Consider the following 101,681-nt stretch of genomic DNA (forward strand, 5'->3'; position numbering starts at 1 on the left):
CGCCATCATGTCGCTGGCGCACACCACGGCCGTGCAGCCCCGTTCGATCAGGGCCCCGGCGGCGGCCTGCCCGCCCTCCAGGGTGTAGAGCGAGTGCTGGACCAGCTCCTCGGCCTCGCCGCGGTCCATCCCCAGCTGCTCCTGGAGGCTGGCCAGGAAGCCCTCCGTCTTGCGCTGGACGGGGACGAACCGGGCCGGCCCCAGGGCCAGGCCGATCCGCCGGTGCCCGAGCGAGGCCAGGTGCGTGACGGCCAGCCGCATCGCCGCGCGGTCGTCCGGGGAGACGAAGGGCGCCCGGACCTGCGGGGAGAAGCCGTTGATCATCACGAACGGCACGCCCTTGCCGCGCAGCTGCTCGTAGCGCTGCATGTCGGCGGTGGTGTCGGCGTGGAGGCCGGAGACGAAGATGATCCCCGCCACGCCCCGGTCCACCAGCATCTCGGTCAACTCGTCCTCGGTCGAGCCCCCGGGGGTCTGGGTGGCGAGAATGGGCGTGTAGCCCTGACGGGTCAGCGCCTGTCCGATGACCTGGGCGAACGCCGGGAAGATCGGGTTGTCCAGCTCCGGCGTGATCAGCCCGACCAGGCCCGCGCTGCGCTGGCGCAGCCGCACCGGCCGCTCGTACCCCAGCAGGTCGAGGGCGGCGAGGACGGACTCGCGGGTGGCCGGGGAAACGCCCGGTTTGCCGTTGAGGACGCGGCTGACCGTCGCTTCGCTGACCCCCGCCTGGGCTGCGATGTCAGCTAGCCGTGCGGTCACAGAAGTGGACTGTACCTGCCATGTGTCGGACTGCCCACCGTACCCGGGAGTTTGCCGGAAACCTTGCGGTATGCGCCGGGGTTCACCGCCGGATCTCCCTGCCGGACCTCCTGCCGGACGGACCACCGGACCTCCCCGCCGGACGGACCGCCGGACCTCCCCGCCGGACGGACCGCCGGGCCGGGGGAGCCGGGCCGGCGGTCCGGGGCGGTTCAGCGCACGATGTCGTAGCCGGGCAGCAGCTCGGTCTGCCACTCCTCGGCGGTGCGGGTCAGTCCCTGCCGGGGCGTCTCCTCGCCGCGGAGGATGGCCGTGTAGTGGGGCTGGAGGGCGCTGAGGAGATCGCCGTTCTCGGGGATGGGCGGACGGGCGACGGCCTTGGTCAGCACGACGTAGAAGGAGTCGCGGACGGGGTCGGCGAGGACCTTGTCGGTGTAGGCGGCGGTGCGCGTCGGCAGCAGCCCCAGGGCGAGGGCGGTGCGCTCCTGCTGTTCGGCGGACGTCATGTACCGGACGAACTCGTAGGAGGCTTCGAGGTTCTCCGACTTCGCCGAGACCACGAGGTTGTGGCCGCCGATCGGACCGCCCGCGGTGCCGGTGGAGCCGGCCGGGACGGTGGCGATGCCCAGGTTGCCGCGGTCCTTGAACTCCTCGCTCGCGAAGAGGTCGGCGGTCGCCCAGGGGCCGTTGATCATCATGGCCGCCTCGCCGTTCCTGAAGGCGTTCTGCATCGCGGCGTAGGCGTCCTTCGCCGGGGGCTCGGGGGCGGCCCCGGAGGAGACCAGGTCGGCGGCGGTGGAGATGCCGCGGACCGAGGCGGAGTCGGCGACGGTGATCTCCAGGGAGCCGGCGTCGACCAGGTCGCTCTCCTCGCCGTACAGGAAGGGCAGGGCGTAGAAGGGGTCGGGGTTGAGGACGATCCCCTCGGCGCCGGTCCGCTCCTTGATCCTCAGGGCGGCGTCCTTGAGGTCCTTCCAGGTGGCGGGCGGACGGGTGATCCCCGCCTCCTCGAAGATCCGCCGGTTGTAGAGCAGGGCGAGGGTGTCGGTCACCTGGGGGACGCCGTACACGCCGCCGTCCTCGTAGATCACGCTGTCGGTGACGTTCGGCATGAAGTCGGAGGAGACGTCGCCCTCCAGGGCGCGGGTGCCGGTGAGGTCGGCGAGGTGGCCGTCGGCCATGAAGCCGGCCGTCCAGCCGACGTCCGCGCGCAGCACGTCGGGGATGCCCGTACCCGACTCCACGGCGTCGAGGTACTTCTGCTGGGCCTGCTCGAAGGGGACGTTGACGTACTCGACGTCGATCGTCGGGTGCTTCTTCTCGAACTCGGCGACGAGCTTCCTGAAGTGGGGGGACTCGGCCTCGCCGGAGGTGTCCCACCAGGTGACGGTGCCGGAGGCCGGCGGGGCGTCCCCGGAGCCGCCGATCCCGCAGGCGGTGGCGGTGAGCGCCAGGCAGGCGGCGGCCGCGGCGCGGAACAGGCGTCCGCGCGGGCCACGCGGACCTCTGGACCCGGACGGTCCAGAACGTATGCGACTTTCCATACCCCACTACCCGTCTTTCTTCAATCGGGGGATCCGCTGGAACGGGGAGGAAGGTAGCAGCCGTGCAAGTTTTTGCGGAAGCCGTTGCAGACTCGTTTGCAGAAAGTTGCCGCAAGGTCTTTCTAAAAGATTGCCGCGCTGTTACGTTCCTCGTCAGCCCGGCGCCGCGACCACGCGGCCCGCGCGGAGTACGCCCGTGCCCCCGCGAGACGGGCACTTGATCATGGAGGAGTTCACATGCGGCGTGGCATAGGGACCACCGCACTGGTCGCGGCTCTCGCGCTGGCGGCCACCGCCTGCGGCGGCAGCGGCAGCGGCGACGACGGCAAGAAGGGCTCCAACGGCGAGCTCTCGGGCACCGTCGAGTTCTGGGACACGTCGGGTGACGCGGAGAAGGGCTTCTTCAAGAAGGTCGCCGAGGAGTTCGAGAAGGAGCACCCGAAGGTCGACGTCAAGTACGTCAACGTCCCCTTCGGCGAGGCGAGCAACAAGTTCAAGAACGCCGCGGGCGGCGGCTCCGGGGCTCCCGACGTGATCCGCACCGAGGTCGCCTGGGTGGCGGACTTCGCCAACCTCGGCTACCTGGCCCCGCTGGACGACACCGTCGCCGTCGAGGGCAAGGACGACTTCCTGGAGCAGGCCTGGGGCAGCACCCAGTTCGAGGGCAAGACCTACGGCGTGCCGCAGGTCATCGACACCCTGGCGCTCTTCTACAACAAGGAGCTGCTGGAGAAGGCCGGCGTCGAGGTCCCCAAGTCCTTCGAGGAGATCAAGGACTCCACGGAGAAGTTCGAGAAGGAGGGCGTCACCCCCTTCTACCTGCGCGGTGACGACCCCTACTTCGTCCTCCCCTTCCTCTACGGCGAGGGCGGCGACATGCTCGACGCCGACGCCAAGAAGATCACCATCGACGACCCGGCCGGCGTGAAGGCCTTCGAGACGATCCAGGACCTGGTGGACTCCAAGGCCGCGATCACGGACGTGACCGACGGCTGGGAGAACATGCAGAAGTCCTTCAAGGACGGCAAGGTCGCGATGATGGTCAACGGCCCCTGGGCCATCGAGGACACCCTCGCGGGCAAGCAGTTCAAGGGCAACGAGGACAACCTCGGCGTCGCCGCCGTCCCGGCCGGCAGCGCGGGCCAGGGCGCCCCGCAGGGCGGCCACAACATCTCGGTCTACGCGGGCTCGGACAACCTGGACGCCTCCTACGAGTTCGTGAAGTACATGACCTCCGCCGAGGTCCAGAAGCGCACCACCGAGGAGCTGAACCTCCTGCCGACCCGCACCTCGGTGTACGAGGAGAAGGCCGTCCAGGACAACCAGATGGTCCAGTTCTTCAAGCCCGCCGTGGACAAGGCCGTCGAGCGTCCGTGGATCGCCCAGGGCAACGCCCTCTTCGAGCCCCTGCGCGTCCAGCTCGCCGACGTGGTGAGCGGCAAGACCGAGCCGAAGGACGCGGCGGAGAAGGCCGGTGAGGAGTACGCCAAGCTCCTCAAGGACGAGGACTACAAGTAGGAGCCGGGCAGGAATCCGAGGAGAGGCTGACCGACGACATGGCTGTCGAGACCGGCCGGTCGGTGGCACAGGCCGCGGGCGGCGACGCCCGCGGCCGCGGCCGCGGCACCGGCAGAACGCCCGAGAAGGTCCCCGGACCCCTGCGCCGGGCCCTGGCCACCCACTGGTACGCCTGGGCGATGGTGGCCCCCGTGGTGATCGTCATCGCGGTGATCATCGGCTACCCGCTGGTCCGTGGCATCTGGCTGTCCCTGACCAACGCGGACGAGGCCAACGTCGCCCGCACCATCGGCGTCAACGAGATCGAGGCGACGTACGAGTTCGTCGGTCTGGAGAACTACCGGGAGATCCTCACCGACAGCGTCTTCTGGGACCGGCTCGGCTGGACGGTCCTGTGGACGGTGGGCTGCGTCTCCGTCACCTTCCTGCTCGGCCTGGCGCTGGCCGTGATGCTCAACCGGAAGCTGCGCGGCCGGACCCTGTACCGCATCGCCATCATCCTGCCCTGGGGCATCCCCGCCTTCGTCTCCGTCTTCGCCTGGAAGATGCTCTTCAACGAGAAGAACGGCATCCTCAACGCGGTGCTGAACGGCGGCGGCATCGACGGGGTCCCCTGGCTGGGCGACCCCACCTGGGCGAAGATCTCCGTCATCGCGGTGAACGTCTGGCTGGGCGTCCCCTTCATGCTCGTCGCCCTGCTGGGCGCCCTCCAGGCCATCCCGGCCGAGCTGCTGGAGGCCGCCGAGGTGGACGGCGCCAACGCCTGGCAGCGCTTCCGCAACGTGACCCTGCCCGGCATCCGCACGGTCAGCAGCACCGTGGTCCTGCTGAGCACCATCTGGACGTTCAACATGTTCCCGGTGATCTACCTGCTCACCCGCGGCGGCCCCGGCGACTCCACCGAGATCCTGGTGACCTACGCCTACCGGCTGTCCTTCCTCAACAGCCCGCGCGACTTCGCCACCTCCGCGGCCTGGGGCGTGCTGATCCTGCTGCTCCTGATGGCCTTCGCGGTGGTCTACCGCCGTTCGCTCCGCAAGCAGGGAGAGGTGTGGTGACGATGAACACCACGGGGACCAGCGGGTCCACCACCGCGACCACGACACCCGACCCCGTCACGACCGCCCCCGCGCCGGCCGCCCCCGCGCGCCCCCGCCGCGTCCGCGGGCGCGGCGAGCGCGGCCCCCTGGCCTCGTTCGGCCTGCACGCGGGCCTGCTGGCGGCCGCCGTGGCCGCGGTGTTCCCGCCGCTGTGGCTGCTGGTGACGTCGTTCAAGCCCAAGAGCGACGCCTTCACCACCTCGCTGGTGGAGAACTTCACCCTCGAGAACTACGACCACGTCCTGGGCGACACCTACTTCCTGACCTGGTTCGGGAACTCGGTGCTGGTCGTGGCCGTCACCACGGTGCTGGGCGTCTTCATCTCCGCCACCACCGGGTACGCCGTCAGCCGCTTCCGCTTCCCCGGGATGCGCCCGCTGATGTGGACCCTGCTGATCACGCAGATGTTCCCGATGGCGATCCTGATCGTGCCGCTGTACAACCTTATGGCGCAGCTGGGGCTCCTCAACCAGCCCCTCGGCCTGATCATCACCTACCTCACCATCGCGGTGCCGTTCTGCGCCTGGATGATGAAGGGCTTCTTCGACACCATCCCCGTCTCCATCGACGAGTCCGGACGGGTGGACGGCCTCAACCCCTTCGGCACCTTCTGGCGGCTGATCCTGCCGCTGGCCAAGCCCGGCCTGGCCGTCACCGGCTTCTACAGCTTCGTGACCGCCTGGGCCGAGGTCGCCTACGCGTCGGCCTTCATGACCGGCGAGGAGAACCTCACCCTCGCCGGCGGCCTGCAGACCTTCGTCAACCAGTACGCCGGCGACTGGGGCTCCATGACCGCCGCCGCGGTGATCATCGCCGTGCCGGCCGCGATCGTCTTCGGCTTCGCGCAGCGCCACCTCGTCGCCGGACTGACCTCCGGGGCCGTCAAGTCCTGACCCGGCCCCGGCCCGTCCGGCACCTCGCGTCCCCCCACTCACGACCACCAGGGATGACATGACCCAGCACTCCTCAGCCCCCGCCACCGGTACGGCCCCGGCCATCCGTACGGACGCCACGGGCGAGCCCACCGGCTGGTGGCGCGACGCGGTGATCTACCAGGTCTACCCCCGCTCCTTCGCCGACGGGAACGGCGACGGCATGGGCGACCTGGCGGGCATCCGCGCCCGGCTGCCCTACCTGGCCGACCTGGGCGTCGACGCCGTCTGGCTCAGCCCCTTCTACGCCTCCCCGCAGGCCGACGCCGGGTACGACGTCGCGGACTACCGCGCCATCGACCCGATGTTCGGCGACCTCCACGACGCCGACGCCCTGATCCGCGACGCCCACGAGCTGGGCCTGCGCGTCATCGTGGACCTGGTGCCCAACCACTCCTCCGACCAGCACGAGTGGTTCCAGCGCGCTCTGCGCGAGGGCCCCGGATCGCCGCTGCGCGACCGCTACCACTTCCGGCCCGGCCGCGGCAGGAACGGCGAGGAGCCCCCCAACGACTGGGAGTCCATCTTCGGCGGCCCGGCCTGGACCCGCACCACCAACCCCGACGGCACCCCGGGCGAGTGGTACCTGCACCTGTTCGCCCCCGAGCAGCCCGACTTCAACTGGGAGAACGAGGCCGTGCGGGACGAGTTCCGCTCGGTGCTGCGCTTCTGGCTCGACATGGGCGTGGACGGCTTCCGCATCGACGTCGCCCACGGCCTGGTCAAGGCCCCCGGCCTCCCCGACATGGGGCGGACCGGGCAGCTCAAGCTGCTCGGCAACCAGGTGCTGCCGTTCTTCGACCAGGACGGCGTCCACGAGATCTACCGCTCCTGGCGGCGGATCCTCGACGAGTACCCCGGCGAGCGCATCGGCGTCGCCGAGGCCTGGACGCCCAGCCCGGAGCGCACCGCCCTGTACCTGCGGCCCGACGAGCTCCACCAGGCGTTCAACTTCCACTACCTCAACACCGGCTGGAACGCCGAGGCGCTGCGCGAGGTCATCGACGAGTCGCTGGGCTCCATGCGCCCGGTCGGCGCCCCCACCACCTGGGTGCTCTCCAACCACGACGTGGTGCGCCACCGCACCCGGCTCGGCGGCGGCCTGGCCCGCGCCCGCGCGGCCTCGCTGCTGATGCTGGCGCTGCCCGGCTCGGCCTACGTCTACCAGGGCGAGGAACTGGGCCTGCCGGAGGTCACCGACCTGCCCGACGAGGTGCGCCAGGACCCGTCGTTCTTCCGGGACAACGGCCAGGACGGCCTGCGCGACGGCTGCCGCGTGCCCATCCCGTGGACGCCCGGGGGCCCCAGCTACGGATTCGGCTCCGGCGGGAGCTGGCTGCCCCAGCCGGCGGAGTGGGCGGAGCTGTCGGTCGAGGAGCAGACCGGCGACCCCACCTCCACGCTGGAGATGTACCGCAGCGCGCTCGCCGTGCGCCGCGACCACCCGGCGCTCGGCGCCGGCGACGCGGTGGAGTGGCTGGAGGAGTTCCCCGCCGGGGTGCTGGCCTTCCGCCGCCGCGCCGCCGACGGCTCCGGCCGGGACTTCGTCTGCACGGTCAACACCACCGGCACCCCGGTGGAGCTGCCCGCCGCCCCCGGCCGGGTGCTGCTGGCCAGCGGCGAGTACGACGGCGGCGCCCTGCCGGCGGACACCACCGTCTGGTGGGAGGCATGACGCAGGCGGGCACGGTCCCCCCGGCCGGGAACACGGCCGGGGGGACCGCTCCGGGCACCGCCCGGCTCGCCGACATAGCGGTCCAGGCCAGGGTCAGCGAGGCCACGGTCAGCAGGGTGCTCAACGGCAAGGCGGGAGTGGCGGCCGGTACGCGGCAGAAGGTGCTGGCCGCCCTGGACGTCCTGGGCTACGAGCGCCCCGTGCGGCTGCGGCAGCGCAGCGCCGGGCTGATCGGGCTGGTCATCCCCGAGCTGACCAACCCGATCTTCCCGGCGTTCGCCCAGGTCATCGAGCAGGCCCTGGCCGGGCACGGCTACACCCCGGTGCTGTGCACCCAGATGCCCGGCGGCGCCACCGAGGACGAACTGGTCGACCAGCTCGTCGAGCGCGGCGTCAACGGCATCGTCTTCCTCTCCGGGCTGCACGCCGACACCACCGCGGACACCGGCCGCTACACCCGGCTCGCCGGGCGGGGCGTGCCGTTCGTGCTGGTCAACGGGTTCAACGAGCGCGTCGGCGCCCCCTTCGTCTCGCCCGACGACCGTGCGGCGGCGCGGATGGCCGTCCGCCACCTGACCGACCTCGGGCACGACCCGCGGCGCATCGGCCTGGCGGTCGGTCCCGCCCGGTACGTCCCCGTGCTGCGGAAGGTGGAGGGCTTCACCGCGGCGCTGGCGGAGAAGGGCGTGCCCGGCGCGGTGGCGCGGAGGCTGGTCCGGCACACGCTGTTCACCCTGGAGGGCGGGCACGCGGCCGCGGGCGGGCTGATCGACGCGGGCTGCACGGGCGTGGTCTGCGGCAGCGACATGATGGCGCTCGGCGTGGTCCGGGCGGCCCGGCAGCGCGGGCTGGACGTGCCCCGGGACCTGTCGGTGGTCGGCTTCGACGACTCCGAGCTGATCGCCTTCACCGATCCGCCGCTGACGACCGTGCGGCAGCCGGTCAAGGCCATGGCGAACGCGGCGGTGAACGCGCTGCTGGAGGAGATCGGGGGGAACCCGGTCCAGCACACGGAGTTCGTCTTCCAGCCGGAGCTGGTGGTGCGGGGCTCGACGGCGCCTCCGCCGTCCCAGTGACCGGCCGACCGTGACCGGCCGGTGCGACCGCCCGGCCGGAACGGCCGGAAACCCGGCCCGGCCGGCCGGGCGCGTGGGGTTCCTCACAGGAACCCCCGGCCGGCCGGGCCGGGATGGTTGTTGAACGTAGCACCGTGCAACTTCTTGCGAAAGAGGTTGCGCCCAGGGAACGTCGATGTTTCCGGGAAGTGTCCCAAGGTCTTGACGGTGGCCGAGGGGCGTCCTACGGTCTCCTGCGCGAAGGCTTTCATGTCCTTTCAGCTTTCTTGCAGAAAGGAACTCCGGCCTCCACGGCCTCAGGGCGCGGCGCGTTGCCCCCAGGCAGGCATTCGCATCTGCACCCCCCCACAGGAGGAAACGTGGCCAGAAGATCCACGGCCGCCGCGCTCGCACTTGTCGCGGGCATGGCGAGTTCGCTCGTCGCCGTCCCGGGGCAGGCCCAGGCCGCCCCGCCCGGAACCAAGGACGTCACCGCCGTCCTGTTCGAGTGGAAGTTCGACTCGATCGCCCGGGAGTGCACCAGCCGGCTCGGCCCGGCCGGCTACGGGTACGTCCAGGTCTCACCGCCCCAGGAGCACATCCAGGGCAGCCAGTGGTGGACCTCCTACCAGCCCGTCAGCTACAAGATCGCCGGACGCCTCGGCACCCGCGCGCAGTTCCAGAACATGGTGAACACCTGCCACGCGGCGGGCGTCAAGGTCGTCGTGGACACGGTGATCAACCACATGTCCGCCGGCAGCGGCACCGGAACCGGCGGCTCGGCGTACACCAAGTACGACTACCCCGGCATCTACCAGGGCCAGGACATGGACGACTGCCGGTCCGAGATCAACAACTACCAGGACCGGGCCAACGTCCAGAACTGCGAGCTGGTCGGCCTCGCCGACCTCGACACCGGCGAGCCCTACGTGCGCAGCCGGATCGCGGCGTACATGAACGACCTGCTCTCCCTCGGCGTGGACGGCTTCCGGATCGACGCGGCCAAGCACATGCCCGCCGCCGACCTGAAGGCGATCAAGGCCCAGCTCACCAACCCGAACGCCTACTGGAAGCAGGAGGCCATCCACGGCGCCGGCGAGGCCGTCTCGCCCGGCGAGTACCTCGGCAACGGCGACGTCCAGGAGTTCCGCTACGCCCGCGACCTCAAGCGGGTCTTCAAGAACGAGAAGCTCGCCCACCTGAAGAACTTCGGCGAGGCCTGGGGCTACATGCCCTCCGGTCAGTCCGGGGTGTTCGTCGACAACCACGACACCGAGCGCGGCGGCGACACCCTCAGCTACAAGGACGGCGCCGACTACACCCTGGCGAGCGTCTTCATGCTGGCCTGGCCCTACGGCTCCCCGGACGTCCACTCCGGCTACGAGTGGAGCGACAAGGACGCCGGACCGCCCAACGGCGGAACGGTGAACGCCTGCTACAGCGACGGCTGGAAGTGCCAGCACGCCTGGCCGGAGATCTCCTCCATGGTCGCCCTCCGCAACACCGCCCGCGGGCAGGCCGTCACCGACTGGTGGGACAACGGCAACGACGCCATCGCGTTCGGCCGCGGCTCCAGGGCGTACGTCGCCATCAACCACGAGCCCACCTCCCTGACCCGGACCTTCACCACCTCCCTGGCGGCCGGCGACTACTGCGACGTCCAGAGCGGCCGGAAGGTGACCGTGGACGGCTCCGGCCGGTTCACCGCCACCCTCGGCGCCAACACCGCCCTGGCCCTCCACACCGGCGCCCGCACCTGCTCCGGCGGCGGGGGCGGCGGAACGGGCGACACGGCCGGCGGAGCCTCGTTCAACGTCACCGCCACCACGGTGATGGGCGAGAACATCCACATCGCCGGCAACCGCCCCGAACTGGGCAACTGGAACACCGGCCAGGCCCCGAAGCTGGACCCGTCCGGCTACCCGGTGTGGAAGCTCGACGTCTCCCTGCCCCCCGGCACCACCTTCCAGTACAAGTACCTCCGCAAGGACGGCAGCGGCAACGTCACCTGGGAGAGCGGCGCCAACCGCACCGCCACCGTCCCCGCCGACGGCAGGATCGTCCTGAACGACACCTGGCGCTCCTGACCCGGGACCCCCGAACCGGCCGCCCGGCCCCCAGTCCACATCCCCGCCGGGCCGGGCGGCCCCGAGGCTCCGGCCGGCCCCCCACAGGTCACCCCCCACAGGTCATCCCCCCACGCACCCGCACCGACTCACCGCACCCGAGGAGAGCGACCCGTGACAGGTCCCCTGGCGCGCAGAGGGGCGGCCGCGAGCACCGCGGCCGCGCTCCTGGCGACGCTCATCACCGCGGCGGCGCCCGCCCACGCCGCACCACCGCCGCCACCGCCGCCGTCCGACGCGAAACTGGCCGCCGAACCCACCCGGCACGACCTGACGCGGGAGCAGTTCTACTTCGTCCTGCCGGACCGTTTCGCCAACGGCGACCGCTCCAACGACCGCGGCGGCCTGGAGGGCGACCGGCTGAAGACCGGCTACGACCCCACCCACAAGGGCTTCTACCACGGCGGCGACCTCAGGGGCCTGATCGAGAAACTCGACTACATCAAGGGCCTGGGCACCACCGCCATCTGGATGGCGCCCATCTTCAAGAACAAGCCCGTCCAGGGCGAGGGCGAGAACGCCTCGGCCGGCTACCACGGCTACTGGATCACCGATTTCACCCGCGTCGACCCGCACTTCGGCACCAACGCCGAACTGCGAGAGCTGATCGACAAGGCCCACGGCAAGGGCATGAAGGTCTTCTTCGACGTCATCACCAACCACACCGCCGACGTGGTGGACTACGAGGAGAAGTCCTACTCCTACCTCTCCGAGGGCGCCTTCCCCTACCTCACCGAGGACGGGAAGCCCTTCGACGACACCGACTACGCCGACCGCGCCGCCGGGAGGAAGTTCCCCGGCACCGACCGGGAGTCCTTCCCCCGCACCCCCGTGGTCGCAAAGGACGAGAAGGACGTCAAGGTCCCCTCATGGCTCAACGACCCGGAGATGTACCACAACCGCGGCGACTCCACCTTCGCCGGCGAGAGCTCGCTCAACGGCGACTTCCACGGCCTGGACGACCTGTGGACCGAGCGTCCCGAGGTCGTCGAGGGCATGAAGAAGATCTACCAGCGATGGGTGAAGGACTTCCGGATCGACGGCTTCCGCATCGACACGGTCAAGCACGTCAACCTGGAGTTCTGGACCCAGTGGGCCACGGCGCTGGACGACTACGCCGCGAAGCGGGGCCGCGACGACTTCTTCATGTTCGGCGAGGTCTACTCCTCCGACCCCGCCCAGATGGCCCCCTACGTCACCCGCGGCAAACTGGACGCCACCCTCGACTTCGGCTTCCAGGAGGCGGCCCGCTCCTACGCCTCCCAGAGCGGCCCGGCGGCCAAGCTGTCGAACCTGTTCGCCCAGGACCACCGCTACACCACCGGCCGGTCCAACGCCTACGAGCAGGTCACCTTCACCGGCAACCACGACATGGGCCGCATCGGCTCCTTCCTGCGGCAGGACAACCCCGGCGCCGACGACGCCGAACTGCTCAGGCGGGCCAAGCTCGCCAACGAGCTGATGTTCCTCACCCGCGGCAACCCGGTGGTCTACTACGGCGACGAACAGGGCTTCACCGGCGCCGGCGGCGACCAGGACGCCCGCCAGACCCTCTTCGCCTCCAGGACCGCCGCCTACCTCGACGGCGAGAAGAACGACCGGATCGGCACCGACCGCACCCACGCCGACGACGCGTACGACACCTCCCACCCCCTCTACCGGTCCATCGCCGCACTGTCGAAGCTGACCCGCGAGCACCCCGCCCTGCGCGACGGCGTCCAGACCGAGCGGTACGCCGACAAGGGCGACGGCCCGGGCGTGTACGCCTTCTCCCGCACCGACCCCGAGCAGCGCACCGAGTACCTCGTCGCCGCCAACAACAGCGAGAAGGCCCGCACGGTGGAGATCCCCACCGGCTCCCCCGACACCGCCTTCCGCCGGATCCACGGCGGCACCGGCGGCGACACGGTCCGCACCGGCGGCGACGCCGCGCTGACCGTCACCGTCCCCGCCCTGTCCACCGTCGTCCTCAAGGCCGCCGAGCCGCTCCCCGCGCCGGACGCCAGGCCCGCCGTCGACCTGAAGGCCCCCGCCGCCGGCGCCACCGGCACCGTCGAGATCACCGCCGACGTCAGGGGAGGGGACGGCCTGAACCGCGTCGTCTTCGCCGCCCAGACCGGCAGCGGGAAGTGGCAGGTCCTCGGCACCGCCGACCACGCCCCCCACAAGGTCACCCAGTACCTGGGCGAGGACGTGAAGGCCGGCACGCCCCTGCGCTACAAGGCCGTCGTGGTCGACGGCAGGGGACGCACCGCGAGCGACCTGGCCGCCTCCACCGCCGGACAGGCCCCGCCGGAGCAGAAGCCCTCCGCGGTCGAACGGGACTGGGCCGTCGTCCACTACCACCGCCCGGACGGCGACTACGACGGCTGGAAGCTGACCTCCGGCGAGCAGAGCGCCGCCTTCACCGGCCGCGACGCCTACGGCGCCTTCGCCTGGCTGAAGGTCGCCGACGGGCAGTCCGGGCTGACCTTCACCATCACCCGGGACGGCACAGCCGACGGCCCCGAACGCACCATCGACCTGGCGAGGACCGGCGAGGTGTGGATCGAGCAGGGCGAGGACGAGGTCCTGAACGAGAGGCCCGAGGGCGTCTACCCGCCGCAGGACGAGAAGAAGGCCGTCCTCCACTACCACCGCCCGGACGGCGACTACGACGGCTGGGGCCTGCACACCTGGACCGGCGCCGCCGAGCCCACCGACTGGTCCAAGCCGCTGACGCCCACGCGCGAGGACGCCTTCGGCGTGACCTTCGAGGTGCCCCTCGCCGAGGGCGCCACCTCGCTGAGCTACATCATCCACAAGGGCGACACCAAGGACGAGAACGCCGACCAGTCCCTGGACTTCGCCACCCACGGCCGCGAGGTGTGGAAGCTGTCGGCCACCCCCGGCTACCTGCTGCCCACCACCGGCAGCGCCCCGGACCTCGACCTGGACAAGGCCGAGGCCCAGTGGATCGACCGCGACACCGTCGCCTGGAAGACCAGGGCCGCCGAGGGCACCAGCCGGCAGCTCGTGTACGACCCCGAGGGCACCCTCGCCGTCCGGGACGGCGCCCTCACCCACGAGGGCCGCTGGCTGCGGCTCAACCCCGTCCCCGGCGGGCTGACCGAGGCGCAGAAGGAGAAGTACCCCCACCTGAAGGAGTACGCCGCCTTCACCGTCGACCCGCGCGACCGCGACCGGGTGCGCACCGCCCTGCGCGGCCAGGTGATCGCCACCCAGCGCAACGCCGAAGGGGCGCTGCTGGCGGCCACCGGAGTCCAGACCGCCGGCGTCCTCGACGACCTCTACGGCGCCAGGGCCGCGAAGGCGGACCTCGGCCCGGTCTTCGACGACCGGGGCCGGCCCACCCTCTCGGTCTGGGCGCCCACCGCCCGGAAGGTCGCCCTCGAACTCGACGGCCGCACCGTGGCGATGCGCCGCGACGACACCACCGGCGTGTGGAGCGTCCGCGGCGACCGGAACTGGAAGGGCAGGCCGTACCGCTACCTGGTCACGGTCTGGGCGCCCTCGGCGGGCAAGGTCGTCACCAACAAGGTCACCGACCCCTACTCCACCGCCCTGACCACCGACTCCCGGCGAAGCCTGGTCGTCGATCTGGCCGACCCGAAACTCGCCCCCAAGGGCTGGAAGGACCTGAAGAAGCCGGAGGCGGTGCCGCTGCGCGACGCCCGGATCCAGGAACTGCACATCCGCGACTTCTCCGTCGCCGACCCCACGGTCCGCGAGGAGCACCGCGGCGGCTACCTGGCCTTCACCGAGGACTCCTCGGACGGCATGAAGCACCTGAGGAAGCTGGCGGACGCGGGCACCACCCACGTCCACCTGCTGCCCTCCTTCGACATCGCCTCCATCCCCGAGCACGCCGCCGACCGCGCCGAACCCGGCTGCGACCTGGCGGCCCTGCCCGCCGACTCCGACAAACAGCAGGAGTGCGTGGGGAAGGTCCGCGACAAGGACGCCTACAACTGGGGCTACGACCCGCTCCACTACACCGTGCCCGAGGGCTCCTACGCCACCGACCCCGACGGCACCGACCGCACCGTCGAGTACCGCAGGATGGTCCAGGGCCTCAACGACGCCGGACTGCGGGTCGTCCTCGACGTGGTCTACAACCACACCATGGCCGCCGGGCAGGACGAGAAGTCCGTCCTGGACCGGATCGTGCCCGGCTACTACCACCGGCTGCTGGAGGACGGCACCGTCGCCACCTCCACCTGCTGCGCCAACACCGCGCCCGAGAACACCATGATGGGCAAGCTCACGGTGGACTCCATCGTCACCTGGGCGAAGCAGTACAAGGTGGACGGCTTCCGCTTCGACCTGATGGGCCACCACCCCAAGGAGAACATCCTGGCGGTCCGGAAGGCGCTGGACGCCCTCACCCTCGAGAAGGACGGCGTCGACGGCAGGAGCATCGTCCTCTACGGCGAGGGCTGGAACTTCGGCGAGGTCGCCGACGACGCACGCTTCGTCCAGGCCACGCAGAAGAACATGGCCGGCACCGGCATCGCCACCTTCTCCGACCGGGCCCGCGACGCGGTGCGCGGCGGCGGCCCCTTCGACGCCGACCCCGGCGTCCAGGGCTTCGCCAGCGGCCTGTACACCGACCCCAACCCCTCGGACGCCAACGGCAGCCGCACCGAGCAGCGCGAGAGGCTCCTCCACTACCAGGACCTGATCAAGGTCGGGCTCTCCGGCAACCTCGCCGACTACACCTTCACCGACACCGACGGCAGGCGGGTCAAGGGCTCGCAGGTCGACTACAACGGCTCACCGGCCGGCTACGCCGACGCCCCCGGCGACGCGCTCGCCTACGCCGACGCCCACGACAACGAGACCCTCTACGACGCCCTGGCGTTCAAGCTGCCGAAGGACACCCCGGCCGCCGACCGCGCCCGGATGCAGGTCGTCGCCATGGCCACCGCCGCCCTCTCCCAGGGGCCGGTCCTCAGCCAGGCGGGCACCGACCTGCTGCGGTCGAAGTCGCTGGACCGCAACTCCTACGACTCCGGCGACTGGTACAACGCCATCCACTGGAACTGCCGCGACGGCAACGGCTTCGGCCGCGGACTGCCCCCGGCCTGGGACAACCAGGACAAGTGGTCCTATGCCAGGCCGCTGCTGACCGCGGAGGGACTCACCCCGTCCTGCCGGGAGATCGAGGGCGCGTCCGCCGCCTACCGGGACCTGCTGACGATCCGCTCCACCGAGAAGGTCTTCGACCAGGCCACGGCGGCCGGCGTCCAGCAGGCCCTGTCCTTCCCGCTGTCCGGCGAGGACGAGACCCCGGGCGTGATCACCATGCGGCTCAAGGACGGCGGGGACGACCTCGTGGTCGTCTTCAACGCCACCCCCGAGCGGCAGACCCAGACCGTGGAGTCGCTCAAGGGCGCCTCCCACACCCTCCACCCGGCGCAGGCGTCCGGCTCGGACCCGGTGGTCAAGACCGCCGCGTTCGACGCGGACAAGGGCGCCTTCACCGTCCCGCCGCGCACCGTGGCGGTGTTCGCCGCCCGGTAGGGCCGGACGGGAGGACGGGGAAAGGACCCTGACGGGGACGGCGGGGCGGAACCGGGCGACCGGGACCGCCCCGCCGGTCTTCCCGCCCCGCCCCGCCGGACCGGGCCGGACCCGGCCCCGTCAGTCCCACCAGAACGACCAGTGGCCCCGGCCGGGGAGGAGCCACTTCTCCGCGTACCGCGCCAGGCTCCCGGGCCCCTGCCGGACCACGGCCGGGCAGAACGCGAAGTGCTCGGCCGCCACCGCGAGCGCCTCCCGCGCCGTCCGCGGCGGCGCCGCCACCGACAGGTGCAGCACGTCCGGCTCCAGCGCCACCACCCGAGCCCCGAACCGCTCCTCCCAGGAGCGCAGGACGGCGCCGAACGGCGCGGGGCCCTCCCCGGACGCCAGCGTGCCCGTCCAGCCGATCGCCGCGGGCACGTCGGCGCCGCGCCGGGCCGGGACCAGGGCGATCCGCGGATCGCGGAGGGTGCCGGAGGAGACCAGGGAGCGGGCCACCGCCTCCGCCGCCGCGCCGGGATCGCCCACCGCCCCGCCGGGCGGCGGCGCGAGTCCGGGCCACCGCCCGCCGTACGGCCGCAGGGCCGTCCCGTCCGGCTCCCGCGCGGCGTGCTCCTCCCACCAGCGGGCCAGCGTCCCCGCGGCACCGACTCCGGCGGGGACGGGCTCCGGCAGCAGATCGTCCTCCGGCGACGTGCCGCGGCCGTTCCTGCCCAGCAGCACGGGCCACAGCCCGGCACTACGCGCCACCCGCAGCATCCGGCCCCAGTCGCCCGGCCCGGCGGGCGCGTCGGCACGCCACAGCAGCGGCTCGGACCGCCCCCCGAGCACGGTACGGTCGACCAGCGCGCCCGGCGGCAGATCCGCCGAGCCCGCCAGCGAGCGCAGTCCCCGTGCTCCGGACATCACTCCCTCGACGCTGTGAATCCGACGCCGTGAATCCGACGCCGTGAATCCGACGCCGTGAATCCGACGCTATGAACCGTCTCCGGCGGCGGTGTCCCCGGATGCCGGGGAGTCCCCGGAATCCTCCGGATCTCCGGAGCCGCCGGGCGCCGCGTCCCCGCGAGTACCCCCGTCCGGCCCGCGGAACACCCCCGGCGCCAGAGCCGCCAGCCGCTCCACCAGCTCCCCGAACGGCCCGTCGGCGGGCTCCTGTTCGACGACGCGGCGGAACACCCCGGCCGTCTCCTCGTCGAACGCGGCCGTCACCGCCGCCAGGGCCAGCAGCTCGTGGACGAGCCGGCGCTCCAGCTCCCACCGCGGAATCGACCGCTCCTGCAGCCAGTTGAGCGCCGTGGCCTCGGCGACGCCGACCCAGGTCCGGATGACGAGAGCCAGCCGCGGGCCGGGATCGGCGATCCCCAGGTGGGCCAGGAGCTGCTCGTACGCGGCCTGCCGCACCTCGTCGATCACGGCGTCGGTCCGTGCCGAGCCGGCGGCCGAACCGCCGCGCAGCAGGGCCGAGAAGCCGGACGCGTGCTCCTCGACGAAGTCGAAGTAACGGCCCATCACCAGCAGCAGGCGCGCGCCGAACGGTCCGCCGGGCGGGACGTCGAAGCGGGCCGCCAGCTCGTCGGCGGCCCGCCGGACTGCCGCCTCGTAGAGGCTGTGCTTGCCAGGGAAGTAGTGGTAGACCAGCGGCCGGGATATCCCGGCCGCGGTGGCGATGTCGTCGATCGACACGTCCTGGGGAGAACGGTCGCTGAACAACCTCAGTGCGACGTCGATGAGTTGCTGCCGACGTTCCTCGACGCCCATCCTGCGGCGTACCCCGGTGGTCATGGGAACACCCTAGCGAGCGCCGTGGTCCGCGGGGCGCCGCGAACCGGCCCCGGACGGCCCGGCGGCCCTGTGAGCGGGGCGGATCCGACGGCGGCCCGGCAGTGGTTCGACGGGGGATTCGCCGGCGGGCCGGCGGCGGGTCAGTGGAGGGCGGCCAGCCGTCCGCCGTCCACGAGCGAGGCCGACAGTTCGACCCGGACGCCCTCGTCCGCCTCCACCGCGAGGGTGCGGCCCGCCGCGCGGTGCGTCACCCCGCCGGTCACGGAGATCGACACCACCTCGTCGCTGCCCGCGGCGAGCAGGTACCGGACACCGGAGGGGGCCCTCCACAGCACCCCGCCGAGCACCCGCTCCTCCCGCACCCCGCACGCCGGCCCGTCCTCGGACCGCGCCGCCACCACGTCCGGCGCGTCCGGCTCCCCGGCCGGGGCCAGGAACCGGACCAGCGCCGGCGAACCGGCGCCCCGCCAGGTGTCCGCCCGGGTGCACACCCACCCCGCCCGGCCCGCGCCCTCCGGCAGCCGCTGCTCGGCGAACCGCCAGGAGTTCACCGTCCGCACGCCGCGGCCCGCCAGCGCCGGCAGCCGGCAGGCGGTACGGGCCAGCACGGTGCGCGCCGCCTCCCCGGCCGCACCCGCGTCCACGGCCCCGCCCGGAGCCCCGAACGTCAGCCGGACCGGGCTCAGCTCGCCGAGGTCCGTCAGCAGGTACGGGCCGGCGCCCTGGGTTCCGGAACGGCCGGCGGCGGCGCCGTCCGGCGTCAGCCGCAGCGCGGGCCAGGCACGGCACGGGGAACCGTCCAGCGGCGGCCCGGCCACCGGAGCGGTCAGCCCGTCGGCGGAACGCTCCACCGGCCGCCCCCGGTCGGCGGGATCGAGGAGGTCGACGACCGAGGCCCCCGTGATCCACGGCGCCGTCAGATAGCGGGCGCTGCCGGTCCCGCGGGAGACGACCAGCGCGCCCGCGGACGCCGCGTCCGCCCCGTCCGTCCGCGCGAAGTCCAGCGCGACCGGACCCTTCCGCCCGCCCGCCGGCTCGGCGTAGCGCACCACCCGCAGACCGTCGTGCAGCACCACCACCGAGGAGCCGTCCACCTCGCCCGCGTACAGCAGCCGGGCCGGTCCCGCGGCCGGCCCGGACGGGGTGCCCGGCGTCGCGGTGACCCGCACGTCCGGGCCCGGCCGCGCCCACACCGCCAGGGCCCGCCGCAGCAACCCGGTGTCGCCGGTGAGCCCGCCCCGGGCCGGCCAGACGGAGAAGTCGGTGCGCGCCGACCGCCGCCACGCCCCGGCCTCCGCCCGCAGCAGCAGCTCCGGGTCCAGGGCCCGCTCCGCCGCCGGATTGCGCGCGTACACCGGGGCCGCCGCGCCGTCCGGGCCCCAGCCGTCGCCCGGCAGCCCCAGCAGCAGCCCGCACACGGCCAGCGCGCACCCCGCCACGGCAGCGGCCCGCGCGTTCTGCCGCCGCCGCGCCGGATCCGCGGGGCGGGCCCGCAGCGAGCACGGATCGAACTCCGCCGACACCGGCAGCGACCGGTCCCGGCTCCCGGCCGGGGGCCGCACCCCGTCCGCCTCCGCCAGCGCCGCCCGCGGGTCCGCCGCCCCGGCCGCCGCCAGCAGCCGCACCGCGTCCCCGTCCGGCAGGCCCTCCAGGACGCGCAGCGCGTACGCGGCCCGCGCCGCCCCCGACACCCTCGACAGCTCCCGCTCCAGGGCGAGCGCGTCGGGACCGCCGGCCCGGGGGGACAGCCGCAGCCCCAGCACCAGCGGCCACAGCGGCGGCAGGACCGGGCGCCCGGCCCCCGGGAACCGCCTCGGCGGCCGGTCCGCCGCCAGCGCGGCCCGGAGCACCCCCAGCCTCAGCAGGGCGTACGCCGGATCCGGCGCGCTTCCCGGAACGTGCTCCGGAGCGGGCGCGCCCCGCGCCCCCCGGCCGCGCGGCAGCGAGCGCTGCGCCGCGGCGTGCGCGGCCAGCACCCGCCGGTGCCGCGCCGCGGAGGGCGGCAGGACCAGGTACGCCAGGCGCACCAGACGCGGATAGTGCTCGACGAGGGCGGCCTCGGCCCGCTCGGCGTCGACAGGGCCGGACGGAGCGGGCCGGGGCGCCCGGAGGGGGGAGGTCGCATCCTTCGGAGCCACGTTGAGCTGAACGAGTGACCTCCCCGTTGGTCACCTCCCGCGGCCGGACCTCCCCCGCACCGGGCGGCCGGTCAGCCCAGCAGCCAGCCGGAGAACTCCACGGCGCCCCGCGCGGTGCCGCTCGCCGCCGTCATCCCCAACCCGACGTCCTGCCGCGCCGCCGAACCCGGCACCCGCACGGTCGCCACCGTCTGCCAGGTCGCCCCGCCGTCCGCGGACAGCTCACCGGTGTAGTCCCGGCCGGCCCGGCGCAGCCGCAGCAGCACCGGGGCCTTCACCCCGGTGATCCGCCGGTAGGTGTCCAGCTGCCCGTCGCCGTCGGAGTCGTACGACAGCACCACGCCGTTGGCCGGGGTCACCGACAGGTTGAGGAAGCCGGGGGAGCCCGCCGCCGCCAGGTCGTCGCGGACGAAGATCCCCGCCCGCGCCCACGGCCCGGTCGCCGCCTGGGAGTCCACCCGCACCGTCGCCGTGCCCCGCTCGCCCAGCCCGCCCGGCCGGTACAGGGCGCCGAACTCCGCGGTGGCCCGCCACAGGTCCGCGCCGCCGCCGTCGATCGCGTAGCGGTCGCCCAGCCGGCCGAAGACCGCGCCGTTGGTGGCGACCGTGCGCCAGCCCGCCGGCAGCGGACCGGCCAGGAACAGCGTCCCGTCGTGCACCGTCCGCACCCGGGGGCCGCCCTCGGGGCCGTACCGCGCCGACACGGTGAACGGCAGCCGCCGCAGCGGATCGGTCAGCGGGCGGCCCGGCGCGGTCACCCGCCAGCGGACCCGGGCCCGGCCGCCCGCCGGGACCCGCGCCACGGTGGCGGGATCCAGCGGCTCGGCGGCGACGCCGGGCGGACCGGACAGGGCCAGCTCCACCGGACCCGCGGCCCGCAGCCCGTTGGTGTTGACGAAGACCGCGGTCAGCAGCCCGCGCCCGCCCGGCGCCAGCGCCTCCGGATCCGTCTCCGCCTCCACCCCGCCCTGCCAGGGCGCGCGGGCCAGCGCGTCGCGGACCTTGACGGCCGCGGCGTACGGGTCGCCCACCGGCCGCAGCGGGTACTCCTTCCGCTCCCTGGTCCAGGGCTCCTCGAACGCGTACCAGTCGACGGGCTCCGGCGCGCGCCCGGCGGCCAGCGCGGCGTCCAGCTCGTCCAGCCACCTCCGCCAGCGAGGCAGGTAGAAGTCGCCCATCAGCCCGTGCCAGTCGCGGTTGGCGTAGTCGTGCAGCCGGCCCGCGTCGGACACCGCCCGCCCGTCCCACACCGTCAGCAGCACCCGCGCGGTGCGCTCCAGCTCCGCCGCCTCCTGTGGGGAGGACGCCATCCGGCGGGCCGCGTCCGTCCACGGGCCCAGCAGGAACAGCCGGTGGGTGCCCGCCAGTTCGTCGGCCAGCCCCATCAGCCGCAGCCACAGCGCCGACAGCTCGCGGAAGGCGGTGCGGTCGCCGCGCCCGTACGCGTCGCGGAGCTGCGGCAGGAGCTGCCGGCTGCGGTTGGCCAGGGCCTGCCGGGCGACGTCCACCAGGTCGTGCCGGTAGGCGTCGCCGCCGCGCAGGGGCGCGGCCACCGCCAGCAGTCCCTCCAGCGCGGCGTCGAACCGGGCCGGGTCGTAGGTGAGCTCGGCGGGCCCGTACTGCCCGGCCCGGGTGGCGTTCAGGTCGGGGCGGGCGGCGAAGAGGCTGTCGTGGGCGAAGCCGTACAGCTTCGCGGAGTGCCGGTAGGCGGTGTCGTGCAGGGCTTGCCAGGCGTCCCGGGCGGCGGGGTCGGCGCCGCCGTACCGGTACCGGGCGTACCGCGCGAACCACGCGGGCAGGTCCACCGGCTCCCTGCGCCAGGCCAGCTCGGAGAAGAAGTCGAACGCGGCCGGGTCGCGGTCGGCGGCCTCCGGCATGTACGCGGTGCCGGCCAGGGCGCTGCCGGGCTTGTCCCGCCAGGCGTGGAACCGCTCGTTCCACACATGGGTCCTGGCGCCCAGCAGGGTGCGCCCGCCGAAGTTGGGGATCGCCCCGAAGCAGTACGGGGTGCCGTTCCAGTCGGCCTCGCGGTCGGAGACGGTCTCGGTCCGCTCGGAGATCCCGTCGACGATGAGCATCCGCCGCTTGTCCACGGCGTCCACCAGTTCCCGCCGGGGATTGTCCTGCCAGCCCAGGATCACCCAGACCGCCCCCGGCCGGGCCTCCCGCAGGGCCGCCTCCACGCCCCGCGCGGCGTCCGCCACCGGCACGTCACCGGCGCTGCCGCCCTCGTGCAGCAGGTCCATCTTGAAGTGCCCGGCGTCGCCGAACAGCTCCTTCTGGTGCCGGTAGAAGGACGCGGCGACGGCGCGGAAGACGGCGGTGCGCGGATCCAGCCAGTCGGGCCGCGGGAAACCGTGCCAGGTGCCCTGCGGGACGGTGCGGGCGCCGGGGTTGCGCGCGGCGAAGTCCCGGGGGACCGTGCCGTAGTAGCCGGGCAGCACCGGGTGCATCCCCAGCTCCCGCAGCCGGGCGGTGATCCGCCGGCCCAGCTCCGCCCGCCTGTCGATCAGGGCCTGGCTCGGCGGGCCGCCGTAGTCGCTCAGGTTCTGCAGCAGCCACCACGGCTGGTGGGACGGCGCGGGCAGCCAGCGGCGCGCCTCGGCGTCCGAGTAGCCGAACTCCCTCAGCACCCGCTGGTAGACGGCCTCGTGCCCGGCGATGACCAGCACCTGGTTGCAGCCGTTGAACGCCAGCACGTCGATCAGCCGCTCCCAGTACCCCCAGTCGGCGTACGGGTTGGTGTAGCCGTCGTTGGTGTCGTTGAGCGCGAACCGGTTGGGCAGGGTGGTGGAGCGCTCCAGGGGGGCGGCGGGGGCGGGCAGCGTCGCGGGCAGGTCCAGCTGGGAGCCCGCCCAGGAGACGTGCGCGGAGCAGACCTCCTTCAGGTACCAGTGGACGCCGGTGAGCAGCACGGCCGGGCTGGTCCCGGCCACCTCGACCCGTCCCGCCGTGCCCGTCACCCGGAAGCGCTCGGCGCCGCCCGCCGCGTCCAGCGGCACCAGGTGGAACTGCGCCGCGTGGTCCGGCAGCAGGCGCCGCAGCGCCGCCCGGGCGGGTTCGGCGGAGAAGGCCCGCGGAGCGGCGGCGGCGCTCCCCGGGGCCACCGGGCCGGGGCCGACCACGGCCGCCAGCCCCGCCGCCACCGTCCCGGCGGCCAGTACGACGCGCCGGGGCAGTCCCGCGGTGCCCGTCCCCTCCGGCGCGGAGGAGGGGAGGGACGGCCGGCCGCTCATCCCCGGTCCAGGTAGGCGAGGACGGCCAGGACCCGGCGGTTGTCGTCGTCGGACGGCGGCAGCCCGAGCTTGGCGAAGATGTTGGAGGTGTGCTTGGCGACCGCCCGTTCGGTGACCACGAGCTGCGCCGCGATGGCCGCGTTCGACCTGCCCTGAGCCATGAGTTCCATGACCTCCTTCTCACGCGGGGTCAGACGGCCCATCGGGCGGTCCGCCTCGCGCCGTGTCAACAGTTGCTGGATCACCTGCGGATCCATGGCCGTGCCGCCCGCGGCGACCCGGCGTACGGCGTCGACGAACTGCTCCGCGTCGAAGACCCGGTCCTTGAGCAGGTAGCCGACCCCGCCGTTGCCGTCGGCGAGCAGCTCACGCGCGTAGAGCTGCTCGACGTGTTGGGAGAGGACCAGCACCGGCAGCCCCGGCCGCTCGCGGCGGGCCTGGAGCGCGCACTGCAGCCCCTCGTCCGTGAACGACGGAGGGAGCCGTACGTCCACGACCGCGACGTCCGGGTCCAGCTCGGCCAGGGCCCGGCTCAGGCCCGGCCCGCTGTCCACGGCCGCCGCGATCTCGAAGTCGTACGCCTCCAGCAGCCGTACCAGGCCGTCGCGCAGCAGAAACAGGTCTTCGGCCAGAACAACACGCACGGCGGCTCCCACGGGATCGGTCGAGGTCGGTGGGCGGCACCCGGACGGAGGACCGCCGACCACACCATAGGACCGCCGGCGGCCCGTCAAGCCGCCTTTCCGGCCGTCCCGGAGGGGCCCGGCGGCCCCCTCCGGGACGCCGTCCGCACTTCCGTCAGCCGCGCGGGACGACCGTGGAGAGCACGGACGGCAGCGTGTACCAGTCGGAGGTGAGGACGCTCGCCCGCGCGGCGGCGAGCAGCGCCACCCGGTCGCGCGCCTGCGCCTCGGTGGGGGCGGTGGCGCTGATGGCGGGCGCCACCTTGTGGGCGTCGGTCATCACCAGCAGGTAGTTCCGCGCCGCGTACCAGCCGGTGTCGATGCCGCCGGACACGTACGCCGAGGCGTCGCCGTCGAAGACGACGAACCACGGGCGGAGGGAGGCGTCCGCGTAGCGGGCGGTGCGCGGGTCGCCCGCCTCGGCCCGGTGCACGGCCGGGAAGGCGGCGGCGCTGCCCAGCCGTCCCGAGGCGGCCAGGTCGCGCAGGTGGGTGGCGTACTCGCGGTCGGTCCACAGGGAGTCGAAGGGGTTGGACTCCTCGACCGTGCCGGGGATGAGGTGGATCAGGAACTTCCCCGCCAGCGCGTTCCGCGCCGGCCAGCCCTTCGCCCGCACGGCCTCGTCCAGGGTGGCGTGCCCGGCGGCCAGGTCGCCGGGCCGGTAGAGGGCGTCGCCGAGCTTGCCGGTGACCAGCGCGTCGAACTGAGCCGGACCGCGCCCCAGGTTCGCGGCGAACCCGTCCTTCATCTCGATCTTGATCAGGATCGGCCGGTGCCCGGAGTTGGCGTCGTGCCAGGCCCGCAGGTCGGCCAGACACCCGGCCAGGCTCTGGTTGCGAGGCTTGGCGCGCAGCTCGGCGGCGGTGGAGGCGTTGACGCAGTTGTTGTCGTTGGCCAGCGGGTTGTTGTGCGCCACGCGCCAGCCGCCGCCGGAGAAGTTCGTCCACACGTCCAGCTCCAGCAGCGCGGCGCCGGAGTCCAGGGCGTCGGCGAAGTGGGTGTACTTGCTCTTCTCGTAGGCGTTGTGCACGCCCACGCCGGTGGTGGCCGAGTACGGCAGCGACCCGGGGTCCGCCGCGCCCGCGGAGGGCGCCGCCGCCCCCATCGCCATCAGCGCCAGGCCCAGGCCCGACGCCACCGCCGACACCACCGCGCTCTTCCGCTGTCCCATCTGCGCCGCCTCCGTCGTGGGGGATCAAAACCCGCTCAACGTAAGGGAGTTGGCGAGACGCGGGGGAGAGGCCGGACGTGAAGGAAAGGGAAACGACCGGAGTACGGCGGTCCGCGGGGGCACCGGGGCGGCCGGGAGCGGGGAAACCGTCGGCCCCGGACACCGCGGAGGTGTCCGGGGCCGACGCCGGTGCGTTCGGACGGCTCAGAAGGAGAAGAGCGCGTCCGTGGAGTTCTCCATCGCGCAGGCGTTGGGGAAGGTGTGCGCGTACGACACCTTGCGCCCCTCCCAGACGCCCTCGGCGGTGACCGTGACCGGGTCCCAGATCATCGGGCAGACCCGGTCGCCGTCGGTCTCCACCAGCGCGGCGACGTCGCCGTCCGCGGAGCGCAGTTCGGCGCACGCCCTGCCGGGCTCGGGGTGGCTGCCGCCGGACGTCGGCGAGCAGCTCAGCAGGACGCTCCGCTGCACGGTGACCGTCTCCGGATCCTCGCCCTCGCCGACCGCGAGCACCAGGTTCGAGGGTGCGTACAACCCCTCGGGCTCCGCGGGCGCGGCGGTCGCGGCGGTCGCCGTGCCCGCCAGGCAGGCGGCGGTCAGCGCGGCGCTCACCCCGAGTCCCTTGATGGCGTACCGCATGTCGAACCCTCCTCGGCTCGATGTGTCAGGTTCCGAGCGAACGGCTTGCCGAAGCGGAGGGGAGCACACATGTGAACGGTCGATTCCGGTCACCTTCTGTAATGCTTTACGGATTTCTGCGGCATTCGAGCACTTGAAGGGGGCTGATGACGGTTTGGCGCACCCGCTGAAAAGCGGACGGAAGCGGAAGAAAGCGCATATGACGCACCGCCGAACTGCGGCTACCTCCCACGGCACGCCCGTCCGGCGGGGCGACTCGACCGGAAACCACCGCCTCCCGCCCGGGCAGCCGGTGAACGCGGAGAGGGGCCGGCAGGGAAGACGTGGACGTGCGCGCACTAACGGCACCCCGCGGTTCCGCGGACGCGGAGCGGTCCGGTGCCGGTGAGCCGGACCGCTCCGCTTCACCACCCGCGAAGCCGGTGACACCTCCGTCGAGGTACGGTCCCACACCTTCCACCGGGCCTTCCTCGCCGACTTCACCGACTCCCTCGCCCGCGCCTCCGGCCGCGACGTCCACGCCTGGGCCGACCGCTGGCTGCGCACCAGCGGCGTCGACACCCTCGCCGCCCGGGCCGCCGACGGGGAACCGCACCGCTGGCACCTGGAGATCACCCACACCGGCAACCGCCCCCACCGCATCACCGTCGGCCTGTACGACCTGGCCGCCGACGGCAGCGGAACCCTGACACCCCGCGAACCCCTGGAAGTGGACCTGGCCGCCGACGGGGACCGGCACACCCTCACCGCCGCCCTGGAAACCCTCGCCGACCTCGTCCGCGACCTGTGCGTGCGGAACGCGCACTGATCCGCCGAAGGCGCCGGGCCCCGTCCACGGAATCCGCGGACGGGACCCGACGCCCTCCGGCTCACACCTCGGCGCAGGGGTCGGTATTCAAGAACTCCTCGCGGTACGCGGTGATGAACTTCTCCATGTCCTCGGCGCCGGCTGCGCTCTTCTCCGTCGCTTTGGCGACGATGAACAAATCCCACTTCTTTCCCTCGGACGTGCAGCGCACAGCACCGACCGCACCCTTGCCGGAGTAGACGTATGATCCGTCGGCGGCTTCATGATCCGGCTGGACGTAAGCCTGTGCGGAAGCGAAGCGCCGCGCCGACCACCCTGGCTCCCACCACTTCCGGCTCACGCGGAATATCTCCTCACCGTCAACCGACACCGCGCAGAACCAAGAAGCGTCCCCCTTCTCCTCGGACTGGTGGGTTCTTTCCCCGGGAGGCATGAAAGAACCGAGGCTCTCTGCACCGACAGTCGTACCGCAGAGTGATTCTGGTACAGGGTGGCTGCGCTTCTCCTTCCTTTCCTCCGAGTAGCTGGTTGCCGACAGGAGCAGGATCGTGGCCAGGAAGGTTATTACGCCGGGCGCTCTGAGCGTATTCAATCTCATGATCCGTCTCCAGCTGATTCCCTCTTTGCCCCGTCGGAGTGGCTGATGCTCGCCTGAGGCGATGCAGAGAACTCATTGGTCAGAAACCCAGAGGGTTCTATTCGCGGATGTAGCGGACATGTGGGCCGCCGAAGCAGCCGCGGACGATGTGTGGCTGACGCCGGCGTCGGTGGAAGAACCGACGGGTCTCGGCGGCGAGCCGGGCCTGGTCCCGGGCCCGGCCGTGCATCGGCAGGCTCCGTTTGAGGTCGGCGTTGACCAGTCCGTCGGGGTTCAGCTCCGGTGAGTACCACGGCAGGAAGTGCGGCTCGACGCGGTCCGGGTGGCCGGCAAGCCAGGTGCGGACCTTCCGGGAGCGGTGGGCGGAGCGGCCGTCCACGATCAGGTGGATCTGGCGGTCGAATTGGCCGATGAGTCGGTCCAGAAAGCGGACCGTCACGCAAGATCGAGGCTGAGGTCATGGAGGAGTTCATCACCGTCTACCGTGCCGAGGTTCTGAGGACCGCCCCGTGCGCCGCGGACTGATTTCCGATGGTTCCTGGGCCCCGTCCGTGCCAGGCGGGGCCCAGGAATCTTCGACTCATGTGTCAGAGCACGGATCGCTTCTCAGAACTTCCTCACGATACGATGCAAGAAGCTCCTTCATCGCTTTTTGGCCCCCCGTATTCTCCTTGGTCTTCGCCACGATGAACAGGTCCTGGTCGTGTTCCGGAGGAGGACAGCGCACCACGCCTACACCACCCAGGTCCGAGTACACGTATGTCCTGTCGGGTGTTTCGTTCTCCGGTTCCACATAGGCGTGGACGGTGGCGAAGCGTCGGGCTGACCAGCCCTGTTCCCACCGTTCTCGCTTCACTTCGAGAACGGTTTTTCCGTCAACCGAAACGCTGCACTTCCATCTGTAGGAGTCGGTCTCCTCGTGAATCAGGCGAATCTCCTTGCCGGGCGGCAGAAAAGATTCGAGCGTGTTCGAGTCGACGTTCACGCCGCATAGTGTGCGTGGTACCGCGTACTCTCTCTTCCCTTGCTCTTCGCTCTCTTCGCAGCCGATCACGGAAAGAAACAAAATCAGGATAAGGGATGCGATCGTGCAGCTTTTCCCGGAGAGGTTCACGATCATGAGGCATCACCCGCGGAATACCACTGCGAGCCCTCGCCGTGGCTGTTTCCAGCCTGAGTGCGCGCCGATTCCTGAAGATCCTGAATGGTCTCGTCATTGATGTCGGAACGACCTAGAACCGCACGCTTGACGGCTTCCGCGGCTGCGTCGATGGTCGCGTCACGCGAGTTGCTGTAGTCGCGGATCGCCTTCCCGTCCTTCTCGACCTCGGTTGTCACATCCTTTTCGGCGTTCTTCACCACACCCTCGGTGATGTCCTCAGCCAACCAGTTGATGGCCTCGCTTGCCGCTGGAATTCTGGGAGGAATGAAAGAGGTGGCCAATTCCACAGTGCGTCCCGCCCACTTGGCGTTGTCGGCTGCGGCCTCGTTGTAATCCTTTACTGATGCGGCGTGGTAGTCGATAGTGGCGTCTGCCCGGGCCGCGCTCATGATGCCCGCGATCATAGCGCCAGGGGCGACTGCGGTGCGTACTCGCTCACTCGTCGGCACTGTCGACTCGCTTTTCCCGTTGATGACGTTGTCGACCATCACCGACGTATATGCCTGCTGGGCATTGGTGATAGCGCCGTAAGCGTCCGGGTCCTGGCCCACTTCGGCGAGGAACTGCTTCACCAGACCTGTGGCGCCGAAAATCGCCGGTACACCTGTAGCCGGAAAGAGGTCCGACGACGGCTCGCCTCTGTACAGTGTGCGCTGGAAATCAGCCATGTACTCGGCGGTGATGTTTCCCAGGCTGTCCCGCAGAGCGTGGAGCGGACCCGTCTTCAGATCTTCCGCCTCCCCGTTCTCGTTACGGCGGATCAACTCGGGGTGTTCGCCGAAGTGCGACACCAGCTTCTTGGTGAGCTTCACACGCTCCGTCGTGTGCTTGATCGCATCCGTCGATTCGCTGTCGTACGGGCGTCCGGTGGCGGCTGCCTCCAGTGCGTGGCCGAGCGCGTCGGGCCCGTGATCGGAGACCTTCTCGTCCATGCCCGGCATCGCCAGGGTGTCCGGCGGCCACTCGAAGTCTTCCCTGAGGAACTCGTCCAGATATGTGTAGCCCAGCTTGACTTCCTTGTCGGGGTGGACCGTACCGTCCTCCTGGTACACCGTCGGAGTGCCCGTGAAGAACCTCTCCGCCGCCTCCGGGCTGTGCCCCAATGCCTCCAGCACGCTCGTCAACGGGTCGTAGCCGGCACCGCCCTTGCCCGACGGGTTGAACCCGTAGTCCGGATCTCCCAATCCCATCGGCTTGTTCGACATGAACCGCATCGGTTCCTCATGGTGGAGCTGGGTGATGTGCTCCGCGATCGGGGTGAGGAAGTCCGCGTCGTAGTTGCCGTAGCGCAGGAGCCCGCCGAGAACCTGATACCCGTACGGCCTGTTGAGGCTCCCCGGCTCCAGTTCGATCTCCTTGGTGCCGAGTTCACGGAATTCCCTGCCCCAACTGGCAGGCAGATGCGTCTTCTCGTGCTTGTCGGTGGCGGTGGCCAACGCGATGCCCATGTTGCGCTGAAGATCCCTGGCCAGCGACAACCGCTTCTTGTCGTCACCCCGGGTGCCGTCGTGCGACATGAGGCCGTAGAAGCGCAGGGCCTCCTCCGGGCCGCCCAGTCCCTTGTAGAAGGCGGTGGAGAACGCCGCGTCCCTGGCATTGAACTTCAGCAGTGTGTTCAGCTCGGTGTACTGCCCATTGGTCATCTCGGGCCCGAGGGCCGCCAGTTCCAGGGCCCGCTCGGCCTGCGCGGCATCCAGCGAGGAGTACTTCGCGTGGCCGAAGTTGTGAGTGTCGCCGCCGTGAATCCTCTTCAGGGCCCGGGCCGCCGAGTCGTCGACCTCCTCCGCCCGCGCGATCAGCCCGTTGATCCGGCGCTCCAGTCCCCGGCCGACCTCTTCCAGCCGCCGCAGATGTTCCTCGGCATCGGGATCGGTGCCGTACGGAGTGCGCTCCACGACGCATTTCACGGTCCCGTCACCGTTGTCCGTCACCTTGATGCCTTGTCCGCGGGCTTCTCCCACGGATTTCTTCAACTCGGACTGGATGGAAGACAGGTCGGAGTTTGCGTCCCGGAGGATGTTCCTGATGCTCCTGGCCTGGGCGGCCGCGTCGCCGAACTCCTTGGCGGTTTTGCGGACGAACGGTTTGGTGACGCCGGCGTTCTCGCCTCTCCACCGGGCCTTGTCGGCTTTGGCCGCCATGCCGGAGCGGGCGTCGTCCGCCAGCTTCTCCAGCTTGGTGGTCATCGACTCCCAGTCCGTGACCGCCGACGCCAGGTCCGACAGGGAGACGCTGTACAGATCGCTGTAGGTCAGGTTGGGCATGCCGCTGCTCCTGGTCCCCGGCCGTTACTTGTAGAACTTCTCGATCTCGGACACCGACATGGCCGCCCCGCTGCGGTGCCTCATCTGGGCCGCGATTTCGTCGTCCTCTTTGGCATAGGCCTTGGCGCTGTAGTCGAGGTGGTTGGAGATGTGCGCGCAGGACTGCAGCAGCGTCTTGAGCTGGGACTCCCACAGGCCGACGGTGAGGCCGAGTTCAGCGCCCAGGGTGAAGTTGCTTTTTTGAGGGTGGAGGCCGCGGTGTTGCTGGACTCGCGGGCGATGTCCCCGTCCTTCCGTAGACGGCCGAACAGCTCGTACGCGTCGTGGCCGATCGCCCCCAGCTCGTCCTGGAAGACCGCCAGTTCCGATGATCCGCCCCCGCCGCCGGGATCGGCCTTGTTCAGCCGCATCCCGGTACCGCCGCGATCCGAGGCTTTGGCCACCAGAGCGGCCCATTCCTCGTCGAACGACATGCGTCTTCCCCCTCATGTCCGCGAACACGGATGGTAGGCAAAAGCTAACAGTCCGGGGTGACGCGGGCCGCCGCGCTCCCCGGACCCGGGAAGCACGGCGGCCGACGAGACACGGAACACCCGGCCGCGCACCGGGGGAGGGGGCGCGCCGGCCGCCGCGGCCGGGCCTCAGAACACCGGCACCCCGTCACGCACCAGCCGCCAGTCCACCGAGGCGAACCGCGCCGGGTCGATCTCCCCGTGCGCCTGCACCCACGTGATGATGGTGTTGCGGATCTCCTCCGAGTTCGCCCACACCTGCTTCGCCGACGCGATGTGCGGGAAGTTCCCGCCCCCGTTCGCCCGGTAGTTGTTCACCGCCAGCACGAACCGGTCCCCGTCCGCCACCTCGCGCCCCTGGAAGGCGAGGTTCACGATCCGCGAACCCGGCTCCCGCGCGATGTCGATGTCGTACGAGACGCCCCACACCACGTCGTAGTTGTAGTCCGGGGTGCCGCCCGCGTTCGTCAGCTTCGCCCGGTCCACCTCCGCACCCGCCGGGACCCGCGCGTAGTAGCGCGCCGAGAACTCCAGGTAGTCCCGCAGCTGGGCGCCCGTGACCAGCCGCGCCTCCAGCGTGTTCTCGAAGGTGTACAGCCCCGCCACGTCCCGGATCGTCACCTCGCCCGCCGGAATCATCGCCGACCGCGAGAAGCACGCCGCCTGCGACAGCACCGGCAGCTCCGCGTACTCCGTGCCCGCCAGCGCCTCGCGCACCGTCTCGGCCTGCACGAAGTTGATCAGGTCGATGACCGGAGTGTCCCGGTACGGCGCCTCGGCCGACGACATCGCCTCCCGCGACGTCCCGATGACCTGGTTGACATAGGCGACGACCTTCGCGTGCTCGTCCCCCAGCAGCCGCGTGATCGCCGGGTCCTCCTCGGCCTCGTTGGAGTTCAGCACCTCGGCCGAGACCGACTCCACCTCCCAGCGGCCCCGCTTCCACACCAGGTCGAAGTCGAAGACGGTCAGCCGCTGACCCCACTTCAGCGGCTCCGACAGCACCACCTCGCGCCCCGTCTCCGCGTTCACCACCCGGTGCTCGGCGATCTCGGCGTGCGCGTGGCCCACCAGGATCGCGTCGATCCCCGGCACCCTCTCGGCCACCAGCGCCGCCGCGTTCTCCACGTGCGGCACCTGGTCCCCGTAGGAGGACGTGCCGCTGGTACCCGAGTGCGCCGAGACGATCACCACGTCCGCGCCCATCGACCGCAGCCGGGGCACCCAGAACGCCGCCTGCTCCTCCAGGCCGGGGAACGTCATCTTCCCCTGCACGTGCGCCTTGTCCCAGACCGCGATCCCCGGGTTGGTCAGCCCCAGCACCGCCACCCTCACGTCCCGGCCGCGCGGCGTGCGCAGCCGGCCCATCCAGTACGGCGGGAAGGCCGGACGGCCGGTCACGGCGTCCAGCGCGTTCGCGCCCAGCAGCGGGAAGTCGCACTGCTCCTCGAACTTCCGCAGCAGCGGAATCCCGTAGTTGAACTCGTGGTTGCCCAGCGCCGCCGCGTCGTAGCCGATCGCGTTCATCGCCTGCGCCATCGGGTGCACCGGGCCGTTCTCGCCGGTGATCGGGTCGACCTTGGCGTAGTAGTACGCCAGCTGGGTGCCCTGGATGGTGTCGCCCGCGTCGATCAGGAGGGTGTTGCCGCGGCCCCTCTCCTCGCGTATGCGCCTCACCAGGGTCGAGATCTTGGCGAGCCCGATGTCGTTGCGGTTCTTGTCGTCGTACTCGGCGTCGGTGAAGTAGTCCCAGTTGAAGACGTTGCCGTGCAGGTCCGTCGTCCCCAGCACGGTGAAGGAGTACCGCTTGGACGACCCCCTCCCGCCCCGGTCGCCCCCATGGGCCCCGGCGGGCGCGGCCACGGCGCCCGCCAGGGCGAGCCCCGCCCCGGTCGCGGCGGTACGGCCCAGGAATCTTCTGCGGTCGAGAGGCATCTGACGTTCTCCTCGGATCGTGGACGGCGCGTGCGGCGCGGCCGGACCGCCCGCACGGCAACGCGCGTAGAGTCCGCCCCCGGCACCCCACCTGTCAACAAGAGTCCCTCCGCGCCCCGCTTCGGCTCCCCGGGCCGCACCGCCGGGCCGCCCGCCCGCCGGACGGCCCGCAGACGCGCGGTATTCCACGGGCGGAATATGCACCCGGGGCAATCGGAAATGCTCATCCGAGCACGCACCCGCCCATTCAAAAGTTGTGAACGGCCTTATGAATAACAGGCGTTGAACAGTAGGCTTCCCACAGTTCCCTACCCGCCGGTACGCCATAGGGTCATTGTCATGCGCCGCGCGAAAATCGTCTGCACACTCGGGCCCGCCACCGACTCGTATGAGCAGATCAGGACGCTCGTGGAAGCCGGAATGGACGTCGCCCGGCTCAACCTCAGCCACGGCGACCACGCCGACCACGAGGAACGCCACCGCCGCGTACGCCGGGCGTCCGAGGAAACGGGCCGCAGCGTCGGCGTCCTCGCCGACCTCCAAGGCCCGAAGATCCGGCTCGGACGATTCCGCGAAGGCCCCGTACTCCTTGAACGCGGCGACGAGTTCACCATCACCACCGAGGACGTCGAGGGCGACCGCGAACAGTGCGGCACCACCTACAAGGGCCTCGCCGACGACGTCTCCCCCGGAGAGGCCGTCCTCGTCGACGACGGCCGCGTCGCCCTCGAGGTCACCGCCGTCGACGGCCCCCGCGTCCGTACCCGGGTCACCGAAGGCGGCCTGGTCTCCGACCACAAGGGCCTCAACCTCCCCGGCGTCGCCGTCTCCGTGCCCGCCCTCTCCGACAAGGACGTCGAGGACCTGCGCTGGGCGCTGCGCACGGGCGTGGACCTCATAGCCCTCTCCTTCGTCCGCAGCGCGCGCGACATAGCCGACGTCCACCGCGTCATGAAAGAGGAGGGCCGCCACCTCCCCGTCATAGCCAAGATAGAGAAACCCCAGGCGGTGGAGAATCTCGACGACATCGTCGCCGCCTTCGACGGCCTCATGGTCGCGCGCGGCGACCTCGGCGTCGAAATGCCCCTGGAAACCGTTCCGCTGGTGCAGAAACGCGCCGTCAAACTCGCCCGGCGCAACGCCAAACCGGTCATCGTCGCCACCCAGATGCTCGACTCGATGATCGACTCCTCCCGGCCCACCCGCGCCGAGGCCTCCGACGTCGCCAACGCCGTGATGGACGGCACCGACGCCGTGATGCTCTCCGGCGAGACCAGCGTCGGCAAGTACCCCGTGGAGACGGTCAGGACCATGGGGAAGATCGTCGCCGCCGCCGAGGAGGACATGCTCGCCAAGGGCCTCCCCCCGCTCGCCGAGAGCAGCAAGCCCCGCACCCAGGGAGGCGCCGTGGCCCGCGCGGCGGCCGAGATGGGCGACTTCCTCGGCGCCAAGTTCCTCGTCGCCTTCACCCAGTCCGGGGACACCGTCCGCCGCCTGGCCCGCTACCGCTCGCCCATCCCCGTCCTCGCCTTCACCCCCGACCCTTCCACCCGGGCCCAGCTCACCCTCACCTGGGGCGTGGAGACCTTCCTCGGACCCACCGTGCAGAGCACCGACGAGATGGTCCGGCAGGTCGACGAGCAGCTCCTCAGGATCGGGCGCTGCCGGCCGGGGGACAAGGTGATCATCACCGCTGGCTCCCCGCCCGGCGTCCCCGGCACCACCAACATGGTCCGCGTCCACCACATCGGCGAGGGACTCGACGCCCCCCGGTGAACCCCGCCCCCCGGACCGGGAGTCCCGGCCGCCGCCTCGCGCCAGCGGCGGCCGGGACTCCCCTCGCACCGCGCTCCGTCCCGCGGCGCCGCTCAGTGCTTCGGCCCGATGTGCGCGTCCATCAGCGCCACGGACGCCCGGCGTGCGACGGAGACGTCGTGCACTCCTGTTGGGCGGCATGCCATTTTCCATTCGACGCCGGCCTTGTCGAGGGCTTCCGTGTACAGCCGCAGGATGTCCTGGGACTTGTTGGCGAACAAGTACCGCGGGTACTCGTAGCGCTTCCGTCGGCCCCCGACGACTCGGACCGTCCAGTTGGTGATGCGGCAACCGTCGGAGTGAACCAGCCCTCGGATCAGCTCCCAGGGATACCGGTCGACGATTCTCTGTTGCCAGGGGGTGAGCGCAATGCGTCGGTTGTGCTTTTTCCCCGGGCCGTGCTGAGGGAACAGGCACTCCAGGTGCAGGGAGTAGACCTTTACGTTGCGGCAACCGGTCTTGCGGACGCGGCACACGGAGTTTTCGGGGAAAACCGCCCGCATCGCCGCCTCGCAGGCGTCGATCAATCCCGGCCAGTCTTCGGAGCAGGTGATCATGAGGTTGGGGACCCGGTGCCCCGAGTATTGGACGATGTGCCCGTCTCCGAGGTAGAGACCGAGGAGGTACGCGTAGGCGGCCTCGTCGAGTTCTCTGCCATCGCATCGGGGGCAGGGGTGCTCCGGACGTCCGGGGAGGGTTCCCTGCCGGGCCCGTTCCCTGTGCAGCCAGTAGCCGACGGTTCCCTCGGGAATGTTCAGTCGGCGAGCTACCTCGGCATTCCTCATGCCTCCCCGGAGGAGGGCCAGGGCTTTCTCGCGAACCTCGATACCGTGAAGCGTCATGACGCTACCGTGTGCGACCGCCTCCGCTTACGAGGTGCAAAGACGAGGGATTCACGAGAATGTGAAAGTCCACTTATGGAAGAGGTGAGTGCCGGGTGCGGGACTCGAACCCGCACGCCCTTTCGGGCAGATGTGTTTGAGACATCAGCGTCTGCCTGTTCCGCCAACCCGGCCAGGGTACCGCTTCGTGAGTGTACCGGGTAAACGGCTGTACCAGCAGCTAGGTAGTCTCGGAGGTCCCATCATGGCCGGAAGACGAGGAGCCCAGTGAGCACCGCGGACATCCCCGAGCCCATCAGTACCGACAACGGCGAAGACGCCGGCGAGCGGGCGCACGTGCCGCCGGAGACGACGAGGGTCGTCATCGCCGAGGACGAGGCGCTGATCCGGCTGGACCTCAAGGAGATGCTGGAGGAGGAGGGCTACACCGTCGTCGGCGAGGCGGGGGACGGGCAGACGGCCGTGGAGCTGGCCCGGGAGCACCGTCCCGACCTGGTGATCCTCGACGTGAAGATGCCCGTGCTCGACGGGATCTCGGCGGCCGAGAAGATCGCCGGCGAGTCCATCGCCCCGGTGCTGATGCTGACCGCGTTCTCGCAGCGCGAGCTGGTGGAGCGGGCGCGCGACGCGGGCGCGATGGCGTACCTGGTGAAGCCGTTCAGCAAGAGCGACGTGGTGCCGGCCATCGAGATGGCGGTGTCGCGGTTCAACGAGATGAAGGTGCTGTCGCAGGAGGTCGCCGACCTCACGCAGCGGCTGGAGACGCGGAAGCTGGTGGACCGGGCCAAGGGGGTGCTCCAGACGCAGTACGGGCTGACCGAGCCGGCCGCGTTCCGGTGGATCCAGAAGACCTCGATGGACCGCCGGCTGTCGATGCGGCAGGTGGCGGAGGCCGTGATTCAGGACGCGGAGGAGAAGAAGCAGCAGCGGTGACGCCCCGGCCCCGCGCCCCGCTCACGGCCGTCCCGTGGCCGGTCCGCGAACGGCGTGTCGGCGGTGCGGGGTGCCGCGGGGAGTGCGGGGTGCCGCGGGGCTGCGCCGGAGGCGGTCCGGCGGCCGGGGGCGGTCCGGTGGCGGGGGGCCGGAAAGGGGCGCGTTCCGGGGCTTTCGTGCCGTCGCGGGCGGGATGCGCGCCGGAGTGGTTCGCGTTTCAACGGGTCCGGCCTCTGATGATCTTTCCCTTTCTGTCCGGTGGTCGGTAAGGAGTGTTCTGTTTCCGGCGCGTGACAGAGGTCACAGGGGGATCACATCTGCGGCTCCCACCTGTCTGGTCGGCTTGTGTGGCAATAGATTCCGGGCCACGCCGCACACGTGTACGTGCGGATCGCGTCGCCGGCACGGTACGGCGATCGTCGTGATCTGAGCGGGCTCCAGGGGGTTCCACGTGCTCAACAAGACCATCGTCAAGCTGGCCATTCCCGTGGCTGTCGGGGCGCTCGCGCTCACCGGGTGCGGTGGGGACAGCGGAAGCGGGGGCGACGCGTACAAGATCGCTTTCCAGGGGCCGCTCTCCGGTGACAACGTCCAGCTCGGCCAGAACATGGAGAACGGGATCAAGCTGGCCATCGACCAGGCGAACGCCTCGGGCGACCTCGGTTTCGAGGTCGAGTACATGCCGGTCGACGACCAGGGCCTGCCGGACAAGGCCACGGCCGCCGCGCAGAAGGCGATCGACGACACGGACGTCGTCGCGGTGATAGGCCCGGCGTTCTCGGGTCCGGCGGACACCGCCGCCGAGGTGTACGGGGCTGCCGGGCTGGCCGCGGTGTCCTCGTCGGCGACGCGTCCGGACCTGACGACCAAGGGCTACGAGACCTTCCTGCGGGCGGTGCCGAACGACAGCGCCCAGGGCGCGGGGATGGCGAAGTACCTCGTCGGCAAGGTCAAGGCCGAGAAGGTCGTGGTGGTCGACGACAAGACCGACTACGGCATCGGGCTGGCGGACGTGGCCGAGAAGGACCTGAAGGCCGCGGGCGTGGACGTGGTGCGCCAGAGCGTCCCGCAGAAGACCCCGGACTACAGCGCCGCGGCGAAGAACGTCGTCAAGAACAAGCCGGACGCCATGATCTACGCCGGCTACTACCAGGACGCGGGCCCGTTCGCGAAGAAGCTCGACGAGGCGGGCTTCGACGGGGTGGCGATGTCGGGCGACGGCACCAACGACGCGCAGTTCATCGAGCTGGCGGGCGACGCCTCGGACCAGTGGTTCCTCACCTGCCCGTGCACGGACGCCACCAAGGAGGACGCGACGAAGAAGTTCGCCGCGGACTACGAGAAGGAGTTCAAGCAGGCTCCGGGCACGTACTCGGCGGAGTCCTATGACGTCGCCAACATGATCATCGAGCAGATCAAGAAGCTCCACGAGGAGGGCGGCGTCGAGCGCGAGGCGCTGATGGAGGCGCTGCGCGGGGTGAAGTACAAGGGCCTGACGAAGGAGTTCTCCTTCGACGACAAGGGCGAGTTCACCAACCAGACCATCTACCTGTACCAGGTCAAGGGCGACGGCATCGAGTACCAGGGCAGCGTCGACGAGCTGGCGGGCTGAACCGGCCGACGCTTCCGGCCGGCCGGCGCGGGGCCCCGGGCCGCCGCGCCGGCCGGTGTGACACCGGCGGGCGCCCTCTTGGGTGCGTGTCCGTCTCCGTGATCTCCAAGCCGCCTGTCCGGTGCCGAACGCACGGCCCGGCGGCGCACATTCCCACAAGGAAGACGGTTCGATGTCCCTCAGTGAGTTCTGGGACTTCCTTGTCCTAGGGGTGGTGCTCGGCAGTCTCTACGCCGTCATCGCCATCGGCTACACGCTGGTCTACGGCGTGCTCCAACTTCTCAACTTCGCGCACAGCGAGGTGTTCATGTTCGGCGGTTACGGGGGCCTGCTGGCCCTGACCGCCGTGATCCCCGAGGAGACGCCCTCGGGGATGGGCTCGGTCGCCTACGTGGCGATCGGCATGCTGTCCGGCGCCGCGCTGGGCGGTGCGGTCGCCTTCGGTCTGGAACGTGTGGCGTACCGGCCGCTGCGCAGGCGCAACGCGCCGCGCCTGGTGTTCCTGATCACCGCGATCGGTGCGTCGTTCTTCCTGTACAACCTGGCGGGCAAGCTGTTCGGGCGCAACCCGGCGCCGATTCCGGAGATGTACGACAACGGGACGGCGCTGTCGGTATTCGGCGCGGAGCTGACCGTCACCCAGGTGCTGATCCTGGTGTCCGCGGTCGTGATGATGGTCGGTCTGGACTACGTGGTGAACCGGACGAAGATGGGTTCGGGGATCCGCGCGGTGGCGCAGGACCCGGAGGTCGCGTCGCTGATGGGCGTGGACATCGACAAGGTGGTGTCCCGGACGTTCGTGCTCGGCGGTCTGCTGGGCGGCGCGGCCGGCTTCCTGTTCGGCACCAACAGCCAGGTCGTGTACACGATGGGCTTCCTGCCGGGCATCACGGCGTTCGCGGCGGCGGTGCTGGGCGGTATCGGCAATGTGCGCGGCGCGATGCTCGGCGGTCTGGTGCTGGGCGTGGTGGAGACCATGACGGTGGCCCTGTGGGGCGACGACTGGCGTTACGTCGGGGCCTTCGTGGTGCTGGTGCTGGTGCTGATGGTCCGTCCGACGGGCATTCTCGGAGAGCGTCTGGGGAGGACGGCATGAGCATGAAGACCTCGGCCCCGGCGAAGACCTCGGAGGGCGTTCCGGCGGCGCTGTCGGCGGCGGCCCGGCTGCGGAAGGTGCACTGGTACCAGGAGCCGCGCTGGCGGCGGCTGGGCGCGCTGCTGGCGCTGGCGGTGACCCTGACGCTGATGACGGGCAAGGAGGGCACCACCCGGGACCTGTTCTTCGCGCTGCGGGAGGACCTGACCGGTTTCGCCCTGTGGATCTGGGTGGGTGTCGCGGTGGTCGTCTGGGCGGTGCGGGAGTTCCTCGCCGACCGGGCCGGCGGTGCCGTCGGGCGGGGCAAGGAGGCCGCGCCGGGTCCGTTCGCCTCGGTGCGGGGCGTGTGGGAGTCGAACGCCTCGGTGCGGGTCGGCGTGCTGGTGGCGCTGCTGGCGCTGGCGGTGTTCGGGCCGCTGGGGCTGGAGCGGTACTGGCAGCAGGTGCTGGTGGACCAGATCGCCATCTACGTGCTGCTGGCGATCGGTCTGAACGTGGTGATCGGCTGGGCGGGCCTGCTCGACCTGGGCTTCATCGCGTTCTTCGCCATCGGCGCGTACAGCGCGGCGTACTGGACGGGGGCGCTGCCGGTCCAGCCGCCGGTGGTGCTGAACAACTTCCTGGTGCTGCCGGTCGCGGTGCTGACCTGCCTGGTGGCGGGTGTGATCCTGGGTGCGCCGACGCTGCGGCTGAGGGGTGACTACCTGGCGATCGTGACGCTCGGCTTCCACGAGATCGTGTACCTGATGGCGAAGAACGCCGACGGTGTGACGGAGGGCGTGCGGGGCGTCAAGGTCGAGCGGTTCAGCGTCGACCTGGGCTTCTTCTCCTACGAGTGGAAGCTGGACCCGATGCCGTACTACTGGCTGCTGATCGGGTTCATCGTGCTGGCGATCTTCCTGTTCCTGCGGCTGGAGCACTCCAAGGTGGGCCGGGCGTGGACCGCGATCCGCGAGGACGAGGTGGCGGCGGCGGCCACGGGTGTGAACACGGTGCGGTACAAGCTGATGGCGTTCGCGATCGGCGCCTCGACCTCCGGTGTGGCGGGCGTGGCGTACGCGAGCAAGGTGGGGTACTTCAACCCGGAGAACTTCGCGATCCTGCTGTCCGTGCTGGTGCTGGCGTACGTCATCTTCGGCGGCATGGGGTCGGTCCCCGGGGTGCTGGTCGGCACCGCGTTCCTGGTGTGGCTGCCGGAGGGGCTGCGGGAGTGGGTGGACCCCAAGGACCGGTACATGTACCTGGGGGCCCTGCTCGTCATCATGATGATCTACCGGCCGCAGGGTGTGTGGCCCTCCCGTCGCCGCAAGCGTGAGCTGCGGATGGCGGAGGCGGGGATCGGCGGAGCCGACGCGACCGGCCCGGCGGAAGGCAGGCAGCAGTGACCACCGAGGTGACGAAGACGGGCCGGGTGCCGGCGGACGGTGCCGGGCCGGGGGACCTGGTGCTGGAGACGTCGGGCGTGACGCTGCGGTTCGGCGGTCTGACCAGTCTGGACGACGTCGAGCTGCGGATGCGGCGCGGTGAGGTGCTGGCGGTCATCGGGCCCAACGGCGCGGGCAAGACGTCGCTGTTCAACTCGCTGACGGGCGCGTACGTCCCGCAGGAGGGGAGGATCGTCTTCCGGCCGCGGGGCGGCGGGGAGCACTCGCTGCTGGGCGCCAAGCCGCACGTGGTGAGCCGTCTGGGGCTGGCGCGCACCTTCCAGAACATCCGGTTGTTCGGTGCGCTGACGGCGTTGGAGAACGTCAAGATCGCGGCGGAGACGCGGCTGAAGGCCGACCCGGTGTCGATCATGCTGGGGCTGCCGAACGCGCGGAAGGCGGAGCGGGCCAGTGACCGCCGGGCGCACGAGGTGCTGTCGTTCGTCGGTCTGCTCGACCGGATGAACGAGCTGGCGGGGGCGCTGAGCTACGGCGACCAGCGGCGGCTGGAGATCGCGCGGGCGCTGGCGACCGGTCCGGAGGTGCTGCTGCTGGACGAGCCGGCGGCGGGCACCAACCCGACGGAGAAGCTGGAGCTGGAGGAGCTGATCCGGCGGATCAACACCGAGCTTGGCGTGAGCGTGCTGCTGATCGAGCACGACATGCGGCTGGTGATGTCGGTGGCGGACCGGGTGATGGTGCTCAACTTCGGCAGGAAGATCGCCGAGGGTTCCCCGTCGGAGGTGCAGCGGGACCAGGCGGTGATCGAGGCGTACCTGGGCGCCGTGACGGAGGAGGACGAGGCCGCGGTGGCGGAGGCGATCGCCGACGCGGACGCCGCCGGCCCGGAGGCGGGCGCGGGCGGGTCCGCGGCGCGGGACACGGAGGAGCGCGAGTGAGCGGCACCACGCGGTTGAAGAAGGAGCCGGAGCGCGGCGGGTCCACCTCTCCGGTGGTGCTCGAACTCCGTGACCTGCACGTGTTCTACGGCGCGATCGAGGCGCTCAAGGGCGTCAACCTGACGGTCCGCCGCGGTGAGGTCGTCGCGCTGCTCGGCGCCAACGGCGCGGGGAAGACGACCACGCTGCGGACGGCGTCGGGGATGATCGCCCCGCGCGAGGGCCAGGTGCTGCTGCACGGGGAGCGGATCGACGGGATCAAGTCGCACGATCTGGTGCGGTTCGGCATCGGCCACGTGCCCGAGGGGCGCGGGGTGTTCCCGCGGATGACGGTCCGGGAGAACCTCCAGATGGGGGCGTACCGGTTCAGGTCCGTGGACAAGGCGGACATGGACCGGGTGTTCACCCTGTTCCCGAGGCTGGGCGAGCGCAAGAGCCAGCTCGGCGGGACGCTCTCCGGCGGTGAGCAGCAGATGCTGGCGATCGGCCGGGCCCTGATGGGCAAGCCGGAGATCCTGCTGCTGGACGAGCCGTCGATGGGTCTGGCGCCGCTGATCGTGCAGCAGATCTTCGGGATCATCAAGGAGATCAACGAGCAGGGCACCACGGTGCTGCTGGTGGAGCAGAACGCCGCGCAGGCGCTCCGGATGGCGGACCGCGGGTACGTGCTGGAGACCGGTTCGGTGGCGATGGAGGGCGAGGCGTCCGCGCTGCTCTCCGACCCCCGGGTGCGGGCGGCCTATCTGGGCGAGGGCGCCGCGTAGCGCCTCCTGCCCGTTTCTGCGCGGCGGTGCCGCGGCGGCGAGGGTGCCGCCGCGGCACCGCCGTGTGCGGGCCCGGGCGGGCGCGGGAGCGCGCACGGGGCCCGGGGGGAGTCCCTCCGTCCTCCGGGCGGGTTCCCGCGCGGGACGTCAGCCGTGGGCGTTCTCCGGGGCGTCGCGCAGCAGGCAGGTGAGGCGGGCGGAGCACACGCGCCGGCCCTGCTCGTCGGTGACGGCGATCTCGTACGTGGCGGTGGACCGGCCGCGGTGCAGGGGGGTGGCGGTGCCGGTGACGGTGCCGGAGCGCAGTCCGCGGTGGTGGGTGCAGTTGAGGTCCACGCCGACGGCGATCCTGCCCGGTCCGCCGTGGAGCATGGCGCCGACGGAGCCGAGGGTCTCGGCCAGGACGGCGGAGGCGCCGCCGTGCAGCAGCCCGTAGGGCTGGGTGTTGCCCTCGACGGGGAGGGTGCCGACGACCTTCTCGGGGGAGGCCTCCAGGATGGTCAGGCCCATGCGCTCGCCGAGGTGCCCGGCGGAGAACAGGGTGGGCAGGTCGATGCCGAGCCCGGCCCACTGGTCGATGATCTCCTGGGGGAACCTGGTGGTGGTCTGCTCGCCCATGGGTTCACGGCTCCGATCGTCGCGCCGGTGCGTGCGCACCGCCTCCGGTGGCTGATGGGTGTGTTCTACACCGTCTTATCAGAGGCGGGCAGGGGCCCCCGGGACGGGGTGAGGCGGATCACCACGGACTTGCTGGCGGGGGTGTTGCTGACCTCGGCGGTGGCGTCGAGGGGGACCAGGACGTTGGTCTCGGGGAAGTAGGCGGCGGCGCATCCGCGGGCGGTGGGGTAGTGGACGACGCGGAAGCCGGGCGCGGTGCGTTCCCGGCCGTCCTCCCACTCGCTGGTGAGGTCGGCGTACGACCCGTCGGGCAGGCCCAGTTCCGCGGCGTCGCCGGGGTGGACGAGCACCACGCGGCGGCCTCCCTCGATGCCGCGGTAGCGGTCGTCGAGGCCGTAGACCGTGGTGTTGTACTGGTCGTGGGAGCGCAGGGTCTGCAGCAGCAGGCGGCCGGGCGGCACGCGCGGCCATTCCACGGGCGCGGCGGTGAAGTTGGCCTTGCCGGTGGCGGTGGGGAAGCGGCGCTCGTCGCGCGGCGCGTGGGGGAGGACGAAGCCCCCGGGGCGGGCGACGCGGGCGTTGAAGTCCTCGAAGCCGGGGATGGTGCGGGCGATGCGGTCGCGGACCGCGGCGTAGTCGGCCTCGAACTCCTCCCAGGGGACGGGGTGGTCGCCGCCCAGGACCCGGCGGGCCAGGCGGCAGACGAGGGCGGGCTCCGACAGCAGGTGTTCGCTCGCCGGGGCCAGGCGCCCGCGGGAGGCGTGGACCACGCCCATGGAGTCCTCGACGGTGACGAACTGCTCGCCGGACGCCTGCACGTCGCGCTCGGTGCGGCCGAGGACGGGCAGGATCAGCGCGCGGGCGCCGGTGACGCAGTGGGAGCGGTTGAGCTTGGTGGACACGTGCACGGTCAGCCGGGCCCGGCGCATGGCGGCCTCGGTCACCCCGGTGTCGGGGGAGGCGGCGACGAAGTTGCCGCCCAGGGCGAAGAACACCTTGGCCCGCCCGTCGCGCAGGGCGCGGATGGCGTTCACGACGTCCAGGCCGTGCTCGCGCGGCATGGGGACGCCGAACTCCTCCTCCAGGGCGTCCAGCAGGGCGGGGGAGGGCTTCTCGACGATGCCCATGGTGCGGTCGCCCTGGACGTTGCTGTGGCCGCGCACCGGGCAGACCCCGGCGCCGGGGCGGCCGACGGCGCCGCGCAGCAGCAGGAGGTTGACGATCTCGCGGATGGTGGGCACGGCGTGCCGGTGCTGGGTCAGGCCCATGGCCCAGCACACGACGGTGCGCTTCGAGGCCAGCACCATGTCGGCGGCGCGGTCGATGTCGGCCGGGTCGAGTCCGGTGGCGCGCGGGACCTCCCCGGGGTCGCCGGCGCGGACGGCCGCCGCGAACTCCTCGAAGCCGTGGGTGTGTTCGCGGACGAACTCCTCGTCGACGCCGCCCTCGGCCGCCAGGACGCGGCGGCACAGCTCGCGGAAGAGAGCCTGGTCGCCGCCGATGCGGATCTGGAGGAACAGGTCGGTCAGCGGGGTGCCGGAGCCGGCCAGGCCGCGCAGGGTCTGCGGGTTGTCGAACCGTTCCAGGCCCGCCTCGGGGAGCGGGTTGACGGTGATGATCCTCGCCCCGTTCCGCTTGGCCTTCTCCAGGGCGGTGAGCATCCGCGGGTGGTTGGTGCCGGGGTTCTGCCCGGCGACGATGATCAGGTCGGCGTGGTGGAGGTCCTCCAGCAGCACGCTGCCCTTGCCGACGCCGAGGGTCTCGGTCAGCGCCGCGCCGGAGGACTCGTGGCACAGGTTGGAGCAGTCGGGCAGGTTGTTGGTGCCGAAGCAGCGGGCGAAGAGCTGGTAGAGGAAGGCGGCCTCGTTGCTGGTGCGGCCGGAGGTGTAGAAGAGGGCCTCGTCGGGGGAGTCGAGGGCGCGCAGTTCCTCGGCGACGATGTCGAAGGCCCGCTCCCAGCCGATCGGCTCGTAGTGGTCGGAGCCCTCCGCCAGGTACATCGGGTGGGTGAGCCGCCCCTGCTGTCCCAGCCAGTACCCCGAGCGGCGGGCGAGTTCGGACACGGGGCGCTCGGCGAAGAAGGCGGGGGTGACGCGCCGCAGGGTGGCCTCCTCGGCGACGGCCTTGGCGCCGTTCTCGCAGAACTCGGCGGCGTGCCGCCGCTCCGGCTCGGGCCAGGCGCAGCCGGGGCAGTCGAAGCCGTCCGCCTGGTTGACCCTCAGCAGGGTCAGCGCGGTGCGCCGCGCCCCCATCTGCCGCTGCGCCACGCGCAGGGAGTTGGCGACGGCGGGCAGCCCGGCGGCGGAGCGCCGCGGGGCGCTGACCCGGGGGGCGTCCTGGACGGGATCGGCCTGGGGCGGCTTGCGCTTCATGGCCGACGATCCTGCCACGGGGCGCCGGAACGCGTCACGGGTGCGCAGGGCGGTCCGGGAGGGAATTGTCGGTGCCGCGTGGGAGGATCGGGGCGTGGCCAACAAAGCATCGACAGTGACCGCGACACCGACCGCGCCGGCAGCACCGTCCGCACCGGAGGAGAAGCGCCTGCTCCTGCTGGACGGGCACTCCCTCGCCTACCGGGCGTTCTTCGCGCTGCCCGAGGAGAACTTCTCCACCACCACGGGGCAGCCGACGAACGCCGTCTACGGTTTCGCCTCGATGCTGGCGAACACGCTGCGCGACGAGGAGCCCACCCACCTGGCGGTCGCCTTCGACGTGTCGCGCACGACCTGGCGCACGAAGGAGTTCGCCGAGTACAAGGCGAACCGCTCCAAGAGCCCGGACAGCTTCCGGGGGCAGGTGGAGCTGATCGGCGAGCTGCTGGACGCGATGAACGTGCGGCGGTTCGCGGTGGAGGGCTTCGAGGCGGACGACATCATCGCCACCCTGGCCGGCCAGGCGGAGGCCGAGGGCTTCCAGGTGTCGATCGTCACCGGCGACCGTGACTCCTTCCAGCTGGTGAGCGACGCGGTCACGGTGCTGTACCCCACCCGCGGGGTGTCGGAGCTGACCCGCTTCACCCCCGAGAAGGTGGAGGAGAAGTACGGCCTGACCCCCCGGCAGTACCCGGACTTCGCCGCGCTGCGCGGCGACCCGTCGGACAACCTGCCCGGCATTCCGGGGGTGGGCGAGAAGACGGCGGCGAAGTGGATCAGGCAGTTCGGCTCCCTGGAGGAGCTGCTGGAGCGCGCCGACGAGGTCAAGGGCAAGGTCGGCGAGAAGCTGCGCGAGCACCTGGACTCCGTCAGGCTCAACCGGCGGCTGACGGCCCTGGTGCACGACGTGGAGCTGCCGGCCGGCCCGGCGGACCTGGCGCGGGCGCCGTACGACCGCGAGGCGCTGGAGACGGTGCTGGACACGCTGGAGTTCCGCAACACCGGCTTCCGCGACCGGCTGTACGCCGTGGACCCGGGCGCGGCCGGGGAGGAGGCGGCCCCGGAGGACGGGGTGGAGATCGACGGCACGGTCCTGGGCTCCGGCGAGCTGGCGCCCTGGCTGGCCGAGCACGCCGCGTCCGGGGCCGGGCCGCTGGGGGTGGCCACCGTCGACACCTGGAAGCTCGGCGCGGGCGGCGTCACCGAGATCGCCCTGGCCGCGGCCACGGGCCCGGCCGCGTGGTTCGACCCCGCGGGGCTGGACGAGGCCGACGAGAGGGCGTTCGCCGCGTGGCTCGCCGACGCGGACCGGCCGAAGGTGGTGCACGACGCCAAGGCGGCGATGCGGGTCTTCGCCGAGCACGGCTGGCGGGTCGGCGGCGTGACGATGGACACCGCGCTCGCCGCCTACCTGGTGCAGCCGGGCCGCCGCTCCTTCGCGCTGGACGCGCTGTCGGTGGAGTTCCTGGGCCGCGAGCCGGCCCGGGCGGCCGAGAGCGACGGGCAGCTCGCCCTGGGCGCGGACGAGGAGGCGGAGGCGGCCGCGCTGATGAGCCGCGCCCGCACCATCCTCGACCTGGGGGAGGCGCTGGCCGGACGGCTGGAGGAGGTGGGCGCGGCCGGCCTGCTGAACGACGTGGAGCTGCCGGTCTCCGAGCTGCTGGCGCGGATGGAGCGCGCCGGCATCGCCGCGGACCGGGCGTGGCTGGAGGAGATGGAGCGGCAGTTCGCCGCGGCGGTCCAGCAGGCCGTGCGGGAGGCGCACGCCTCGGTGGGCCACGAGTTCAACCTGGGCTCGCCCAAGCAGCTGCAGGAGGTCCTCTTCGGCGAGCTGGGCCTGCCGAAGACGAAGCGGACCAAGACGGGCTACACCACCGACGCGGACGCGCTGGCGTGGCTGGCGGCGCAGACCGAGCACGAACTGCCGGTGATCATGCTGCGCTACCGCGAGCAGTCCAAGCTGCGCACCACCGTCGAGGGCCTGATCAAGACGATCGCCGCCGACGGGCGCATCCACACCACCTTCAACCAGACGGTCGCCGCGACCGGGCGGCTGTCGTCGACCGACCCGAACCTGCAGAACATCCCGGTGCGCACCGACGAGGGACGGGCCATCCGGCGGGGCTTCGTGGTCGGCGAGGGCTACGAGTCGCTGCTGACGGCCGACTACAGCCAGATCGAGCTGCGGGTGATGGCGCACCTGTCGGAGGACGAGGGCCTGATCGAGGCGTTCACCTCCGGCGAGGACCTCCACACCACGGCCGCCTCCCAGGTCTTCGGCGTGCCCAAGGACCGGGTGGACCCGGAGATGCGCCGCAAGATCAAGGCCATGTCGTACGGGCTGGCCTACGGGCTGTCGGCCTTCGGCCTGTCCCAGCAGCTCGGCATCACCGCCGACGAGGCGCGCAGGCTGATGGACGCCTACTTCGAGCGCTTCGGCGGGGTGCGCGACTACCTGCACCGGGTGGTGGAGGACGCGCGGGTCACCGGCTACACCGAGACCATCCTCGGCCGCCGCCGCTACCTGCCGGACCTCAACAGCGACAACCGGCAGCGCCGGGAGATGGCCGAGCGGATGGCGCTCAACGCACCGATCCAGGGCACCGCCGCGGACATCGTGAAGATCGCGATGCTGAAGGTGGACCGCGCGCTGGACGGGGCGGGGCTGCGTTCCAGGATGCTCCTCCAGGTGCACGACGAGATCGTGCTGGAGGTCGCCCCGGGCGAGCGGGAGGCCGTGGAGGAGCTGGTGCGCCGGGAGATGGCCGGGGCCGTCGAGCTGCGGGCGCCGCTGGACGTGTCGGTCGGCGCCGGCGGGAACTGGGAGAACGCCGCCCACTGAACCGGCCCCCGCCCCGGCCTGCCGCCGGCGCGGGAGGCGAACGGCCGTGTGCCGCCCGGACGGTGGGGGAACCGTACGGGCGGCACACGGCGTGAACATCCGGTGGAGCGACCGTGCCCATCGTGAAGCCGGGAGGGGACGCGGTGGATCGGGTGCCGAACTTGCCGTAGTGTCACGACCGTTGCCGCACGCGGGGGAGCGGAGCGGCCGGGACACCGGGCATACAGGACGGGCGCGGAGAGCACGGGCCGCGCGGCAGTACGGAACGGCAGCGTGGAGGGGTCTGGCAGATGACGGCTCGACTCGGGGGACTCGTGGGCAGGGTCCGCAGGGGTGTGACCAGCACCGCGATCGCGGCGGCGGCGATGGCCGCGCTCACCGCGTCGCAGGGCCCGGGCCTGGAATTCGTCCAGCCCGGCGGCAAGGACGCCGCCTCCTCCCCGGACGTGCCCGACCTTCCCGCCGACGGCAACTCCCCCTACCACACCGAGCTTCCACCGCTGGTGAAGCCGGACAGGCCCGGTTCCTCCAATGACCTCCCGGCCGCCACCGGCCCCGCGGAGTCGGGCATACCCGCCTCGGTCCTGGCCGCCTACAAGAAGGCGGAGAGGACGCTCAACAGCGAGCAGCCCGGCTGCAACCTCCCCTGGCAACTCCTCGCCGCGATCGGCAAGGTGGAGTCCGGGCAGGCCCGCGGCGGCGCGGTGGACGAGGGGGGCACCACCCTCAGGCCGATCCTGGGCCCCGCCCTCAACGGCGTCGGCTTCGCGCACATCTCGGACACCGACAACGGCGCCTACGACGGCGACACCCGGTACGACCGGGCCGTCGGCCCCATGCAGTTCATCCCGTCGACCTGGGCCACCTGGGGAGCGGACGGCAACGGCGACGGCCGCGAGGACCCCAACAACATCTACGACGCGGCGCTCGCCGCCGGGCGCTACCTGTGCGCGGGCGGCAGGGACCTGTCGAACCCGGCCGATCTGGAACGGGCCATCCTCAGCTACAACCACTCCCGGGACTACCTGCGGACCGTGCTGTCGTGGCTGGAGTTCTACCGCAAGGGCGTCCACGAGGTCCCCGACGGCAAGGGCGTGCTGCCCGAGACCCCCGGCGCGGGCAACGAGTCCAGGCCCGCGAAGCCCGCCACGGACCCCGACTCCCGGTCGAAGGGCGGGTCCAAAGGCCCCGAGAAGGGCGGCTCGAAGGGCGGCGGCAAGGACGACGGCAAGGACGACAAGCCGTCCACGCCGCCCCCCGCCTCGGGGGAGGGCACCATCGAGCCCAAGCCGGACGAGCCCGGCACCCCGCCGGAGAAGCCGGACCCGAAGCCGGAGCCGGAGCCGGACGAGCCCGGCACCCCGCCCGAGGACCCGGAGCCGGAGCCCGACGAACCGACGGAACCCGACCCCACCTGCCCGGCGGACCCCGACGACCCGAAGGATCCGGAAGACCCGGAGAACCCCGGCGAGGACCCGAAGGACCCCGGCGAGGATCCGAAGGACCCGGAGAAGGATCCCGAGAACCCCGGCGAGGACCCCAAGGACCCGGAGAAGGATCCCGAGGGCCCCGGCGAGGACCCGGAGGATCCCGACAAGGACCCGGAGGACCCCTGCGGCGATCCGGAGGACGAGGACGGCGGGGACGAGCCGCAGGACGACCCCGAGGGCGGGGAGACACCCGCCCCGGACACCGCCCTCACCGTCGGCGGAGCCGTCACCGGCCGCCAGGACTGAGCACCCGGACCGCACGCCCCGGCCCCGGCGGCCCGCCGAATGGCGGGCCGCCGGGGCCGTCAGCGTCCGCCGGCCCGTCCGCCGCGCGCCGCGTCCGCCGTCCGCCGCGTGGGCTCCGCGGTCGCCGGGTCCTCGGGCCAGGGGTGCCGGGGATAGCGCCCGCGCAGCTCCGCCCGCACCGAGCGGTAGCCGTCCCGCCAGAACGACGCCAGGTCCGCCGTCACGGCGGCGGGCCGCCCCGCGGGCGACAGCAGGTGCACCAGCAGCGGCACCCGCCCCCCGGCCAGGCGCGGCGCCTCCTGCCAGCCGAACAGCTCCTGCAGCTTGACCGCAAGGACCGGGCGCTCGCCGCCGTAGTCCACCCGTATCCGCGAGCCGGAGGGCACCTCGATCCGCTCCGGCGCCAGCTCCTCCAGCCGGGCGGCGTCCCCCGTGGCCCACGGCAGCAGGGCGCCCAGCAGCCGCCCGGCGTCCAGCCGCTCCAGGTCGGCCCGCCGCCGCGCGCCCTCCAGGGCGGGGCCCAGCCACTCCTCCGCCCGGGCGGACAGCGCCTCGTCCGACACGTCCGGCCACGGCCCGCCCAGCTCCCGGTGGAGGAAGGCCAGCCGCTCCCGCAGCGAACGCGCCTCCCGCGACCAGTGGAGCAGCCCCGGCCCCTCGCGCCGCAGCCCGTCCAGCAGCGCTGCCCGCACCAGCGCCGGATCGGGCTCCGGAAGCGGCGAGGAGGCCAGCTCGACCGCGCCCAGCAGCTCCACGCGCCGGGCGACGACGTCGCCGGGGCCGTGCCGCCCGCCGGACCACCGCACCTCCTCCCGGCGGACGTGCAGCGCCGCGGCGGCCCGGCGCGCGGTGTCCTCGTCGATCACCGCGGCCAGCCGGACCCGCGCGGACGCCGAACCCACCGGGCGGTCCGCGACGGCGACCGCCAGCCAGGGGGCGTCCCGCAGTCCGGAACCGGGGGCGAGTTCCGCCCGCGTCCCGGAGGCCATCAGGTACGCCGACCCGCCGCGGGAGCGCGCGACCCGCTCGGGGAAGGCCAGCGCCACCACCAGCCCCGCCGCGGCGTCGTCCGGCAGGCCGTCCGCCCGCTCCGCCGCCCTGCCGCGCCCGTCCTCCGGCAGGGCCTCCGCCAGGCGCCGCGCCTCCGTGCGCCAGCGGGCGGCGTACGGGTCCCCGCCGCGGCGCGCGGCCCGCCGGACGGCCGCCACCTCGTCGCCGTACTCCCGGGGCGGCTCCTCGCTCAGCAGCGCCACCACCTCCGCCGCCCGCCGGGCGCCCACCAGGGGCGCCCCGTCCAGCAGGGCGCGGGCCAGCCGGGGGTGGAGGCCCAGGCGGGCCATCGCCTCCCCGCGTCCGGTCGCCCGTCCGGCCGCGTCCACGGCGCCGATCGCGCGCAGCACCTCGCGGGCCGCGGCCATCGCCCCCTCCGGAGGCGGGTCGGGCAGCGCCAGACCGCGTGCGTCCGGATCGCCCCAGCAGGCCGTCCGGAGAGCGAAAGAGGTGAGGTCCGCGACCGCGATCTCGGGGGAGGGGAACCGCGGCAGCCGGCCGTGCTCGGCCTCGGCCCAGCAGCGGTACACCACGCCCGGCGCCTCGCGTCCGGCCCGGCCGGCGCGCTGCTCGGCCGACGCCCGCGAGACCCGTACCGTCGTCAGGGCGCTCAGCCCGCGGGCGTGGTCGGTGCGCGGCTCACGGGCCAGACCCGAGTCCACCACCACCCGCACCCCGGGGACGGTCAGGCTGGACTCGGCGACCGCCGTGGCCAGCACCACCCGCCGCCGCCCGGCGGAACCGGCCAGCACCGCGTCCTGGACGGCGGCCGGGGCCCGCCCGTGGACCTGGAGCACCTCGGCGTCCACCCCGTCCCCCAGCAGCGCCGCCACCCGCGCGATCTCCCCGGTGCCGGGCAGGAAGCACAGCACGTCGCCGCTCTCCTCGCGCAGCGCCCGCCGCACCACGGAGGCGACGTGCTCCAGCAGGGCCGGGTCCACCCGTGTCCCGTGCGCGGGCCGCACCGGACGCGCGGGGGGCGCCCACACCACCCGCACCGGGTGCGTCACACCGGGCGTCTCCACCACGGGCGCGTCCAGCAGCCGCGCCCAGCCCTCGGCGTCGGTGGTCGCCGAGGCGGCGACCAGCCGCAGCTCCGGCCGCAGCGCGGCCCGGACGTCCAGCAGGAAGGCGGCGGCGGTGTCGGCGTCCAGGTGCCGCTCGTGGCACTCGTCCAGCACCACCGTGCCGACCCCGGGCAGCTCCGGGTCGCGCTGCAGGCGCTGGAGCAGCACCCCGGTGGTCACCACCTCCACCGTGCACCCGGGGCCCACCACGCGCTCGCCGCGCACGGTGAACCCGACCCGCTCCCCGACCCGCTCGCCCAGCAGCCAGGCCATCCGCCGGGCCGCGGCCCGCACCGCGATGCGGCGCGGCTCGGCCACCACCACGCGCCGGGCGGGGCCGTCCAACCCGGCGGGCGCCGGCCCGGACGCGAGCCCGGCCAGGGCCAGGGGTACCAGCGTGGTCTTGCCCGTGCCCGGCGGCGCGCACAGCACCGCCGCCCCGCGCGTGGCCAGGGCGTCGCCGAGGGCGGGCAGGGCGGAGCGTACGGGGAGCCGGTGGAGGGCGTCGGTCCGCAGGGGCATGCCCCCCATCCTCCCAGCCGCCCCCGGCCCTCTCCCGGCACTCCGGCGCTCCGGCGCTCCGGCGGGGGCGGCCGGGTCAGCCGCGTTCGCAGACGAAGACCGCCGTGCCGGGGATCAGCCGCCCGCGCAGCGGCGACCAGCCGCCCCAGACCTGCCGGTTCCACTCGGGCCACTCCGGCTCGACCAGGTCCACCAGGCGGAATCCGGCGGCGACGAGGTCGCGCACCCGGTCGCCGAGCGTCCGGTGGTGCTCGACGTAGACGGCCCGGCCGTGCTCGTCCTGCTCCACGTACGGCGTGCGGTCGAAGTAGGAGGAGTGGACCGTCAGCCCCTCGGCGCCCGGCTCGTCGGGGAAGGCCCAGCGGATCGGGTGGGTCACCGAGAACACCCAGCGCCCGCCCGGCCGCAGGACGCGGTGCACCTCCCGCAGCACCCGCACCGGGTCGGCGACGAAGGGCAGCGCGCCGTAGGCGGAGCACGCCAGGTCGAAGGAGCCGTCGGCGAAGGGCAGCGCGCCCGCGTCGGCCTGGACGAGGGGGAACGGCGGGGAGCCGGAGGCCTGCGCGATGCGCAGCGCGTGCTGGAGCTGCCGGTGCGAGACGTCCAGCGCGACCGGCCGGGCGCCGCGGGCCGCCAGCCAGCGCGAGCACTGGGCCGCCCCGGCGCCGACCTCCAGCACGGACCGCCCGGCCAGGTCCTCCGCCGGGCCCAGCAGGCGGGCCCGCTCCTCGTCCAGCCCCTCCGGGCCCCACACGAAGCGGTCGTCGCCGAGGAACTCACCGTGCTCGCGCTGGTAGTCGTCCGCGTTCCGGTCCCACCACAGGCGGCTGGCCCGGACGCTCTCGGTGTGGCCGGCCTCGCGGCGCGTGACCTCTGGTTCGCTCTCTTGGTTCATGCTGCCCGTCGTCGTAGCCTGCGGTCGGATGGGGGTCGGGGAGGGTGCCGGAAGGGGAGAAGGCACGTGCCGGAGGCCCCGAGGGGCGCCGCGGACGTTGTGGGAAGACACAGGGACGGGGCCCGGAAGGGCTCCGGAGGCAGTGAAATCTGCCGGATATGCGGGTTAGGTCCCCCGTGTTCTCGTTCGTACGTTGACCATGTCCGGCTGCCCCCGTATGCTACAAGTTGCGCTGCGGGCCTGCGCGCCTCAGACGGAGCAGGTCGCGCTCGCATCTGTTGTATGTCCCCTCGGTTGTCGAGGTGCTTGTGATTTCCTCGGAGATCTTCGTGAAAGCACCTCTCAGGCTGTCCGGCTTCGGCAGTGCGATAAGGGCTCTCGGCGTAGCAGTACCTACGACTTCAATGTCCGTACCGGAGCCCTTTTCCACATGACGAGCAGCACCGAGACCACCGTGACCACCCCGCAGGTTGCGGTTAACGACATCGGTTCCGAGGAAGCCTTCCTCGCCGCGATCGACGAGACGATCAAGTACTTCAACGACGGCGACATCGTCGACGGCGTCATCGTGAAGGTCGACCGGGACGAGGTCCTGCTCGACATCGGCTACAAGACCGAGGGTGTCATCCCTTCCCGTGAGCTGTCGATCAAGCACGATGTCGACCCGAACGAGGTCGTCGCCGTCGGTGACGAGATCGAGGCCCTGGTCCTCCAGAAGGAGGACAAGGAGGGCCGCCTGATCCTCTCGAAGAAGCGCGCCCAGTACGAGCGTGCCTGGGGCACCATCGAGAAGATCAAGGAAGAGGACGGCATCGTCACCGGTACCGTCATCGAGGTCGTCAAGGGCGGCCTGATCCTCGACATCGGCCTCCGCGGCTTCCTCCCGGCCTCCCTGGTCGAAATGCGCCGCGTCCGCGACCTTCAGCCGTACGTCGGCAAGGAGCTCGAGGCGAAGATCATCGAGCTGGACAAGAACCGCAACAACGTGGTTCTCTCCCGCCGCGCCTGGCTGGAGCAGACCCAGAGCGAGGTCCGCCAGACCTTCCTCACCACCCTGCAGAAGGGCCAGGTGCGCTCCGGCGTCGTCTCCTCGATCGTCAACTTCGGCGCCTTCGTGGACCTCGGCGGCGTCGACGGTCTGGTCCACGTCTCCGAGCTGTCCTGGAAGCACATCGACCACCCGTCCGAGGTCGTCGAGGTCGGCCAGGAGGTCACTGTCGAGGTCCTGGACGTCGACATGGACCGCGAGCGGGTCTCCCTGTCGCTGAAGGCGACCCAGGAGGACCCGTGGCAGCAGTTCGCTCGGACCCACCAGATCGGCCAGGTCGTCCCCGGCAAGGTCACCAAGCTGGTGCCGTTCGGCGCGTTCGTCCGCGTGGACGAGGGCATCGAGGGCCTGGTCCACATCTCCGAGCTGGCCGAGCGCCACGTGGAGATCCCCGAGCAGGTCGTCCAGGTCGGCGACGAGATCTTCGTCAAGGTCATCGACATCGACCTGGAGCGCCGCCGCATCAGCCTCTCGCTGAAGCAGGCCAACGAGGCCTTCGGCCCCGACCCGCTCGCGGCGGAGTTCGACCCGACCCTGTACGGCATGGCCGCGTCCTACGACGAGCAGGGCAACTACATCTACCCCGAGGGCTTCGACCCGGAGGCCAACGACTGGCTGCCCGGCTACGAGAAGCAGCGCGAGGAGTGGGAGCGCCAGTACGCCGAGGCGCAGCAGCGCTTCGAGCAGCACCAGGCGCAGGTCCTCAAGTCCCGCGAGGCCGACGCGCAGGCGGAGGCCGAGGGCGCCGGCGGTGCCGGCGGCCAGCAGGGCGGTGCCGGCGGCGGCGGCTCGTACTCCTCGGAGTCGGGCGACACCTCCGGTGCGCTGGCCTCGGACGAGGCCCTGGCGGCCCTCCGCGAGAAGCTCGCGGGCGGCCAGAGCTGAGCTGAGCCGATGGGCCGGCCCGGTGCCGGGCCGGCCCGCGACAACGCCTGAACAGGGCCCGCTCCCGTTTCCCGGGAGCGGGCCCTGAGGCGTTCCCACCGGAACTCCGGCGGAACCCCGCCGGAGTCCTGCCGGAGCCCTGCCGCGCCCCGGGCGGACCGGGGCGCCGGACGTGGCACCATGCGTGAACGGGGCCGGTGATCATCCGGCCCGGCGCCCCGCACGAGAGGGCATCGGGCAGTCCGGCGGCGGGAATGCGCACTCGGCGGCGGATGTTGCCGACGGACAGGAGCGACACGAAGGAGCGGCAGCAGTGCTGGACCCGCAGAGTCTGTACGAGTGGGAACCGACGGGCCTGAAGGAGGCCGAGGAGGCCCTCGGCGAACCGGGCAGCGCCGGGCTCGTGATGCTCTACCACTTCGAGGGCTTCATCGACGCCGGGGAGACCGGCGGCCAGATCGTCACGCGGCTGCTGGACCACCAGCCGCACCTGACCGTCGCCCGGTTCGACACGGACCGCCTCGTCGACTACCGCGCCCGCCGCCCGCTGATGACCTTCCGGCGCGACCGGTGGGTCTCCTACGACCGGCCCCGGCTGGAACTGCGGCTGCTGAGGGACGCCACCGGCAGCCCCTTCCTGCTGCTCACCGGGCCCGAACCGGACGTGGAGTGGGAGAGGTTCACCGCCGCCGTGCTCCAGCTGGTCGAACGGCTCGGCGTGCGGCTGGCGGTCACCTTCCACGGCATCCCCATGGGCGTCCCGCACACCCGCCCCGTCGGCCTCACCCCCCACGGCAACCGCCCCGACCTCACGCCCGTGCGCCAGAGCCCCTTCGAGGAGGCCCAGGTGCCCGGCAGCGCCGCCGCGCTGCTGGAGCTGCGGCTCGCCGAGGCCGGCCACGACGTGCTGGGCTTCGCCGCGCACGTGCCGCACTACGTGGCCCGCTCCACCTACCCCGACGCGGCCCTGGTGGTCGTCGAGTCGATCACCGCGGCCACCGGCCTGGTCCTGCCCGAGGTGACCCACGCGCTGCGCTCGGACGCCCACCGCATCCAGGACGAGATCGAGCGGCAGCTCGCCGAGGGGGACGGCGAGCTGGTCGCGGTCGTCCGCGGGCTGGAGCAGCAGTACGACGCGATAGCCGGGGCCGAGACCCGCGGCAGCCTGGTCGCCGAACCCGTGGAGCTGCCGTCCGCCGACGAGCTGGGCGAGGTCTTCGAACGCTTCCTCGCCGAGCGCGAGAACGGCGACGGCGCCGGCCCGGACGGCGGGAGCGCCGCGGACGGCGCCGGAGGAGGCCCCCGCCCCTGAGGGGCCCCGGGCCGCGGCCGCTTCCCGGCCCCGGCGCCGTTCGGCGCTTGGGTAGGGTGAGGAGGCCGTGGCGGGCGGTCCGCCACGGCACGCGGCCCCGCCCACGGCGCGGGGAGCGAACGGGCACCGGACGGGTGGAGGGGCGGCCATGCTCTCCGTGGGACTGACGGGCGGAATCGGCGCGGGCAAGAGCGAGGTGTCACGCCTCCTCGACTCGTACGGGGCCGTGGTCGTGGACGCCGACAAGATCGCCCGCGAGGTCGTGGAGCCCGGCACCCCCGGGCTCGCCGCCGTGGTCGCCGAGTTCGGCGAGGAGATCCTCGCCCCGGACGGCACCCTGGACCGCCCCCGCCTCGGAGCCGTCGTCTTCGGCGACCCGGAGAGGCGCAAGGCCCTCAACGCGATCGTCCACCCGCTGGTCGGCGCCCGCTCCGCCGAACTCCAGGAGGCGGCCGGCGAGGACGCGATCGTCGTCCACGACGTGCCGCTGCTGGCCGAGAACGGCCTCGCCCCCCTCTACGACGCGGTGGTGGTCGTCGACGCCTCCACCGAGACCCGGCTCGACCGCCTGGTGCGCCTGCGGGGCATGGACGAGGCGGAGGCCCGCGCCCGGATGGCCGCCCAGGCCACCCGCGAACAGCGGCTGGCCGTCGCCGACTTCGTCATCGACAACGACGGCCCGCTGGAGGAACTGGAGCCGCAGGTCGCGGAGGTCTGGCGGCGGCTGGAGGAACGGGCCCGCCGCCCCCGCCCGGCTTGACCGCGGGGCAGGACGGGAAGACTCCCCCGCACGGGGGAATATGCCCGCACGCCGGCGCGTTCCCGTGGCGGTGCACCACGACGTCCGCGACGCCCCCGCAACGTCGCGCGGCGCCCCGGAACCACAACCTGTACCCGAGGACCGCACCCCGCGCCCCGTGCGAGCACGGCCCGGCCGGACGCGCGGGGAGGCGGACGAGGAGGCGCCGACGTGCCCGAGGCCACGCCCGAGACCCATGTCATCCAGTTCCGCGCCGCCGAGCAGCTGCTGGCGGCCCGCGACCCCAGGGGAGCGCTGAAGCTCCTGGAGTCGGTGGTGGCCGCCTTCCCGGAGAAGACCTCCGTCCGCCTGCTGAGGGCCCGCGCCTTCTTCCTCAGCGCCCAGCTCCGCGCCGCCGAGGACGAGTTCCGGATCGTGCTGGAGCGCGAACCGGACAACTCCTTCGCCCACTACGCCCTCGGCCGCACCCTGGAACGGGCGGGCCGGGACGACGAGGCGCTGCGCCACTTCCGTCTCGCCGCGGCGCTGGACCCCCGGCCGGACTTCTGGGAGGCGGCCCGCTTCGGCGACCACGCCGCCTGAGGTCCCGGCGGGCCGCCCGGGTCACTCCGGGCGGCCCGCCGGACCCGGCATGGCCAGCCCCAGCGAGCCGGTCATGAAGAAGGTCCCCTCCACCCACTGACCGGGCGCCGGATCCCGCGGCAGCCGGGCGCCGGCGGCCGCGACGTCCACCTCGATCCCGCCGGCCGTCCGCACCCGCAGCCGGTGGAAGACCCCGCCGCCGGTCTCGTTCCGGACGCGTTCGGCGGCCACCACCTCCCCCGCGAACAGCGCGTGCGCCGTCGGAGCCCAGTCCCGGCCGGCGCCTTCCGGGCGGAACAGCCCCGAGGGGATGAGGAAGTCCGGCGCGAGCCCCGGCGTCCGGCCGTCCCGGGCCGCGTCGTACGCGGCGGCGTCCGCGTGCAGCCCGATCCGCTCGGCGAGGGCGCTCAGCCGCAGGCGCCCCTCCACGGGCGCGCCGCCCGGCCCGCGGCCCAGCGCGCGCAGCTCCGCACGGTCGGTCAGCGCCACCGGCAGCGGGCACAGCGTCCTCCCGCCCTCGCCGTCCAGCAGTTCCACGTGCGCCGTCCCGTCCGGGGCCAGCGCGATCCTGCGCACCGGCACCGGGGCGCCCCGGGGCACCAGGCACGGCAGGACGTACGCCAGCGCGCCCCCGCCGTCGACCTCCAACTCGACGCGCGCGCCGCCCGCGCCCGTCCACACCACCCGCACGGCGCCCCCGCCGACGGGCTCGGCCCGGCCGAGCCCGTACAGCCGGCGCAGCAGCCCGCCGTACTCCTGCCGGTCGCGCACCTCGAACCCGATGGCGGCGAAGCGACTCGCCATGGCGGAACACCCCCGTGGAGACGATCACTGTGACGGTCGTCCACCGTTCCGTCCGGCCGGCCGGGAGGCAACGGGTTTTCCGCCGGGCGGGGGCGGCATCATGAACACGGGCAGGACAACGACGGCCTGCCCGTACCGCCGACCCCTGGACCGCATGTGACACCCGAAGCCTCCACCGCCCCGTCCCCCCGCCAGCCCCGCGGCCCACGGCGGAGGGGGTGGACGGCGGCGCCCGGAGGGCGCGCGGGCCGGGGGCGGGCCCGGCTCGCCGGCCTGGCCGGGATGTCGGCCGCCGTGCTGCTGGCCGTCCCCGGCTGCGGGGCCCTGGAGGACGGCGCCGCGCCCGGCGCCGGGGCCGCCGCGCCGGACGGGCGGTCGGTCAGCCCGCTGGAGAACCCCGACGGCACGGAACCCGGACTCGCGCCGGTGACGGACCCCGGGGAGAGGGCCGAGGCCCGGGAGCTGATCGAGGGGCTGGCCACGAAGGGACGGGGACCCGGGACGGGCTACGACCGGGACGAGTTCGGCTACGCGTGGATGGACACGGCCGACGGGGTGCCGTTCGCGAGGAACGGGTGCGACACCCGGAACGACCTCATACGCCGCGACGGCCAGAACCTCCGCTTCCGGTCCGGCTCCGACTGCGTGGTCGTCTCCATGACGCTGGCCGACCCGTACACGGGCAAGGAGATCGACTGGAGGAAGCGGGACGCCGCCGAGGTGCAGATCGACCACGTGGTGCCGCTGTCGTACGCCTGGCGGATGGGCGCGTCCCGCTGGCCGGAGGACAAGCGCGAGCGGTTCGCCAACGACCCGCTGAACCTGCTGCCGGTCGAGGGCCGCGCCAACGCGGCGAAGGGCGACTCCGGGCCGGCGTCCTGGCTGCCGCCCGACAGGCGGATCAGATGCGCCTACGCGGTGCGCTTCGCGCAGGTGGCGCTGGAGTACGAACTGCCCGTCACCGCCCCGGACAAGAGCATGATGATCCGTCAGTGCGGCGGATGACGCGCCGCCCGCGCGTTCCGTCCCGGCCCTGACGCGTCCCGTCCGGTTTCCCCGGGGCGGTCCGACGGCCCGGCGGCGGGGCGGGGGAGGGCCGCCTCCCCTCATCGCCGTAGGGGGAGTACGCCGACGGAGCACGGCGGGAGGGGCCGGCTGACGGACTTTCCCCGGCCGGACGTCCGTATTCCCCCACACCGCCTCTGCCCGGTGGGCGGCGGGGGTACTGTGCGGCGCCGGGCGACAGGACGGAGGCGGGGGGCCTGTGGACACGACACGGCGCACGGCCGCGGTGGTGGTGGCCGCCGTGCTTCTGCTGGGTGGATGCGGCCGGGAGGCCGGCGCGGAGGGGCAGGGCGGCGCTCCGGGGGAGGCCGGGGCCGGTGAGAACCGGCAGGGCGTCCCCGCCGAGCTGATCGGAAGCTGGACCACGGACCACGCGAGCGCGTTCGAGCCGACCGTCCACAGCTTCTACGAGGACGGCTTCTTCACACGGGAGGTCGGGACGATCAGGGTGACGGGCCGGTACGAGGTCAGGGGCAGCACGATCCTCACCTACCCCGACAAGGGGCAGCCGGAGATCCACGAGTGGCGCATGGGGGACGGCGGCTGCCTGTACCTCGACGGCGCGAAGCACTGCCCGTACTCCTAGCGGTGCCGGGCAGGGAGCCGTTCCCTCCGGCCCCGGCCGCGGATCGTCGCAGGCGGCCCGCGCGTCGCCGCCCCACCGGAGCCGTTGAATCCGGCGACGGCGCGGCCGACGGCCCGGCACAGGACGGTACCGGCGGCGAAGTGCGCGCCTTTGGACAGGTCACCGTCGCCGGCGACGCGGGCGGCGTCTCCTCGGGCGACGGCCCGGGACGGCTCCGGCGGCATGGGCACGGCCCGCGGGCGGGGCCGCCGCGCGGCGCCGCGGTGACGGCCACCGGCATGCCGCCGGCGTGGTCGAGCGCGCCGCACAGGGGGTCACCGGCCGCACCGGGCAGGCGGGGCCCCGCTGCCCGCCCTCCTCGCCGGGCTCCGCGCCGCGCGGCTGGCGCGCCGGGGACGCCCCCGCCGGCCCGCCGGGCCCGTGCGGCCGGGCCGGGGAAGGCCTCAGGGAGCCGTCGGGGGCAGCGGGTAGCCGCACAGCCTCCGGCAGACGGCGGCCCGGCCGGAAGCGGACCGGTGCCCGGCCCTGACCACCGGCCGTCCGGCGTGCTCCCTCCCGCCCGCCGGACGGCACCGGTCCCGGGCCGGTCGCGGGTGCGGCCATCCGTTGAGGCAGCACAGGCGGGGAGACGCTGGGGACGGGAAGCGGGGGGATGACAACACCCTCACACCGTATCGGTCCCGGCCCCGTTCGGGACACGCCGTGTGAGCACCCGCACACCGGCCTGACACCGCGACAACGCCGTTGCCCGGCCCGCTCCCTGACACCCGCGAAGGCGCGCGGACGAGTCTTCGCGCCCCCCGGCCCGCCCGGTGGCCCCGGTCAGCCCTGCGTCTGGTTCCCCGGCCGGGACTCGCTCGGGCGGACGATGACGAACCCCTCGCCGTCCAGACGGAGTTGAACCGCCTCCCCGGAACCGCCGCGGAGCATCGAGCCGAAACTCTGCGAACGGTGGAGGGACGTGGCGAGGTGGGTGCTCCAGCCGACCACCGCGTCGGTGTCGACGAAGACGGGCTGCTGCGGGGAGACGGGGATGACGACGGGAGTGCCCTCGCAGACCACGCCCAGCCTGCCCTGGCCGGTGAAGACGCTGTTGAACAGGCCGCCGCCGGCCATGCCCGCCCCCTTGACGACCCTTATCTCGTAGCCGAGGCTCGCGTCGAAGCACAGCACGTTGCGTCCGTTGAGGGTGAGGCTGTCGCCGGGGGCGAAGTCGACGAGGAAGCAGTTGGCGGCGTCGTGGGCGAACCATGCCTCGCCCCGGCCGCGGACGGCCATCAGGGGCAGCCCCTCGCCGGTGACGGCCCGCTTGAGGAAGTTCCCCACCCCCTGGCCCTTCTTCTCGAAGCTCAGATCGCCGCGGAAGGCGATCATCGCGCCCTGCCGGGCGTAGCACTCGCCGTCGACCACGTACCTGATGGTCTTGGGGTTCTGCAGGGACATGCCCGGCGCGGTGGCGGGCCGGACGGTGTTCTCGGAGGCGAAGAGGTCGCTGCGCATGGGCGTATGCTCCCCGAACCCCTCCGGTCCGCCAAGCCGTACACGGCCCCGGCCGCGCCGGGCGTGTGGGGCGCGGACGGTGCCGCTAGCGTGGGCCCATGGCGATGGACGAGGCACAGGCGGCCGGACTCCGCATCCCCGGGCCCCGGGAGAGCCCGGGCCGGTGGGGGCCGACCGCGACCGCCGAGGCGCGGGCGGACGAGGTGGGGACGGTGCGGACGGCCTACGCGCCCGCCCCGGACGGCGACCCCGACCCCGGCGAGATCGTATGGACCTGGGTGCCCTACGAGGAGGGGGACGGACGGGGCAAGGACCGGCCCGTCCTCGTCGTGGCGCGCGAGCCCGCCGGCACCCTGCTGGCCGTGCAGCTCTCCAGCAGACCCCGCGGCGGGCGCCACGACTGGATGCCGATCGGCTCCGGGCCGTGGGACCGCTCCGGACGCGACTCGTGGGTGGACCTGGACCGCGTGCTGCGGGTCCACCCGCTGGGAATGCGGCGCGAGGCGTGCGCGCTGGACCGGGCGAGGTTCAACGCCGTCGTGCACCGCCTCCGGCAGCTGTACGGCTGGCACTGACCGCCGCGCACCGGCGGACCGTCAACCCGACTCGGGAGGCCACTGTGGAGGACCGGCTCGACCCCATGCCGGAGGACTGGCGGCGCGCACTCGCGATCGTCGCCCACCCGGACGACCTGGAGTACGGCGCGGCGGCCGCCGTCGCGCACTGGACGGCGGCCGGGAAGGAGGTCGCCTACCTGCTGGTGACGCGCGGCGAGGCCGGGATCGACACCATGGAGCCGGCGGAGGCGGCGCGCGTGCGGGAGGCGGAGCAGCGGGCGAGCGCGGCCGTGGTCGGAGTGGAGAGCGTGGAGTTCCTCGACCACCGGGACGGGGTGATCGAGGAGGGCGTCCCCCTGCGCCGCGACCTGGCCGCCGCGATCCGCCGCCACCGCCCCGACCTGGTGATCACCCTCAACCCCCACGACACCTGGGGCCCGGGCTGGTGGAACACCCCCGACCACCGGGCGGTCGGACGCGCCGTGCTGGACGCCGCCGGGGACGCGGGCAACCGCTGGATCTTCACCGACCTGGCGGAGGAGGGCCTGACGCCCTGGGACGGGGTGCGGTGGGTCGCGGCCGCCGGGTCGCCGGCGCCGACGCACGCCGTGGAGGTGGGGGAGGAGGACGTCGAACGGGCCGTCGCCTCGCTCGCCGAGCACCGCGCGTACATCACGGCGCTCGACGACAGGGAACCCGCCGAGTACGCCCGCGAGATCGTCACCGGCACGGTGGAGGCGGCCGACCGCACCGGCGGGCGGCGGGCCGTGTCCTTCCAGCTGTACCCCAGGCGCTGAGCCGCCGCGCCGGGAGCGGCCCGCGGGACGGAAGCCCCCGGCCCCGGACGCGTCATCGGCCGCCCGGGGCCGGGCGCTTCCCGCCGCGGGGCCGCGCGAGCAGGGCGAGCGCGGCGACCGGCAGCAGCAGGGCGGCGCCCATCGCGTTCAGCCAGCCGTAGCCCGCCTGGGCGACGACGAGACCGGAGAGCGCGCCGCCCACGCCCGCCGAGGCGTTCATGGACAGGTCCGACAGTCCCTGCACGGCCGCCCGGGCCTCCTGCGGCACCGAGTCGGTGAGCAGGGTGGAGCCGCCGACCAGCCCCGCCGACCAGCCCAGGCCCAGGAGGAACAGGCCCGCGGCGCTTCGGACGTGGTCGCCGTCCGCCGTGCCGGCCGTCAGCGCCGCGCACGCCAGGAGGGCGATGCCGGACAGGACGACGGAGACCCGGCCGAGCCGGTCGCACAGCCAGCCCATCAGCGGGGAGAAGGCGTACATGCCGGCGATGTGGCCGCTGATCACCAGGCCGATCAGTTCGATGTCCGCGCCGTGGTGGCCCAGGTCGACCGGCGTCATCACCATGATCGAGACCATGGCGGTGTGGGAGCAGGCGATGGCGGTCAGGGCCAGCCGGGCGGGCGGCGAGGCGGAGACGGCGGCCAGCCCGGCCCGCAGCGACCGGCCCTGCGCCGGCGCGGCGGAGGCCGCCCCGGCGGCCAGCGCACGGGAGGTGAGCAGGGGGTCGGGGCGCAGCAGGACGAACACCGCGGCGGCGGCCAGCAGGAAGACGGCCCCTCCCCACAGGAAGGGGCCCGCGGCCTCGGCGATCCCCAGGCCCGCCACGCTGCGCCCGGCCGGGGCGGCGATGTTGGGGCCCAGGACGGCGCCGATGGTCGTGGCCCACACCACCAGGGAGATGGCCCGGCCGCGGCGGGCCGGCTCGGCGAGGTCGGCGGCGGCGAAGCGGGCCTGGAGGTTGGCCGAGGAGGCCGCGCCGAAGGCGGCCATGCCCAGCAGCAGCAGCGGGAAGCTGCCGACGGCGGCGGCGAGGAGCACGACGGCGCCGCCCGCCGCGCCGGTCAGGTAGCCCAGGGTCAGTCCCGCGCGGCGGCCGCGCGCGGCCGTCAGGGCGGCGAACGGCAGGGACAGCACGGCCGTGCCCAGGACCGAGGACGTCGACGCCAGACCCGCCAGCCCCTCGGAGCCGCCGATCTCCTCGGCCAGCACGGGGGCCAGCGCGATGCCCGTCGCCACGCCCAGACCGCCCAGGATCTGGCTCACGACGAGCACGGCGGTGGTGCGGCGGCGTAGCGCCGCCAGGGCCTCCCCCGAGGGGGGAGGGGCGGCGCCGCGGGGTATGCCGGGGGGAACGTCGGCGGGGTCGGCCGTTTCGGCGGGGTCGGTCACGGTGGGCAGTCTGCCAGGCGCGGGCGGCCGGGCGCGGTCCACCGGGGGAGGGCCGGAACGGGTCCGGGCCGCCGGCGCCTCAGAACAGCGGGGCGGGAAGGACCCCCTCCAGTGCGAGCAGCGCCCGCTTGGTCTCCAGCCCGCCGCCGAAACCGCCGATCCCGCCGTCGCTCTCCACCACCCGGTGGCACGGCACCACCACCGGCAGGGGGTTGGAGCCCATGGCGACGCCCACCGCGCGCGCCGCGTCCGGCGCGCCGGCGCGCTCGGCCAGGGTCCGGTAGCCGACGACGCCGCCGTAGGGCACCGTTCGGGCCAGGGTGCGCAGCACCCGTCCGTTGAACCCGGACGTCAGCGACCAGTCCAGGGGGACGGAGAACTCCCGCAGGGTGCCGCCGAAGTACGCGTCCAGCTCCCGGGCGGCCCGGGCCAGCACCGGGTCGCCGCCGTCGTCCCGCACGGGCTCGGCGCCCAGCCGCCCGGCGAGCCGGGTCAGGGACCGGCGCACCGCCGGCCCCCGGGCGTGGAAGACGACGGCGGCCAGCCCCCGCCCGGTCGCCACGAGCAGCAGCGGGCCGATCGGGGTGTCCCGCACGGTCCAGGCCGCCGGCGCCGCCGCTGCCGGGGTCCGCGGAGTCTCGGTCATGGGCCGAGACTACGGGCCGCCGCCGGCGGCGGCCGTCCACTTCCGGACAGTCAGCCGGGGAGGGCGCCCGGAGCGGCCTTTCCGGTGTCCTCCCCGGTGTCCTCCCCGTCCTCTCCGGTGCTGCGGGTGGCGTCCCGGACGACGTCCGGGTTGTTGGAGATGATCCCGTCCACGCCCATGCCGGCCACCCGGCGTGCCGTGGCCGCGTCGTTCACCGTCCAGGTGAAGACCTCCAGCGGCTTGCCGTGCGGCCCCTTCAGCGCGTGGACCTCCCGCACGTACTCCGCGGACAGGCCGGTGTGCGGCGGGTTGATCTGGTCGGCGAACTCCGCGTAGTCCGGCAGGTCGCCGACGGCCGGGGCGCCCAGGAAACCGGTCTTGACGGCCGGCGCCAGCCGGTGCAGCGTGCGCACCGAGTCGGCGCCGAAGCTCTGGACGATCAGCTTGTCGCGCACGTGCCGCCGGTCCAGCCAGCCCTCGTCCCGCAGCTCCTGCAGGATGTCCGCCTCGATGCCCGGGTACAGCTCGGGCTTCTTGATCTCCAGCAGCAGGTTCTGGCCGGTGCGGTCGAGGTGCCGCAGGTACTGCTCCAGGGTGGGCACCCGCTCGCCCGCGAACCGCGGGGCGAACCAGCTCCCCGCGTCCAGCAGGGCGATCTCGTCGGCGGTGAAGTCCGCGACCTTCCACGGGGAGCGGCCGGGGAAGAGCTGCTCCACGTTGGTGGTGCGGGCCAGGTTGTCGTCGTGCAGGACGACCAGCTCGCCGTCCTTGGTGCGCTGCACGTCGTTCTCCACCCACGCGATGCCCCGCTCGTGGGCGGCGTCCACGGCGGCCAGGGTGTTCTCGGGGGCGTAGGCGGAGGCACCGCGGTGCGCCACCGGCACGGGGGCCTGCGCGGCGGCCCCGCGCGGGGCGTCCGCGCGGGGCGCGGCCTGGACCGGGACGGCGGCGGCGAGGGCGAGCGCGCAGAGGCCGGCGAGTGAACCGGCGACGGCGGCAGAGGGGCGTAGGGACACGGAGGACTCCTCACGTCTTCGGTGCACTGGCTCCAGCTGACACCGGAAGCATTCCGGCATCCGGGGACGGATACGTGGGCGAAAAGTGGACAGAACCTGAACGCCCCAAGGAAGACCCCCGCCCGTCGGCCGTCCGGCACCGGCCCCGGATGTCGGTGGGGGGCCGTACGGTGGTGGCATGCGGCCCGTGACTCAGATCGAACGCAAGGTGGCGCCCTTCGAGGTCGTCAGCCCCTACCGGCCCAGCGGCGACCAGCCGGCTGCCATCGACGAGCTGGAGAAGCGCATCAGGGCGGGCGAGAAGGACGTCGTCCTGCTCGGCGCGACCGGCACCGGCAAGTCGGCGACCACGGCCTGGATGATCGAGAGGCTCCAGCGGCCGACCCTGGTGATGGCGCCGAACAAGACGCTCGCCGCCCAGCTCGCCAACGAGTTCCGGGAACTGCTGCCGAACAACGCCGTCGAGTACTTCGTCTCGTACTACGACTACTACCAGCCCGAGGCGTACGTCCCGCAGACGGACACCTACATCGAGAAGGACTCCTCCATCAACGAGGAGGTCGAACGGCTGCGGCACAGCGCGACGAACTCGCTGCTCACCCGGCGCGACGTCGTGGTGGTGGCCTCCGTCTCGTGCATCTACGGCCTGGGCACCCCGCAGGAGTACGTCGACCGGATGGTGCCGCTGAAGGTCGGCCAGGAGATCGACCGGGACGAGCTGCTGCGCCGCTTCGTCGACATCCAGTACACCCGCAACGACATGGCGTTCACCCGGGGCACCTTCCGGGTGCGCGGCGACACCGTCGAGATCTTCCCGGTGTACGAGGAGCTGGCCGTCCGGATCGAGATGTTCGGCGACGAGATCGAGGCCCTCTCCACCCTCCACCCGATCACCGGCGAGGTGGTCTCCGAGGACGAGGAGCTGTACGTCTTCCCCGCCTCCCACTACGTGGCGGGCCCCGAGCGGATGGAGCGGGCGATCGCCGGGATCGAGGCGGAGCTGGAGGAGACCCTCGCCCGGATGGAGAAGCAGGGCAAGCTGCTGGAGGCCCAGCGGCTGCGCATGCGGACCACGTACGACATCGAGATGATGCGGCAGATCGGCACCTGCTCCGGGATCGAGAACTACTCGCTGCACATCGACGGCCGCGAGAAGGGCTCCCCGCCGCACACCCTGCTCGACTACTTCCCCGAGGACTTCCTGCTGGTCATCGACGAGTCCCACGTCACCGTCCCGCAGATCGGCGCCATGTACGAGGGCGACGCCTCGCGGAAGCGGACGCTGGTCGACCACGGCTTCCGGCTCCCGTCCGCGATGGACAACCGGCCGCTGAAGTGGGAGGAGTTCCTGGAGCGCATCGGGCAGACGGTCTACCTGTCCGCCACCCCGGGGCAGTACGAGCTGTCCCGCTCCGACGGCGTGGTGGAGCAGATCATCCGGCCCACCGGCCTCGTCGACCCCGAGGTCGTGGTCAAGCCCACCGAGGGGCAGATCGACGACCTGGTGCACGAGATCCGCACCCGCGTCGAGAAGGACGAGCGGGTCCTGGTCACCACGCTGACCAAGAAGATGGCCGAGGACCTCACCGACTACTTCACGGAGCTGGGCATCCGGGTCCGCTACCTCCACAGCGACGTGGACACCCTGCGCCGCGTCGAGCTGCTGCGCGAGCTGCGCGCCGGCGAGTACGACGTGCTGGTCGGCATCAACCTGCTGCGCGAGGGCCTGGACCTGCCGGAGGTCTCGCTGGTGGCCATCCTCGACGCGGACAAGGAGGGGTTCCTGCGCTCGGGCACCTCCCTGATCCAGACCATCGGCCGCGCGGCGCGCAACGTCTCCGGCCAGGTGCACATGTACGCCGACAGGATCACCCCCTCGATGGAGCGGGCCATCGAGGAGACCAACCGGCGCCGGGCCAAGCAGATCGCCTACAACGAGGCGCACGGCATCGACCCCCAGCCCCTGCGCAAGAAGATCAACGACATCGTGGCGACGATCGCGCGCGAGGAGGTCGACACCCGGGAGCTGCTGGACACCGGCTACCGGGGCGCGGGCGCGGACGGGGAGCGCAAGGGCCGGGCCCCGGTCCCGGCGCTCGGCCGCGACGCGCGCGGCGACGGCGGCCCGGGAGGCAGGAGCGCCGGGCGGCCCACCGACCGGCCCGCGGCCGAACTCGCCGAACTCATCGAGGAGATGACCGAACGCATGCGGGCCGCGGCGGCCGAGCTGCAGTTCGAGGTGGCCGCCCGGCTCCGCGACGAGGTGAGCGAAATGAAGAAGGAACTGCGGCAGATGAAGGAGGCGGGGCTGCGGTAGCGGGAAGTGTTGCAACAACGACACAAAGCCGTCCGACGCCGCCCGGCCCCGCGGCCGCGGTGCGTAGGGTTCGGGGCAGCCGTCGGCGATGACGGCCGATCGCAGTGATGGAAAGAGGGGAACGCACGTGACGGTCAACTTGTCCAAGGGGCAGGCGGTCAGTCTGCAGAAGGCCGACGGGGGCACCCTGACCGCGGTGCGGATGGGACTCGGCTGGCAGGCGGCCCCCCGCCGGGGCCTCTTCGGGCGGCGCACCCAGGAGATCGACCTCGACGCATCGGCCGTGCTCTTCGCCGACCAGCAGCCCGTGGACGTCGTCTTCTTCCGCCACCTGGTGAGCGACGACGGCTCCGTGCGGCACACCGGCGACAACCTCGTCGGCGGCGCCGGGCAGGGCGGTGACGACGAGTCGATCCTGGTGGACCTCCAGCGGGTCCCGGTCCACATCGACCAGATCGTCTTCACCGTGAACTCCTTCACCGGCCAGACCTTCGCCGAGGTGGAGAACGCCTTCTGCCGGCTGGTGGACGAGACGAACGGCCAGGAACTGGCGCGCTACACCCTCACCGGCGGCGGCCAGTACACCGCGCAGATCATGGCCAAGGTGCACCGCCAGGGCAGCGGCTGGCAGATGACGGCCCTGGGCGCCTCTGCCAACGGCCGCACCTTCCAGGACCTGCTGCCGGCGATGCTGCCGCTGCTGTAGGCGCGGCGGCACGGCGGCTTCCGGGCCCGGCGGAGGCACTGCCCTCCGCCGGGCCCGCCGCCGCGGCAGGACGCCGGAGCACCGCGGAGCGCCGCGGAGCACGCACGGGAGACCACACACCAGGAGGGGCGCGGAGATGACGGCCGAGCTGGTCCGCGGACAGAACCACCCGCTGCCCGGGACCCGTCTGGAGATCCGGGTGTCCGCCGCGGGGCCGGTCGTGGCCGGGGCGACACTGGGCGACGAGGAGGGACGGCTGCGCGACCCGGGCTGGATCGCGCACCCCGGCTCCCCCCGCCTGCCCGGGCTGGAGGTCTCCGGGCAGGCCGCCGCCGACCACCGGCTCGCGGTGGACCTGGACGCGCTCCCGGACGGCGCGCGCCGCGTCAGCGTGCTGCTCGCCCTGCCCCCCGGAGCCGGCGGACCGCGGTCCTTCGGCGCGCTGGCCGCCCCCCTCGTCGCCGTCACCGGCCCGGACGGCGCCGAGGCCGTCCGGTACACCGTCACCGGCCTCGGTACCGAGTCCGCCGTCGTCGCGGTGGAGCTCTACCTCAGACAGGGCGTCTGGAAGGTCCGCGCGGTCGGCCAGGGGTACGCGGGCGGCCTCGCCGCCCTGCTGGAGGACCAGGGCCTGCCCCGGGAGCCGGCCGCCGCGGTGGAGGAGTCCGCCGCCCGCATGACGGCCCGCCCCGCGGCGGTCCCGCCGCCCCGCACCGGCGGCACGGACCCGGCCCGGCACACGGCGCCGGCCGGCTCCGGAGCGGCCCCGGCGTCCCCGCCGCCCGCCCCGGCGGCGCGCGGTACGGGCGCGGTCGACTACCGCCACCCCCGCCGCCGGACGACCGCGCCCCCGCCGCCGTCCGCCCCGCCGCCCGCCGGACCGGCTGCCCCGTCGTCCGCGCCCGGCGGCGTCGCCCGGCCCGTCGCGGGCGACGCCGCCGGCTGGAGCATGGAGGAGCGGCTCTACAACCAGGTCTGGGGCATGTTCGAGGACCTGGCCCGCACCACCGCCGCCTACCGCGGCGCCGTCGACTTCGCCGACTCCCGCATGGAGCAGGAGCTCGACAGGATGCTCTCCGACCCGCGCACCCGGATGAGCGCCGCCGCCGACACCGCCCGCGAGGAGGCCCGGGCCCGGCACGCCCGGCTCGTCGACCAGGCGCGCGCCGCCCTGGACCGCGACCTCGCCCAGCTCACCGCCGAGTCCGAGGTCGTCGAACCGGCGCTGCCGCCCGCCTTCGCCCGCTGGGACAGCCCCGTCTGGCACGCCTACGAGGTGCCGGCGGAGACCCCGATGGCGCTGCGCCTGGGCGATCTGGGCCTCCCCGAGCACGGCGGCCTGCGCATCCCCATGCTGATACGGCTCCCCCTGGAACGCGGCCTGTGGATCGACGCCGGGCGCGGCCGCTCGGCGGCCTCCCGGATGGCCGACGCCCGTGAACTCCGCCGCCTGGCGGGCGAACTGGCCGCCGCCGTCGCCGGCCGGCTGCTGGCGGTGCACCCGGCCGGCGGCCTCTCCGTCCACGTGCTCGACCCGGCGGGCGCCGCCGCCCCCGCCCTGGCCCCGCTGGTGGACTCCGGGGCGCTGCGGGAACCGCCCGCCACGGGCCCCGGGGGAGTCGTCCCGGTGCTCGAAGACCTGGCCCGGCACGTCGACATGGTGCAGATGGCGGTACGCGGCGGAGCCGTCGGCTCCCTCCCCCCGGGCGCGGACACCGCCGAGCGGCTGCTGATCGTCCACGACTTCCCGTACGGCTTCGACGACCGCGCCGTCACCCTGCTGCGCTACCTCACGGACGAGGGGCCGTCCGCCGGCGTGCACCTGATGATGGTCGCCGACCGCGAGGACGCGCGGGGCCACGGCCCCGTGCTCGACCCGCTGTGGCGCTCGCTGCTGCGGATCACCCCGGTGCCCGACGACCACCTCGCCGACCCCTGGGTCGGCCACGCGTGGACGTACGAGCCGTCCCTGGTGCCGCACGGCAGCCGGATCCTGTCGCAGGTGCTGGAGAAGGCCGCCCGGGCCCGCGGGAGGCACGGCCGCTGACCCCACCCCCCCGCCGACCTGCGGGGCTTTACCATTCCTTGGGTCTGCTTTACTCTCTCTTGGGCGGAGGGGAGTATTCCCGCACTGCGGCGTTCCCGTCAGTACGGACCGGGCGTGACCGGTCCCGGGGCGTCGGCCCGCAGGCCGGTCAGGCCCGGGCGGAAGAGACCTCCGGCAACCTGAGCCGGAGGATTGTCTGCATGGACGTTTCCACGACCACCTGGGTGCTGACCGTCGTCGGTCTGAGCGCCCTCATCGCCGTCGACTTCTTCATCGGGCGCAAGCCGCACGAGGTCTCCGTCAAGGAGGCCGGAATCTGGACGGTCGTCTGGATCGCTCTCGCGATCCTCTTCTGCGGCGGCCTCTACGCCGCCGCGGGCGGCGGCCCGGCCGGCGAGTTCGCCGCCGGATACATCACCGAGAAGTCCCTCAGCGTCGACAACCTCTTCGTCTTCGTCCTGATCATGGCGAAGTTCGCGGTGCCCACGATCTACCAGCAGCGCGTGCTGATGGTCGGCGTGCTCATCGCGCTCGTCATGCGCGCCGTCTTCATCGCGGCCGGCGCCGCGCTGATCTCCACCTTCTCCTGGGTGTTCTTCATCTTCGGCGGCTTCCTGATCTGGACGGCCTGGAAGCTGGTCCGCGAGGCCCGCGCCGAGGACCAGGGCCACGAGGAGGAGGCGTACGAGGAGAACCGCCTGCTGAAGCTGGTCGAGCGGCGCTTCCCCTCCACCTCGGAGTACCACGGCACCAAGCTGTTCGTCGTCGAGAACGGCAGGCGGCTGATCACCCCGATGCTGATCGTGATGCTGGCGATCGGCAGCACCGACCTCCTGTTCGCCCTGGACTCCATCCCGGCGATCTTCGGCCTCACCGAGGACCCGTACATCGTCTTCACCGCCAACGCCTTCGCCCTGATGGGCCTGCGCCAGCTGTACTTCCTCATCGGCGGGCTGCTCAAGAGGCTGGTGCACCTGTCCTACGGGCTGTCGATCATCCTCGGCTTCATCGGCGTCAAGCTCGTCCTGCACGCCTTCCACGAGGCCGGCGTCCACGTGCCGGAGATCTCCACTCCCGTGTCGCTCGGGGTGATCTGCGCGGTGCTGGTCATCACCACGATCACCAGCCTGCGCGCCTCCCGCCGCCAGCAGGAGCGGGAGGCCGAGACCTCCCGGGACTGACACCGCGACCGGGCGGTACGGCGGTACGGCGGGACCGCCCCGCCGTACCGCCGCCGTGTCACCGCCCGCCGCGCACCACCGTGACGGCGGTCTCCCGCCGCTCGCCGCCCACGGTCACCGCCAGGGTGACGGTGCCCGGCCGCAGCCCCGTCAGGGTCCCCGCCGCGGGATCGAGGACGGCCAGGCAGCGGGCGCGGGCCCGGGCCCGCCGCACGTCGCCGGTGCACAGCCCCGGCGAGCCGGACCAGTCCGCGCTCAGCGGCCACCCCACCGGCACCGTCCGCGCCGTGCTCCCGGCGCCCTGGACGACCTCCGCGGAGACCTTCCCCGGCGCGCCGCCGGCCGTCACCGTCCCCGGCGCGTCCAGGGCGAGCCCGTCCACATGGGCGCGGGTCTGGACGGAGATCCAGTCCCGTCCCGCGCCCCGGTCCACGCCGACCAGGGACCATCCGCTGAAACCGCCCTCCGCCGCGGGCGCGGCCGGCGCCTTGCCCGCGTTGCCGTTGACCAGGTAGGGCACGCCGTCCACCCGGGAGGCGTGGAAGACCCCCACGTGCGCCCCGACGAACGCCGCGCCCTTGCCGGTGCGGCGGCGGAAGTCGCCGAGCCAGTCCTCCAGCAGGTCGGCCTCCAGCCGGTCGGTGAGGCGGCTGGCCCGCTGGGCGGTCGGGTCGCGCGGCGGCACGTGCGCCAGGACGACGACCGAACCGATCCCGTCGTCCTCCGCCGCGGCGTCGAGCCCCTCCCGCAGCCGCCGGATCTGGGCCCAGCCGCCGCCGCGCAGGGTCAGCGAGGAGGTGTCCAGGGTGATGAAGCGCGTGCCCCTGTGGTCGAAGACGCGGTGGGCCTCGCCGAACTCGGCCCGGAAGTTCTCGACGGAGCCGCCCATCACCTCGTGGTTGCCCGGCACGTAGTACCAGGGCACCTCGCCGCCCAGCTCCTCCTCCAGCATCCGGCGGGCGAAGGCGAGGTCTTCGGGGGAGCCCTCGTCCACCCAGTCGCCGTTGACGACGACGAAGTCGGGCCGGGCCGCCCTCACCTCCCGCAGGGTGCGCCGCGCCTGGCGCACCAGTGCGCTGTCCGGGGCGCGGGCGACGAACTGGGCGTCGGAGACCACGGCGAACCGCCAGTCGCGGTCCGCGGTGGCGGCGGCCGTCGAGATCAGCGGATCCGGGTGCGCCCCGGTGGCGGGCAGGTGGGCGTCCGGCGGGATCCGGGCGGTCAGCCCGTCGACGACGACCTCGCCGCGGTACTGCTCGGCGGGCCGGGTCTCGGTCAGGTAGAAGCGCCTGACCCGGAGCGGGTAGGCGGTCCCCTCCGGGACCTCGAAGACGACCTGCCGCCAGCCGGTCCAGGTGACGTACGGGCCGCGCAGCACCTGGGAGGCGCCCTCCCCGTCGGTCAGGTGGAGCGAGGGCCAGGCGCCGCGGCCGTCGCCCCGGAGCCACAGGGTGAAGCCCTGCGGCTGGCCCGGCACGTCGAGGTCGCCGCCGGGCGGGTTGGCGTAGACCGCGCGGGTCGCGGTGGACTGCGTGAAGTCGTAGGTCATCCGCAGCCCGGCCCCCTCCCGGCCCTCCGGTTCGGCGGCCAGGGAACCGGAGGCGCGGGCGGTGGCGAGGGTCCACTCGGCGGCGTCCTCGAACCGCGCGACCGGCCGGTCCTCCAGGCCGACGGTGACGGCCAGGACCGCCGTCCGCCCCGCCGCGGTCGCCCTGACCGTCCCGGAGACGGAGCCGGCGCCGCCGTGCGCGGTCACGGTGAACCCGCCGCGCACCGGGTCGGCCTCGACGCGGAAGAGCGAGCGGTCGTAGTCGAGCGTCACGTCCGCCGGTTCGACGGGGGCGCTGCGGCCCTCGGCGTCGAAGCCGACGAACCCGAAGGCGGCCTCCGCTCCGGACCCGGCGAGCCCGACCCGTTCCCGGGTCGGGGCGATCCGCTCCAGCGGGCCCAGCACGGTCAGCGTGGTGGACCCGCGGGCCCGGCCGCGGTGCGCGACGGCCTCGGCGCGGCCCGTCCCGCGGGCGTGGAAGACGCCGTCGCGGTCCACTTGGCCGATGCGGGGGCGGGTGCTGTACCAGCGGGGTTCGCCGGCGGCCGGGCCGTACGTCTCGTCGTACCCGGCGGCGGTGAGCCTGCGGGTCAGCCCGGGGAAGACCCGTTCCGGATGCCCGCCGGGCACGTTGTCCGCCGTCGGCGCCGGGCCGGGGTCCGCGACCGTCTCCACCCGGAAGCCCGCGAGCTTTCCGCTGCCGTCGGGGGCGGTGACGGCCAGCCCGTTGGGCACCTCGCGCTCGGCGCCGTCGGAGGGGCTGTTCTCCACCCGGAGGGCGTTTGAGCCGGGCTCCCGGACGACCAGGGTCGTCGAGCCTCCGCCGTCGAGGTTGAGGGCGTTGTGGGCGCCCAGTTCGTCCATCATCACGGCCAGCTCGGTGAGGGTGACACCGCCGGACGCGGCCTGGCGCCCGTCCACGGTCAGCACGTGCATGGTGGTGCCGTCCCGGGAGAAGCCGACGGCCGTGCGGGGCGCGGCGGCGTTGTTGGGCCGCCCCTCCCAGTTCTGCGGTTCGCCGTCCGCGACCAGCACGCCCCGGCCGCCGACCGCCGTGTGCGGCGCCCTGCCGCCGTCCTCCGTGCGCAGGGCGTACTCCCAGCTCACCGGGTCCCCCGGGGACAGCCCGGCCAGGGCCTTCGCCCCCGCGTCGCGGCCGAGCAGGACGGTGGCGCCCCCGGGGATCGCGCCGCTGCCGGGTCCGTCGGCGACGGCGGTGACCCGGCCGCCGACGACGGTGACCTCGGTGACCTCCGCCGAGCCGTCCACGGTCAGGGCCCGGTCGGCCGTGCCCCACCGGGCGTTGTAGGCGCCGATGCCCCCGGCGGGGACGTTCGCGGCGTTGTACGCGGCCAGCGGCCGGGGGCCGCCGGGCAGGGTGAGGGTGCCCTCGAAGTACAGGTCGAGGACGCGGCCCGCGCCGTCGGGACCGAAACCCACCGCCTCGGTGACGCCCGGAGCCGGGGAGTGGGTCGTCTCGCCGTCGTCGAGCCCGGGGCCGAGCGGGGCCCCGGTCCCGTTGATGTCGAAGAAGTCGGCGTTGAAGGCGGCGACGGTGCGCCGGCCCTCGCCGGGGTCGTGCTCCGCGGCCAGCTCCGAGACGGTCGCGCGGCCGGAGACCGTGCCGGGGGACAGGTAGTCGACCTCGGCGCCCCCGTCGAGGTCGACGCTGAGGGCGTCGGCGCGCAGCCACTTGTCCGGTTCCAGCCGGTCGAACGAGGTCAGCGTGGTACCGGGCGCCACGGGACGCGTGGTGCGCGAGAGCTCGATGCCGTCGCCGTCGGAGGCTCCGGGAAGGAGGGGGGAGGGAGGAGCGGCGGAAGCGGGGACCGCCGGTCTGCCGTCCGGCTCCGCCAGGGCCGGCGGCGCCGGCGCCAGTGAGAGTACGGCGACGGCCGCGAGGGACACCGCGGCGCGTCCGGAACGTCTTCTGCCTTGCGACCTCAGTGACACGACACCACCCACAGACGCAGGGGAAGGACGCGCTTCCTGCGCGTCCGGCGCCAGGGTTCCAAGGCCGGCCGGGCCGCACCAGAGGGCGTGCGCGAACCCAGGAAGAACAACTCGGAGGGCACAACGCACGGCGCCCGTCCGGCCGTTGGGCCGAACGGGCGTGCGGGACGGGGCGGCCGCCGTCCGGGTGGACGGCGCCCGGCGGTCAGTTCCCGGGGCCGGCGACGAGCCTGCCGCCGTCCACCCGGACGGGGACCTCGGGCAGCGGTGAGCCCGCCGGGCCCGCCAGGACCCGGCCGTCGGTGGTGTCGAAGCGGCTGCCGTGGCAGGCGCAGTCGCCCCGCAGCTCCTCCACCGAGGTCAGCACGCAGCCCGCGTGGGTGCACACCGCGCCGAACGCCTTGAACTCCCCCTCGGAGGGCTGGGAGACGACCAGCTTCCGGTCCCGGTAGAGCCGGGATCCGCCGACCGGCACGGCGTCGGCCGGGCCGAGGTCCACCGGCTCCGTCGGAACCGCCTGGGCCCGCATGCCCTCCCGGCCCGAGCAGGCGGTCAGGCCGGCCAGACCGAGTCCGGCGGCCCCGGTGAGCGCCGCGCCGCGCAGCACCGTGCGGCGGCCGGGGGACTGGGTGCTCATGGTCGTTCTCTCCTCGCGTCTTCCCCGGCCCCCTCGTTCCCGGGGCGCAGGGGGCGGTCGCCCGTCATCATCTCAGGCGTCCTCCGCCCGCCGGCGCGGGGGCGGAGGACGCCCGTGCCCGGTGTGTCAGGGCCGCGACGGCAGGATGTCCCGCAGGAACTTGCCCGTGTGGCTCTCCGGAACGGCCGCGACCTGCTCCGGAGTGCCCTGGGCGACGACCGTGCCGCCGCCGCTGCCGCCCTCCGGACCCATGTCCACGACCCAGTCCGCCGTCTTGATCACATCGAGGTTGTGCTCGATGACGATCACCGTGTTGCCCTTGTCGACCAGCCCGGACAGCACCTCGATCAGCCGGCGGATGTCCTCGAAGTGCAGGCCGGTGGTGGGCTCGTCCAGGACGTAGACGGTCCGCCCGGTGGAGCGCCGCTGCAGCTCGGCGGCGAGCTTCACCCGCTGCGCCTCGCCGCCGGAGAGCGTCGTGGCGGGCTGGCCGAGCCGGACGTAGCCGAGCCCGACGTCGTTGAGGGTGCGCAGGTGGCGGGCGATGGCGGGGACGGCCTCGAAGAAGTCCAGCGCCTGCTCGATGGGCATGTCCAGCACCTCGGCGATGGACTTGCCCTTGTAGTGGACCTCCAGCGTCTCCCGGTTGTAGCGCGCGCCGTGGCAGACCTCGCACGGCACGTACACGTCCGGCAGGAAGTTCATCTCGATCTTGATCGTGCCGTCGCCGGAGCAGTTCTCGCAGCGGCCGCCCTTGACGTTGAAGGAGAAGCGACCCGGCTGGTAGCCGCGCACCTTCGCCTCCGTCGTCTCCGCGAACAGCTTGCGCACGTGGTCGAAGACGCCCGTGTAGGTGGCCGGGTTGGAGCGGGGGGTGCGGCCGATGGGGGACTGGTCGACGTGGACGACCTTGTCGACCAGGTCGTCGCCCTCGACCCGCACGTGCCGCCCCGGCACCGCCTTGGCGCCGTTCAGCTCGCGCGCCAGGTGGGTGTAGAGGATGTCGTTGACCAGGGTGGACTTGCCCGACCCGGAGACGCCCGTGACGGCGGTGAGCACCCCGAGCGGGAAGGACACGTCGATGTTGCGGAGGTTGTTCTCCTTCGCCCCGCGCACGGTCAGCATCCGCTTGCGGTCCACCGGGCGCCGCTCGGCGGGGGTCGGGATCGCCCTCTTTCCCGACAGGTACTGCCCGGTCAGCGACTCGTCGTTGGCCAGCAGCTCCTTCAGCGTGCCGCTGTGCACCACCTTGCCGCCGTGTTCGCCCGCGCCGGGGCCGATGTCCACCACCCAGTCGGAGGTCTTGATGGTGTCCTCGTCGTGCTCGACGACGATCAGGGTGTTGCCCAGGTCGCGCAGGCGCACCAGGGTCTCGATCAGCCGGTGGTTGTCGCGCTGGTGGAGGCCGATGGACGGCTCGTCCAGCACGTAGAGCACGCCCACCAGGCCGGAGCCGATCTGGGTCGCCAGCCGGATGCGCTGCGCCTCGCCGCCCGAGAGCGTCCCGGCCGCGCGGTTGAGGGAGAGGTAGTCCAGGCCGACGTCGACCAGGAACCGCAGCCGCTCGTGGACCTCCTTGAGGACCCGCTCGGCGATGGTCTTCTCCCGGTCGCTCAGCTTCAGGGAGCCGAGGAAGTCGGCGCACTCGCTGATCGACATCGCGGAGATCTCCGCGATCGACTTCCCCTGCACCGTCACGGCCAGGACGATCGGCTTCAGCCGCGTCCCCTCGCAGGCCGGGCAGGGCACCTCGCGCATGTAGCCCTCGAAGCGCTCCCGGCTGGAGTCCGACTCGGCCTCCGAGTGCCGCCGCCTGACGTAGGGCACCGCGCCCTCGAAGGCCGTGGTGTAGGACCGCTCCCGCCCGTAGCGGTTGCGGTAGCGGACCGCGATCTGGGTCTTGTGGCCGTACAGCAGGGCCTTCTTCGCCCGCTGCGGCAGCCCGGCCCAGGGGATGTCGGTGCGGAAGCCCAGCGCGTCGGCCAGGGAGCCGACCAGCCGCCCGAAGTACTCCTTGGTGTGCCCGTGGGACCAGGGGTGGATGGCGCCCTCGTCCAGGGACTTCTCCTCGTCCGGGACGATCAGCTCCGGGTCGACCTCCATCCGGGTGCCGATGCCGGTGCACTCCGGGCAGGCCCCGAAGGGGGAGTTGAAGGAGAAGGAGCGCGGCTCCAGCTCCTCGAAGGACAGGTCGTCGTACGGGCAGTACAGGTGCTCGGAGAACATCCGCTCGCGCTGCGGATCGTCCTCGTCCAGGTCGACGAAGTCCAGGACGACCATGCCGCCCGAGAGCCCGAGCGCGGTCTCGACGGAGTCGGTCAGGCGGCGCTTGGCGCTCTCCTTCACGGTCAGGCGGTCCACGACCACCTCGATCGTGTGCTTCTCCTGCTTCTTCAGCTTCGGCGGGTCGGTGAGGTGGACCGTCGCCCCGTCCACCCGGGCGCGGCTGTACCCCTTGGTCTGCAGCTCGGCGAAGAGGTCGGCGAACTCGCCCTTGCGCTGGCGCACCAGCGGGGAAAGCACCTGGAAGCGGCTCCCCTCCTCCAGGGAGAGCACCTTGTCCACGATGGCCTGCGGGGACTGCCGGGAGATCGGGCGCCCGCACTCGGGGCAGTGCGGCCTGCCGATCCGCGCGAACAGCAGGCGGAGGTAGTCGTAGACCTCCGTGATGGTGCCGACCGTCGAGCGCGGGTTGCGCGAGGTGGACTTCTGGTCGATGGAGACGGCCGGGGACAGACCCTCGATGAAGTCCACGTCCGGCTTGTCCATCTGGCCCAGGAACTGCCGGGCGTAGGAGGACAGCGACTCCACGTAGCGACGCTGTCCCTCGGCGAAGATCGTGTCGAAGGCGAGCGACGACTTGCCCGACCCCGACAGCCCGGTGAAGACGATCAGGGAGTCGCGGGGGAGGTCGAGCGAGACGTTCTTGAGATTGTGCTCGCGAGCGCCACGGACGATGAGACGGTCGGCCACGCCGGTTGGCACCTTTCGTGTGGGATGAAGGGGACGGAACCCCCGCCCCAGGGTAGGGGGAGCGCCGCCGGGATGGGGAAAATCGGTGCGCATCGCGAGCTTATAGCACGCGCATTCGATTTACGGGCATCCCTCTTCCGCTTCACCCGAAGGAGTGGCGGCGCTAGCTTTGGATCATGACTGTGCCTGCCGCCGACATCACCGCCCTGCGGGAGTCCACCGACCGCCTGCTGGCCGCCGTGGAGAAGCTGGACGACTCCGCCTGCGCCGCCCCCTCGCTGCTGCCCGGCTGGACCCGCGGCCACGTCCTGGCCCATCTCGCCCGCAACGCCGACGCCCTGGTCAACGTGCTCGCCGGCCGCCCGATGTACGCCGACGCCGAGGCGCGCGAGGCCGACATCGAGCGCGACGCGCCCCGCCCCCTGGCGGACCACCTGGAGGACCTGCGCACCAGCACCGCCGGCCTGGAGCGGGCGATGGCCGACCGCGCCGGCGACCAGTGGGAGGCCACCGTCGCCCTGCGCAACGGCGTCACCGACCGCGCCTCCTCCGTCCCCTTCCGCCGCCGGGTGGAGGTCGAGCTCCACCACGTCGACCTCGGCATCGGCTACACCCTCGACGACCTGCCCGGCGACTTCGTCGGACGCCAGCTGGAGAACATGGCCCGGCGCTTCTCGGACCGCCCCGACGTGCACCCCCTGGAGCTGCGCGCCGGGGAGGACCGCGTCCTGCGCACCGGCCGCGCGGCGGACGGGGAGGAGCAGCCCGTGGTCGTCACGGGAACGCCCACCGCCCTCGTCGGCTGGCTCACCGGCCGCACGGCGGGTACCGGACTCACCGCGTCCGGCGGCGTCCTGCCCCCTCTGCCGCCCCTCTGAGACACTGACCGCCGGCCGCGCCCCCAGCCACCCCCCCACGGAAGGAGCCCCAGTCCCATGCCGTACACAGGAAAGGTCGCGGTCGGCGGCCCGGCGGACGTCCACGAACTGACCGATCTGGTGATCTCCAAGGTCGCGGTCGGCCCCATGGAGAACAACGCCTACCTGCTGCGCTGCCGCTCCACCGGCGAGCAGTTCCTGATCGACGCCGCCAGCGAGCCCGACACCCTGCTGAAGCTCATCGGCGAGGACGGCATCGGCGGGGTCGTCACCACCCACCGGCACCCCGACCACTGGCAGGCGCTGGACACCGTCGTCCAGGCCACCGACGCCCGCACCTACGCCGGACGCTACGACGCCGAGGGCATCCCCGTGCCCACCGACGTGCCGCTGGAGGACGGCGACGCCGTCACCTTCGGGGAGATCACCCTCACCGCCCGCCACCTGCGGGGCCACACCCCCGGCTCCATCGCCCTGGTCTACGACGACCCCCACGGCCACCCGCACCTGTTCACCGGCGACTGCCTCTTCCCCGGCGGCGTGGGGAACACCCGCGGCGACGCCGAGGCGTTCGCCGCCCTGCTCCACGACGTGGAGACCAAGCTCTTCGGCGAACTCCCCGACGAGACCTGGGTCTACCCCGGCCACGGCCCCGACACCACCCTGGGCGCCGAGCGCCCGCACCTGGCGGAGTGGCGCGAACGCGGCTGGTGACGGCGGGCGGACGGCGGCGGGGACCGCGGGGAGCGCGGCGGCGGCACGCCTCCCGGCGCGTCCCCTCCGCCGCACGCCGACAGTAGGGTGGACCACATGGCCGACCCCTCCAGCTACCGCCCCAGGCCGGGAGAGATCCCCGAGTCGCCGGGGGTCTACAGGTTCCGCGACGAACACGGCCGGGTGATCTACGTCGGGAAGGCGAAGAGCCTGCGCCAGCGGCTCTCCTCGTACTTCCAGGACCTGGCGAACCTCCACCCGCGCACGCGCACGATGGTCACCACGGCGGCCTCCGTGGAGTGGACGGTGGTCTCCACCGAGGTCGAGGCGCTCCAGCTGGAGTACTCCTGGATCAAGGAGTTCGACCCCCGGTTCAACGTCAAGTACCGCGACGACAAGAGCTACCCGTCCCTGGCGGTGACGCTGAACGAGGAGTACCCGCGCGTCCAGGTGATGCGCGGCCCCAAGAAGAAGGGCGTGCGGTACTTCGGTCCGTACGCGCACGCCTGGGCGATCCGCGAGACCGTGGACCTGATGCTGCGGGTCTTCCCGGTGCGCACCTGCTCGGCGGGGGTCTTCAAGCGCTCCGCGCAGATCGGCCGCCCCTGCCTGCTCGGCTACATCGGCAAGTGCTCGGCGCCCTGCGTCGGCCGGATCTCGGCCGAGGACCACCGGCGGCTGGCCGAGGACTTCTGCGACTTCATGGCCGGGCGCACGGGCGCCCATCTGCGCCGGCTGGAGCAGGCGATGCGGGACGCCGCCGAGGAGATGGAGTACGAGAGGGCGGCCCGGCTGCGCGACGACATCGAGGCGCTCCGGCGCGCGATGGAGAAGAGCGCCGTCGTCCTCGCCGACGCCACCGACGCCGACCTGATCGCGGTGGCGGAGGACGAGCTGGAGGCCGCCGTCCAGATCTTCCACGTCCGCGGCGGCCGGGTGCGCGGCCAGCGCGGCTGGGTCACCGACAAGGTCGAGGAGGTGGGCACCGCCGGACTCGTCGAGCACGCCCTCCAGCAGCTCTACGGCGAGGAGAGCGGCGACGCGGTGCCCAGGGAGGTGCTGGTCCAGGCCCTGCCGGAGCCGGCGGAGCCGGTCGCGGCGTGGCTGGCGGACCGGCGGGGCTCGCACGTGGACCTGCGCGTCCCGCAGCGCGGCGACAAGCGCTCCCTGCTGGAGACGGTCCGGCGCAACGCGCAGCAGGCCCTGGCCCTCCACAAGACCAGGCGCGCCTCCGACCTGACCACCCGCTCCCGCGCCCTGGAGGAGATCGCCGAGGCCCTCGGACTGGACTCGGCGCCGCTGCGCATCGAGTGCTTCGACATCTCCCACTTCCAGGGCGACGACGTGGTGGCCTCGATGGTGGTCTTCGAGGACGGGCTGGCCCGCAAGAGCGAGTACCGCCGCTTCCAGATCAAGGGCTTCGCCGGCCAGGACGACGTCCGCGCCATGCACGAGGTGGTCGGCCGCCGCTTCCGCCGCTACCTCCGGGAGCGGCAGCGCACCGGCGAGTGGGCCACGGAGGACGGCTCCGGGGACCTCGGCGCCGCCGCGGACGCCGTGGACGCCGCGGACGGCCCGGACGGCCCGGCCCCGGCCGAGCGGGACACGGACGCGGGCCGGGAGCCCGGCGGGGAGAACGGGAAGGGGAGGCCGCCGAAGTTCGCCTACCCGCCCCAGCTCGTCGTGGTGGACGGCGGGCAGCCCCAGGTCGCCGCCGCCCGGCGGGCCCTGGACGAACTGGGCATCGACGACGTCGCCGTGTGCGGGCTGGCCAAGCGCCTGGAGGAGGTGTGGCTGCCCGGCGAGAGCGACCCGGTGGTCCTGCCCCGTACGAGCGAGGGCCTGTACATGCTCCAGCGGGTCCGCGACGAGGCCCACCGCTTCGCCATCCGCTACCAGCGCGGCAAGCGGTCCCGGTCGCTGAAGGCGGGCCCCCTCGACGCCGTCCCCGGCCTGGGGGAGTCCCGCAAGCAGGCGCTGATCAAGCACTTCGGCTCGGTCAGGCGGCTGCGCGCCGCCACCGTCGAGCAGATCTGCGAGGTGCCGGGCGTCGGCCGCAAGACCGCCGAGGCCGTGGCCGAGGCCCTGCGGCGGGCGGCCCCGGCCGCACCGGCGGTGAACACCGCGACGGGTGAGATCCTGGAAGACCAGTGAGCACGAGCGGACACGAGCAGCACAGCGGCAGCCATCGGGGGAGAGCGCGGATGAGCGAGCGGACGGGAGACGGAACGACGGTGGGTGCGGTCAGGGACGCGGGCACGGCCCCGGGCGCGGCGGCCGACGCCGCGGACACCGGGGGCGAGGGGAGCGCGGCCATCCCCGAACTGGTGATCATCTCCGGCATGTCCGGCGCGGGCCGCAGCACCGCCGCCAAGTGCCTGGAGGACCTCGGCTGGTTCGTGGTGGACAACCTGCCGCCGGCCCTGATCCCCACCATGGTCGACCTGGGCGCCCGCTCGCAGGGCAACGTCGCGAAGATCGCCGTCGTCGTCGACGTCCGAGGGCGCCGCTTCTTCGACAACCTCCGCGAGTCCCTCGCCGACCTCGACGCCAGGAGCGTCACCCGCCGGATCGTCTTCCTGGAGGCGTCCGACGAGGCCCTGGTGCGCCGCTTCGAGTCGGTGCGCCGCCCCCACCCCCTCCAGGGCGACGGGCGGATCGTGGACGGCATCGCCGCCGAGCGCGACCTGCTGCGCGAACTGCGCGGCGACGCGGACCTGGTCATCGACACCTCCGCCCTCAACGTCCACGAACTGCGCGCCAAGCTCGACGCCCAGTTCGCCGGCGAGGAGGAGCCCGAGCTGCGGGCGACCGTGATGTCCTTCGGCTACAAGTACGGCCTCCCCGTCGACGCCGACCTCGTCGTCGACTGCCGCTTCCTGCCCAACCCGCACTGGGTGCCCGGGCTGCGGCCCTACACCGGCCTCAACGAGGAGGTCGCCCAGTACGTCTTCAACCAGCCCGGCGCCAAGGAGTTCCTGGACCGCTACGCGGAGCTGCTCCAGCTCATCGCCGCCGGCTACCGGCGGGAGGGGAAGCGGTACGTGACCGTCGCCGTGGGCTGCACCGGGGGCAAGCACCGCAGCGTCGCGATGTCCGAGAAGCTCGCCCGCCGCCTGGCCTCCGAAGGCGTCGAGACCGTCGTCGTCCACCGCGACATGGGACGCGAGTGACCATCCGCACCCGGCGGCTGCGGCGTCTGGTCACCGCACGCACGAGCCGCGGAGGGACCCCGAAAGTGGTGGCGCTCGGCGGGGGCATGGGCCTGTCCGCCTCCCTGGCGGCGCTGCGCCGGATCACCCGCGACCTGACCGCCGTCGTCACCGTCGCCGACGACGGCGGCTCCAGCGGGCGGCTCCGCGACGAGCTGGACGTGCTGCCGCCCGGGGACCTCCGCAAGGCCCTGGCCGCGCTGTGCGGCGACGACGAGTGGGGCCAGACCTGGGCCCGGGTCATCCAGCACCGCTTCGTCAGCGGGGGCGAGCTGCACGGGCACGCCGTGGGCAACCTCCTCATCGTCGCCCTGTGGGAGCAGCTCGGCGACCACGTCCAGGCCCTCGACCTGGTCGGCAGACTGCTGGGCGCCCACGGCCGGGTGCTGCCCATGTCCGCCGTCCCCCTGGAACTGCGGGCGCTGGTGCGCGGCCACGACCCGGCGCGCCCGGACGAGGTGACCACCGTCCGCGGGCAGGCCACCGTCGCCCTCACCCCCGGCGAGGTGCAGCAGGTGCACCTGGTCCCGCACGACCCGCCCGCCGTCCCCGAGGCGGTCGAGGCGGTCCTCGACGCGGACTGGGTGGTGCTCGGCCCGGGCTCCTGGTTCTCCTCGGTGATCCCGCACCTGCTGGTGCCCGAACTGCTCAAGGCGCTGACCGAGACCCGGGCGCGCCGGGTGCTGTCCCTCAACCTCGCGCCGCAGCCGGGGGAGACCGACGGTTTCTCCCCGCAGCGTCATTTGGAGGTTTTGGCACGACACGCCCCTAAACTCGCCTTCGACGTGGTGCTGGCCGACCGGGCCGCCGTGCCCGACGAGGAGGGCCTCCGCGAGGCCGCCCGGCGGCTCGGCGGCGCGGTCGAGCTGGCTCCGGTGGCCGCGGCCGGCGAAGGACCGCCCCGGCACGACCCGGAACTGCTGGCCGCCGCGTACGACCGTATTTTTCGAATGCATGGAAGGATCGGCCCATGGCGATGACGGCAGCGGTGAAGGACGAGATCTCCCGGCTTCCCGTCACCCGGACCTGCTGCCGGAAGGCGGAGGTCTCGTCGGTCCTGAGGTTCGCGGGCGGCCTGCACCTGGTGAGCGGGCGCATCGTGATCGAGGCCGAGCTGGACACCAGTATCGCCGCGCGCAGACTGCGCAAGGACATCCTGGAGATCTTCGGGCACACCTCCGACCTGGTGGTGATGGCCCCCAGCGGACTGCGCCGCGGCAGCCGCTACGTCGTGCGGGTGGTGGCCGGCGGCGACCAGCTCGCCCGGCAGACCGGACTGGTCGACGGCCGCGGCCGCCCCGTGCGCGGCCTGCCGCCCCAGGTGGTCTCCGGAGCCACCTGCGACGCCGAGGCCGCCTGGCGCGGCGCCTTCCTGGCCCACGGCTCGCTCACCGAGCCCGGCCGCTCCTCCTCCCTGGAGATCACCTGCCCCGGCCCCGAGGCCGCCCTGGCCCTCGTCGGCGCGGCCCGGCGGCTCCAGATCGCCGCCAAGGCCCGCGAGGTGCGGGGCGTGGACCGCGTGGTCGTCCGCGACGGGGACGCCATCGGCGCGCTGCTCACCCGGCTGGGCGCCCACGAGTCCGTCCTCGCCTGGGAGGAGCGCCGGCTGCGCCGCGAGGTGCGGGCCACCGCCAACCGCCTGGCCAACTTCGACGACGCCAACCTGCGCCGCTCGGCCCGCGCCGCCGTCGCCGCGGGCGCCCGTGTGCAGCGCGCGCTGGAGATCCTGGGCGACGACGTGCCCGAGCACCTGGCCGCCGCCGGACGGCTGCGGATGGAGCACAAGCAGGCCTCCCTGGAGGAGCTGGGCGCGCTCGCCGACCCGCCGCTGACCAAGGACGCGGTCGCCGGCCGCATCCGGCGGCTGCTCGCCATGGCCGACAAGCGCGCCGCCGACCTGGGCATCCCGGGCACCGAGTCCAACCTGACGGAGGAGATGGTCGGCTGACCCGCCGCCACGGCAGTCGCCACGGCAGTGCTGTCGCGTCCCTCCCGCACCCTCCTGCTCGCCGCTCCCTCGCGTTTCGCGGGGGCCTCCACGGGAACACCCGGGAATCCCCGGGCCGTCCGCCACACCGTGCCCGGAGGGTGGCCGATGTCACTCCCGGGCCCCTGGCGCGGTAGGGTCGGAGGTGGTCGGGGACGTCCCTAACAGCATTCGCCGGTGCTCGCGCCGGCGTACCCAACGAGGAGATCGGTTCGTGACGATCCGCGTAGGCATCAACGGATTTGGCCGTATCGGTCGCAACTACTTCCGCGCGCTCCTGGAGCAGGGCGCGGATGTCGAGATCGTCGGTGTCAACGACCTGACCGACAACGCGACCCTGGCGCACCTGCTGAAGTACGACAGCATCCTGGGCCGCCTCAAGCAGGACATCAGTCACACCGCCGACACGATCACGGTGGGCGGCAAGACCTTCAAGACGATGGCCGAGCGCGACCCGGCCGCCCTCCCGTGGGGCGACCTGGGCGCCGACATCGTCATCGAGTCCACCGGCATCTTCACCAAGCGCGACGACGCCGCCAAGCACCTGGCGGCCGGTGCGAAGAAGGTCCTGATCTCGGCCCCGGCCAAGAACGAGGACATCACCGTCGTCATGGGCGTCAACCACGAGGCCTACGACCCGGAGAAGCACCACGTCGTCTCCAACGCCTCCTGCACCACCAACTGCGTGGCGCCGATGGCGAAGGTCATGGACGAGAACTTCGGCATCGTCAAGGGGATGATGACGACCGTTCACGCCTACACCAACGACCAGCGCATCCTGGACTTCCCGCACAAGGACCTGCGCCGCGCCCGCGCCGCCGCCGAGAACATCATCCCCACCTCGACCGGCGCCGCCAAGGCCACCGCCCTCGTCCTGCCGCAGCTCAAGGGCAAGCTGGACGGCATCGCCATGCGCGTGCCCGTCCCGACCGGCTCGGTCACCGACCTCGTGCTGGAGCTCGACCGCGAGGTCACCAAGGACGAGGTCAACAACGCCTTCCAGAAGGCCGCCGAGGGCCAGCTGAAGGGCATCCTGGAGTACACCGAGGACCCGATCGTCTCCTCGGACATCGTCAACTGGCCGGCCTCCTGCACCTTCGACTCCTCCCTGACCATGGTTCAGGGCAAGCAGGTCAAGGTCGTCGGCTGGTACGACAACGAGTGGGGCTACTCCAACCGCCTCGTGGACCTGACCGTCTACGTCGGCGAGCGGCTCTGACCGCTGCCCGGCCGCCGTCCGGCGGACAAGGGCACGGAAGACTGTGAGAGGAGAGGGCTCGCAGGGCGCGACGCCGCGTTCCTGCGGGCCCTCTCCCGCGACCGATCCACCCCACGGACCACTCCAGGGACCACTACGGAGCCGTACATGAAGACGATCGACGACCTCCAGGTCGCGGGCAGGCGGGTCTTCGTCCGCGCCGACCTGAACGTTCCGCTCGACGGCGGGACGATCACCGACGACGGACGCATCCGCGCCGCCCTCCCGACGATCACCAAGCTGGCCGAGGCCGGCGCCAAGGTGATCGTCGCCTCCCACCTGGGCCGCCCCAAGGGCGCCCCCGACCCGACGTTCTCCCTCGCCCCCGTCGCGAAGCGGCTGGGCGAACTCCTCGACGCCCGGGTCGAGTTCGCCACCGACACCGTCGGGGACTCCGCGAAGTCCACCGTCGCCGCCCTCGGCGACGGCCGGGTCGCGGTGCTGGAGAACCTCCGCTTCAACCCCGGCGAGACCAGCAAGGACGACGCCGAGCGGGGCGCCTTCGCCGACAGCCTCGCCGCCCTCGCCGACCTCTACGTCGGCGACGGCTTCGGCGCCGTGCACCGCAGGCACGCCTCCGTCTACGACCTCCCGGCGCGGCTGCCCCACGCCGCCGGCGACCTCATCGCCACCGAGGTCGGCGTCCTGCGCAGGCTCACCGAGGACGTGAAGCGCCCGTACGCGGTCGTCCTCGGCGGCGCCAAGGTCTCCGACAAGCTCGGCGTCATCGAGCACCTGCTGGAGCGCGCCGACCGGATCCTCGTCGGCGGCGGCATGGCGTACACCTTCCTCAAGGCCCAGGGGCACGAGATCGGCGCCTCGCTGCTCCAGGAGGACCAGATCCCGGCCGTCCGGGAGTACCTGGAGCGCGCGCGGGAGCGCGGCGTGGAGTTCGTCCTGCCGGTGGACGTCGTGGCCGCCGCCGAGTTCCCGGACCTGGCGGCCAAGGCCCCGACCGACCCCGTCACCGTCGCCGCGGACGCCATCCCGGCCGACCTGATGGGCCTGGACATCGGCCCGCGCAGCCGCGAGCTGTACGCCTCGAAGCTCGCCGACGCCGCCACCGTCTTCTGGAACGGCCCGATGGGCGTCTTCGAGCACCCGGACTACGCCGACGGCACCCGGGCCGTCGCCCGGGCGCTGACCGACAGCCCGGCCTTCACCGTCGTCGGCGGCGGCGACTCCGCCGCGGCCGTCCGCATCCTCGGCTTCGACGAGAAGGCCTTCGGCCACATCTCGACCGGCGGCGGCGCCAGCCTCGAGTACCTGGAGGGCAAGACGCTCCCCGGTCTCGCGGCGCTGGAGGACTCGTGAGCCGGGCGCACCCCCCGGCGGCGGCCGGGGGAGCCCGCGCGGCCGCCGGGCCGCAGACGACCGCGATGCCCGCACCCTCCCGCCGCGCAGGCGACGGCGACACGGACCGCCGCCGCGGCGGAGCGAACTGAAAGGCCCTCCACATGGCAACCCGCACCCCGCTGATGGCGGGCAACTGGAAGATGAACCTCAACCACCTCGAGGCCATCGCCCACGTCCAGAAGCTCGCCTTCGCGCTGAACGACAAGGACCACGAGGCCGTCGAGGTCGCGGTCCTGCCCCCCTTCACCGACCTGCGCTCGGTGCAGACCCTGGTCGACGGCGACAAGCTGAGGATCCGCTACGGAGCCCAGGACATCTCGGCGCACGACTCCGGCGCGTACACCGGAGAGGTCTCCGGCGCCATGCTCGCCAAGCTGAACTGCACCTACGCGGTGATCGGCCACTCCGAGCGGCGCCAGTACCACAACGAGACCGACGAGCTGTGCAACGCCAAGGTCAAGGCCGCCTACAAGCACGGTCTGACGCCGATCCTGTGCGTCGGCGAGGGCCTGGACGTCCGCAAGGCGGGCAACCAGGTCGCGCACACGCTCGCCCAGGTGGACGGCGCGCTCGACGGCGTCCCCGCCGAGCAGGTGGCGGGCATCGTCATCGCCTACGAGCCGGTGTGGGCCATCGGCACCGGCGAGGTCGCCACCCCCGAGGACGCCCAGGAGGTGTGCGGCGCCGTCCGCGGCCGGCTGGCCGAGCTGTACGGCCGGGAGACGGCCGACTCGGCCCGCATCCAGTACGGCGGATCGGTGAAGGCGGGGAACGTCGCCGCGATCATGGCGCAGCCCGACGTGGACGGCGCGCTGGTCGGCGGAGCCTCGCTGGACGTGGACGAGTTCGTGAGGATCGTCCGCTTCCGCGACCAGTAGCGGACCGGCAACGCGACCGGCGGCCGGTGACGGCGGGCCGCGCACGTCGTACCCTGTCGGGGCCGGGAGCGGGCACACCAGCGCCTCCCGGCCCCGTACCCTGCAAGTCCCCAGAGTTTTCCACAGTCATCCGTCCGAGAGAGTTGGTCCAGCCGTGATCATGGGGTTCTCCATCGCCCTCGTCGTCTTCAGCCTGCTGCTGATGCTGCTCGTGCTGATGCACAAGGGAAAGGGCGGCGGCCTCTCCGACATGTTCGGCGGCGGCATGCAGTCCACCGTCGGCGGCTCCTCGGTCGCCGAGCGCAACCTCGACCGCATCACGGTCGTGGTGGGCCTGATCTGGTTCGCCATCATCGTCGCGCTCGGCATTCTGATGAAGCTCGACTCCTGACGCGGTCCGGCTTTCCCGGCCTATCATGTGGCTCGCGTCCAACGGGCCCGGGAGCGGTAACTCCGGTCCGTGGACGTGCGTTGGGCCCTACGTACACTGGGGCACCCGCAGCGGAGCCGCCTGTCGATGCTCCGCGGCATCATGAGGCAGGGAGTTACGACCGTGGCAAGTGGCAACGCGATTCGGGGAAGCCGGGTCGGAGCGGGGCCGATGGGAGAGGCCGAGCGGGGCGAGTCCGCGCCGCGCATCCGCATCCCCTTCTGGTGCTCGAACGGGCATGAGACCCGGCCCAGCTTCGCCAGTGACGCGCAGATCCCGGAGACCTGGGACTGTCCGCGCTGTGGTTTCCCGGCCGGCAAGGATCGGGACAACCCACCGGACCCGCCGCGCACCGAGCCGTACAAGACGCACCTGGCGTACGTGCGCGAGCGACGCAGCGACGCCGACGGCGAGGCGATCCTCGCCGAGGCGCTGGCCAAGCTCCGCGGCGAGATCTGACCGCGCGAACGGGCCGTCGTTCCATTAGGTTGGGACGCGGCGGGGTTCGTCACGAGAGAAGTGGACTGAGTTCGCAGATGAACGCTGAAGGCCGCGGAAGGCTCGACCGTATGCCGCAGTGGCAGGCGCTGGCCAGGCACCGCGAGGAACTGGGCGAGGTGCACCTGCGAGAGCTGTTCGCCGAGGACCCACGGCGAGGCGAGCGGTACGGCGTCCAGGTGGGGGACCTGTACCTGGACTACTCCAAGAACCTGGTCACCGACGAGACGCTGCGTCTGCTGCGCGAGCTGGCCGAGGCCGCCGGCGTCGCCGGGCTGCGGGACGCGATGTTCCGCGGCGAGAGGATCAACACCACGGAGCGGCGGGCCGTGCTCCACACCGCCCTGAGGGCCCCGCGGGACGCGGTGATCGAGGTGGACGGGGAGAACGTCGTCCCCGCGGTGCACGCCGTGCTCGACAGGATGTCCGACTTCGCCCGCAGGGTGCGCGCCGGGGAGTGGACCGGCCACACCGGCAGGCGGATCAGGAACGTCGTCAACATCGGCATCGGCGGTTCCGACCTGGGGCCCGCCATGGCCTACGAGGCGCTGCGCGCCTACACCGACCGGGAGTTGGACGTCCGCTTCGTGTCCAACGTGGACGGCGCCGACCTGTACGAGGCGCTGCGGGACCTGGACCCGGCCGAGACGCTGTTCGTCGTCGCCTCCAAGACCTTCACCACGATCGAGACCATCACCAACGCCACCTCGGCCAAGGACTGGCTGCTCCAGGGCCTGGGCGCCGGCGAGGACGCGGTGGCCCGGCACTTCGTGGCGCTGTCGACCAACACCGAGGCGGTCGCGAAGTTCGGCATCGACACGGCCAACATGTTCGAGTTCTGGGACTGGGTCGGCGGGCGCTACTCCTACGACTCGGCCATCGGCCTGTCGCTGATGATCGCCATCGGCCCGGACCGCTTCCACGAGATGCTGGACGGCTTCCGCACCGTCGACGAGCACTTCCGCACCGCGCCGCCCGAGGAGAACGCCCCGCTGCTGCTGGGCCTGCTGGGCGTCTGGTACGGCTCCTTCTTCGACGCGCAGTCGCACGCCGTGCTGCCCTACAGCCACTACCTGTCGAAGTTCACCGCCTACCTCCAGCAGCTCGACATGGAGTCCAACGGCAAGTCGGTCGACCGGCGGGGCGAGCCGGTGGACTGGCAGACCGGCCCGGTGGTCTGGGGCACCCCCGGCACCAACGGCCAGCACGCCTACTTCCAGCTCCTCCACCAGGGCACCAAGCTGATTCCCGCGGACCTGATCGGCTTCGCCCGGCCGGTGGACACCCTGCCGCCCGCGCTCGCGGCCCAGCACGACCTGCTGATGGCCAACCTCTTCGCCCAGGGCCAGGCCCTGGCCTTCGGCAAGACCGAGGAGGAGGTCCGCGCGGAGGGCGTCGGGGAGGAGCAGGTGCCGCACCGCACGTTCCGGGGCAACCGCCCCACCACGACGATCCTGGCCGCCGAACTGACCCCGTCGGTGCTGGGGCAGCTCGTCGCGCTGTACGAGCACAAGGTGTTCGTCCAGGGCGCGGTCTGGAACGTCAACTCCTTCGACCAGTGGGGCGTGGAACTGGGCAAGGCCCTCGCCAAGCGCATCGAGCCCGCGCTGACCGAGGGCGCGCGGGTGGAGGGGCTGGACGCCTCCACCTCGGCCCTGGCGGCCCGCTACCGGGCGCTGCGCGGCCGCTGACGCCCACGACGGGCCCGCACCGTCGGAACACGGACGGCGGCCCCGCTCCCGTCACGGGAGCGGGGCCGCCGCTTGGGGCCCGGCCGTCTCCTCCGGCCGGGCCCGGTCACTCCCGCGCGGAGGCGGGGAGACGGGCCGCCGCCGCCTCGTCGAGGATCCACAGGGTGCGCTCGCGGCCCCGGGCGCCGGAGGCGGGGGTGCGCAGCGGATCCGCGCCCTCCAGCGCGGCGGCGACCGCCTCCGCCTTGTCCTCGCCGGCCGCCAGCAGCCAGACCTCCCGGGCCGCCCGCAGGGCCGGGAGCGTGAGGGAGATCCGGGTCGGCGGCGGTTTGGGGGCCTCCAGGACGCCGACCACCGTGCGCTCCTCCTCCCGTACGGCCGGGTGCCCGGGGAAGAGGGAGGCGACATGGGTGTCCGGGCCCAGCCCCAGCAGCAGGACGTCGAAGGCCGGCACCCGGGGCGCGGCAGTGTTCCCGGCGTTCCCGGCGCTCGCAGTGTTCCCGGTGTTCCCGGCGCTCGCAGCCTCGGCCAGCTCGGCCGCGTACGCCGCGGCGGCGGACGCCGCGTCGGCGCCGTACGGCCCGTCGGAGGCGGGCATCGGGTGGACGCGCGCCGGGTCCAGCGGGACCGCGTCCAGGAACGCCTCGCGCGCCTGGGTGTGATTGCGGTCCGGGTCGCCGTCGGGCAGGAACCGCTCGTCGCCCCACCACAGGTCGACGCGGGACCAGTCCACGCCGTCCCGGCCCGGCGCCTGGGCCAGGGCCGCCAGCAGGGCGTTGCCGTTGCGGCCCCCGGTCAGCACGACGGACGCGCCGCCGCGGGCGGTCTGGGCGTCGGCCAGGGCGGTGATCAGACGTGCCGCCGTGGCCCGGGCCATCCGCTCCTTGTCGGGGTGGACGACGACCCGCGGGGGCCGGGAAGGAGCCTGTCCGGGGACGGTCACCGGGCCTTCCCCTTCCCCTTGCCGCCGGACCCGCCGGACCGGTCCACGACCGCCTCGCCGGGGCTCTCCGCTGCCGCCCCGCCGTTCCGCCCGGCCTTCTTCCCGCCGGTCCCGGCCTCCTGCCCGGCGTCCCCGGCGGGCTCCGCCGTGGACTCCGCCGCCGTCGGCCCGGGGGCGTGCAGCCGGTCGACGCCCAGGCGGACCGCCCGGGCGTAGGTCTCGTCCGGGTCCAGCCGCCGCAGTTCCTCCGCGATCAGCTCGGCCGTGGAACGCCGGTGGAGGGCCACGTTCCGGTCGGGCTGGCCGGGTACGGACAGCTTCGCCAGCGCGCCGTCGCCGCGGGTCAGGCAGATGTCGCCCTCGTCCGTCACCAGCCGGACGGCCGTGAGGCCCGGGCCGTCGGAGACCGTGCGGTCCACGGGGACCTCCAGCCGGTCGGCGAGCCAGAGCGCCAGCAGCTCGTTGCTGGGGTTGTACTCCTCGCCCCGGACCTCCGCCCCGGTGATCCGGGCCTGCTTCTGGTCCAGTGCGGCGGCCAGCACGCTGCGCCACAGGGTGATGCGGGTCCAGGCCAGGTCGGTGTCGCCGGGCGCGTAGGTGTCGGCGCGCCGGCCGAGGGTGGCGACCGGGTCCTCGGTCTCCGCCGCGTCGGTGATCCGGCGCTGGGCGAGGGCGCCCAGCGGGTCCTTCGAGGGGTACTCGGGCGCGTCGGCGGGCCACCAGACGACGACCGGGGCGTCCGGCAGCAGCAGCGGCAGCACGACGCTGTGGGCGTGGGGGGCCAGCTCGCCGTGGAGCCGCAGCAGGACCGTCTCCCCGGTGCCGGTGTCGCCGCCCAGCCGCACCTCGGCGTCGAGCCGCGCCATGGCGCGGTCCCGGGGGGAGCGCCCCGGGCGCCGGATGACGACCAGGATCCGCGAGGGGTGCTCCTTGGACGCCTCGTTGGCGGCCTTCAGCGCGTCGTAGTGGCTGCCCTCGTCCGTCACGATCACGAGCGTGAGCACCATGCCGATGGCCGGGCTGCCCATCGCCCGCCGCGCCTGCACCAGAGCGGCGTTGATCTGGCCGGACGTGGTGTCCGTGAGGTCGATGTTCATGGCCGCCGCCAGCTCCGTCCGTCGCGTGCGAGCATCTCGTCGGCCGCCTGTGGACCCCAGGTCCCGGCGGTGTACGGCTCGGGCCTGCCGTGCGCCTCCCAGTACTCCTCGACGGGGTCGAGGATCTCCCAGGACCGCTCGACCTCCTGGTGCCGGGGGAAGAGGTTGGCGTCGCCCAGCAGGACGTCCAGGATGAGCCGTTCGTACGCCTCGGGGCTGGACTCGGTGAAGGACTCGCCGTAGGCGAAGTCCATCGTCACGTCCCGGATCTCCATCGAGGTGCCGGGCACCTTGGAGCCGAACCGGATCGTGACGCCCTCGTCCGGCTGCACCCGGATGACCAGGGCGTTCTGGCCCAGTTCCCGGGTGTCGGTGGCGTCGAAGGGGGAGTAGGGGGCGCGCTGGAAGACCACCGCGATCTCGGTCACCCGGCGGCCCAGCCGCTTGCCGGTGCGCAGGTAGAAGGGGACGCCCGCCCAGCGGCGGTTGTCGATCTCCAGCTTGATGGCGGCGTAGGTGTCGGTCCGGGAGGCGGGGTCGATGCCCTCCTCCTCCAGGTAGCCGGGCACCCTCCGGCCGCCCTGCCAGCCGGCCTGGTACTGTCCGCGCACGGTGTAGCGGCCCAGGTCCTTCGGCAGCCGCACGGCGTTGAGCACCTTCAGCTTCTCGGTGACCAGCGCCTTGGCGTCGAAGGAGGAGGGCTCCTCCATGGCGGTCAGGGCCAGCAGCTGGAGCAGGTGGTTCTGGATGACGTCGCGCGCCGCGCCGATGCCGTCGTAGTAGCCCGCGCGGCCGCCGATCCCGATGTCCTCGGCCATCGTGATCTGCACGTGGTCGACGTAGGAGCGGTTCCACAGCGGCTCGAACATCGTGTTGGCGAAGCGCAGCGCCAGGATGTTCTGGACGGTCTCCTTGCCCAGGTAGTGGTCGATCCGGAAGACGTCGGACTGGCGGAAGACCCGGTGGACGACCTGGTTCAGCTCCTGCGCGCTGGCCAGGTCGTGGCCGAAGGGCTTCTCGATGACCGCGCGGCGCCAGGAGCCCTCCGGGGCGTCGGTCAGCCCGTGCTTCTTGAGCTGCTGGAGGACCGTGGGGAAGAACTTCGGGGGCACCGAGAGGTAGAAGGCGAAGTTGCCGCCGGTGCCGCGCGTCTTGTCCAGGTCCTCGATGGTCGCCTTCAGGGAGCGGAAGGCGTCGTCGTCGTCGAAGACGCCGGGCACGAACCGCATGCCCTCGCCGAGCTGCCGCCAGACCTCCTCGCGGAAGGGGGTGCGGGCGTACTGCTTGACGGAGTCGTGCACGACCTGGCAGAAGTCCTGGTCCTCCCAGTCGCGGCGGGCGAAGCCGATCAGGGAGAACCCCGGGGGCAGCAGACCCCGGTTGGCGAGGTCGTACACCGCCGGCATCAGCTTTTTCCGTGACAGATCGCCCGTGACGCCGAAGATCACCAGGCCCGACGGCCCCGCGATGCGCGGGAGCCGCCGGTCCTGTGCGTCACGCAGCGGGTTGGCTGCGCTGGTCACCTGCGTCATGCCTCCTTCGGGGCGAGACGCTTCAGCTCGGCCTCGGTGGAGGCCAGCAGGTCGTTCCAGGCCTTCTCGAACTTCTCGACGCCCTCCACCTCCAGCAGCTCGACGACCTCGTCGTAGTCGATGCCGAGCTTGGCGATCGCGTCGAGGTCGGCGCGGGCCTGCTCGTAGGTGCCGCGCACCGTGTCGCCCGTGACCTCGCCGTGGTCGGCGACGGCCTTCAGGGTGGCCTCCGGCATGGTGTTCACGGTGCCGGGGGCGACCAGCTCGGTGACGTAGAGGGTGTCGGGGTAGGCCGGGTCCTTCACGCCGGTGGAGGCCCACAGCGGACGCTGCCGGTTGGCGCCGGCGGCCTCCAGGGACGTCCAGCGGTCGGAGGCGACGACCTCCTCGTACGCCTGGTAGGCCAGCCGGGCGTTGGCCAGCGCCGCCCTGCCCTTGAGCGCCAGGGCCTCGTCGGTGCCCAGGGCGGTCAGGCGCTTGTCGATCTCGGTGTCCACCCGGGAGACGAAGAACGACGCCACGGAGTGGATCTTGGACAGGTCCAGGCCCTTCTCCCTGGCCTTCTCCAGACCCGCGACGTAGGCGTCCATCACCATCCGGTAGCGCTCGATGGAGAAGATCAGCGTGACGTTGACGCTGATGCCCGAGGCGATGGTCTCCGTGATCGCCGGGAGGCCGGCGCGGGTGGCCGGGATCTTGATGAAGGTGTTGGGGCGGTCCACCAGCCAGGCGAGCTGCTTGGCCTCGGCGACCGTCGGCTGCGTGGCGTGGGCCAGCCGCGGGTCCACCTCGATGGAGACCCGGCCGTCCAGACCGCCGGTGGCGTCGAACACCGGGCGCAGCACGTCGGCGGCGTCCCGGACGTCGGCGGTGGTGATCATCCGGATGGCCTCCTCCACCGTCACGCCGCGCGAGGCCAGGTCGGAGAGCTGCTGGTCGTAGCCGTGCCCCTCGGAGATGGCCTTCTGGAAGATCGACGGGTTGGTGGTGACGCCCACGACGTGCTGCTCGTCGAGCAGCTCGGCGAGGTTGCCGGACGTGATGCGCTGGCGCGACAGGTCGTCCAGCCAGATCGCCACGCCTTCGTCCGTGAGGCGCTTGAGTGCGTCTGTCATGGGAAATGCATCTCCTGATTCTCTGCCTAGTGGTGCCCGGTGGCGCCTGCGGCGTCCCGTCGGTGTCAGCTCGCGGCGGCGGCGACCGATTCCCGGGCGGCGGCGACGACGGCCTCCGGGGTCAGTCCGAACTCGCGGAAGAGCACCTTGTAGTCGGCCGAGGCGCCGAAGTGCTCCAGGGAGACGATCCGTCCGGCGTCGCCGACGTACCGGTGCCAGGTCAGCCCGACACCGGCCTCGACCGCCACGCGGGCCTTCACCGACGGCGGCAGCACGCTGTCGCGGTACTCCTGCTCCTGCTCCTCGAACCACTCCAGGCACGGCATCGACACCACCCGGGTGGGAACGCCCTCGGCCTGGAGGGTCTCGCGGGCGGCGACGGCCAGCTGCACCTCGGAGCCGGTGGCGATGATCACCACCCGCGGCTCGCCGCCCTCCGCCTCGGCCAGCACGTAGCCGCCGCGGGCGGCGTCCTCGTTCGGCTCGTAGGTCGGCACGTTCTGGCGGGTCAGCGCGATGCCGTGCGGGGCCGGGCGCTCGCTGTGGCGGCGCATGATCTCGCGCCAGGCGATGGCCGTCTCGTTGGCGTCGGCCGGGCGGACCATGTTCAGGCCCGGAATGGCGCGCAGCGCGGCCAGGTGCTCCACCGGCTGGTGGGTCGGCCCGTCCTCGCCCAGGCCGATGGAGTCGTGCGTCCACACGTAGGTGACCGGCAGCTTCATCAGCGCCGCCAGCCGCACCGCCGGACGCATGTAGTCGGAGAAGACCAGGAACGTGCCGCCGTAGATCCGGGTGTTGCCGTGCAGCGCGATGCCGTTCATGGTGGAGCCCATGGCGTGCTCGCGGATGCCGAAGTGGATCGTGCGGCCGTAGGGGTTCGCCTCCGGCAGCGGGTTGTCCGCCGGCAGGAAGGACGACGAGGCGTCGATCGTGGTGTTGTTGGAACCCGCGAGGTCGGCGGAGCCGCCCCACAGCTCGGGGAGCACGCCGCCCAGCGCCTTGAGCACCGCGCCGGACGCCTTGCGGGTCGCCACGTCCTTGCCCGCCTGGAAGACCGGCAGGGCCTTCTCCCAGCCCTCGGGGAGCTTCCCCGCGGCGATCCGGTCGAACTCGGCGGCGCGCTCGGGGTTGGCCTCGCGCCACTCGGCGAACCGCTTGTCCCACTCGGCGCGCGCCTCGCGGCCCCGGTCGACCACCTTGCGGGCGTGGGCGAGAACCTCGTCGGCCACCTCGAAGTGCTTCTCCGGGTCGAAGCCCAGCACGCGCTTGGTGGCGGCGACCTCCTCCTCGCCCAGCGCCGAGCCGTGCGACGCCTCGGTGTTCTGGGCGTTCGGCGCGGGCCAGGCGATGATCGTGCGGGCGGCGATGATCGAAGGACGCCCGGTCTCCTCCCGCGCCGCCTTCAGGGCCGCGTACAGCGCCTGCACGTCGAAGTCGCCGTTGGGCGCCTGCTCGATGCGCTGGACGTGCCAGCCGTACGCCTCGTACCGCTTCAGGACGTCCTCGGACAGCGCGGTCGCGGTGTCGCCCTCGATGGAGATGTGGTTGTCGTCGTACAGGGCGACGAGGTTGCCCAGCTTCTGGTGGCCGGCCAGCGAGGACGCCTCGGCGGAGATGCCCTCCTCCAGGTCGCCGTCGGAGACGATCGCCCAGATGGTGTGGTCGAAGGGGGAGGTGCCGGGAGCGGCGTCCGGGTCGAACAGCCCCCGCTCGTAGCGGGCGGCCATCGCCATGCCCACGGCGTTGGCGATGCCCTGCCCCAGCGGGCCGGTGGTGGTCTCGACGCCGACCGTGTGGCCGTACTCCGGGTGGCCGGGGGTCTTGCTGCCCCAGGTGCGGAATGCCTTCAGGTCGTCCAGCTCCAGGCCGTAGCCGGACAGGTAGAGCTGGATGTAGAGCGTCAGGCTGGTGTGGCCCGGGGAGAGGACGAACCGGTCCCGGCCGGCCCATCGCGCGTCCGACGGATCGTGCCGCATCAGCTTCTGGAAGAGCAGGTACGCCGCGGGGGCCAGGCTCATGGCCGTACCCGGATGGCCGTTGCCGACTTTCTGTACGGCGTCCATGGCCAGAACCCGGGCGGTGTCGACAGCCCGCCGGTCCAGTTCGGTCCACTCGAGGTCTGTGGTGGTCGGCTTGGTGCTCACCCTGAGTCAGGGCTCCTCTCCACATGTCGAAGGCCGGTGTCGGTTGGATCACACCGGGCGCTGTCGAGCGTACCCCCGCCGGTGTTCCCCCTTTTCGGCCGCTCATCCTTTGGATGAGGGGCCGAAGGGGCCGGTGTGCGAAACACCTCAAACCGGGTGCGCGCCCGGGGTCCGGCGGGCATGTGATGACCACGGAGCGCACATGAGCGACGCGTTTGACGACCACGGAGCGCACATGAGCGAGGTCGTCCCGCGAGGACCGTCCTCACGCTCCGTGACACGCGCCGGGACGGCTCCGGGGCCGCCGCGCGGCGGCCCCGGAGCCGCCCCCTCCGGGTGCGGTGCGCGCGTGGTCCGGGTGTGGCGTACACCAACACGGGCCACCCCGGGGCGGAGCGGCATATGGCCAGCGTCTACAGTGGCGTGGTACGCGCGGGTCGTGTCCGGATCCTCCGGCCGTGGCCCGTCTGTTCCCACGCGGCGCGAGCCGCGCTTGTCGCATTGTGATCAGGGGTGTCCGTGACGGCCGTCGAATCCCGTCCCGCGGGTGGGGATACCGCCCACTCCCGGAGGGCCGTGGGGGAGCTCGAAGCGAGCCCGGTGCGCCGGCCGCTCGGAGCCCGTGTCAAGGGCTTCGTGGCGCTGACCAAGCCGCGGATCATCGAACTGCTGCTGATCACCACCATTCCGGTGATGTTCCTCGCCGAGCAGGGCGTCCCCGACCTGTGGCTGGTCCTGGCCACCTGCGTGGGCGGCTACCTGTCGGCGGGCGGCGCCAACGCGCTGAACATGTACATCGACCGGGACATCGACGCCCTGATGCACCGCACCGAGCGGCGTCCGCTGGTGACGGGGATCGTCTCGCCGAGGGAGGGGCTGGTCTTCGGCCTGGTCCTGGCCGTGGTCTCCACCCTGTGGTTCGGTCTGCTGGTCAACTGGCTCTCGGCCGCCCTCTCCCTGGGCGCGCTGCTGTTCTACGTCGTCGTCTACACGATGATCCTCAAGCGGCGCACCGCCCAGAACATCGTCTGGGGCGGCATCGCGGGCTGCATGCCGGTCCTCATCGGCTGGTCGTCGGTGAAGAACGAGGTCAGCTGGGCCGCCGTCGTCCTCTTCCTGGTCATCTTCTTCTGGACGCCGCCGCACTACTGGCCGCTGTCGATGAAGGTCAAGGACGACTACGCGCGCGTCGGAGTGCCGATGCTCCCGGTGATCGCGGGCAACCGGGCCGTGGCCCGGCAGATCGTGGTCTACAGCTGGGTCATGGTGGCCGTCTCCCTGTCCCTGTGGCCGCTGGGGTACGTCGGCTGGTTCTACCCGCTCGTCGCGGGCGTCGCGGGCGCCTGGTGGCTGTGGGAGGCCCATGCCCTCCACGCCCGCGCCAAGGCCGGGGTGACGGGCGCGAAGCTCAAGGAGATGCGGCTGTTCCACTGGTCCATCACCTATGTGTCGCTGCTGTTCGTGGCGGTGGCGGTGGACCCCTTCCTGCGCTGACGCCCGCGCCGTCGCGGGCGGGCCGCAAGTGGCGCAGGCCACGCGCGGCCCCGGTCGCCAGGTGATCTACCCGTGGGTAGCATCCTGTTCATGGCCAAGACACAGCAGGCGGAAGAGACCCGGCCCGACGCGGGGGCCCAGCGCCGGGTGACCAAGCTCGCCAAGGAGATCACCGCGTTCGCCAAGGAGCGCGGCGGCAGCGCCGACGGCCAGATCGCCTACATCGGGCAGCGCGGTGTGCGCCTCGTCCTCGTCGGCGCCGACGGCGGCTGGGGCGACCTGGTGGCTCCCTCGCGGGAGGTCGCGGAGCAGGCCGCCGAGAAGGCCGGGGTCACCCTCCACGAGGCCCTCGACGGCGACCTCGCCGCCCGCATCCGCACCGGCCCCTACGAGTGGGAGCGGATGGCCGGCATCCAGCTCGGCGGCCCGAGGGACCGCTGAGACCGCCCCCGGAGCACGGAGCCGGGCCGGAGCCGAAGGGCTCCGGCCCGGC

74 protein-coding genes and 1 tRNA gene (1 of these 75 cut by a window edge) are annotated in these 101,681 nt (G+C 72.8%); 42 read left to right on the forward strand and 33 right to left on the reverse strand.

The annotated features are described in order from the left end of the window. Window positions 1-759 carry the 5' portion of a LacI family DNA-binding transcriptional regulator gene (locus tag ABD358_RS15500; RefSeq protein ID WP_344631589.1) on the reverse strand. It extends 327 nt beyond the left edge of the window, so the window shows 759 of its 1,086 coding nt (coding positions 1-759); the start codon lies at window positions 757-759; its stop codon lies off the left edge, out of view. A gap of 212 nt (window positions 760-971) precedes the next feature. After that, window positions 972-2,303: an extracellular solute-binding protein gene (locus ABD358_RS15505; RefSeq protein WP_344631590.1), complete on the reverse strand. Its 1,332-nt coding sequence runs from the start codon at window positions 2,301-2,303 to the stop codon at window positions 972-974. A gap of 237 nt (window positions 2,304-2,540) precedes the next feature. Here ABD358_RS15505 and ABD358_RS15510 point away from each other — a divergent pair, with 237 nt between their 5' ends. The 7 genes from ABD358_RS15510 to pulA all read left to right on the forward strand — a co-directional run bounded on the left by ABD358_RS15510 (window position 2,541) and on the right by pulA (window position 16,235). Then, window positions 2,541-3,821 (forward strand): extracellular solute-binding protein, encoded by a 1,281-nt coding sequence (locus tag ABD358_RS15510; protein WP_344631591.1) that lies wholly within the window; start codon window positions 2,541-2,543, stop codon window positions 3,819-3,821. Between the two features lie 38 nt (window positions 3,822-3,859). After that, entirely contained in the window at window positions 3,860-4,879 is a 1,020-nt protein-coding gene (locus tag ABD358_RS15515; protein WP_344631592.1) for a carbohydrate ABC transporter permease, read from the forward strand. Window positions 4,880-4,881: 2 nt separating this feature from the next. Further along, on the forward strand, window positions 4,882-5,814 hold the full coding sequence (locus ABD358_RS15520) for a sugar ABC transporter permease (protein WP_344631593.1): 933 nt from the start codon (window positions 4,882-4,884) through the stop codon (window positions 5,812-5,814). Window positions 5,815-5,872: 58 nt separating this feature from the next. Next, window positions 5,873-7,528, forward strand: a complete 1,656-nt coding sequence (locus ABD358_RS15525) for a glycoside hydrolase family 13 protein (RefSeq protein ID WP_344631594.1) — start codon at window positions 5,873-5,875, stop codon at window positions 7,526-7,528. Next, window positions 7,525-8,604: a LacI family DNA-binding transcriptional regulator gene (locus tag ABD358_RS15530; RefSeq protein ID WP_344631595.1), complete on the forward strand. Its 1,080-nt coding sequence runs from the start codon at window positions 7,525-7,527 to the stop codon at window positions 8,602-8,604. Before ABD358_RS15525 ends, ABD358_RS15530 begins: the two co-directional genes overlap by 4 nt. Window positions 8,605-8,963: 359 nt before the next feature. After that, window positions 8,964-10,670: a carbohydrate-binding module family 20 domain-containing protein gene (locus tag ABD358_RS15535; protein ID WP_344631596.1), complete on the forward strand. Its 1,707-nt coding sequence runs from the start codon at window positions 8,964-8,966 to the stop codon at window positions 10,668-10,670. A 153-nt stretch (window positions 10,671-10,823) separates the two neighbouring features. Further along, a complete protein-coding gene (pulA, locus tag ABD358_RS15540; protein WP_344631597.1) occupies window positions 10,824-16,235 on the forward strand; it encodes a pullulanase-type alpha-1,6-glucosidase in 5,412 nt (1,803 codons plus the stop codon). Window positions 16,236-16,355: 120 nt separating this feature from the next. On the opposite strand, the gene ABD358_RS15545 is transcribed toward pulA, so the two are convergent. The 12 genes from ABD358_RS15545 to ABD358_RS15600 all read right to left on the reverse strand — a co-directional run bounded on the left by ABD358_RS15545 (window position 16,356) and on the right by ABD358_RS15600 (window position 33,166). Beyond that, complete coding sequence (locus ABD358_RS15545; RefSeq protein ID WP_344631598.1) at window positions 16,356-17,141, reverse strand: DUF4253 domain-containing protein; 786 nt, start codon at window positions 17,139-17,141, stop codon at window positions 16,356-16,358. A gap of 69 nt (window positions 17,142-17,210) precedes the next feature. Further along, entirely contained in the window at window positions 17,211-18,020 is an 810-nt protein-coding gene (locus ABD358_RS15550; RefSeq protein ID WP_344631599.1) for a TetR/AcrR family transcriptional regulator, read from the reverse strand. Between the two features lie 140 nt (window positions 18,021-18,160). Next, window positions 18,161-20,158 (reverse strand): hypothetical protein, encoded by a 1,998-nt coding sequence (locus ABD358_RS15555; RefSeq protein ID WP_344631600.1) that lies wholly within the window; start codon window positions 20,156-20,158, stop codon window positions 18,161-18,163. 71 nt (window positions 20,159-20,229) lie between these two features. Next, on the reverse strand, window positions 20,230-23,394 hold the full coding sequence (locus ABD358_RS15560) for an alpha-N-acetylglucosaminidase (protein WP_344631601.1): 3,165 nt from the start codon (window positions 23,392-23,394) through the stop codon (window positions 20,230-20,232). Next, window positions 23,391-24,038: a LuxR C-terminal-related transcriptional regulator gene (locus ABD358_RS15565; protein WP_344631602.1), complete on the reverse strand. Its 648-nt coding sequence runs from the start codon at window positions 24,036-24,038 to the stop codon at window positions 23,391-23,393. Before ABD358_RS15565 ends, ABD358_RS15560 begins: the two co-directional genes overlap by 4 nt. 154 nt (window positions 24,039-24,192) lie before the next feature. Next, window positions 24,193-25,248: a phosphatidylinositol-specific phospholipase C domain-containing protein gene (locus tag ABD358_RS15570; RefSeq protein ID WP_344631603.1), complete on the reverse strand. Its 1,056-nt coding sequence runs from the start codon at window positions 25,246-25,248 to the stop codon at window positions 24,193-24,195. 204 nt (window positions 25,249-25,452) lie between these two features. Next, entirely contained in the window at window positions 25,453-25,887 is a 435-nt protein-coding gene (locus ABD358_RS15575; RefSeq protein WP_344631604.1) for a subtilase-type protease inhibitor, read from the reverse strand. Between the two features lie 869 nt (window positions 25,888-26,756). Further along, window positions 26,757-27,293 (reverse strand): hypothetical protein, encoded by a 537-nt coding sequence (locus ABD358_RS15580; protein ID WP_344631605.1) that lies wholly within the window; start codon window positions 27,291-27,293, stop codon window positions 26,757-26,759. Between the two features lie 97 nt (window positions 27,294-27,390). Further along, on the reverse strand, window positions 27,391-27,732 hold the full coding sequence (locus tag ABD358_RS15585) for a transposase (protein ID WP_425576338.1): 342 nt from the start codon (window positions 27,730-27,732) through the stop codon (window positions 27,391-27,393). A gap of 141 nt (window positions 27,733-27,873) precedes the next feature. After that, complete coding sequence (locus tag ABD358_RS15590; protein WP_344631606.1) at window positions 27,874-28,413, reverse strand: hypothetical protein; 540 nt, start codon at window positions 28,411-28,413, stop codon at window positions 27,874-27,876. After that, on the reverse strand, window positions 28,410-30,719 hold the full coding sequence (locus ABD358_RS15595) for a DUF6571 family protein (protein ID WP_344631607.1): 2,310 nt from the start codon (window positions 30,717-30,719) through the stop codon (window positions 28,410-28,412). Before ABD358_RS15595 ends, ABD358_RS15590 begins: the two co-directional genes overlap by 4 nt. Before the next feature lie 641 nt (window positions 30,720-31,360). Next, the gene (locus ABD358_RS15600) at window positions 31,361-33,166 is read right to left on the reverse strand and encodes a bifunctional metallophosphatase/5'-nucleotidase (RefSeq protein WP_344631608.1); all 1,806 of its coding nucleotides are present in this window, start codon (window positions 33,164-33,166) and stop codon (window positions 31,361-31,363) included. 339 nt (window positions 33,167-33,505) lie between these two features. Between ABD358_RS15600 and pyk the strand changes: the two genes are divergently transcribed. Then, window positions 33,506-34,942, forward strand: coding sequence for a pyruvate kinase (pyk, locus tag ABD358_RS15605; protein WP_344631609.1), 1,437 nt, complete (start codon window positions 33,506-33,508; stop codon window positions 34,940-34,942). A gap of 92 nt (window positions 34,943-35,034) precedes the next feature. Here the strand turns inward: pyk and ABD358_RS15610 are convergent, their stop codons facing one another. Both ABD358_RS15610 and ABD358_RS15615 read right to left on the reverse strand, forming a co-directional pair. Then, complete coding sequence (locus ABD358_RS15610) at window positions 35,035-35,823, reverse strand: RNA polymerase sigma factor sigma-70 region 4 domain-containing protein (RefSeq protein WP_344631610.1); 789 nt, start codon at window positions 35,821-35,823, stop codon at window positions 35,035-35,037. A gap of 89 nt (window positions 35,824-35,912) precedes the next feature. After that, window positions 35,913-35,996 (reverse strand) — tRNA-Leu (locus tag ABD358_RS15615). Window positions 35,997-36,117: 121 nt separating this feature from the next. Here ABD358_RS15615 and ABD358_RS15620 point away from each other — a divergent pair. The 6 genes from ABD358_RS15620 (at window position 36,118) to ABD358_RS15645 (ending at window position 42,551) form a co-directional block, all read left to right on the forward strand. After that, on the forward strand, window positions 36,118-36,756 hold the full coding sequence (locus tag ABD358_RS15620) for an ANTAR domain-containing response regulator (protein ID WP_425576346.1): 639 nt from the start codon (window positions 36,118-36,120) through the stop codon (window positions 36,754-36,756). 451 nt (window positions 36,757-37,207) lie between these two features. Then, window positions 37,208-38,368: a branched-chain amino acid ABC transporter substrate-binding protein gene (locus ABD358_RS15625; RefSeq protein ID WP_344631612.1), complete on the forward strand. Its 1,161-nt coding sequence runs from the start codon at window positions 37,208-37,210 to the stop codon at window positions 38,366-38,368. Window positions 38,369-38,540: 172 nt separating this feature from the next. Further along, entirely contained in the window at window positions 38,541-39,464 is a 924-nt protein-coding gene (locus tag ABD358_RS15630) for a branched-chain amino acid ABC transporter permease (protein ID WP_344631613.1), read from the forward strand. A 2-nt stretch (window positions 39,465-39,466) separates the two neighbouring features. Then, window positions 39,467-40,849, forward strand: coding sequence for a branched-chain amino acid ABC transporter permease (locus ABD358_RS15635; protein ID WP_425576347.1), 1,383 nt, complete (start codon window positions 39,467-39,469; stop codon window positions 40,847-40,849). Continuing rightward, complete coding sequence (locus ABD358_RS15640; protein WP_344631615.1) at window positions 40,846-41,787, forward strand: ABC transporter ATP-binding protein; 942 nt, start codon at window positions 40,846-40,848, stop codon at window positions 41,785-41,787. The genes ABD358_RS15635 and ABD358_RS15640 overlap by 4 nt, the downstream gene beginning before the upstream one ends. Beyond that, on the forward strand, window positions 41,784-42,551 hold the full coding sequence (locus ABD358_RS15645) for an ABC transporter ATP-binding protein (protein ID WP_344631616.1): 768 nt from the start codon (window positions 41,784-41,786) through the stop codon (window positions 42,549-42,551). Before ABD358_RS15640 ends, ABD358_RS15645 begins: the two co-directional genes overlap by 4 nt. A 147-nt stretch (window positions 42,552-42,698) precedes the next feature. Here ABD358_RS15645 and ABD358_RS15650 read toward each other — a convergent pair whose 3' ends face one another. Together ABD358_RS15650 and ABD358_RS15655 are read right to left on the reverse strand one after the other, a co-directional pair. After that, window positions 42,699-43,169 carry a PaaI family thioesterase gene (locus tag ABD358_RS15650; protein WP_344631617.1) on the reverse strand — a complete coding sequence of 157 codons (471 nt, stop codon included), beginning with the start codon at window positions 43,167-43,169 and terminating at the stop codon, window positions 42,699-42,701. Between the two features lie 65 nt (window positions 43,170-43,234). Then, window positions 43,235-45,541: an FdhF/YdeP family oxidoreductase gene (locus ABD358_RS15655; RefSeq protein ID WP_344631618.1), complete on the reverse strand. Its 2,307-nt coding sequence runs from the start codon at window positions 45,539-45,541 to the stop codon at window positions 43,235-43,237. 94 nt (window positions 45,542-45,635) lie between these two features. Between ABD358_RS15655 and polA the strand changes: the two genes are divergently transcribed. Both polA and ABD358_RS15665 read left to right on the forward strand, forming a co-directional pair. After that, window positions 45,636-48,383 (forward strand): DNA polymerase I, encoded by a 2,748-nt coding sequence (polA, locus tag ABD358_RS15660; RefSeq protein ID WP_425576339.1) that lies wholly within the window; start codon window positions 45,636-45,638, stop codon window positions 48,381-48,383. A gap of 290 nt (window positions 48,384-48,673) precedes the next feature. Next, window positions 48,674-50,119, forward strand: coding sequence for a lytic murein transglycosylase (locus tag ABD358_RS15665; RefSeq protein ID WP_344631620.1), 1,446 nt, complete (start codon window positions 48,674-48,676; stop codon window positions 50,117-50,119). Between the two features lie 59 nt (window positions 50,120-50,178). On the opposite strand, the gene hrpB is transcribed toward ABD358_RS15665, so the two are convergent. Both hrpB and ABD358_RS15675 read right to left on the reverse strand, forming a co-directional pair. Beyond that, on the reverse strand, window positions 50,179-52,758 hold the full coding sequence (gene hrpB, locus ABD358_RS15670) for an ATP-dependent helicase HrpB (protein ID WP_425576340.1): 2,580 nt from the start codon (window positions 52,756-52,758) through the stop codon (window positions 50,179-50,181). A 76-nt stretch (window positions 52,759-52,834) separates the two neighbouring features. After that, complete coding sequence (locus ABD358_RS15675) at window positions 52,835-53,653, reverse strand: class I SAM-dependent methyltransferase (RefSeq protein WP_344631622.1); 819 nt, start codon at window positions 53,651-53,653, stop codon at window positions 52,835-52,837. A gap of 430 nt (window positions 53,654-54,083) precedes the next feature. On the opposite strand from ABD358_RS15675, the gene rpsA reads away from it, so the two are divergent. From rpsA to ABD358_RS15695, 4 genes are all read left to right on the forward strand, one after another. Then, on the forward strand, window positions 54,084-55,586 hold the full coding sequence (rpsA, locus tag ABD358_RS15680; RefSeq protein WP_344631623.1) for a 30S ribosomal protein S1: 1,503 nt from the start codon (window positions 54,084-54,086) through the stop codon (window positions 55,584-55,586). A 313-nt stretch (window positions 55,587-55,899) separates the two neighbouring features. After that, a complete protein-coding gene (locus ABD358_RS15685; RefSeq protein WP_344631624.1) occupies window positions 55,900-56,898 on the forward strand; it encodes a PAC2 family protein in 999 nt (332 codons plus the stop codon). A gap of 148 nt (window positions 56,899-57,046) precedes the next feature. After that, the gene (coaE, locus tag ABD358_RS15690) at window positions 57,047-57,658 is read left to right on the forward strand and encodes a dephospho-CoA kinase (protein ID WP_344631625.1); all 612 of its coding nucleotides are present in this window, start codon (window positions 57,047-57,049) and stop codon (window positions 57,656-57,658) included. A 210-nt stretch (window positions 57,659-57,868) separates the two neighbouring features. Next, complete coding sequence (locus tag ABD358_RS15695; RefSeq protein ID WP_344631626.1) at window positions 57,869-58,240, forward strand: tetratricopeptide repeat protein; 372 nt, start codon at window positions 57,869-57,871, stop codon at window positions 58,238-58,240. Between the two features lie 21 nt (window positions 58,241-58,261). Here the strand turns inward: ABD358_RS15695 and ABD358_RS15700 are convergent, their stop codons facing one another. After that, window positions 58,262-59,044 (reverse strand): hypothetical protein, encoded by a 783-nt coding sequence (locus tag ABD358_RS15700; RefSeq protein ID WP_344631627.1) that lies wholly within the window; start codon window positions 59,042-59,044, stop codon window positions 58,262-58,264. Between the two features lie 282 nt (window positions 59,045-59,326). Here ABD358_RS15700 and ABD358_RS15705 point away from each other — a divergent pair, with 282 nt between their 5' ends. Together ABD358_RS15705 and ABD358_RS15710 are read left to right on the forward strand one after the other, a co-directional pair. Then, entirely contained in the window at window positions 59,327-60,049 is a 723-nt protein-coding gene (locus tag ABD358_RS15705) for an HNH endonuclease family protein (RefSeq protein WP_344631628.1), read from the forward strand. 259 nt (window positions 60,050-60,308) lie between these two features. Beyond that, window positions 60,309-60,695 (forward strand): hypothetical protein, encoded by a 387-nt coding sequence (locus ABD358_RS15710; protein ID WP_344631629.1) that lies wholly within the window; start codon window positions 60,309-60,311, stop codon window positions 60,693-60,695. An 822-nt stretch (window positions 60,696-61,517) separates the two neighbouring features. Here the strand turns inward: ABD358_RS15710 and ABD358_RS15715 are convergent. Continuing rightward, window positions 61,518-62,195 carry an AIM24 family protein gene (locus ABD358_RS15715; RefSeq protein WP_344631630.1) on the reverse strand — a complete coding sequence of 226 codons (678 nt, stop codon included), beginning with the start codon at window positions 62,193-62,195 and terminating at the stop codon, window positions 61,518-61,520. Window positions 62,196-62,293: 98 nt separating this feature from the next. Between ABD358_RS15715 and ABD358_RS15720 the strand changes: the two genes are divergently transcribed. Continuing rightward, window positions 62,294-62,770, forward strand: coding sequence for a type II toxin-antitoxin system PemK/MazF family toxin (locus ABD358_RS15720; RefSeq protein ID WP_344631631.1), 477 nt, complete (start codon window positions 62,294-62,296; stop codon window positions 62,768-62,770). 44 nt (window positions 62,771-62,814) lie between these two features. Further along, window positions 62,815-63,549, forward strand: a complete 735-nt coding sequence (locus ABD358_RS15725; RefSeq protein WP_344631632.1) for a PIG-L deacetylase family protein — start codon at window positions 62,815-62,817, stop codon at window positions 63,547-63,549. Between the two features lie 52 nt (window positions 63,550-63,601). Here ABD358_RS15725 and ABD358_RS15730 read toward each other — a convergent pair whose 3' ends face one another. The 3 genes from ABD358_RS15730 to ABD358_RS15740 all read right to left on the reverse strand — a co-directional run bounded on the left by ABD358_RS15730 (window position 63,602) and on the right by ABD358_RS15740 (window position 66,598). Then, window positions 63,602-64,888: an MFS transporter gene (locus ABD358_RS15730; RefSeq protein ID WP_344631663.1), complete on the reverse strand. Its 1,287-nt coding sequence runs from the start codon at window positions 64,886-64,888 to the stop codon at window positions 63,602-63,604. Between the two features lie 127 nt (window positions 64,889-65,015). After that, window positions 65,016-65,582, reverse strand: coding sequence for a methylated-DNA--[protein]-cysteine S-methyltransferase (locus tag ABD358_RS15735; protein ID WP_344631633.1), 567 nt, complete (start codon window positions 65,580-65,582; stop codon window positions 65,016-65,018). Between the two features lie 50 nt (window positions 65,583-65,632). After that, complete coding sequence (locus tag ABD358_RS15740; RefSeq protein ID WP_344631634.1) at window positions 65,633-66,598, reverse strand: glycerophosphodiester phosphodiesterase; 966 nt, start codon at window positions 66,596-66,598, stop codon at window positions 65,633-65,635. A gap of 178 nt (window positions 66,599-66,776) precedes the next feature. Here ABD358_RS15740 and uvrB point away from each other — a divergent pair, with 178 nt between their 5' ends. The 4 genes from uvrB (at window position 66,777) to ABD358_RS15760 (ending at window position 72,849) form a co-directional block, all read left to right on the forward strand. After that, window positions 66,777-68,915 carry an excinuclease ABC subunit UvrB gene (uvrB, locus tag ABD358_RS15745; RefSeq protein ID WP_344631635.1) on the forward strand — a complete coding sequence of 713 codons (2,139 nt, stop codon included), beginning with the start codon at window positions 66,777-66,779 and terminating at the stop codon, window positions 68,913-68,915. Window positions 68,916-69,042: 127 nt separating this feature from the next. Then, complete coding sequence (locus tag ABD358_RS15750) at window positions 69,043-69,621, forward strand: TerD family protein (RefSeq protein WP_344631636.1); 579 nt, start codon at window positions 69,043-69,045, stop codon at window positions 69,619-69,621. Between the two features lie 136 nt (window positions 69,622-69,757). Further along, a complete protein-coding gene (locus ABD358_RS15755; protein ID WP_344631637.1) occupies window positions 69,758-71,668 on the forward strand; it encodes a TerD family protein in 1,911 nt (636 codons plus the stop codon). Window positions 71,669-71,868: 200 nt separating this feature from the next. Next, the gene (locus ABD358_RS15760) at window positions 71,869-72,849 is read left to right on the forward strand and encodes a TerC family protein (RefSeq protein WP_344631638.1); all 981 of its coding nucleotides are present in this window, start codon (window positions 71,869-71,871) and stop codon (window positions 72,847-72,849) included. A gap of 58 nt (window positions 72,850-72,907) precedes the next feature. On the opposite strand, the gene ABD358_RS15765 is transcribed toward ABD358_RS15760, so the two are convergent. The 3 genes from ABD358_RS15765 to uvrA all read right to left on the reverse strand — a co-directional run bounded on the left by ABD358_RS15765 (window position 72,908) and on the right by uvrA (window position 79,961). Continuing rightward, window positions 72,908-76,351 carry a phosphodiester glycosidase family protein gene (locus tag ABD358_RS15765; protein WP_425576341.1) on the reverse strand — a complete coding sequence of 1,148 codons (3,444 nt, stop codon included), beginning with the start codon at window positions 76,349-76,351 and terminating at the stop codon, window positions 72,908-72,910. A gap of 205 nt (window positions 76,352-76,556) precedes the next feature. Continuing rightward, window positions 76,557-76,988: a QcrA and Rieske domain-containing protein gene (locus tag ABD358_RS15770; protein ID WP_344631640.1), complete on the reverse strand. Its 432-nt coding sequence runs from the start codon at window positions 76,986-76,988 to the stop codon at window positions 76,557-76,559. 126 nt (window positions 76,989-77,114) lie between these two features. After that, complete coding sequence (gene uvrA / locus ABD358_RS15775) at window positions 77,115-79,961, reverse strand: excinuclease ABC subunit UvrA (RefSeq protein ID WP_344631641.1); 2,847 nt, start codon at window positions 79,959-79,961, stop codon at window positions 77,115-77,117. Window positions 79,962-80,137: 176 nt separating this feature from the next. Here uvrA and ABD358_RS15780 point away from each other — a divergent pair, with 176 nt between their 5' ends. The 12 genes from ABD358_RS15780 to pgi all read left to right on the forward strand — a co-directional run bounded on the left by ABD358_RS15780 (window position 80,138) and on the right by pgi (window position 92,863). Next, on the forward strand, window positions 80,138-80,839 hold the full coding sequence (locus tag ABD358_RS15780; RefSeq protein WP_344631642.1) for a maleylpyruvate isomerase family mycothiol-dependent enzyme: 702 nt from the start codon (window positions 80,138-80,140) through the stop codon (window positions 80,837-80,839). A 57-nt stretch (window positions 80,840-80,896) separates the two neighbouring features. Then, window positions 80,897-81,553, forward strand: coding sequence for an MBL fold metallo-hydrolase (locus ABD358_RS15785; protein ID WP_344631643.1), 657 nt, complete (start codon window positions 80,897-80,899; stop codon window positions 81,551-81,553). A gap of 96 nt (window positions 81,554-81,649) precedes the next feature. Continuing rightward, on the forward strand, window positions 81,650-83,707 hold the full coding sequence (uvrC, locus tag ABD358_RS15790) for an excinuclease ABC subunit UvrC (RefSeq protein WP_344631644.1): 2,058 nt from the start codon (window positions 81,650-81,652) through the stop codon (window positions 83,705-83,707). A 50-nt stretch (window positions 83,708-83,757) separates the two neighbouring features. Beyond that, window positions 83,758-84,726, forward strand: a complete 969-nt coding sequence (rapZ, locus tag ABD358_RS15795; RefSeq protein WP_425576342.1) for an RNase adapter RapZ — start codon at window positions 83,758-83,760, stop codon at window positions 84,724-84,726. Continuing rightward, window positions 84,723-85,745, forward strand: a complete 1,023-nt coding sequence (locus ABD358_RS15800) for a gluconeogenesis factor YvcK family protein (RefSeq protein WP_425576343.1) — start codon at window positions 84,723-84,725, stop codon at window positions 85,743-85,745. Before rapZ ends, ABD358_RS15800 begins: the two co-directional genes overlap by 4 nt. Then, the gene (whiA, locus tag ABD358_RS15805) at window positions 85,736-86,713 is read left to right on the forward strand and encodes a DNA-binding protein WhiA (RefSeq protein ID WP_344631645.1); all 978 of its coding nucleotides are present in this window, start codon (window positions 85,736-85,738) and stop codon (window positions 86,711-86,713) included. Before ABD358_RS15800 ends, whiA begins: the two co-directional genes overlap by 10 nt. 253 nt (window positions 86,714-86,966) lie before the next feature. After that, window positions 86,967-87,971 carry a type I glyceraldehyde-3-phosphate dehydrogenase gene (gene gap / locus ABD358_RS15810; RefSeq protein WP_344631646.1) on the forward strand — a complete coding sequence of 335 codons (1,005 nt, stop codon included), beginning with the start codon at window positions 86,967-86,969 and terminating at the stop codon, window positions 87,969-87,971. A 147-nt stretch (window positions 87,972-88,118) separates the two neighbouring features. Next, a complete protein-coding gene (locus ABD358_RS15815; RefSeq protein ID WP_344631647.1) occupies window positions 88,119-89,324 on the forward strand; it encodes a phosphoglycerate kinase in 1,206 nt (401 codons plus the stop codon). A gap of 143 nt (window positions 89,325-89,467) precedes the next feature. Next, window positions 89,468-90,244, forward strand: a complete 777-nt coding sequence (tpiA, locus tag ABD358_RS15820; protein ID WP_344631648.1) for a triose-phosphate isomerase — start codon at window positions 89,468-89,470, stop codon at window positions 90,242-90,244. Between the two features lie 154 nt (window positions 90,245-90,398). Beyond that, window positions 90,399-90,635 carry a preprotein translocase subunit SecG gene (gene secG, locus ABD358_RS15825; protein WP_344631649.1) on the forward strand — a complete coding sequence of 79 codons (237 nt, stop codon included), beginning with the start codon at window positions 90,399-90,401 and terminating at the stop codon, window positions 90,633-90,635. A 162-nt stretch (window positions 90,636-90,797) separates the two neighbouring features. Beyond that, a complete protein-coding gene (locus ABD358_RS15830; RefSeq protein WP_344631650.1) occupies window positions 90,798-91,133 on the forward strand; it encodes an RNA polymerase-binding protein RbpA in 336 nt (111 codons plus the stop codon). Between the two features lie 77 nt (window positions 91,134-91,210). After that, window positions 91,211-92,863 carry a glucose-6-phosphate isomerase gene (gene pgi, locus ABD358_RS15835; RefSeq protein WP_344631651.1) on the forward strand — a complete coding sequence of 551 codons (1,653 nt, stop codon included), beginning with the start codon at window positions 91,211-91,213 and terminating at the stop codon, window positions 92,861-92,863. 106 nt (window positions 92,864-92,969) lie between these two features. On the opposite strand, the gene pgl is transcribed toward pgi, so the two are convergent. The 5 genes from pgl to tkt form a co-directional block, all read right to left on the reverse strand. Continuing rightward, window positions 92,970-93,740 (reverse strand): 6-phosphogluconolactonase, encoded by a 771-nt coding sequence (gene pgl / locus ABD358_RS15840; RefSeq protein ID WP_344631666.1) that lies wholly within the window; start codon window positions 93,738-93,740, stop codon window positions 92,970-92,972. Window positions 93,741-93,802: 62 nt separating this feature from the next. Further along, window positions 93,803-94,903, reverse strand: coding sequence for a glucose-6-phosphate dehydrogenase assembly protein OpcA (gene opcA, locus ABD358_RS15845; protein WP_344631652.1), 1,101 nt, complete (start codon window positions 94,901-94,903; stop codon window positions 93,803-93,805). Next, a complete protein-coding gene (gene zwf / locus ABD358_RS15850) occupies window positions 94,900-96,435 on the reverse strand; it encodes a glucose-6-phosphate dehydrogenase (RefSeq protein WP_344631653.1) in 1,536 nt (511 codons plus the stop codon). The genes opcA and zwf overlap by 4 nt, the downstream gene beginning before the upstream one ends. Further along, on the reverse strand, window positions 96,432-97,550 hold the full coding sequence (gene tal, locus ABD358_RS15855; protein WP_344631654.1) for a transaldolase: 1,119 nt from the start codon (window positions 97,548-97,550) through the stop codon (window positions 96,432-96,434). The genes zwf and tal overlap by 4 nt, the downstream gene beginning before the upstream one ends. Before the next feature lie 65 nt (window positions 97,551-97,615). Continuing rightward, entirely contained in the window at window positions 97,616-99,694 is a 2,079-nt protein-coding gene (tkt, locus tag ABD358_RS15860; protein WP_344631655.1) for a transketolase, read from the reverse strand. A 519-nt stretch (window positions 99,695-100,213) separates the two neighbouring features. Between tkt and ABD358_RS15865 the strand changes: the two genes are divergently transcribed. Continuing rightward, window positions 100,214-101,188, forward strand: a complete 975-nt coding sequence (locus tag ABD358_RS15865) for a heme o synthase (protein WP_425576344.1) — start codon at window positions 100,214-100,216, stop codon at window positions 101,186-101,188. A gap of 90 nt (window positions 101,189-101,278) precedes the next feature. After that, window positions 101,279-101,629, forward strand: a complete 351-nt coding sequence (locus ABD358_RS15870; protein WP_344631657.1) for a hypothetical protein — start codon at window positions 101,279-101,281, stop codon at window positions 101,627-101,629. Window positions 101,630-101,681 lie beyond the last annotated feature (52 nt).

This window comes from Streptomyces glaucosporus (assembly GCF_039533345.1).
Lineage (GTDB): Bacteria > Actinomycetota > Actinomycetes > Streptomycetales > Streptomycetaceae > Streptomyces > Streptomyces glaucosporus.

Bases quoted from the DNA above. Each gene is read 5' to 3' on its own strand.
- ABD358_RS15610 (WP_344631610.1), bottom strand. From the start codon at position 35,823: ATGACGCTTCACGGTATCGAGGTTCGCGAGAAAGCCCTGGCCCTCCTC.
- ABD358_RS15515 (WP_344631592.1), top strand. From the start codon at position 3,860: ATGGCTGTCGAGACCGGCCGGTCGGTGGCACAGGCCGCGGGCGGCGAC.
- ABD358_RS15530 (WP_344631595.1), top strand. From the start codon at position 7,525: ATGACGCAGGCGGGCACGGTCCCCCCGGCCGGGAACACGGCCGGGGGG.
- ABD358_RS15785 (WP_344631643.1), top strand. From the start codon at position 80,897: ATGCCGTACACAGGAAAGGTCGCGGTCGGCGGCCCGGCGGACGTCCAC.
- tal (WP_344631654.1), bottom strand. From the start codon at position 97,550: ATGACAGACGCACTCAAGCGCCTCACGGACGAAGGCGTGGCGATCTGG.
- ABD358_RS15505 (WP_344631590.1), bottom strand. From the start codon at position 2,303: ATGGAAAGTCGCATACGTTCTGGACCGTCCGGGTCCAGAGGTCCGCGT.
- ABD358_RS15870 (WP_344631657.1), top strand. From the start codon at position 101,279: ATGGCCAAGACACAGCAGGCGGAAGAGACCCGGCCCGACGCGGGGGCC.
- ABD358_RS15770 (WP_344631640.1), bottom strand. From the start codon at position 76,988: ATGAGCACCCAGTCCCCCGGCCGCCGCACGGTGCTGCGCGGCGCGGCG.
- whiA (WP_344631645.1), top strand. From the start codon at position 85,736: ATGGCGATGACGGCAGCGGTGAAGGACGAGATCTCCCGGCTTCCCGTC.
- ABD358_RS15665 (WP_344631620.1), top strand. From the start codon at position 48,674: ATGACGGCTCGACTCGGGGGACTCGTGGGCAGGGTCCGCAGGGGTGTG.
- tpiA (WP_344631648.1), top strand. From the start codon at position 89,468: ATGGCAACCCGCACCCCGCTGATGGCGGGCAACTGGAAGATGAACCTC.
- rpsA (WP_344631623.1), top strand. From the start codon at position 54,084: ATGACGAGCAGCACCGAGACCACCGTGACCACCCCGCAGGTTGCGGTT.
- ABD358_RS15550 (WP_344631599.1), bottom strand. From the start codon at position 18,020: ATGACCACCGGGGTACGCCGCAGGATGGGCGTCGAGGAACGTCGGCAG.
- pgi (WP_344631651.1), top strand. From the start codon at position 91,211: ATGAACGCTGAAGGCCGCGGAAGGCTCGACCGTATGCCGCAGTGGCAG.
- ABD358_RS15525 (WP_344631594.1), top strand. From the start codon at position 5,873: ATGACCCAGCACTCCTCAGCCCCCGCCACCGGTACGGCCCCGGCCATC.
- coaE (WP_344631625.1), top strand. From the start codon at position 57,047: ATGCTCTCCGTGGGACTGACGGGCGGAATCGGCGCGGGCAAGAGCGAG.
- ABD358_RS15720 (WP_344631631.1), top strand. From the start codon at position 62,294: ATGGCGATGGACGAGGCACAGGCGGCCGGACTCCGCATCCCCGGGCCC.
- ABD358_RS15630 (WP_344631613.1), top strand. From the start codon at position 38,541: ATGTCCCTCAGTGAGTTCTGGGACTTCCTTGTCCTAGGGGTGGTGCTC.
- ABD358_RS15590 (WP_344631606.1), bottom strand. From the start codon at position 28,413: ATGATCGTGAACCTCTCCGGGAAAAGCTGCACGATCGCATCCCTTATC.
- uvrC (WP_344631644.1), top strand. From the start codon at position 81,650: ATGGCCGACCCCTCCAGCTACCGCCCCAGGCCGGGAGAGATCCCCGAG.
- pyk (WP_344631609.1), top strand. From the start codon at position 33,506: ATGCGCCGCGCGAAAATCGTCTGCACACTCGGGCCCGCCACCGACTCG.
- rapZ (WP_425576342.1), top strand. From the start codon at position 83,758: ATGAGCGAGCGGACGGGAGACGGAACGACGGTGGGTGCGGTCAGGGAC.
- ABD358_RS15735 (WP_344631633.1), bottom strand. From the start codon at position 65,582: ATGACCGAGACTCCGCGGACCCCGGCAGCGGCGGCGCCGGCGGCCTGG.
- ABD358_RS15705 (WP_344631628.1), top strand. From the start codon at position 59,327: ATGTCGGCCGCCGTGCTGCTGGCCGTCCCCGGCTGCGGGGCCCTGGAG.
- ABD358_RS15545 (WP_344631598.1), bottom strand. From the start codon at position 17,141: ATGTCCGGAGCACGGGGACTGCGCTCGCTGGCGGGCTCGGCGGATCTG.
- pgl (WP_344631666.1), bottom strand. From the start codon at position 93,740: ATGGCCCGGGCCACGGCGGCACGTCTGATCACCGCCCTGGCCGACGCC.
- ABD358_RS15580 (WP_344631605.1), bottom strand. From the start codon at position 27,293: ATGAGATTGAATACGCTCAGAGCGCCCGGCGTAATAACCTTCCTGGCC.
- ABD358_RS15755 (WP_344631637.1), top strand. From the start codon at position 69,758: ATGACGGCCGAGCTGGTCCGCGGACAGAACCACCCGCTGCCCGGGACC.
- ABD358_RS15595 (WP_344631607.1), bottom strand. From the start codon at position 30,719: ATGCCCAACCTGACCTACAGCGATCTGTACAGCGTCTCCCTGTCGGAC.
- hrpB (WP_425576340.1), bottom strand. From the start codon at position 52,758: ATGCCCCTGCGGACCGACGCCCTCCACCGGCTCCCCGTACGCTCCGCC.
- ABD358_RS15760 (WP_344631638.1), top strand. From the start codon at position 71,869: ATGGACGTTTCCACGACCACCTGGGTGCTGACCGTCGTCGGTCTGAGC.
- ABD358_RS15600 (WP_344631608.1), bottom strand. From the start codon at position 33,166: ATGCCTCTCGACCGCAGAAGATTCCTGGGCCGTACCGCCGCGACCGGG.
- ABD358_RS15715 (WP_344631630.1), bottom strand. From the start codon at position 62,195: ATGCGCAGCGACCTCTTCGCCTCCGAGAACACCGTCCGGCCCGCCACC.
- ABD358_RS15815 (WP_344631647.1), top strand. From the start codon at position 88,119: ATGAAGACGATCGACGACCTCCAGGTCGCGGGCAGGCGGGTCTTCGTC.
- ABD358_RS15560 (WP_344631601.1), bottom strand. From the start codon at position 23,394: ATGAGCGGCCGGCCGTCCCTCCCCTCCTCCGCGCCGGAGGGGACGGGC.
- ABD358_RS15510 (WP_344631591.1), top strand. From the start codon at position 2,541: ATGCGGCGTGGCATAGGGACCACCGCACTGGTCGCGGCTCTCGCGCTG.
- uvrB (WP_344631635.1), top strand. From the start codon at position 66,777: ATGCGGCCCGTGACTCAGATCGAACGCAAGGTGGCGCCCTTCGAGGTC.
- ABD358_RS15675 (WP_344631622.1), bottom strand. From the start codon at position 53,653: ATGAACCAAGAGAGCGAACCAGAGGTCACGCGCCGCGAGGCCGGCCAC.
- opcA (WP_344631652.1), bottom strand. From the start codon at position 94,903: ATGAACATCGACCTCACGGACACCACGTCCGGCCAGATCAACGCCGCT.
- ABD358_RS15655 (WP_344631618.1), bottom strand. From the start codon at position 45,541: ATGAAGCGCAAGCCGCCCCAGGCCGATCCCGTCCAGGACGCCCCCCGG.
- ABD358_RS15700 (WP_344631627.1), bottom strand. From the start codon at position 59,044: ATGGCGAGTCGCTTCGCCGCCATCGGGTTCGAGGTGCGCGACCGGCAG.
- ABD358_RS15650 (WP_344631617.1), bottom strand. From the start codon at position 43,169: ATGGGCGAGCAGACCACCACCAGGTTCCCCCAGGAGATCATCGACCAG.
- ABD358_RS15635 (WP_425576347.1), top strand. From the start codon at position 39,467: ATGAAGACCTCGGCCCCGGCGAAGACCTCGGAGGGCGTTCCGGCGGCG.
- ABD358_RS15520 (WP_344631593.1), top strand. From the start codon at position 4,882: ATGAACACCACGGGGACCAGCGGGTCCACCACCGCGACCACGACACCC.
- ABD358_RS15780 (WP_344631642.1), top strand. From the start codon at position 80,138: ATGACTGTGCCTGCCGCCGACATCACCGCCCTGCGGGAGTCCACCGAC.
- ABD358_RS15570 (WP_344631603.1), bottom strand. From the start codon at position 25,248: ATGGGACAGCGGAAGAGCGCGGTGGTGTCGGCGGTGGCGTCGGGCCTG.
- ABD358_RS15575 (WP_344631604.1), bottom strand. From the start codon at position 25,887: ATGCGGTACGCCATCAAGGGACTCGGGGTGAGCGCCGCGCTGACCGCC.
- zwf (WP_344631653.1), bottom strand. From the start codon at position 96,435: ATGACGCAGGTGACCAGCGCAGCCAACCCGCTGCGTGACGCACAGGAC.